The organism is Paraglaciecola sp., assembly GCF_039964565.1.
Taxonomy (GTDB): Bacteria; Pseudomonadota; Gammaproteobacteria; order Enterobacterales; family Alteromonadaceae; genus Paraglaciecola.
The window spans coordinates 1-115,343 of the sequence record NZ_JBDVXF010000012.1 but is presented as its reverse complement, the minus strand read 5'-3'; the positions used below and the strand labels follow the sequence as shown (position 1 = coordinate 115,343).

The 115,343-nt window shown below is 40.0% G+C and carries 95 protein-coding genes and 2 pseudogenes (1 of these 97 running past the window's edge); 51 read left to right on the top strand and 46 right to left on the bottom strand.

Annotated features, from left to right (window positions below; genetic code table 11):
- The 6 genes from serS to lrp form a co-directional block, all read right to left on the bottom strand.
- On the bottom strand, nt 1–338 hold the start of the coding sequence (gene serS / locus ABJK37_RS06895) for a serine--tRNA ligase (RefSeq protein ID WP_348351449.1). 952 nt of this gene lie to the left of the window's left edge; 338 of the gene's 1,290 nt are visible here — the first part of the coding sequence; it begins with the start codon at nt 336–338; its stop codon lies off the left edge, out of view.
- A 10-nt stretch (nt 339–348) separates the two neighbouring features.
- Complete coding sequence (crcB, locus tag ABJK37_RS06890) at nt 349–729, bottom strand: fluoride efflux transporter CrcB (protein ID WP_215931607.1); 381 nt, start codon at nt 727–729, stop codon at nt 349–351.
- A 1-nt stretch (nt 730) separates the two neighbouring features.
- Entirely contained in the window at nt 731–2,086 is a 1,356-nt protein-coding gene (locus ABJK37_RS06885) for a replication-associated recombination protein A (RefSeq protein WP_348351447.1), read from the bottom strand.
- 2 nt (nt 2,087–2,088) lie between these two features.
- Entirely contained in the window at nt 2,089–2,718 is a 630-nt protein-coding gene (gene lolA / locus ABJK37_RS06880; protein WP_348351445.1) for an outer membrane lipoprotein chaperone LolA, read from the bottom strand.
- 21 nt (nt 2,719–2,739) lie between these two features.
- Nucleotides 2,740–5,169 (bottom strand): DNA translocase FtsK 4TM domain-containing protein, encoded by a 2,430-nt coding sequence (locus ABJK37_RS06875; RefSeq protein WP_348351443.1) that lies wholly within the window; start codon nt 5,167–5,169, stop codon nt 2,740–2,742.
- A 123-nt stretch (nt 5,170–5,292) separates the two neighbouring features.
- Nucleotides 5,293–5,778 carry a leucine-responsive transcriptional regulator Lrp gene (gene lrp, locus ABJK37_RS06870; protein WP_348351441.1) on the bottom strand — a complete coding sequence of 162 codons (486 nt, stop codon included), beginning with the start codon at nt 5,776–5,778 and terminating at the stop codon, nt 5,293–5,295.
- Between the two features lie 129 nt (nt 5,779–5,907).
- Between lrp and ald the strand changes: the two genes are divergently transcribed.
- The gene (gene ald, locus ABJK37_RS06865) at nt 5,908–7,038 is read left to right on the top strand and encodes an alanine dehydrogenase (protein WP_348351439.1); all 1,131 of its coding nucleotides are present in this window, start codon (nt 5,908–5,910) and stop codon (nt 7,036–7,038) included.
- On the opposite strand, the gene pyrF is transcribed toward ald, so the two are convergent.
- From pyrF to gyrA, 9 genes are all read right to left on the bottom strand, one after another.
- Nucleotides 7,033–7,752 (bottom strand): orotidine-5'-phosphate decarboxylase, encoded by a 720-nt coding sequence (gene pyrF / locus ABJK37_RS06860; protein WP_348351437.1) that lies wholly within the window; start codon nt 7,750–7,752, stop codon nt 7,033–7,035. The genes ald and pyrF overlap by 6 nt on opposite strands.
- Nucleotides 7,742–8,926, bottom strand: a complete 1,185-nt coding sequence (gene lapB / locus ABJK37_RS06855) for a lipopolysaccharide assembly protein LapB (protein WP_348351435.1) — start codon at nt 8,924–8,926, stop codon at nt 7,742–7,744. The genes pyrF and lapB overlap by 11 nt, the downstream gene beginning before the upstream one ends.
- Nucleotides 8,926–9,198 carry a LapA family protein gene (locus tag ABJK37_RS06850; RefSeq protein ID WP_348351433.1) on the bottom strand — a complete coding sequence of 91 codons (273 nt, stop codon included), beginning with the start codon at nt 9,196–9,198 and terminating at the stop codon, nt 8,926–8,928. The genes lapB and ABJK37_RS06850 overlap by 1 nt, the downstream gene beginning before the upstream one ends.
- A 172-nt stretch (nt 9,199–9,370) precedes the next feature.
- On the bottom strand, nt 9,371–9,661 hold the full coding sequence (ihfB, locus tag ABJK37_RS06845; RefSeq protein WP_215931625.1) for an integration host factor subunit beta: 291 nt from the start codon (nt 9,659–9,661) through the stop codon (nt 9,371–9,373).
- A 117-nt stretch (nt 9,662–9,778) separates the two neighbouring features.
- Nucleotides 9,779–11,449 carry a 30S ribosomal protein S1 gene (rpsA, locus tag ABJK37_RS06840; protein ID WP_348351431.1) on the bottom strand — a complete coding sequence of 557 codons (1,671 nt, stop codon included), beginning with the start codon at nt 11,447–11,449 and terminating at the stop codon, nt 9,779–9,781.
- Between the two features lie 103 nt (nt 11,450–11,552).
- On the bottom strand, nt 11,553–12,251 hold the full coding sequence (cmk, locus tag ABJK37_RS06835) for a (d)CMP kinase (RefSeq protein ID WP_348351429.1): 699 nt from the start codon (nt 12,249–12,251) through the stop codon (nt 11,553–11,555).
- 148 nt (nt 12,252–12,399) lie between these two features.
- Nucleotides 12,400–13,680 carry a 3-phosphoshikimate 1-carboxyvinyltransferase gene (gene aroA / locus ABJK37_RS06830; protein WP_348351427.1) on the bottom strand — a complete coding sequence of 427 codons (1,281 nt, stop codon included), beginning with the start codon at nt 13,678–13,680 and terminating at the stop codon, nt 12,400–12,402.
- A complete protein-coding gene (gene serC, locus ABJK37_RS06825) occupies nt 13,680–14,765 on the bottom strand; it encodes a 3-phosphoserine/phosphohydroxythreonine transaminase (protein WP_348351425.1) in 1,086 nt (361 codons plus the stop codon). Before serC ends, aroA begins: the two co-directional genes overlap by 1 nt.
- Before the next feature lie 119 nt (nt 14,766–14,884).
- A complete protein-coding gene (gyrA, locus tag ABJK37_RS06820) occupies nt 14,885–17,572 on the bottom strand; it encodes a DNA topoisomerase (ATP-hydrolyzing) subunit A (protein WP_348351423.1) in 2,688 nt (895 codons plus the stop codon).
- A gap of 287 nt (nt 17,573–17,859) precedes the next feature.
- Between gyrA and ubiG the strand changes: the two genes are divergently transcribed.
- The 5 genes from ubiG (at nt 17,860) to yfaE (ending at nt 23,491) form a co-directional block, all read left to right on the top strand.
- Nucleotides 17,860–18,576: a bifunctional 2-polyprenyl-6-hydroxyphenol methylase/3-demethylubiquinol 3-O-methyltransferase UbiG gene (gene ubiG / locus ABJK37_RS06815; RefSeq protein ID WP_348351421.1), complete on the top strand. Its 717-nt coding sequence runs from the start codon at nt 17,860–17,862 to the stop codon at nt 18,574–18,576.
- Entirely contained in the window at nt 18,577–19,233 is a 657-nt protein-coding gene (locus tag ABJK37_RS06810) for an HAD-IA family hydrolase (protein ID WP_348351419.1), read from the top strand.
- 442 nt (nt 19,234–19,675) lie between these two features.
- Nucleotides 19,676–21,991, top strand: a complete 2,316-nt coding sequence (gene nrdA / locus ABJK37_RS06805; RefSeq protein ID WP_348351416.1) for a class 1a ribonucleoside-diphosphate reductase subunit alpha — start codon at nt 19,676–19,678, stop codon at nt 21,989–21,991.
- 64 nt (nt 21,992–22,055) lie between these two features.
- Nucleotides 22,056–23,186: a class Ia ribonucleoside-diphosphate reductase subunit beta gene (gene nrdB, locus ABJK37_RS06800; RefSeq protein WP_348351414.1), complete on the top strand. Its 1,131-nt coding sequence runs from the start codon at nt 22,056–22,058 to the stop codon at nt 23,184–23,186.
- A 56-nt stretch (nt 23,187–23,242) separates the two neighbouring features.
- Complete coding sequence (gene yfaE, locus ABJK37_RS06795) at nt 23,243–23,491, top strand: class I ribonucleotide reductase maintenance protein YfaE (protein ID WP_348351600.1); 249 nt, start codon at nt 23,243–23,245, stop codon at nt 23,489–23,491.
- A 124-nt stretch (nt 23,492–23,615) separates the two neighbouring features.
- On the opposite strand, the gene ABJK37_RS06790 is transcribed toward yfaE, so the two are convergent.
- The 5 genes from ABJK37_RS06790 to ABJK37_RS06770 form a co-directional block, all read right to left on the bottom strand.
- The gene (locus tag ABJK37_RS06790) at nt 23,616–24,719 is read right to left on the bottom strand and encodes a Gfo/Idh/MocA family oxidoreductase (protein WP_348351412.1); all 1,104 of its coding nucleotides are present in this window, start codon (nt 24,717–24,719) and stop codon (nt 23,616–23,618) included.
- Between the two features lie 3 nt (nt 24,720–24,722).
- A complete protein-coding gene (locus ABJK37_RS06785) occupies nt 24,723–26,123 on the bottom strand; it encodes a hypothetical protein (RefSeq protein ID WP_348351410.1) in 1,401 nt (466 codons plus the stop codon).
- The gene (locus ABJK37_RS06780; RefSeq protein WP_348351408.1) at nt 26,120–27,265 is read right to left on the bottom strand and encodes a Gfo/Idh/MocA family oxidoreductase; all 1,146 of its coding nucleotides are present in this window, start codon (nt 27,263–27,265) and stop codon (nt 26,120–26,122) included. The genes ABJK37_RS06785 and ABJK37_RS06780 overlap by 4 nt, the downstream gene beginning before the upstream one ends.
- A 277-nt stretch (nt 27,266–27,542) precedes the next feature.
- A complete protein-coding gene (locus ABJK37_RS06775; RefSeq protein ID WP_348351406.1) occupies nt 27,543–29,915 on the bottom strand; it encodes a PVC-type heme-binding CxxCH protein in 2,373 nt (790 codons plus the stop codon).
- Nucleotides 29,916–29,917: 2 nt separating this feature from the next.
- Nucleotides 29,918–30,616: a DUF1080 domain-containing protein gene (locus ABJK37_RS06770; RefSeq protein ID WP_348351404.1), complete on the bottom strand. Its 699-nt coding sequence runs from the start codon at nt 30,614–30,616 to the stop codon at nt 29,918–29,920.
- Nucleotides 30,617–31,182: 566 nt separating this feature from the next.
- Here ABJK37_RS06770 and ABJK37_RS06765 point away from each other — a divergent pair.
- Nucleotides 31,183–32,214 carry a LacI family DNA-binding transcriptional regulator gene (locus tag ABJK37_RS06765; RefSeq protein ID WP_348351402.1) on the top strand — a complete coding sequence of 344 codons (1,032 nt, stop codon included), beginning with the start codon at nt 31,183–31,185 and terminating at the stop codon, nt 32,212–32,214.
- 44 nt (nt 32,215–32,258) lie between these two features.
- Here ABJK37_RS06765 and ABJK37_RS06760 read toward each other — a convergent pair whose 3' ends face one another.
- The 3 genes from ABJK37_RS06760 to dapA form a co-directional block, all read right to left on the bottom strand.
- On the bottom strand, nt 32,259–33,362 hold the full coding sequence (locus ABJK37_RS06760; RefSeq protein ID WP_348351400.1) for a phosphoribosylaminoimidazolesuccinocarboxamide synthase: 1,104 nt from the start codon (nt 33,360–33,362) through the stop codon (nt 32,259–32,261).
- Between the two features lie 98 nt (nt 33,363–33,460).
- A complete protein-coding gene (gene bamC, locus ABJK37_RS06755) occupies nt 33,461–34,567 on the bottom strand; it encodes an outer membrane protein assembly factor BamC (RefSeq protein ID WP_348351398.1) in 1,107 nt (368 codons plus the stop codon).
- 9 nt (nt 34,568–34,576) lie between these two features.
- Entirely contained in the window at nt 34,577–35,458 is an 882-nt protein-coding gene (gene dapA / locus ABJK37_RS06750) for a 4-hydroxy-tetrahydrodipicolinate synthase (protein WP_348351396.1), read from the bottom strand.
- A gap of 114 nt (nt 35,459–35,572) precedes the next feature.
- Between dapA and ABJK37_RS06745 the strand changes: the two genes are divergently transcribed.
- Nucleotides 35,573–36,151 (top strand): ACT domain-containing protein, encoded by a 579-nt coding sequence (locus ABJK37_RS06745; protein WP_348351394.1) that lies wholly within the window; start codon nt 35,573–35,575, stop codon nt 36,149–36,151.
- 45 nt (nt 36,152–36,196) lie between these two features.
- Nucleotides 36,197–36,664, top strand: coding sequence for a thioredoxin-dependent thiol peroxidase (gene bcp / locus ABJK37_RS06740; protein ID WP_348351392.1), 468 nt, complete (start codon nt 36,197–36,199; stop codon nt 36,662–36,664).
- A 41-nt stretch (nt 36,665–36,705) separates the two neighbouring features.
- On the opposite strand, the gene ABJK37_RS06735 is transcribed toward bcp, so the two are convergent.
- On the bottom strand, nt 36,706–37,773 hold the full coding sequence (locus ABJK37_RS06735) for an AI-2E family transporter (RefSeq protein ID WP_348351390.1): 1,068 nt from the start codon (nt 37,771–37,773) through the stop codon (nt 36,706–36,708).
- 157 nt (nt 37,774–37,930) lie between these two features.
- Here ABJK37_RS06735 and ABJK37_RS06730 point away from each other — a divergent pair, with 157 nt between their 5' ends.
- On the top strand, nt 37,931–38,506 hold the full coding sequence (locus ABJK37_RS06730; RefSeq protein WP_348351388.1) for a hypothetical protein: 576 nt from the start codon (nt 37,931–37,933) through the stop codon (nt 38,504–38,506).
- Between the two features lie 109 nt (nt 38,507–38,615).
- Nucleotides 38,616–40,070 carry a M48 family metalloprotease gene (locus tag ABJK37_RS06725; RefSeq protein WP_348351386.1) on the top strand — a complete coding sequence of 485 codons (1,455 nt, stop codon included), beginning with the start codon at nt 38,616–38,618 and terminating at the stop codon, nt 40,068–40,070.
- Here the strand turns inward: ABJK37_RS06725 and ABJK37_RS06720 are convergent.
- Entirely contained in the window at nt 40,056–40,523 is a 468-nt protein-coding gene (locus tag ABJK37_RS06720) for a TlpA disulfide reductase family protein (protein ID WP_348351384.1), read from the bottom strand. The two genes, ABJK37_RS06725 and ABJK37_RS06720, sit on opposite strands and share 15 nt — an antisense overlap.
- A 97-nt stretch (nt 40,524–40,620) precedes the next feature.
- Between ABJK37_RS06720 and arsC the strand changes: the two genes are divergently transcribed.
- Genes arsC through ABJK37_RS06705 form a run of 3 tightly spaced genes read left to right on the top strand, consistent with a single transcriptional unit; the run spans nt 40,621 to nt 42,000 of the window.
- Nucleotides 40,621–40,974, top strand: coding sequence for an arsenate reductase (glutaredoxin) (gene arsC / locus ABJK37_RS06715; protein WP_348351382.1), 354 nt, complete (start codon nt 40,621–40,623; stop codon nt 40,972–40,974).
- Entirely contained in the window at nt 40,971–41,564 is a 594-nt protein-coding gene (gene wrbA, locus ABJK37_RS06710; RefSeq protein WP_348351380.1) for an NAD(P)H:quinone oxidoreductase, read from the top strand. The genes arsC and wrbA overlap by 4 nt, the downstream gene beginning before the upstream one ends.
- 1 nt (nt 41,565) lies before the next feature.
- On the top strand, nt 41,566–42,000 hold the full coding sequence (locus tag ABJK37_RS06705) for a DUF2069 domain-containing protein (protein ID WP_348351378.1): 435 nt from the start codon (nt 41,566–41,568) through the stop codon (nt 41,998–42,000).
- On the opposite strand, the gene hda is transcribed toward ABJK37_RS06705, so the two are convergent.
- Nucleotides 41,984–42,703, bottom strand: a complete 720-nt coding sequence (gene hda, locus ABJK37_RS06700; protein WP_348351376.1) for a DnaA regulatory inactivator Hda — start codon at nt 42,701–42,703, stop codon at nt 41,984–41,986. The two genes, ABJK37_RS06705 and hda, sit on opposite strands and share 17 nt — an antisense overlap.
- Entirely contained in the window at nt 42,691–43,794 is a 1,104-nt protein-coding gene (locus tag ABJK37_RS06695) for a DUF2066 domain-containing protein (protein ID WP_348351374.1), read from the bottom strand. Before ABJK37_RS06695 ends, hda begins: the two co-directional genes overlap by 13 nt.
- Before the next feature lie 231 nt (nt 43,795–44,025).
- Here ABJK37_RS06695 and purM point away from each other — a divergent pair, with 231 nt between their 5' ends.
- From purM to ABJK37_RS06665, 6 genes are all read left to right on the top strand, one after another.
- Nucleotides 44,026–45,063: a phosphoribosylformylglycinamidine cyclo-ligase gene (gene purM / locus ABJK37_RS06690; protein WP_348351372.1), complete on the top strand. Its 1,038-nt coding sequence runs from the start codon at nt 44,026–44,028 to the stop codon at nt 45,061–45,063.
- Nucleotides 45,064–45,090: 27 nt separating this feature from the next.
- Nucleotides 45,091–45,720 carry a phosphoribosylglycinamide formyltransferase gene (gene purN, locus ABJK37_RS06685; RefSeq protein ID WP_348351598.1) on the top strand — a complete coding sequence of 210 codons (630 nt, stop codon included), beginning with the start codon at nt 45,091–45,093 and terminating at the stop codon, nt 45,718–45,720.
- Nucleotides 45,713–46,447, top strand: a complete 735-nt coding sequence (locus ABJK37_RS06680) for a DUF3108 domain-containing protein (RefSeq protein WP_348351369.1) — start codon at nt 45,713–45,715, stop codon at nt 46,445–46,447. The genes purN and ABJK37_RS06680 overlap by 8 nt, the downstream gene beginning before the upstream one ends.
- Nucleotides 46,448–46,621: 174 nt before the next feature.
- A complete protein-coding gene (gene fadE, locus ABJK37_RS06675) occupies nt 46,622–49,087 on the top strand; it encodes an acyl-CoA dehydrogenase FadE (RefSeq protein ID WP_348351368.1) in 2,466 nt (821 codons plus the stop codon).
- Nucleotides 49,088–49,480: 393 nt separating this feature from the next.
- Nucleotides 49,481–52,117, top strand: coding sequence for an EAL domain-containing protein (locus ABJK37_RS06670; protein WP_348351366.1), 2,637 nt, complete (start codon nt 49,481–49,483; stop codon nt 52,115–52,117).
- Nucleotides 52,118–52,214: 97 nt separating this feature from the next.
- Nucleotides 52,215–55,241, top strand: coding sequence for a CheR family methyltransferase (locus tag ABJK37_RS06665; RefSeq protein WP_348351364.1), 3,027 nt, complete (start codon nt 52,215–52,217; stop codon nt 55,239–55,241).
- A gap of 18 nt (nt 55,242–55,259) precedes the next feature.
- On the opposite strand, the gene ABJK37_RS06660 is transcribed toward ABJK37_RS06665, so the two are convergent.
- From ABJK37_RS06660 to ABJK37_RS06640, 5 genes are all read right to left on the bottom strand, one after another.
- Entirely contained in the window at nt 55,260–56,342 is a 1,083-nt protein-coding gene (locus tag ABJK37_RS06660; RefSeq protein ID WP_348351362.1) for an ATP-binding protein, read from the bottom strand.
- Nucleotides 56,339–56,773 (bottom strand): response regulator, encoded by a 435-nt coding sequence (locus tag ABJK37_RS06655; RefSeq protein ID WP_348351360.1) that lies wholly within the window; start codon nt 56,771–56,773, stop codon nt 56,339–56,341. Before ABJK37_RS06655 ends, ABJK37_RS06660 begins: the two co-directional genes overlap by 4 nt.
- Nucleotides 56,774–56,779: 6 nt before the next feature.
- Entirely contained in the window at nt 56,780–58,939 is a 2,160-nt protein-coding gene (locus ABJK37_RS06650; RefSeq protein ID WP_348351358.1) for an ATP-binding protein, read from the bottom strand.
- A gap of 287 nt (nt 58,940–59,226) precedes the next feature.
- Nucleotides 59,227–60,228: an adenosine deaminase gene (gene add, locus ABJK37_RS06645; protein ID WP_348351356.1), complete on the bottom strand. Its 1,002-nt coding sequence runs from the start codon at nt 60,226–60,228 to the stop codon at nt 59,227–59,229.
- A gap of 6 nt (nt 60,229–60,234) precedes the next feature.
- The gene (locus tag ABJK37_RS06640; RefSeq protein WP_348351354.1) at nt 60,235–60,870 is read right to left on the bottom strand and encodes a response regulator transcription factor; all 636 of its coding nucleotides are present in this window, start codon (nt 60,868–60,870) and stop codon (nt 60,235–60,237) included.
- A gap of 261 nt (nt 60,871–61,131) precedes the next feature.
- Between ABJK37_RS06640 and cmoA the strand changes: the two genes are divergently transcribed.
- Nucleotides 61,132–61,866, top strand: coding sequence for a carboxy-S-adenosyl-L-methionine synthase CmoA (cmoA, locus tag ABJK37_RS06635; RefSeq protein ID WP_348351352.1), 735 nt, complete (start codon nt 61,132–61,134; stop codon nt 61,864–61,866).
- 145 nt (nt 61,867–62,011) lie between these two features.
- Entirely contained in the window at nt 62,012–62,983 is a 972-nt protein-coding gene (gene cmoB / locus ABJK37_RS06630) for a tRNA 5-methoxyuridine(34)/uridine 5-oxyacetic acid(34) synthase CmoB (RefSeq protein ID WP_348351350.1), read from the top strand.
- Between the two features lie 16 nt (nt 62,984–62,999).
- On the opposite strand, the gene alr is transcribed toward cmoB, so the two are convergent.
- Nucleotides 63,000–64,097, bottom strand: a complete 1,098-nt coding sequence (gene alr / locus ABJK37_RS06625) for an alanine racemase (RefSeq protein ID WP_348351348.1) — start codon at nt 64,095–64,097, stop codon at nt 63,000–63,002.
- A 38-nt stretch (nt 64,098–64,135) separates the two neighbouring features.
- Nucleotides 64,136–65,005 carry an aminotransferase class IV gene (locus ABJK37_RS06620; protein WP_348351346.1) on the bottom strand — a complete coding sequence of 290 codons (870 nt, stop codon included), beginning with the start codon at nt 65,003–65,005 and terminating at the stop codon, nt 64,136–64,138.
- A 150-nt stretch (nt 65,006–65,155) separates the two neighbouring features.
- On the opposite strand from ABJK37_RS06620, the gene ABJK37_RS06615 reads away from it, so the two are divergent.
- Both ABJK37_RS06615 and ABJK37_RS06610 read left to right on the top strand, forming a co-directional pair.
- Nucleotides 65,156–66,004 (top strand): S1-like domain-containing RNA-binding protein, encoded by an 849-nt coding sequence (locus ABJK37_RS06615; RefSeq protein WP_348351344.1) that lies wholly within the window; start codon nt 65,156–65,158, stop codon nt 66,002–66,004.
- Nucleotides 66,005–66,011: 7 nt separating this feature from the next.
- A complete protein-coding gene (locus ABJK37_RS06610; RefSeq protein ID WP_348351342.1) occupies nt 66,012–66,404 on the top strand; it encodes an OsmC family protein in 393 nt (130 codons plus the stop codon).
- Between the two features lie 138 nt (nt 66,405–66,542).
- Here ABJK37_RS06610 and ABJK37_RS06605 read toward each other — a convergent pair whose 3' ends face one another.
- Entirely contained in the window at nt 66,543–67,781 is a 1,239-nt protein-coding gene (locus tag ABJK37_RS06605; RefSeq protein ID WP_348351340.1) for a cystathionine gamma-synthase family protein, read from the bottom strand.
- Nucleotides 67,771–68,409, bottom strand: a complete 639-nt coding sequence (locus ABJK37_RS06600; protein ID WP_348351337.1) for a 1-acyl-sn-glycerol-3-phosphate acyltransferase — start codon at nt 68,407–68,409, stop codon at nt 67,771–67,773. The genes ABJK37_RS06605 and ABJK37_RS06600 overlap by 11 nt, the downstream gene beginning before the upstream one ends.
- 156 nt (nt 68,410–68,565) lie before the next feature.
- Between ABJK37_RS06600 and ABJK37_RS06595 the strand changes: the two genes are divergently transcribed.
- From ABJK37_RS06595 to ABJK37_RS06580, 4 genes are all read left to right on the top strand, one after another.
- Entirely contained in the window at nt 68,566–69,822 is a 1,257-nt protein-coding gene (locus ABJK37_RS06595; protein WP_348351335.1) for a serine protease, read from the top strand.
- Entirely contained in the window at nt 69,813–70,769 is a 957-nt protein-coding gene (locus ABJK37_RS06590; RefSeq protein WP_348351333.1) for an FHA domain-containing protein, read from the top strand. The genes ABJK37_RS06595 and ABJK37_RS06590 overlap by 10 nt, the downstream gene beginning before the upstream one ends.
- Nucleotides 70,770–70,782: 13 nt before the next feature.
- Nucleotides 70,783–71,544: an NRDE family protein gene (locus ABJK37_RS06585; RefSeq protein WP_348351331.1), complete on the top strand. Its 762-nt coding sequence runs from the start codon at nt 70,783–70,785 to the stop codon at nt 71,542–71,544.
- A gap of 84 nt (nt 71,545–71,628) precedes the next feature.
- The gene (locus ABJK37_RS06580; protein ID WP_348351329.1) at nt 71,629–72,819 is read left to right on the top strand and encodes an amino acid aminotransferase; all 1,191 of its coding nucleotides are present in this window, start codon (nt 71,629–71,631) and stop codon (nt 72,817–72,819) included.
- A 70-nt stretch (nt 72,820–72,889) separates the two neighbouring features.
- Here ABJK37_RS06580 and ihfA read toward each other — a convergent pair whose 3' ends face one another.
- The 4 genes from ihfA to ABJK37_RS06560 form a co-directional block, all read right to left on the bottom strand.
- A complete protein-coding gene (gene ihfA / locus ABJK37_RS06575) occupies nt 72,890–73,186 on the bottom strand; it encodes an integration host factor subunit alpha (protein ID WP_215931722.1) in 297 nt (98 codons plus the stop codon).
- A gap of 4 nt (nt 73,187–73,190) precedes the next feature.
- On the bottom strand, nt 73,191–75,575 hold the full coding sequence (pheT, locus tag ABJK37_RS06570) for a phenylalanine--tRNA ligase subunit beta (RefSeq protein ID WP_348351326.1): 2,385 nt from the start codon (nt 75,573–75,575) through the stop codon (nt 73,191–73,193).
- A gap of 14 nt (nt 75,576–75,589) precedes the next feature.
- Nucleotides 75,590–76,570, bottom strand: a complete 981-nt coding sequence (gene pheS, locus ABJK37_RS06565) for a phenylalanine--tRNA ligase subunit alpha (protein WP_348351324.1) — start codon at nt 76,568–76,570, stop codon at nt 75,590–75,592.
- 413 nt (nt 76,571–76,983) lie between these two features.
- Nucleotides 76,984–77,955 (bottom strand): helix-turn-helix domain-containing protein, encoded by a 972-nt coding sequence (locus tag ABJK37_RS06560; protein ID WP_348351322.1) that lies wholly within the window; start codon nt 77,953–77,955, stop codon nt 76,984–76,986.
- Between the two features lie 89 nt (nt 77,956–78,044).
- On the opposite strand from ABJK37_RS06560, the gene ABJK37_RS06555 reads away from it, so the two are divergent.
- The 6 genes from ABJK37_RS06555 to ABJK37_RS06530 all read left to right on the top strand — a co-directional run bounded on the left by ABJK37_RS06555 (nt 78,045) and on the right by ABJK37_RS06530 (nt 85,811).
- On the top strand, nt 78,045–78,836 hold the full coding sequence (locus tag ABJK37_RS06555; RefSeq protein WP_348351320.1) for an MBL fold metallo-hydrolase: 792 nt from the start codon (nt 78,045–78,047) through the stop codon (nt 78,834–78,836).
- A gap of 339 nt (nt 78,837–79,175) precedes the next feature.
- Nucleotides 79,176–79,808, top strand: coding sequence for a prepilin-type N-terminal cleavage/methylation domain-containing protein (locus ABJK37_RS06550; protein WP_348351318.1), 633 nt, complete (start codon nt 79,176–79,178; stop codon nt 79,806–79,808).
- Entirely contained in the window at nt 79,805–80,662 is an 858-nt protein-coding gene (locus tag ABJK37_RS06545; RefSeq protein WP_348351316.1) for a PilW family protein, read from the top strand. Before ABJK37_RS06550 ends, ABJK37_RS06545 begins: the two co-directional genes overlap by 4 nt.
- Nucleotides 80,659–81,240 carry a PilX N-terminal domain-containing pilus assembly protein gene (locus tag ABJK37_RS06540; RefSeq protein ID WP_348351314.1) on the top strand — a complete coding sequence of 194 codons (582 nt, stop codon included), beginning with the start codon at nt 80,659–80,661 and terminating at the stop codon, nt 81,238–81,240. Before ABJK37_RS06545 ends, ABJK37_RS06540 begins: the two co-directional genes overlap by 4 nt.
- Nucleotides 81,241–81,252: 12 nt before the next feature.
- The gene (locus ABJK37_RS06535) at nt 81,253–85,335 is read left to right on the top strand and encodes a PilC/PilY family type IV pilus protein (RefSeq protein WP_348351312.1); all 4,083 of its coding nucleotides are present in this window, start codon (nt 81,253–81,255) and stop codon (nt 85,333–85,335) included.
- Nucleotides 85,332–85,811: a type IV pilin protein gene (locus tag ABJK37_RS06530; RefSeq protein WP_348351310.1), complete on the top strand. Its 480-nt coding sequence runs from the start codon at nt 85,332–85,334 to the stop codon at nt 85,809–85,811. The genes ABJK37_RS06535 and ABJK37_RS06530 overlap by 4 nt, the downstream gene beginning before the upstream one ends.
- A 52-nt stretch (nt 85,812–85,863) precedes the next feature.
- Here ABJK37_RS06530 and ABJK37_RS06525 read toward each other — a convergent pair whose 3' ends face one another.
- Nucleotides 85,864–86,055 carry a YwbE family protein gene (locus ABJK37_RS06525; protein WP_348351308.1) on the bottom strand — a complete coding sequence of 64 codons (192 nt, stop codon included), beginning with the start codon at nt 86,053–86,055 and terminating at the stop codon, nt 85,864–85,866.
- A gap of 582 nt (nt 86,056–86,637) precedes the next feature.
- Here ABJK37_RS06525 and ABJK37_RS06520 point away from each other — a divergent pair.
- From ABJK37_RS06520 to ABJK37_RS06505, 4 genes are all read left to right on the top strand, one after another.
- The gene (locus ABJK37_RS06520) at nt 86,638–87,051 is read left to right on the top strand and encodes a hypothetical protein (protein WP_348351306.1); all 414 of its coding nucleotides are present in this window, start codon (nt 86,638–86,640) and stop codon (nt 87,049–87,051) included.
- 87 nt (nt 87,052–87,138) lie between these two features.
- Nucleotides 87,139–89,292: a TonB-dependent receptor gene (locus ABJK37_RS06515; protein ID WP_348351304.1), complete on the top strand. Its 2,154-nt coding sequence runs from the start codon at nt 87,139–87,141 to the stop codon at nt 89,290–89,292.
- Between the two features lie 302 nt (nt 89,293–89,594).
- Nucleotides 89,595–91,790 carry a S46 family peptidase gene (locus ABJK37_RS06510; RefSeq protein WP_348351302.1) on the top strand — a complete coding sequence of 732 codons (2,196 nt, stop codon included), beginning with the start codon at nt 89,595–89,597 and terminating at the stop codon, nt 91,788–91,790.
- 416 nt (nt 91,791–92,206) lie between these two features.
- Nucleotides 92,207–92,602: a MerC domain-containing protein gene (locus tag ABJK37_RS06505; RefSeq protein WP_348351300.1), complete on the top strand. Its 396-nt coding sequence runs from the start codon at nt 92,207–92,209 to the stop codon at nt 92,600–92,602.
- Between the two features lie 167 nt (nt 92,603–92,769).
- On the opposite strand, the pseudogene ABJK37_RS06500 reads toward ABJK37_RS06505, so the two are convergent.
- Nucleotides 92,770–92,865, bottom strand: a pseudogene (locus ABJK37_RS06500) (SEC-C metal-binding domain-containing protein); the annotation flags it as partial.
- A gap of 548 nt (nt 92,866–93,413) precedes the next feature.
- Here ABJK37_RS06500 and ABJK37_RS06495 point away from each other — a divergent pair.
- Together ABJK37_RS06495 and ABJK37_RS06490 are read left to right on the top strand one after the other, a co-directional pair.
- Nucleotides 93,414–94,391 carry a DUF1852 domain-containing protein gene (locus tag ABJK37_RS06495; RefSeq protein ID WP_348351298.1) on the top strand — a complete coding sequence of 326 codons (978 nt, stop codon included), beginning with the start codon at nt 93,414–93,416 and terminating at the stop codon, nt 94,389–94,391.
- Nucleotides 94,392–94,459: 68 nt separating this feature from the next.
- Nucleotides 94,460–95,524 (top strand): methionine synthase, encoded by a 1,065-nt coding sequence (locus ABJK37_RS06490; RefSeq protein ID WP_348351296.1) that lies wholly within the window; start codon nt 94,460–94,462, stop codon nt 95,522–95,524.
- A 71-nt stretch (nt 95,525–95,595) separates the two neighbouring features.
- Here the strand turns inward: ABJK37_RS06490 and ABJK37_RS06485 are convergent, their stop codons facing one another.
- Nucleotides 95,596–96,417 (bottom strand): sulfite exporter TauE/SafE family protein, encoded by an 822-nt coding sequence (locus ABJK37_RS06485; protein WP_348351596.1) that lies wholly within the window; start codon nt 96,415–96,417, stop codon nt 95,596–95,598.
- Nucleotides 96,418–96,686: 269 nt separating this feature from the next.
- Between ABJK37_RS06485 and ABJK37_RS06480 the strand changes: the two genes are divergently transcribed.
- The 3 genes from ABJK37_RS06480 to ABJK37_RS06470 all read left to right on the top strand — a co-directional run bounded on the left by ABJK37_RS06480 (nt 96,687) and on the right by ABJK37_RS06470 (nt 100,239).
- Complete coding sequence (locus ABJK37_RS06480; protein WP_348351294.1) at nt 96,687–97,571, top strand: LysR family transcriptional regulator; 885 nt, start codon at nt 96,687–96,689, stop codon at nt 97,569–97,571.
- Between the two features lie 210 nt (nt 97,572–97,781).
- The gene (locus ABJK37_RS06475; protein ID WP_348351292.1) at nt 97,782–98,099 is read left to right on the top strand and encodes a hypothetical protein; all 318 of its coding nucleotides are present in this window, start codon (nt 97,782–97,784) and stop codon (nt 98,097–98,099) included.
- Between the two features lie 46 nt (nt 98,100–98,145).
- Complete coding sequence (locus tag ABJK37_RS06470; protein WP_348351290.1) at nt 98,146–100,239, top strand: multicopper oxidase domain-containing protein; 2,094 nt, start codon at nt 98,146–98,148, stop codon at nt 100,237–100,239.
- 271 nt (nt 100,240–100,510) lie between these two features.
- Here ABJK37_RS06470 and ABJK37_RS06465 read toward each other — a convergent pair whose 3' ends face one another.
- Entirely contained in the window at nt 100,511–101,368 is an 858-nt protein-coding gene (locus ABJK37_RS06465; RefSeq protein ID WP_348351288.1) for an alpha/beta hydrolase, read from the bottom strand.
- Nucleotides 101,369–101,609: 241 nt separating this feature from the next.
- Between ABJK37_RS06465 and ABJK37_RS06460 the strand changes: the two genes are divergently transcribed.
- The 4 genes from ABJK37_RS06460 to ABJK37_RS06445 all read left to right on the top strand — a co-directional run bounded on the left by ABJK37_RS06460 (nt 101,610) and on the right by ABJK37_RS06445 (nt 105,957).
- Nucleotides 101,610–102,533, top strand: a complete 924-nt coding sequence (locus ABJK37_RS06460; RefSeq protein WP_348351286.1) for a winged helix-turn-helix domain-containing protein — start codon at nt 101,610–101,612, stop codon at nt 102,531–102,533.
- 72 nt (nt 102,534–102,605) lie between these two features.
- Complete coding sequence (locus ABJK37_RS06455) at nt 102,606–104,045, top strand: serine hydrolase domain-containing protein (protein WP_348351284.1); 1,440 nt, start codon at nt 102,606–102,608, stop codon at nt 104,043–104,045.
- 46 nt (nt 104,046–104,091) lie between these two features.
- Entirely contained in the window at nt 104,092–105,102 is a 1,011-nt protein-coding gene (locus tag ABJK37_RS06450) for an alpha/beta hydrolase (RefSeq protein WP_348351282.1), read from the top strand.
- A gap of 351 nt (nt 105,103–105,453) precedes the next feature.
- Nucleotides 105,454–105,957, top strand: coding sequence for a nuclear transport factor 2 family protein (locus ABJK37_RS06445; protein WP_348351280.1), 504 nt, complete (start codon nt 105,454–105,456; stop codon nt 105,955–105,957).
- A gap of 68 nt (nt 105,958–106,025) precedes the next feature.
- Here the strand turns inward: ABJK37_RS06445 and ABJK37_RS06440 are convergent, their stop codons facing one another.
- Entirely contained in the window at nt 106,026–107,252 is a 1,227-nt protein-coding gene (locus ABJK37_RS06440; protein ID WP_348351278.1) for an FG-GAP repeat protein, read from the bottom strand.
- Nucleotides 107,253–107,842: 590 nt separating this feature from the next.
- On the opposite strand from ABJK37_RS06440, the gene ABJK37_RS06435 reads away from it, so the two are divergent.
- Nucleotides 107,843–108,349 carry an RNA polymerase sigma factor gene (locus tag ABJK37_RS06435; RefSeq protein WP_348351276.1) on the top strand — a complete coding sequence of 169 codons (507 nt, stop codon included), beginning with the start codon at nt 107,843–107,845 and terminating at the stop codon, nt 108,347–108,349.
- A 1-nt stretch (nt 108,350) separates the two neighbouring features.
- Nucleotides 108,351–109,010 (top strand): hypothetical protein, encoded by a 660-nt coding sequence (locus ABJK37_RS06430; protein WP_348351274.1) that lies wholly within the window; start codon nt 108,351–108,353, stop codon nt 109,008–109,010.
- 313 nt (nt 109,011–109,323) lie between these two features.
- Here ABJK37_RS06430 and ABJK37_RS06425 read toward each other — a convergent pair whose 3' ends face one another.
- Nucleotides 109,324–110,163 carry a transposase gene (locus ABJK37_RS06425; RefSeq protein WP_348351272.1) on the bottom strand — a complete coding sequence of 280 codons (840 nt, stop codon included), beginning with the start codon at nt 110,161–110,163 and terminating at the stop codon, nt 109,324–109,326.
- A 356-nt stretch (nt 110,164–110,519) separates the two neighbouring features.
- On the opposite strand from ABJK37_RS06425, the gene ABJK37_RS06420 reads away from it, so the two are divergent.
- Together ABJK37_RS06420 and ABJK37_RS06415 are read left to right on the top strand one after the other, a co-directional pair.
- Nucleotides 110,520–114,959, top strand: a complete 4,440-nt coding sequence (locus ABJK37_RS06420) for a leucine-rich repeat domain-containing protein (RefSeq protein ID WP_348351271.1) — start codon at nt 110,520–110,522, stop codon at nt 114,957–114,959.
- Between the two features lie 147 nt (nt 114,960–115,106).
- A pseudogene (locus ABJK37_RS06415) lies at nt 115,107–115,343 on the top strand (transposase); the annotation flags it as partial.

Genomic DNA, 115,343 nt, shown 5'->3' with positions numbered 1-115,343 from the left:
TGTGGCACAGAGTCGTCGGGTAAATTTGGAATGGATTGCGATTGAGCATTTATTTCTTCTAACAGAGCAGTTAACTCGGCTTTTGCCGAATCTAATTCGTCACCAAGCTTACCCACTTCAGCCAATAGAGGTTGAATATCTTCACCTGACGCTTTGGCTTTACCAATTGATTTGGAACGTACATTACGTTCATTTTGCAATTCTTGGGTTTTGATTTGTAATGACTTGCGCTTTTCTTCTAGTTCAATAAAGGAATTTACGTCTAATTCAAACCCTCTTCTTTTGAGTTTTTCTGCAGTTTGTTGAATATCACCACGTAAATATTTTGGATCTAACATTTTGTTTTATCTAACCTTTAACTAATTGTGTGCCTAACCATGCTGCAAATAAACAGCACAATACATTTAATGTTACGTTAAGTGCAGCTTTGAACCACAAGCCTTGTTGAAACAGCATTAACGTGTCTACTGAGAATGTGGAAAATGTGGTGAGTGCACCAAGAAAACCAATTCCAATTGTTGTTCGCCATAAAGCCGCTTCTAATTGTCCATGTTCCAGTAATGAATACAAAAAACCCAGAAAAAATGAACCAACAATATTGACCAGAAGTGTACCAAAAGGAAAGCCTTTGCCAAACCATTGAAGCATCAGTTGCGAAAGAAAAAAGCGTAAACAGGCGCCTGTTGCTCCTCCAAGTGCGATAAAAATATACATAGTGGTAATTTGCATATTAATTATACCTTCGCTGGGTACTTCGAGAGTCAAGCTGGTTTAAAAATTTCAATTTTTCTTGTAGCTTTTTCTCAAGCCCTCTTGCGCTAGGTTGATAATATTGTGTATCGCGCAATGATTCAGGAAAATAATTTTCGCCCGCCGCATAGGCATGATCTTCATCATGGGCATATCGATACTCTTGTCCGTAGCCCATGTCTTTCATCAGACTAGTTGGCGCATTTCTTAGGTGCTCAGGTACGGCGCAATCTGGGGTGTCTTTGGCATGTTTTAACGCCGTTTTAAAGGCTGTGTATACCGCGTTACTTTTTGCAGTGCTGGCGCAATAAAGTGTAGCTTGGGCGATGGCCCTTTCTCCTTCTGCAGGACCCACTCGTTGAAAAATATCCCAAGCATTTAAACAAATCTGCATCGCTTTAGGATCGGCATTACCTATGTCTTCTGTGGCAATTGCTAATAATCGCCGAGCCACGTAGAGAGGATCGCATCCTGCGACTAACATCCTAGCGTACCAATACAACGCAGCATCAGGAGCTGACCCTCGGACTGATTTATGAAACGCTGAAATTAAATCGTAAAACTGATCACCATTTTTATCGTATTGCGCTACTTTTTCGCCAACTGCGAGCTTTACCATTGCGACGTTTATGGTTTTGTCTGTGGTATCTGAAGGTAAAAAGTCAGCGCTAAGTTCTAAATAGTTTAACAAACGCCTTGCATCACCCGCTGCCATATCAATTAGCATGGATTGGGCATCAGCTTCCAACACAATTTCAGACTGCCCGAGGCCTCGCTCTTTATCTGCTAAGGCTTGTGTTATTACTTCACTTAGATCAGTTTCACTTAAACTTTTTAATACGTAAACCCGCGCCCTTGATAATAAAGCGTTATTTAGTTCAAACGAGGGATTTTCAGTTGTCGCACCTACAAAGGTGACTGTGCCGTCTTCAATGTAAGGCAAAAATGCATCTTGCTGGCTTTTGTTAAAACGATGGACTTCATCAACAAACAAAATGGTACGTTTTTGGTGTTGGCTGGCATGATGTTTAGCGTTATCAATGGCGGCGCGAATGTCCTTTACACCACTACTGACGGCTGATAAACGTTCAATATGCGCCTGACAATGATTGGCTACCAATTCGGCTAAAGTCGTTTTACCTGTTCCTGGTGGCCCCCACAAAATCATAGAGTGGCAGTGCCCTCGCAACAGTGCCTCTCGCAAAGGTTTTCCAGGGCCGATAATATGTTGCTGTCCAAAATACTGTTCAATAACTTGTGGGCGCATTCGCGCTGCTAACGGAGCAAATTGCGCAACCGGTTCGGTATTATCTGTAAAATCAAATTCAGCGGTCATAATTATCGCTGATCATCCAGCTCATATCCTTGTGGCATTACAAACACAAAAGTCTCTGCGGCGAGGGGTTTATTTTGTTTTATCCCGCTAAAAGTTAGTAAACTCTTTTGTTGTTGCCCATCTTTACTTTCAAGCTTTACTAATAAATCACCATCAAATACCAAACGCAATGACTCAATACCACCATTTGGCGTTTTGGGAGTAATAATAAATTGTCCTTCGAGTTGGGCCACCTCAAAGTCTTGCCACTTACTGCTGTCAGGATTAGTCAATAAAATCAGCGGATTATCTTCTAGTGCTGTATTGGCTCCGTAAACCACTACCTGCTCTAAAAACGGGTCCACATTCCAGATATTGTCTCCGTCGGCCACCAAAACACTCTCGTTAGGCTCAAATAGCTCCCAATATAAACGGTCGGGTTGCTGCAATACTATTCGGCCACTCGCTTGCTGTAATAAGGTATTTTCAATATCAACGACAGTTTGCTCAAAATTAGCTTGATAGGTTGTCAGGGAGCTCAACTTAAGTTTAAGTTGCTGTTTTGCAGTTGTATCATTTGCCATTGCGGTCGTGCTGCTACACGCCACAACCAAAAAAAGAAATCGTGCAGTGAACTGAGTTAGCTTGTTCATTTAATAATACTTCTTGTAAGGTTAGTCTCTAGGGGGAGCAGCGGCTAACACTTCGCGGTTGCCATTGTGCCCAGGTGAAGTTACGACGCCGCTTTGTTCCATTTGTTCCACTAGTCTTGCCGCGCGATTGTAACCAATTCTGAATTTTCGCTGCACACCCGATACCGATGCGCGTCTGCTTTCGGTAACAAAGGCCACTGCCTCATCATAAAACACATCAAATTCTTGGTCTGAATCTTCTGGTTGTTCGCCTGGCAATAGGATTTCAGCACTCGAATCACCACTCAAAATCTCATCTATATATTGCGGTGCCCCGCGTTTTTTCCAATCTGCCACTACGGCATGCACTTCATGATCATCCACAAATGCGCCATGAATACGAGTAGGCACTCCTGTACCTGGCGGTAAATACAACATATCACCTGCGCCAAGTAATGCCTCAGCACCTTGTTGGTCAAGAATAGTGCGAGAATCGATTTTTGAGGAAACCTGAAATGCTATTCGAGTAGGAATGTTGGCTTTGATTAAACCTGTAATAACATCTACCGATGGCCTCTGCGTAGCAAGTATTAAATGAATGCCAGCTGCCCTCGCCTTTTGTGCAATACGGGCAATTAACTCTTCAACTTTTTTACCTACTATCATCATCATGTCGGCAAATTCGTCAACAACGACCACAATTGCCGGTAACTTCTCTAATAGCGGGGCTTCGGTTTCCATACTTTCTTCGGATTTCCAAAGTGGATCGCGTATTGGCTCACCATCTTCAATTGCTTTTAATATTTTGGCATTACAGCCTTTGAGGTTTCTGACCCCTAAAGCAGACATCAACTTATATCTGCGTTCCATCTCACCGACACACCAACGTAGCGCATTAGCCGCTTCTTTCATATCGGTCACGACTTCAGCTAATAGGTGTGGAATACCCTCGTACACCGATAACTCAAGCATTTTAGGGTCAATCATTATTAAGCGGACATCTTCAGGTGTGGACTTATAAAGTAAGCTTAGAATCATTACGTTCACGCCCACAGATTTACCAGAACCTGTGGTACCTGCCACTAACAAATGCGGCATTTTTGCTAGGTCTACAAATACAGGCTTACCTGATATATCTGCGCCTAACACCATAGTCAAGGCTGACTCAGAAGATTGGAACACATCGTCGGTTATAACTTCGCTTAAGCGCACCATATCGCGCTTTTTATTGGGTAGCTCTAAACCAATTACCGACTTACCGGGAATGACTTCTACGACACGAACCGAAATAGCTGACATCGAACGAGCTAAATCTTTAGATAAAGTCGTAATCTTGCTTACTTTGACGCCAGGCGCTAAGTCCATTTCAAAACGGGTGATAACTGGACCTGGATACACTCCGACCACTCTGGCTTCGATATTAAAATCAGCAAGTTTGGCTTCGAGTAAACGAGACACAATTTCCAACTCTTCAGGAGTGATAGGGTTTTTAATTTTGTCTGGTCTTTCAAGCAAGTCAAATGACGGCATAGGACCTTGTATTTGACCATCTTCGTTTTCGATTGGCTTCTCTATAGCACGTGCAGTTACTATGCCGCCAGAGCCTGCAGCGGGTTCAAATGTGGGTTCAGTTTTTTCCTTACTGCGAGATTTAGTGATTTTCTTCTTTAGTTCACTAACAGAAATAGGGCTTTTCTTAGTGGCTTCAGGCTCATCTAAAATACTTTGTGGAACAGTCGGCTCCGCTGAGTAATCTTCGTCATCCTGTTGCTCAAAACTATTCCTATCTAAGTCATTACCCCAATAATTATTATCTGGAGTTGCAATAGCTGATGGCTCTTGATCAGTTTTCTTGAAAGATAACAGTGGTAAAGAAGCGCCTTTGATTTTAGCTGGGCTGTGATAAATAAAGCGACTGAGGGCTATAGCCATCTCGCCAATTTTATCAACAATGGCGACCCAAGAAATTCCGCTTAGCAAGGTAAAGCCCGTGCAGAAAAAACACAGTAATAAAAGCGTTGTGCCCACCATACTAAAATAGGGTATCAGTGAAGAACTCAAGACGTCGCCAACCATTCCGCCCGACGTGTAGTTATAAATATCTTCTACATTTAAACTTAATAAACCAGTGGCACCTAACACCAATAAGATCACACCTATCAGCCTTAAACCAATGGTGAGGTAGTCAATTTCTAGTAGGGTTTTGGTTTGTTGAAATAAAAACCATCCCAAAAACGCGCAGCAAAATGGCAAGCTATATGCGAATAAACCTAATGTAAAAAACAAGATATCTGCAAACCAAGCGCCGATCGGCCCCACCCAGTTATGCACGTCACTTTGTAATCCAGCCTGACTCCAGCCGGGATCGGCTGGGTGAAAAGATGCCATGGCTAACAATAAAAAAAACGCAAAGACACAACTAATAATCATGCCTACTTCCATAATTCTTTGAATGCCTGTGAGTCGCGCCATATAAATCGTTGTCTTTTCTTAACTGTTTATTCAAGTAAGGGCATAAGATACCAGTGCAATCCTAAAAATCCTAGTTTGCTGGCTCCTACCGCTCGCAATTTAATCAATACCGAGCAATGAGTGTTATTTGAGGCTAATTTTAACTTGAGTCGACTCTTTTATTTCTTCCATCACCACATAAGTCCGCGACTCGCTGACTCCAGGCAATCGCAATAAAGTGTCACCCAATAACTTTCGATAACTAGACATGTCAGCAACACGAGCTTTGAGTAAAAAGTCAAAGTTGCCAGATACAAGATGACACTCCTGAATATCTTCATGCTTACGTACGGCAGCAGAAAATTCTTCGAATATATCAACCGAGGTTTTTGTCAAAGTAATTTCTACAAAAACTAACATAGCTGCCCCCAACAACGAAGGGTTGACGCGAGCATGATAACCGGCAATATAACCTTGGTTCTCCAATCTCTTAACTCTTTCTAGGCAAGGGCTAGCGCTCAAACCTATTTTATTCGCAAGGTCAGAATTAGTAATTTTCCCGTTTTTTTGCAACTCAATAAGAATATTTCTGTCAATTCGATCAAGATGTTTAGGGGTTTTAATTAACATAGAATCTACCGCAAATATGAGTTTTATCGAAATATTATACGTTTGAAAGCCTGAATACCCAACAACTTACTTCAATTATTCACATATACTTTTTTTCTTTTTGAATTGTCCCAACTAGTGGAGAGAGTGATGTTAATCGGTGTACCAAAAGAAATTAAAAATCATGAATATAGAGTAGGACTGACGCCTGCCGCAGTTAAAGAGTTTGTGCACCATTCACATCAAGTCTGGGTTGAAACTCAGGCTGGTCATTCGATTGGATTTACCGACGAACAGTATATTGCCGCTGGTGCAGAAATCATTTCTAGCCCAGAAGAAATCTTCGCTAAGGCAGAAATGATAGTAAAAGTAAAAGAGCCACAACCACAAGAATGTAGAATGTTGCGCCCAGGGCAAACGCTTTATACTTACCTTCACCTTGCTCCTGATCCAGTGCAAACCCAATTATTAGTAGAATCTGGCGCAACTTGTATTGCCTACGAAACTGTCACTGACAACCGTAACACCCTACCTTTATTGGCACCAATGAGTGAAGTTGCTGGAAGAATGGCGGTGCAAGCAGGTGCTCATTATTTGGAAAAAGCCCATGGCGGCAGTGGTACCTTATTAGGTGGTGTACCAGGTGTAGCGCCGGGTAAAGTGTTAGTTATTGGTGGTGGCGTTGTGGGTTTAAACGCAGCAAAAATGGCGATGGGTTTAGGTGCAGATGTCACTATTCTTGACCGTTCATTGAATCGTTTACGTGAATTGGATGATATTTTTGAAGGACGTTTAGCAACAGTATTCTCGACCGCCGAAGCCATAGAAGACTATTCTTCTAAAGCGGATTTAGTGGTCGGTGCGGTTTTAGTTCCAGGTGCAGCGGCGCCAAAACTTTTGAATAAACAACATATTAAAAATATGAAGCCAGGTTCAGTAATAGTCGATGTAGCCATTGACCAAGGTGGTTGTTTTGAAACATCTAAAGCTACCACCCACCAAGATCCTGTGTACATTATTGATGATGTGGTGCATTACTGTGTCGCTAACATGCCAGGTGGCGTAGCACGTACCTCAACGATGGCTTTGAACAATGCCACCCTACCCTTTGGTTTAGCATTGGCAAATAAAGGTCCTAAACAAGCAATGTTAGATGACGCTCACCTATTAAATGGTTTGAATGTGCATCAAGGTAAAGTGACCTATAAAGCAGTAGTTGATGCGTTAACCGACCTCGACCTCGAATATATGGATGCAGCGACTGCCCTTAAAACCTTATAAAAGCGAGCTGTTGATTTCAACAAGCGTTTGTAGAGGGTCGGCCGATTGTGTAATTGGTCGGCCAATTACTAAGTAATCTGAGCCCGCTTGTATTGCTTGTTTTGGCGTCATCACGCGCATTTGGTCACCTAATGCCGCACCTTGTGGACGTATACCAGGTGTCACTAGGGTAAAGTCTTTGGCAATATTTGATTTTAACATTGCCGCTTCTTGCGCCGAGCATACTACCCCATCTAATCCACATTCATGGGTTAATTTTGCTAGTTTTAATACATGCTCTTGAGGCGTTGAATTGATGCCTATTGCACTAAGTTGGGCTTGATCCATACTGGTCAGCACTGTTACTGCAATTAATAGAGGTTGTTTCTCGCCAAACCTTTGCAATCCTTCTTTAGCTAACGCCATCATTTTAGGGCCGCCTGAAGCATGTACGTTTACCATCCACACACCCAGATCAGCCGCTGCTTGGCAAGCCTTTGAAACAGTATTCGGAATATCATGAAATTTAAGGTCGAGGAAAACGTCAAAGTCTTTAGCAGTTAAATATTCTACAAAGCTTGGGCCGAAATGGGTAAACATCTCTTTGCCAACTTTTAAACGGCACTGCTGGGGCTCAATTTTATCAATAAAATTTTTGGCTTTTTTTAATTCATCAAAATCTAGCGCCACTACAATTTTTGGATCTGTTTTAATACCGGTCACACTACTCCCCATCTAAGCCTTTTATTGGTTTAACCACACCCCATTTTTTACAGGAAGGACATAACCAATGGATTTTGCTACCAGCAAAACCACAGCTATGACATTTATACTTAGGGCGCTGTTTTATTTGTTCTTCTACTAGCTCTTTGAGTAAAACTAAACTATTGGTCGATTGCTCGTGATCTTGTAAGTCATGCTCTTGCAGATCAATATATAAGCCCATCAACGTCTTAAAACCTTTCATGGTAGGGTGTTTTTTAAGTTGCTCTAGCAATACCTGGGCAGCGTTGGCCGTTTCACCGTCTTTCGCCATGAGTTTAACTTTGGCCAAGTATGCGGTTGCACATTGCTGCCAATATTCATCTAGCACTTTATTCAGCTTCACATGGTTATTTAAATGTTCAGCGCACTCTTCTATTAGTGGTACAGCCTCACTTAACCAACTCACGTCACGACTAGGAATTTCACTCAAATAATCAATAGCGTCATCATATTGCTGCTGCTCCATGGCAATCTCACCTAACATTAGCCATGGGCGAACCGACTTTTCATCAGCAAGGGCCGCTTTTTTAAGATTTTCTTGAGCTTCGTTTAAGTGGTTGTCTTTTATCTCAATACTGGCCTGTTCACAGTAAAAATGTGCGATACGGGTACACAATTCATCGCTGTCCCCACCCGCGCCCATCATTTGTTCAGCTAACTCAATCGCCCTTTTCCATTCCTTAGTGGTTTGATAGATATTGAATAATTGTTTTTGTGCGTTCAAAAAATGCTTTTGACTATTTAATAGTTGCAAAAAGGCGTTTTCAGCACGTTCTAAAAATCCGGCCAAAATATAGTCTCGGCCCAATTCATATAAAGCTGACTCTCGTTGTAGTGCAGAGATTTGTTCTTTGCTGACCAAGTTTTGATGGACTCTAATCGCGCGATCAAGCTCGCCCCGATGCCTGAAAAACTTACCCATAGCAATATGAGTTTCAACTGTATCACTGTCTAAATCAATCATTTTGATTAGCGTATCCACGGCCTTATCGGGTTCGTCAGACAGCAAAAAGTTTAGGCCTCTGTAATAATGTTTGGCCAGAATACTAGAATGTCGTTGTTGTGCTTGACGGGCACTATTACGCCCCATCACCCAGCCATAACCGGCGGCAACGGGTAATAATAAGAAGAGAAGCTCTAACATTATGTAACGTTAGCAGGCATTGAGAGTTTTTTATTTTTGCGTTCTAAACTGCCGATACGCCATTTTAGTCGCAAGATATAGCCCAAAATCAATAAAACGGTGAAAATAACACCTAACAAAAACGTCACGGCTAATAGCAAAGACATACGCATTTCAGTCTCGGCTAATATGTAGTTAATCGATACTAAGTGACTATTCTGAGAACCTATAAATCCAGCAACTACAAGCGTTAACAAAATAAAAAGTAATAACAATAAACCTTTAATTTTCATTTAAGCCCCTTGGGTTTGACTAATCTAAGATAACTATGATTGCTCGCTTGGTTTCTATTACTGCTTTGATTGCTCAATGTGGTCTACAAAATGAAGTGAAATAACCTTAAGTTAACTCTAACAAAAACGGCACCCTAATTGGAGTGCCGTTTTTAAAAATATTTCTAAAAGATCAACTAACTAGCGTTTCATTGACTCTTTCTCGTAATTCCTTACCAGGTTTAAAATGTGGAACGTACTTGCCATCAAGTTTCACAGTTTCACCGGTTTTAGGGTTACGACCGACACGTGGTGCGCGATAATGTAAAGAAAAACTACCAAAACCTCGAATCTCGATACGCTCACCTTTCTGTAAGGTTTGCGCCATCTGTTCTAGCATTTCTTTTATCGAAGACTCCACATCCTTTGAGGGAACCTGACGCATTTTATCGGCCAGTCTTTCTATAAGTTCTGACTTGGTCATTGGGTAAACTCTCCGTCAATCAAAAAAGCTGTTAATACCGATAATAAGCGCGATAAATAATTTGTCAAAACTATTCATGTTTCAATAATTAAATAGCGCGCTAATGTGAGGCGTCAATTAGTCGTTTTTAGCTGCTTTAAATGCGTCAGCAAAAGCGTTAGTGAAACCAACTTCTTCCTGCTGATTCACTTTATCAAGTGCGTCTTTCTCATCTGCGTGATCTTTTGCTTTTACAGACAAGTTAACGATACGATTCTTACGATCAACACCCATAAACTTAGCTTCAATCTCAGAATCAACACTGACTACTTCAGATGCGTCTTCAACACGGTCACGAGACAAATCGCCAACACGTACATATCCTTCAACTTCTTCAGCTAGCTTAACCGTCACACCTTTAGCATCAACAGCAGTAACAGTACCAGTTACGATAGTGCCTTTCTTAGTATCAGCGATGTATTGGTTGAATGGGTCTTCTTCAATTTGTTTAACGCCAAGAGAGATACGCTCACGCTCAGGGTCAACTTGAAGAACAACAGCAGAGATTTCGTCACCTTTCTTATAGTCACGAACCGCTTCTTCACCTGTTTTATTCCAAGAAATATCAGATAAGTGAACAAGACCATCTATGCCGCCATCAAGACCGATGAAGATACCGAAGTCTGTGATAGATTTAATCTTACCAGAAACTTTGTCACCTTTACTTTGTGCTTTAGCGAATTCTTCCCAAGGGTTAGGGATACATTGCTTAAGACCAAGAGAAATACGACGACGTTCTTCGTCAATTTCAAGCACCATCACTTCACAAACGTCACCTAAGTTAACAACTTTAGATGGGTGGATGTTTTTGTTAGTCCAATCCATTTCTGAAACGTGAACTAGACCTTCAACACCGTCTTCGATTTCAACGAAACAACCGTAGTCAGTTAGGTTAGTTACCGCACCGCTTAATTTAGCGCCTTCTGGGTAACGGTTTGCAATTTCTTGCCAAGGATCGTTGCCCATTTGCTTCATACCTAAAGAAACTCGAGATTTTTCTTTGTCGAATTTCAATACTTTAACGTTGATTTCGTCACCAACATTTACGATTTCACTTGGGTGCTTAACACGTTTCCAAGCCATATCTGTGATGTGTAGAAGACCATCTACGCCACCTAAGTCAACAAATGCACCGTAATCCGTAAGGTTCTTAACGATACCTTTAACTTCATGACCTTCTTCAAGGTTAGCAAGAAGTGTATCGCGCTCTGCACTGCTTTCTGCTTCGATAACAGCACGACGTGAAACAACAACGTTATTACGCTTAGCATCAAGTTTGATAACTTTAAATTCTAATTCTTTACCTTCAAGATGAGTTGTATCGCGAACAGGGCGTACATCTACTAATGAACCAGGTAAGAATGCGCGAACTGTGTTCACTTCAACCGTAAAGCCACCTTTGACCTTACCGTTAATCACACCAATGATCGTTTCTTTTTCAGTATAAGCTTTTTCTAATTCGACCCAAGCTTCATGACGTTTCGCTTTTTCGCGAGATAAGATGGTTTCACCGAACCCATCTTCAATGGCATCCAAAGCAACATCAATTACATCACCAACAGCAACATCTAGACCGCCTTCGGCGTTTCTAAATTGTTCTACTGGGATGGCGCTTTCAGACTTAAGGCCAGCATCTACAAGTACGATATCTTTATCAATTGATACGATAGTACCTTTAACGATAGAGCCAGGACGGGTTTCAATTACTTTTAAACTTTCTTCGAATAGATCAGCAAAATTTTCAATCATAGTATTTTAATAAGTTTCTTTTTTGACATCCACGTTACAATCCAGTGAGCGCGGGGTTGTTATTCATGACTAAATCATCCGTAATTTAGTAGGTTTTTACTCGTTAACTATTTACCGAAGCTTTTACTTCTGTTAGTTTCTCTTCAATAAATAATTCAATTTTTTCAATCACTTGGTCTACATTCAACTTAGTTGAATCTAGAACTAAAGCATCTTTTGCGGGCACTAAAGGGGCAACGGTTCGATTTGCATCTCGCTCATCACGGGCTTTTATGTCATCCAAAAGGCGCAGTATGCTAACATCATGACCGCTCTCTTTCAACTGCTTAAAACGTCTATCGGCGCGTTCTTCAGCACTCGCAGTTAAAAATATTTTAACTTGGGCTTCAGGAAATACCACAGTGCCCATATCTCGACCATCGGCTACCAATCCTGGAGCTTGTTTAAAGCCTCGTTGACGTCTCAGTAGGGCTTCTCGGATTGACGGCAGTGACGCAATTTTTGACGCAGTAGCGCCTACTTCTTCTGTGCGAATAGTGTCACTCACATCTTCGCCTTCTAAAATAACTCTTACACCATTGTCAGTCGTTTCAAAGTTTACATCGAGTCCTGACGCTAAAGGTAACAAACCTATCTCGTCATCTGCTGGAATTTGATGATGCAGTGAGGCAACAGCCAACACTCGGTAAATAGCTCCACTGTCTAAGAAGTGCCAACCAAGTTTTTTCGCCAGCAAAGTACTAGTCGTTCCTTTACCTGCTCCGCTTGGCCCATCTATAGTGATGACAGGTTCTGTGTACATGCGCTCTCCTGAGCTGAATAAAATCGGGCGCAATTATACGGATAGATGTTAGATAAGCAATGACACTATGGTTACAATTTTTTAAGCTGAAATGTGTGGGGATCAAAATCGATAAACAAAGAGGGGCATTTTCCCCTCTATAGAGACTCTACTGACAAATAGTTGCAAATCGCTCAAAATAGTCAGGGAAGGTTTTGGCTGTACAACCAGGATCATTAATAGTAATGGCCGTATCACTTAACGCCACCAATGAGAAACACATAGCGACACGATGATCATTATAAGTATCAATCTGTGCATGTACTAACTGCTTTGGAGGTGTAATTGTGATGTAGTCCTCACCTTCCTCCACAATTGCGCCTACCTTGCGAAGTTCACAGCTCATAGCAGCCAAGCGGTCGGTTTCTTTTACACGCCAGTTGTATATATTTCTAATTGCTGTAGTTCCTGATGCAAACAATGCGGTGGTTGCGATAGTCATAGCGGCATCTGGAATATGATTCATATCCATGTCTACGGCAGATAAAGGCGCACCAGTAACTTCGATATACTCGTCGTGCCAATCGATTTTCGCCCCCATTTTTTCCAAGACTTCGGCGAAACGAATGTCACCTTGAATGCTGCTTTTACCAATTCCAGTCACTTTGACTGTACCGCCTTTAATTGCCCCTGCAGCAAGAAAATATGAAGCCGAAGACGCATCCCCCTCCACCATAAAATGTCCAGGTGATTGATATTGTTGCTGACCTTGGATCACAAAACGTTGATAATTTTGATTATCCACCGCAATTCCAAACTGCGCCATAGTGTGTAAGGTAATGTCAATATACGGTGTCGACACTAACTCACCACTAATTTCAATAGTAGTATCTTGTTCGAATAAAGGAGCGCTCATCAACAAAGCGGTAAGGAATTGACTGGATACACTGCCGTCTACTGTGATATTACCTCCATACAGCGAATGACCTTTGATTAACAAAGGTGGAAACGCGTCATTCTTTAAATATTCGATGTCTGCCCCTGCTTGACGCAAAGAGTCAACTAGGGCACCGATTGGTCGCTCTTCCATGCGAGGTTCACCTGTGAGTTCGAACTCACCATTACTACAAGCTAGTGCGGCACATAGCGGACGCATTGCGGTGCCTGCATTACCTAAAAATAAAGTAACCGGCTCTGAGACATTAAACACTCCCCCGTTACCAGTTACCCAGCACTGTGTTTTACAATCAGATAAACGGTAACTTACCTTTAACTGAGTTAATGCGTTTAACATATGGTGAATATCTTCACTGTCTAACAAATTCGTTAAATGGGTTTCACCATTTGCTAGAGCCGCTAACAAAAGCGCTCGATTCGATAAGCTCTTCGACCCAGGTACATTCACTGTTCCAGATACTTCAGAAATGGGTGAAAGGTGTAACTGCTCCATTATTTGTTTCTCCTAGTAAATTCTTGCATATATTCAACCAACGTTTTTACTCCAGCAATAGGCATAGCGTTATAAATACTGGCTCGCATACCACCCACACTTCTATGACCTCTTAATGCAGTTAAACCTGCTTGCTCCGCTCCTTGCAAAAAGACAGCATCTAAATCTGGCGATGGTAAGTGAAAAGTAACATTCATTTTCGAACGAAAGTTTGGATGAACTTTATTAATATAAAAATCACTGTTATCGATACAACGATACAATAGTTCGGCTTTTTTAGCGTTTTCTAGCGCGATCGCAGATACCCCGCCTTGCTCCTTCAGCCACTTAAAAACTAATCCCGCCAAATACCAAGAGTAGGTAGGAGGCGTGTTGTACATAGAGTCATACTCAGCCATGGTTTTGTAGTGCATAAAGCTCGGCGTATGTGGCATAGCGAAGTCTAATAAGTCTTCCCTTACAATCACCACAGCTAAGCCAGAAGGACCTATATTTTTTTGCGCGCCCGCATAAATTATCCCAAATTTAGAGACGTCTATTGGTTGCGACAAAATATTCGATGACATATCCGCGACTAAGGGCACATCGCCGCTATCAGGGATGGTATTAATCTCAATACCATCGACTGTCTCATTCGAGCAATAGTGAAAATAAGCACTATTTGCGCTCATCATATTGGGAGAAATATTAGGAACTACGTGCAAACCATCACGGATTTCAAGATCCGCAACCACTTTAGTAGGCAAAAACTTTTCAGCTTCTTGAATGGCGCCTTTAGACCAAGATCCAGATAATAAAAAGTCTGCTCTCTGGCCCTTTTGTCGCAAATTCATGGGTACAGCAGCAAACTGACCGCGGCCACCGCCTTGGGAAAAAATGACTTTGTAATTGTCAGGTATGGCCATTAAGTCCCGCAAATCTTGTTCCGCGGTTTTAGCAAGGGCAATATATTCCTTGCTTCTGTGACTTATTTCCATAACCGAACGGCCCATCCCCTGCCAGTCAATAAGTTCAGCTTGGGCTTGACGCATTACAGGTTCTGGCAACATGGCCGGCCCTGCACAAAAGTTGTACGTTTTTGTCATTATTTTTACCAAAAAAAACGAGTGGCATCAGCCACTCGTTTATCGTTTCTAATTAAAGAGTATTAACACCTAAAACTTAGATATTTTCCATATTTTTCAATATAAAAAATAGCACTCTCTTATTCGTCTTCGTTTGATTCAGTGTCAGTATCTACAACTTCTGTCGGAGCAGCGTCGTTACTAGTGGCTTCTTCACCTTCTAACAATTCAGCTTCTAGCTCTTCAATTTCATCAATACGTTGTAGTCCAACAACATGCTCGCCTGTGATGGTGCGAATTAAACGCACACCTTGGGTATTACGACCCACGGTAGAGACTTCCTCAACACGGGTTCTTACTAAGGTGCCTTGGTCACTGATAAGCATAATTTCATCGCTTTCATTAACCTGAACCGCGCCTACTACTTTGCCGTTTCGCTCAGAGACTTTGATAGAAACCACACCCTGAGTAGCACGACTCTTTGCAGGATAATCCGCAACAGGGGTACGCTTGCCAAAGCCATTTTCGGTCGCAGTTAAGATGGCTCCATCACCTTTAGGTACAATCAGTGAAATCACTTTTTGCCCTTCTTGCATACGAATACCACGAACACCGGTTGCGGTGCGGCCCATAGGACGTAATGCTAATAACTCTTCACCCGTTTCTGGATCAAGTTTCACATTGCCGGTTTCTGAATCTCGTTGTTTTTCGTTAAACCGCACGACTTTACCAGCGTCAGAGAACAACATAATGTCATCATCACCATGGGTAATGTCGACACCAATTAATTCATCACCTTCATTTAGGTTTACAGCAATAATACCGTTGGCTCTTGGACGAGAATACGAAGTTAGTGCTGTTTTCTTAACCGTACCGTTAGCCGTAGCCATCAACACAAACTTACCTTCTTCAAACTCTTGTATAGGTAATATAGCGGTTATACGCTCACCTTCTTCAAGAGGTAAAATATTCACAATAGGTCGACCACGAGCATTTCTGCTGGCGAGTGGTAATTGATACACTTTTAACCAATATAAACGTCCTCGTGTTGAGAAGCACAATATATGGTCATGGGTATTAGCCACGAGTAATTTCTCAATGAAATCTTCATCTTTCATTTTAGTGGCTGATTTACCACGGCCACCACGACGCTGCGATTCATAATCATTGAGTTTCTGGTACTTCACATAACCTTCGCGAGATAAGGTCACTACCACCTCTTCTCGCTCAATCAGGTCTTCAATATCAATATCATGGGAAGCAGCTGTAATTTCGGTACGTCTTTCATCACCAAATTCATCTCGCACTTTTTCAAGCTCTTCACGAATCACTTCCATTAAGCGCTCTGGGCTGCCTAATATGTGCAACAATTCAGCAATAATGTCTAGCAGCTCACGATACTCAGCTAATATCTTTTCGTGTTCAAGACCGGTTAACTTGTTCAAGCGCAAATCTAGAATCGCCTGCGCTTGTTGTTCGGTTAAATAATACAAGCCATCACGAATACCATACTGCGGCTCTAACCAATCCGGTCTTGCGGCATCATCACCAGCGCGTTCTAGCATTTCGGCTACGTCACCTAAAGACCAACCTTGAGCCGTCAACGATACTTTTGCATCAGCTGGGCTTTTTGAAGCTTTAATTAGGGCAATGATAGGATCGATATTAACCAATGCTATCGCTAAACCTTCTAATATATGCGCGCGTTCCCGTGCCTTTTTCAGCTCAAACACTGTGCGTCGGGTTACTACCTCTCTACGGTGTAAAACGAAGGCCTTTAAGATATCCATCAAATTAAATATCTTCGGCTGAGTTTTATCCAAGGCCACCATATTGATACCAAATACAGTTTGCATTTGGGTCTGAGAATATAATTGGTTTAACAGTACTTCGGCCGATTCGTTACGTTTAACTTCTACGACTATACGCATTCCGTCTTTATCAGATTCATCACGTAAAGCTGAAATACCTTCAATTTTCTTCTCTTTTACCAACTCAGCAATTTTTTCAATCAGACGCGCTTTGTTGACTTGGTAAGGAATTTCGTTAACCACAATGGTTTCTTTGCCGCTGTCTTCAGTTTCGATTTCAGCGCGAGCACGCATGTATATTTTTCCGCGGCCAGTGCGATAGGCTTCTTCGATTCCTTTTCTACCACTTATAAATGCAGCAGTAGGAAAATCAGGTCCTGGAATGTATTCAATTAATTCTTCAATTGTTAATTCAGGATTGTCTATAAGGGCAATACATCCATTCACCACTTCCGTTAAGTTATGTGGCGGGATATTGGTTGCCATACCTACGGCTATGCCTGATGAGCCATTTACCAGTAAATTAGGAACTCTAGTAGGCAAAACGCTAGGGATAAATTCCGATTCATCGTAATTAGGTACAAAATCAACCGTTTCTTTTTCTAAATCTGCCAATAGTTCATGAGCAATTTTTGCCATACGAATTTCCGTATAACGCATTGCAGCGGCGGAGTCACCGTCTACTGAACCAAAGTTCCCTTGACCATCAACTAACATATACCTTAAAGAGAAAGGCTGAGCCATACGTACAATGGTATCGTAAACAGCGGAATCACCATGGGGGTGATATTTACCAATCACGTCACCCACTACACGGGCTGATTTTTTATAAGGTTTATTAAAATCGTTCTTTAATTCGTTCATGGCAAATAAAACGCGGCGATGAACCGGCTTTAAGCCATCTCGTACATCAGGCAGCGCCCTGCCAACAATTACACTCATCGCATAGTCGAGATAAGAGTTTTTAAGTTCTTCTTCTATATTAATTGGAAGAATTTCATGGGCGTGATCAGTCATATACAGCCTTAGTCCCTAGTCGTTATTATTAGAATGTTAATTAAGCAAAATTCGTTTGTGCAATTTTAAGCTAGGACTTAAAATTAGGTTTACGTTTTCACCCGAATTTATCTTTCTTTTGAACCGCTCGATTCTACCACCTACAAATTAAAATGAATAGCCGCAAGTCGCTCATAATAGTGCGCAATCAGTTAGGATATACCCATATCTGCGATTTAATTTGATCAGATAGTAGATTAAGATAGCCTTGATATAGGTAAGAACGTTAATCGGACTCAATAATAAATATGCAAAACGCCCAAAATGTCGACCATAACGAAATCCAAAAGTTTTCAGAATTAGCTTCTAGGTGGTGGGATCTAGCAGGTGAATTCAAACCTTTACATCAGATCAATCCGCTAAGAACCGATTACATTCAGCAGCACTGTGGTGGCTTAAAAGATAAACAAGTTTTAGATGTGGGTTGTGGTGGAGGCATTTTAGCTGAAAGCATGGCTCGTCATGGGGCAAACGTAACGGGTATTGATATGGGAGAAGCCCCTCTCGAAATAGCGCGACTTCACGGATTAGAGTCGGGTTTGAGTGTTGACTACCAACAGACAACCGCCGAAGAGTTTTCGAGTAAACATCCCGCTCAATATGATGTAGTAACTTGTATGGAAATGCTGGAACACGTGCCTGACCCTAGCTCGGTAGTTAACGCTTGCTGCCGGTTAGTTAAGCCTGGTGGCCATGTGTTTTTTTCTACCTTAAATAGAAATATCAAATCTTACCTGATGGCCATAGTTGGAGCTGAGTACATGTTGGGATTGGTTCCCAAAGGCACCCACCAACATGATAAATTTATTAAACCCTCTGAGTTAATTTCTTGGATAGATGATACGCCATTATTAGTGAAAAGAATGACAGGGCTACATATGAATCCCATAAGCCAAGAATATTATCTTTCAAATAAGAATGTTGACGTTAACTACATTATCCATTGTCGAAATAGTGACTCTTAGATGTTAAAAAAGCCAAATGCCATGCTGTTTGACCTAGACGGCACGTTGCTCGATACAGCCAAAGACTTAGGAAACGCACTTAACCAAATCCTAACCTCATTGGGGCGTGCAACAGTGGACCATCAAACCTATCGAAACATTGCCTCCGATGGTGCCAAAGGAATGCTTGAATTGGGTTTTGGGGATGATTTAAAACACTTTGAATTTGATATATTACGACAGCAATTTTTAGATTATTACGAAAATAACATCTGTATCGATACCGATTATTTTGAAGGCGTTGAACAGCTACTATTAGCCCTCAATAAAAAACACATTCCCTGGGGAATAGTCACAAATAAACCCGCATTTTTAACCACGCAACTAATTACCTCATTTCCATTATTGCAGAACTGTGCTGTGGTTATTAGTGGCGATACGCTAAGCGAAAGAAAGCCCCATCCTTTACCTTTACTCTATGCTGAACAAAAACTTGCCCTCGACTCTCCCAACACTTGGTATATCGGTGATGCGCAACGAGACATTCAATCAGCCAATGCAGCGAATATGATCAGTGTCATTGCCGAGTATGGATACATCTCTGATTTAAACGTTACTGACGAATGGGATGCAGACCTTAGTATTCATACTGCAACAGATTTGTTGACTTATTTTTAAACAGGCACATAAAAACGAATTTAACATAAAACACGACATCTAGTGCTTATTGTTCACTTTCACCCCTATATATCGATAAATAATAAGCATCAGTTTTTTACATTAAAAAAATTTATAAAAAAAAATATCCCAAATATTGTCTTGCAATTCCAATAAACGAAACTCAAAAGGCGCTTTTAGGTGAGTCACTACTAACCTTTTTTTTACTGCACCAAAATCGAACATAAAACCACCATATGTTGGGTTGCATTGAATTAAAAACCTCATTATCTTGTGTTCTGTTGAATACGAAAACACTACTATAACAACCACTTTAAAAAAGCAAACAAGGTGTTCGTATTTGCAAATAAAACCAAAGGGCTTAGGGGTAAGCAACTCCACGTATTTTCACGCTAAATACAAGTCATCTATACGACTCGATATAATAAATAACGGCTAAAACATGAATAACAATTTATACGTCACCAAACGCACCGGCGAACGTGAGATTATTGATCTGGACAAAATCCACAAAGTAATTGAATGGGCAGCTAAAGGATTAGACAACGTTTCTGTTTCACAGGTAGAAATAAAAGCTCACATACAATTTTACGATGGTATTAAAACTGCGGATATTCACGAAACGTTAATTCGCTCGGCAGCGGATCTTATTTCAACCGATTGTCCAGATTATCAATATTTAGCCGCGCGATTAGCCATATTCCACTTACGCAAAAAAGCCTATGGTCGATTCGAACCGCCAGCCCTGAAGGACCATGTTAAAAACATGGTCGACAAAGGCAAATACGACCAACATTTATTACAAGATTATAGTGCTGCCGAGTTTGATGAAATGAACGAATACCTCGATCATTGGCGCGATATGAATTTCAGTTATGCGGCAGTTAAACAGCTCGAAGGTAAATACCTTGTTCAAAACCGCGTATCTGGAGAAATTTACGAAAGTGCACAGTTTTTATACATATTAGTCGCCGCATGTTTGTTTGCTAATTATGAAAAAGACATCCGCATGGATTACATCAAACGTTTTTACGATGCGACCTCAAAATTCAAAATTTCATTGCCTACACCTATTATGGCGGGCGTTAGAACCCCTACCCGTCAATTTAGCTCGTGTGTTTTAATTGAAGCCGGTGATAGCTTAGATTCAATCAATGCCACATCCAGTGCGATTGTTAAATATGTTAGCCAACGTGCCGGAATTGGTGTCAATGCAGGGCGCATCCGAGCAGTAGGTAGCCCTATTCGTGGTGGTGAAGCCTTCCATACAGGTTGTATCCCCTTTTATAAACACTTCCAAACAGCCGTTAAAAGCTGTTCACAAGGTGGTGTGCGAGGTGGAGCGGCAACATTATTTTATCCGCTATGGCACTTAGAGGTTGAATCATTATTGGTATTGAAAAATAACCGTGGTGTTGAGGAAAACCGAGTTCGCCATTTAGATTACGGTGTGCAGTTTAATAAATTGATGTATACCCGATTAATTAAAGACCAGCACATTACTTTATTCAGTCCTTCAGACACGCCAGGTCTCTACGATGCCTTTTTTGCCGACCAAGATGAATTTGAACGATTGTATGTACAGTACGAACAAGACGAAAGTATTCGTAAAAAACAAATCAAAGCCATTGAACTATTTAGTTTGTTTATGCAAGAGCGCGCCAGCACTGGACGTATCTACTTGCAAAATGTCGATCATTGCAACACTCACAGCCCATTTAATCCTAAATTGGCACCGGTTCGCCAAAGTAACTTATGCTTAGAAATTGCCTTGCCGACTAAACCTTTGGAGCATGTAAATGACGAGAATGGTGAGATAGCCTTATGTACGTTATCTGCATTTAACTTAGGGGCGATTGAAAGTGTTGACGAATTTGCTGAACTATCTGATTTAGCAGTACGGGCACTAGATAACTTATTAGACTACCAAGATTACCCAGTACCAGCAGCGTTAAATGCCACTATGGGCCGTCGTACATTAGGGATAGGCGTCATTAATTTCGCTTATTACTTAGCCAAAAATGGTGTGAAATATTCTGATGGAAGTGCCAACGGTTTAGTACATAAAACCTTTGAAGCTATGCAATACCATTTAATGAAGGCTTCTTGTAACTTAGCCAAAGAAAAAGGCGCTTGCCCCAAGTTCGACGAAACTACCTATTTCCAAGGTTTAATGCCTACTGATACCTATAAAAAGGATCTTGACAAAATTTGTGATGAGCCATTGCACTGTGATTGGGATTCACTTAGAGCTGATATCAAGCAGTATGGATTACGAAACAGCACATTGTCGGCCTTAATGCCCTCAGAGACTTCTTCACAAATATCCAATGCCACTAATGGAATTGAACCTCCACGTGGACACATTAGTGTTAAGTCCAGTAAAGATGGGGTGTTAAAACAAGTAGTACCTGAATACGAGCGACTAAAAGATAAATATGAGTTGTTATGGGACTTACCTTCGAACGATGGTTATTTGCAGCTTACAGGTATCATGCAAAAGTTTGTTGACCAAACCATCTCTGCCAATACAAGTTACGACCCGAATAAATATGAAGGTGGCAAAGTGCCAATGAAGTTACTGCTTCAAGACTTGCTCACCAGTTACAAACTTGGGGTGAAAACCTTGTATTACCATAACACTCGTGACGGTGCCGATGATGCGACTCAACAAGAACTGACGAGCCAGAAGTTTGTGCCCAAGGAAGTGGTAATTGAAGAAGATGATGATTGCGCAGGCGGCGCATGTAAAATATAACGTTAGAAGGCTGCTAAGGCAGCTTTTTTAAAGCGGTTTGAACTTTTAATGGCAACAATAATTAATGAAATATACGACTTTTAATCAAGTAAATAATAATCCTCTGACCGAACCGATGTTTTTTGGTAATCCTGTCAATGTGGCACGTTATGACCAACAAAAGCACCAAATATTTGAAAAGTTGATTGAAAAACAAATTAGCTTTTTTTGGCGTCCAGAAGAAGTTGATGTCAGCAAAGACAGAGTTGACTTTCAAAAACTAAGTGACTCAGAAAAACACGTTTTTATTTCTAATTTGAAATATCAAACCCTGCTCGATTCAATTCAGGGTAGAAGTCCGAATATTGCGTTTTTGCCGATTATCTCTATTCCAGAATTAGAAACATGGGTAGAAACCTGGTCATTTTTTGAAACCATTCACTCTCGCTCCTACACTCACATATTGCGAAACCTATTTGGTGATCCCAGTAGTATTTTTAATGACATAGTCGAAAATGAAGAAATCAAAAAGCGCGCGGCTGATATTTCTCAATATTATGATGACCTCATTTTCGCTACTCAGCTATGGCAAACATTAGGTGAAGGCACACACCTTGTAAACGGCGTGAACCATACTATTACCATGCGTGAGCTTAAGAAAAAGCTCTATCTATGCATGAACTCAGTTAATGCCTTAGAAGCCATTAGGTTTTACGTTTCTTTTGCTTGTACCTTTGCCTTTGCAGAGCGCGAGTTAATGGAGGGTAATTCAAAGATAATTCGCTTAATTGCTCGAGACGAAAACTTACATCTAACTTCAACTCAACATATATTGAATTTATGGGCAAAAGGTAAAGACGATCCAGAAATGGCTGAGATTGCTGAAGAGTGTAAAGAGCAAGCTACTCAGATATTTCTCAATGCAGTAGAACAAGAAAAACAATGGGCTGAATTTTTATTTCAACACGGTTCAATGATTGGTCTAAATAAAGAAATTTTATGTCAATACGTAGAGTTTATTGCTAATCATCGCATGTCAGCCATAGGTCTGGGGCAGCCTTTTGATGTAAAAAGTAACCCTCTTCCATGGATGAATAATTACCTCAGTTCTGACAACGTTCAAGTTGCACCTCAAGAGTCTGAAATTAGCTCTTATTTAGTGGGTCAAATTGATTCTGAAGTGAATGCCGATGATTTTGGTGACTTTGATTTATAACCCTAGAAAACACAGATTCTAGGTTAAAACAGATGAGTAAAAACAACGACAGTTTTATGGTGACTATAAAAGATCATAAAACTGTCGAACATTCTGCCCCCAAAACGCTACTTGAAACCATCGAACTTCATCAAATTGAAATTCAGTATCATTGCCGCGAAGGGTTTTGTGGCGCCTGTAGAAGTAAGCTAATTAAAGGAGAAGTAGAATATACCACTGATCCGTTAGCGTATATTGATGACGAAGAAATACTTCCTTGTTGCTGTATTCCCACCACTAATATCGAAATTGAATTAGCCAAATAGTCCAGCTTAGACCCACTATTCACTATTCACTATTCACTATTTTACAACACTAAAAACTCGCACCAAGGATAAAGAACCACGCTGAACCACTCTTAATTAGTATGTCCTGCATAATAGCAGTGTTCTAATTTTCAACATTCGCTTTATCAGCAATTTTTTGTGCCAACATACTTAATTCAGCAGCTTTAAATACGTGTTCTTGGGTCATAGCGGTTTCTGTGCGGTTGATTACATCGAGTATAAGTTGCCCAAAAAAGGGAAAACCACTTTTGCCTAAGCAGTCTATTTCTTGTTCGCCTTCACTGTTGGTCAAAAACACTTTTGAAGCTGGTGCTTGGCGAGCGACATCATTATATTTTCGACACTCGATATTTCCTTGCGTCCCTAAAATAAAGGTACGCCCGTCTCCCCAGGTAGCCTGACCATCAGGTGTAAACCAATCAACCCGTGCATAAAATGACGCACCATTTTCAGCGGTCATCGACATTTCACCAAAATCTTCTAATCCGCTTTTGTCTGGGTTATTAAGATTACTCACACGAGCAAAATTAATGGCTGCATCAAACACACCGGCATAGGTCAAAAATTGCTCTACTTGATGTGAACCAATGTCAGTTAAAATTCCACCATAGGCCGTCTTATCGAAAAACCAATCTGGCCGAGTATTTTTAGATAATCGATGCGGCGCTAGGGTAATAACTTGTAAAACTCGACCAATCGCGCCAGCTTTAATCAATTCCCCGGCATGCCAAGCCGCTTCATTGTGCAAACGTTCGGCGTAATAAACCGCGTATTTTTGGCCAGTTTCTGCTACCACAGATTTAACTTCAGCTAACTGCTGCAAAGTGGTGAATGGTGACTTATCAGTAAAAAAGCCTTTGCCTGAGCGCATTACTTTAATGCCCCACTCAGCCCTTTTGTTGGGAATAGCCGCGCAGGCTACCAATTGGGTTTGTTTGTCTTCAAGGATTTGCTCAAATGAGTCTGCCACTTTTACTTGCGGGAACTTGGCACAAAACTCAGCTAATCGTTTAGCGTCAGAATCGAATACGTATTTTAGTGTGGCACCAGCTTGCACTAAACCATTAGTTTGCGCGTAGATGTGTCCGTGATCTAAAAATGCCACTGAGAAATAAAACTGATTGTCTGCAATAACCTTGGCGACTTTTCCTTCAGGACTATAGTTGGCACCGTCTTTAATATTGGTTTTGGGTTCTTGAATCGCCATGATTTATCCTAGTTTTACATAAGTCGAATAAACAACACTACACAACACAGTGACAATACAAAGCAACATCGCAATATTACTCAAATACCGTGTGACACCTTCAGGTCTAGCTGCACCTAAATAGTCTTTATTGTTATTTAATAATGCCCAACCTATATACGCTATAGGTAATAAAAAGCCACAAATAGCTGATGTAGGTAACACAACGTATGCCCCCATGGTTGACCATACAAACACTCCCAAAATTGCAGGCGTGGGGGCTAATAGTGCCAACTTATATTTCAAGCTACCTTCTTGCCATCCAAACATAGCCGCCGCTGCTGAACCACAACACAACATATGCATTACCAATGACCCCACAGCCATACCCAATATACCAAAGGCAAAAATTAATCGGCTAGTGACTTCGTCAAGCCCAGCAGACATAAACATTTTTCCTGCTTGCGTGGGACTTAGCTTACCCTGTATATCCAGATCAGCCCCAAAAAATGCGCCCGCAGCAGCAATACTAATCAAACTAGTGATCAATATATAAGGAACAACTAACCCCATACCTATATCGTAACGTGATAACTCGACATGCTGCGGAGTCCACTTTTTATGAAGTAAAGTAAAACCGTAAATAAAGGTCATATTAATGCCAACCGCACTTCCTAATGCGGCCATCATCATAGTTACACCCTCAGCGGTGTGTGGCAGTGAGCTGGGAATATAACCTGCCAATACCGCCCCCCAATCTACTTTTCCATTTAATGAGGCACTGATCACAACCCATGCGAACGCGATAACAATCAGGGCACTGAGCACCTTAATACCCGTCTCAAATATTTTTACGGCATTGTGCTTATTGCTGACTCCAGAATCATTTTCATCTACTTGTTCACCATATTTCCAAGCGGTAAATGCACATCCAGCCCAAACAACAATCGCCAGTAGTAACAAGTACAGATCTCTTCCTAATTCGTTACTTTCTTCAATATCAAAGCCACTAGAGACTAAAATAATTTCTTCTAACATGCCCGCACTCAGCGGATAATGCGCGAATCCCCAAATAATACTTGAAGCAAACGCCGCAATGGCCCACGCCCACGCGAGTCCGGGATTAATGTGCTTTTTCATGGACTCAAAGGGTGACGTTTGACTATGCAAGGTTTGGTAGGATAAAGCGAAAAGCATAATACAACCAATGAGCATCGCTATTGGTTGTACCCACAGAAACTCATACCCAAAAACAGCACCTATCGTTAAAGAAGTAACAGCACTGCCACCTCCCAAGGTCATTGCGCCTTGCAACCATCCTGGGCCGCTAAGAGCGAGGTATTTAGGTACTCTGGCAAACCAAGGCTTTTGAGCTATTGCTCGCAGAGATAAGACTTCCTCTTTCATTGCTTCATTTTGACTCATCGGTAAGAAGCCTCCATATCAATATTCGCCTTAATGTCAGATTTTTTTCTCAAAACTGAACTATGCAGTTTTTTATCTAGCTCGGTTTGATACCCCTTCGCGTTAAGAGGAAACGTTATACGTTTCTCACTCCATGCAGACCACAAAATCGCGTTAGCAATCGACAATGAATCGATCCCCTGCTTAGCGGGTGCAATTAGATTTTGAGAATTTAAAATCGCTTGAGCAAAGTTATTGATCACAACAGCATGCTGATTAACTGTCTCTTCAGGTGTTATGTCTATTACCTCGCGACTAGGTTGACCAAACATATCCATTGTTTGCTTATTATAACGAGATGTTGAAGGCGAATTTTCGGTCAAAAGAAGGCGCTTACCATCAAAGCTCAACATGCCTTTATCGCCCACTATGTCTAGCTGATTAACACCAGGAGCCTCACCTGTCGAGCCAACAAACACTCCTGTTGCGCCGTTGGCATACTCAAAAAAGGCCGTTGCTTCATCTTCCACTTCAATATTGTGATATTTACCAAAACCACAAAAGCCCTGTACCGATATAGGCATGCCTGTTAACCATTGAAAAATATCGATGTTGTGAATACATTGATTGAGTAACAATCCACCGCCTTCACCATGCCAAGTAGCTCGCCAATCAGACACTTGAAAATAGACTTCAGGTCGAAACCAGTTTGTCATAGTCCAATGAGTTCGTTGCAACTCACCTAACGTACCCGAGTCTATAATGCTTTTCATTTTAACAAACACAGGGGCAACTCTTTGATTCAGCATTAATGCAAAAACACAGTTATTACCCGCCGCTGCTAACAATTCTTGCCCTTGTGCAACAGACAAACCTAAAGGTTTCTCCATCAAAACGTGTAAACCTTTACCGAGTGCGTAAAGACCCATTTCTAAGTGACTCATAGTGGGTGTGGCGATTAACACAGCGTCGCATAGCCCAGAATCTATCAATTCACGATAATCAGTAAAATGCGGTACATTCATCGCTTGAGCCAATTGACTCTCACTTCTTGATGCCAATGCGGTAACAACACAGTGCTCAACCGCCCCACTTTGAATATGTTGGATATGTTGTTGCCCAATATTCCCCAATCCAATCACACCTAATCGTAAATCACTCATAAATTATCGCTTCTATTGGTAATTTTATTAATTTCACTCGCCACTCAATTCATCCGCAAACATCTGACAGTAATCAAGATGATATAGGAGTTGTTATAGTAATGTAAAATTCAAATTGACACCGGTATCAAACATAATCAAAACATGTGATATTTTGAACCCAAACTTATCATTTGAATAAATATAACGCCTCTTACTATGCAGGAGGCAAGACTATGTAGGGGCAAGCTTGACGTAACCCCATAATCACACAAAGTTCCCACTGCAAATATCCTAATCAGTGCGTAAAGTCTTTTTCTGTAAAGGGCATTTGCCTGCTATTTGTTTGTTTGCGTAACTTTTCAAACACATTTCGAGACACAGAAGAAGCAGTATTCCCCCAGTTATTGCGAATATACGTACTCAGGTCGGCAAGTTCTTGATCGGTAAGGTTTGCAGAAAACCCTGGCATAACCATACTTAAGTTATATTGCGAATCGTTAACCTTTATGGGTCCCATTAGTCCCTTCAACAGTACTTTTGCCAGACGTTGTTCAGGCCCAGTTACCCATTCGCTGCTTTGTAATGGGGGCCCCATATTGTCGATGCCTTTACCATCTTTACCATGACAGCCGAAACACGCGGCCTTACCATCGTAATAATCCTTACCACGGTTGTAACTATCCTGAATATAATTTTCTAGATTTAGCACGTTACTGTTGGCAATATCTTCTTTACCCACACGATTAAACATCTCGATAAAATCATTATTGTCAAAATCAGTCAGGTGCGCTTTAAACTCTTGCTCCCTGCCAGCCAAGCCGCTAATCGCCGCCTCTTTTATCCAAGGCTTATCGCCGTAGAGCATTAACACTTGTTTTAATGCTAGTAACGATTTTTCACCTTGAATCTCTCCTGCGACAAGTGCAACTTGCACCGCTAATTCATATGCAATAGGACCCAGCTTCAACAAATACTCGCCAATCACACTATGGTCTGAATCAGGTAAACGAGCACTCAACTCTATGCCTGAAACTTGAACTTTAGGATGTATATCAGACAAAGCCGTAATTATTACGTCCAAATCTAGCGCCCCTAGCCCCTCCAAAGTCCATAACGCGTTAATCCTAGCTTTATGATCTTCACTATTAGTCAATATTTGACGCACAGCTGGTACCACGGAAAGATCCCCCTGCTGTACTATCAATTGACGAGCCATATCTCGCCACCAACCATTAGTATGGTTTAGATGCTCTACCCATTGCGCTGGGGTTTGCTTGGACATTTTAGGCTGTTTACCCAAGGCGTTTTGTTGCCAGCGTAAGCGATAAATCCGCCCCATCGAACGATTATTCTTATCTAAACCTCGCGCTTCAGATTGTTTTCGCAGATAGGTTGTTAAAAACTCCTTATGTTGAATAACCCCATGGTACATATCCACTATATACAATGATCCATCTGGTGCAGTATTCAAATTAACTGGTCTAAATCGCTCGTCTGTAGAGGCCAATAATTCCGATTCGGGATACAACTCACTACCCGTGAGTACTCCTTGAGTTTCCACCACTCGGCGAGCTGAAATTAAATTAGCCGCGGGCTCAGGTGTAAAAGACACACCGTAAAAATCTTGCGGAAACTGATCACCTCGATACAACTGATTTCCACTGGCCGCTGTAAAATTAGCCAACTTACCTTTGTTTGGACCATCTTTTATCAAAGTACTTGGTAAATACCCTCGATTTACGCCCGGATTGATTCGAATCGGATAAACCCGCGTAGACCCAATATTGTTAGCTTTGACTGGTTTTTGTAACCCTGGGTTTTTCATCAGAGACCCTGGACGCAGATATTCCCCTTGAGCCGGTGAACTATTGCCATTATGGTATAAACGTCCATAGTCATCGGAGCTAATTCCCCACTGTCCTCGATAGTCTGTTTCTGCCACCACCATTTTCCAATATTTATTACGATATATTTCTTTGGCGTTGTTAGGTACGTCTGCTAGCAAGCTCATTACACGGTATTTTTGATTACTTTTAGTGTTGTAATACCAGTTATCAAGCGCATATAACATACCGTTTGGCTTGTGTTCAACATTACCGCCTTCAGCGTAAGTAGGGTCCACAACCTCTCTTATTCCTAAGTTATTGCCTTCCAACACTTCAGCAAAATAGAGTTGTTGATGATCTGCATATAAAATACCGCCTTTAACTATAGCGACTGTTCTTGGCAGTACTACGTCATCTAGAAATACTGTCCGTTTATCTATTTCCCCATCCCCATTACTATCCTCTAAAATAGCAATACTACCTTCAGGTAATTCTTCATTATTACCATCAAGATCCGGCATAAAAGTTAACATTTCAGCAACCCATATACGTCCGTCAGGATCAAATGCAATATCAATAGGACTTGCTACCAATGGCTCTGCCGCCACATTTTCTAGAACGAACCCTGATTGGATTTGCATTGATGAAATGGCTTGTTCAACACTCAATATCGGCGCCGGTGGGATATCTTCAGCCGCTATGGGGGCTGTCATATCATGCCCTTCTCGATCGCCTTTGTTTTTTGACTTTACTGGCTGCTGCGATGCGAATGCTATCGAGCTAGAAAAAATCAAACAAAGTGAACTTAGCGAACAAAGAGTCCAGCGGGAAATATTCTTCATAATCAGTCCAATTCTTTTATAGTTAAATTTCTAAAGCGCACTACATTGTCTGTTTTCCCAGTAGATTTTAGCGCTTTGCTTCCATGATGTTGCAAGCCAATCAATCCTTTAGCATCTTTGGTATCGATTAGGTGAGTAGTCAGAGTATCGTTTAAATATATTTTAATATTGCTACCTCTACATTCGATTCGATATTTGTTCCATTCACCAGGTCGATAGGCACTCCCTTGTTGTTCGGTCCACTCTCCTAGTACACTACGAATGTAATGGTGATCGGGATGAGAACGTGTGGGGTGCACCGGATATAACCAACCACGCCTTGCCTGATCGTATAGCCCGCCACTCCATTTACGATCAGAGGGATCCACTTCAGCTTGATAACCAACTGCTTCTTGATACCCATCTTTTGTGGGTTTAAGTTGCGCTCGAAAAATAATACCTGAATTATTGTATTCTTTTACATTTGGCATTTTGACTTCAGCCTTGAGTATAAAATTCCTATAGTGCTTTTTAGTCAGTAAAAAGAAGTTACCTGTAGAGTAAATTTCAATTTCATCATTCACTACCTTGGCTTCACCATAAGCGTAAACATTTTGAAACTGACTAAGCTGAGGATCAATTAACGATAACTCCTCACCCAATACAGGATTAGCTGTGCTGACTACTAACAAACCACAAACCCAACTCTTTACAAAATTCACAATAATTGACCTTATTCAATATCCTAAATAGAGCTTTCGCTCGACCACAATAAAAGCGTATAACAGACCAATACCCGCTTCTTGTGCGCAATTAACTGCATATAAGAGCAATCAATATCTTTATAAGCGACCCGAAGTCACCGCAAGAAACAAAAGCCTAATTAACACTTACGCAACATTATCTTCAAATAATACATTTTATGACACCGGTATCAAGCATTAATATTATCCAATTGTTGAACCAAATGCTCAAGACTTGCATAGATGCGTCACCTAGACATGTTCTTTGTGCTTAATTTCATCCATTTCATGTTGGACTGAGTGAGATTTTAATCCCGAAAAATCATATAGTTAATTGTAGTGAGCGGCGAGATAACGTTAACACAAGTCAGAGTTTTTGGAACACTGGACTTATTCGCTATAGATACAAATAATTTAATATTCGTTTTCATCATCAAACTAAGTGTGACAACGTATGACGATTGTTGACACCGTTATCAACAACTATTATAAACTACGCCTCATATAGGTTCAGTCACCGTTTTGCCCAACCGGACTATTTTCAAATGAAGTCAATCACAATTAACGATGTAGCTAAACATGCAGGAGTCTCAAAAAAAACAGTTTCGAGAGTCATTAACCAAGAAGCGAACGTTCGATCAGAAACCAGGAATAAAGTACAAGAGTCGATAAAACTATTGGGCTTTAAACGTAATCCGTTAGGCATGGCGTTAGCCAGAAATCGGTCATTTTTTATTGCTTTATTGTCGGATAACCCTAGCCCTGGTTATTTAATGAATCTGCAGAAAGGAATTTTGCAAAGCTGCACCGAACAACAAATGGGACTCTTTGTGTATGACTGCAGTTATCGATCTCAAAGTTTAGCAAAAGAAATTGAAGAGTTAGTTGAAAACACCCTTGTCGACGGGCTTATTCTAACGCCGCCAATATGCGACAAAATTGAGTTGCTTCAAATGTTAGACGCTAACAACATTAACTACATAAAAATAGGTCCTAAAAATGTAAAAAGTGGTGAATGTATTGGGTTTAATGGAACGCAGTCTAGTTATGACATGACGAATTACCTAATGAAACTCGGACACAAGGACATCGCTTTTATTCTAGGGCACCCCGATCAAGACTCATCAAGACGCAGTGAAATGGGATTCAGAAAAGCACTTAGCGAAGCGAATAGGGAAATAAATGAATCCCATATCGTGCAAGGGTTTTACACTTATCAATCTGGAATAGATGCGGCCACCGTATTACTTAATCAAACCCCGAGGCCCACCGCTATATTTGCGGCTAACGATGAAATGGCCGTGGGTGTTTTATACAAAGTTCAGAGTTTAGGTTTACGTGTGCCAGATGATATTTCAATCTGTGGAATTGATGATATTTCTATCAGCACTAAAGTTTGGCCACATATCACCACCATGCGCCAACCCTTAGTAACAATAGGTTATCAAGCGGCAAGTATGTTAATTGAAAGGCTTAAAACCAAGGATTCAGGTTTACCTGCAAAAGGTCAAGATGACGCACGTATCACTGACGGCGAGTTAGTGATACGAGACTCTACAAAAAAACAACCTAGTTAAAACGATATAAACTATTTTTATAATGTAGCGCGTATATGAAAAGACTAATCAATTAATTGATAGTCTCTTTTCAATATTTGAATAATTTCTTGTTTTGGATTGTCACTTACAACTAAGGACTTACCGGTAATTTTTTCTGCAATTTCTGTATAGGTATTCGACACTTGCATTAACACGTCTACTGGAAGCGCATTGTCAGCAGCCAACTGTTGACGCTCTTGCATACGATTTTTGTTTAGTAAAATATCAGGATCTGGGAAATGATTCAGTAACAACTGACGAAACCCTTCTTTAGAGTTTTCTACCACATTTCCTTGCGTATATTGTTCAGCATCCCAAATACGTGAGGAGTCTGGCGTGCCTACTTCATCCATATAAATAAGTTTATTGTTACCAACTAAATCTTTGACGTAACCAAACTCAAATTTTGTATCCACAAAGATTTGCTCAATGCCCTCTAAGGCTTGGCTAATAACTTGGAATCCTTCAGTGAGTAATTTTTCGTACAACTCAACATCTTGTCGCTTTTCAAAGTTAAAGGCTGAATAATTATCGAGGATATCTTGTTGGGTAATATTTACATCATCGGCTTCTGGTACATTAGGTATCCCTTTTAAAATCCCTTTTGTAGAGGGGGTGATCAGCAAATTAGCGAGTTTACTGTCTTGCTTGAGTCCCTCTTCGAGTTGAATACCACAAAAATGTCTTTCACCTTTTTCATAAGCTCGCCACATTGAGCCTGTAATATATTGGCGGCAGATAGCTTCAATCATCACGGGTCGTGCTTTTTGTACTATCCACACAAAAGGGTGCGGTATATCCAGTATATGACTGTCAGCTAAACCTTGTTGTTTAAACAATTCAAACCAATGATTAGAAATAGCATTTAAAGCCGCGCCTTTGCCAGGCACGCCTAACATGCCACCTTCACCATGCCAGATACAATCAAAAGCTGAAATCCGGTCACTGATAACCATAATAGCTAGTGGCGTATCATTTGGCACAGCATAGCCTTTATCGGCAATTAAACGTCGACTGTCTTTATCAGTTAACCAATAAACGGAGCGCACTTTGCCACTATGTACCGGCAAATCAGTACGAATAGGCAGGTCATTGTTAACCGATAAAATTGAATCCGCAATCGACATACAATGCCAACTCCTTAATCTGATCAATACACAAAATTTGAGTAAGATTTAACTTGATAACATCGACCCTGGCCACGTTAGTAACCAAAGTCAAACAACTAAATATCTAAATTGTCAGCCGACATGGTTTTTGAAAACTTAGGGTACAAATCTGTTAGTTTATTCACCAAAAATGGTTTGCTCTCATCGTCTAGTAAGGTGATCGAGGTTTTTTCTCCCGCAGCAACAACTTTGATACGGTACTCTTCGGTGTCTAGGTCAAATTGATTTTTATCACTTGACCAAATATCACTCCACCACCCCTCTTCTGAGCCATTGTATTTAACAAACATCAAGCCGTTTGACTTATCAAAATCTTTTACATCAAACCCTAGTTTTCTCAATACAAGTAAGAGTCTTGGCCAAGTGATTTCATAATCCGCATCAACAACAAATGCAGGTTCACCGTCACTGTCAAACCCTAGCTCCATTGGCAAACCTTCACGAATTTGACGATAACGTTTAACGTTAGCTAACTGAGTTTCAAACTCATAATGTTTTACGACACTATTGAGAACATCGATCTCACTACGTCTTTCGTCTTTTGCTTGGGTTATTTCAGGGCTTTGTGGATCTATTTGTTCTTTATATTCAACTAAATCCGCACTTAATGAAGCCGATCTACCATGAATTTTTTTATTTAAAGAAAACTCAAAACGCTGTTTAACGGTACGTTCTGATTTCGACCAACTGTACCATTTGTTTTCTTTGCTTTCGTCCCAAACCATCCAATCGGTAACCAAACGTTGCTTGTCTTTGTCAAACGTCTGGACACCAATTCCTTCAGTTTCTAAAAAACGGATTAGCGAATTCCAGATAGTAGTATCAAGAGGCACGCTATCATCGACTTGGTCAAACCAAACAGTAGCGTTTTTTGACCCTTCTTCGATATGGGAGCCTGCCACAATAGGCAATACCAATGAAGGTGAGAGCACACTCAAATCTTTACCCATAGCAGTAACTGGGGCATTTTCACCTATATCAGGTAGTTTGTAGGATTCGCTAAATTTGGGTTGCTGTAAATCCTCGGGTATTGCTATTTTTTGGCCCGGTTGCTCTTTGATATATTCAAATGAACCACTGGCTATTTCTCTTTCTTCTAATGAACTACAGGCGCTTAACACAGTGGCTGTTATCACACCAATTAGTTGAAATTTATAGGTCATGCTATCTCCTTAAGATAATACGCCAGAACTGCGCATGACTTGTTCGATATGTTTTTGGCTAGCTAGTTCCGATTCAACTAAAGGTAATCGTAAAAAAGCTGAATTAGTCAGCCCCATTTTGTATAACGCCCACTTTGGTAACACCGGATTGGGCTCAATAAATAACGCACTATGTAGCTCACAAATTTGTTTGTCTATATTTTGCGCTAATTGAAAATCTTTAGCTAAAGCAGCATTACACATGTCAGCCATTTGTTTTGGCGCAATGTTTGCGGTCACTGATATAACACCATGTCCACCATTTGCCAAAAATTCACATCCAGTCAAATCATCGCCACTTAGCAACACAAAATCATCTGAGACCAGATTTTGGGTAGCCTTTAGGCGCGAAATATCACCTGTCGCATCCTTTAAACCAACAATTTTAGGATGGCTTGCCAACTCAGCTACAGTTTCGGGTAACATATCAGCTACGGTTCGGCTAGGAACATTGTATAACAACACGGGTAAGTCAGTTGAATCGGCTACCGCGTTAAAATGCGCCACTAAACCTTTTTGCTGCGGTTTATTGTAGTAAGGCACAACACTTAAAAAGCCTTGAATACCTGTATTAGCCATTTGCTCGCTCAAAAATATTGCTTCTGAGGTCGAGTTTGCACCGCTTCCCGCGATAATTGGTATTTTTCCCTGCGCATATTCAACGGTGCGTTTGACTACTTCAATATGTTCAGAAAAAGGTAAAGTCGCAGACTCCCCAGTAGTACCAACAGACACTATGCCATGAGACCCATTTTGAATATGAAAATCAACGAGCGCCTTCAATGACGGATAATCTATTTGCCCGTTATCATACATTGGCGTTATTAACGCCACAAAACTGCCAGTAAACATGTGTTCCCCCCAAAAAATTAGCGCCTAATGGTAAAGATCTGGCCTCTTAAAAACAAGCATTGAATAGCCTGATCCAGAGATTAAAATAGAAACTGGATCAACCCACCCACAATCATGTATGTTATAGCGAATTTTATAGCAACAATTTGGTTAAAAATGCAGCAGCAACTTATCATTACCATACTAGGTTCAGACCAATTTGGTGTGTTGAGCACTTTGGCAGACACTGTAACCGGAGTAGGATGCAATATTTTAGACAGTCGCCAAGCCATTTATGGCCAAGATTTTTCACTCACTATGATCGTCGAAGGTACGCAAAGTGCAATAATCCAAGCAGAATGTTTATTGCCGCAAACTTGTCAGAAACATAATTTATTATCGATGATGAAACGCACCAAAAAACATTGTAAACAAAACCTTGAGCACCTAGCGGATGTCATCATTAGTGGTGAAAGCACGCCAGGTTTAATCGATCAAATCACGGATTTTTTCACGCAACGCAATATTTCGGTCAGCGCATTTAGATTAAAGTTTCTAGATAAAGACGAAAATGACTCTGCCAATGAAAAGCCCATGAAATGCAAAATGGTCATTTCAATCCCTCATGAACTCGAAGTTGAAAAAATTGAGCAGGCGCTTCAAGAGCTGTTGCATCCTCTAAATTTATTAGGCGCGATTAAACCAAATCATTAATAACTTAGTAAGACTGTTTAGACTTAAAAAAAAAGGTAAATAATTATGCAAACCCTTAAGGCTGGAGACACAGCCCCACAATTTTCTTTACCCAATGAAAACAACCAAACTGTGAACCTAAATGACTTTAAAGGTAAGAAAGTCTTAGTTTATTTTTACCCTAAAGCCATGACACCTGGCTGTACCATTCAGGCTCAAGGATTGCGAGATAGTCAAAATTCTTTAGCAGAGCAAAACGTAGAAGTATTGGGAATAAGCCCTGATGCGGTTAAGAGGTTGCCTAAGTTTATTGAAAAAGAAAGTCTCAACTTCACCCTTTTATCAGACGAAGATCATTCAGTAGCCGATGCATTCGGAGTTTGGGGCTTGAAAAAATTTATGGGTAAAGAATACGATGGAATTCATCGTATTACGTTTTTGATTGATGAAAGCGGTAAAGTTGAACATGTATTTGATAAATTCAAAACTAAAACGCATCATGAAGTGGTTTTAGATTATTTGCAAAATAGCTGAATAAAAATAGTGGGAGCCGAATTGGTTCGGCTCCCTTTATGTTAGATTGCAGAGTCTAACTCTTTTGGACTTGACCAAGCATTAGTTACAGCTTTAACTAACGTCGCCAAAGGAATAGCGAAGAACACCCCCCAAAATCCCCATAGTCCACCAAAAAATAACACTGCAATAATGATGTATACGGGATGCAAACTCACGGCTTCTGAGAACAAAATCGGCACTAACGCATTGCCATCCAAGGCTTGAATAATGCCGTAAGCAACTATCAAATACCAAAAGTCCGGTGTAATTCCCCATTGAAACAGCGCCACAATAGCGATAGGAATCGTTACGACTGCTGCACCTATATACGGGATGAGAACGGAAAAACCGACTAACACGCCTAATAACAATGCATAACGTAAGTCCATAAATGCAAATGTTACTGCCGAAACAGTGCCAACAATCACTATTTCAATCACCTTGCCACGAATGTAATTAGCGATTTGTAGGTTCATCTCTGAACCAACTTGTTTAATAAGGCGACGCTCACTTGGTAGCAATGACGACAGGTTTGCGACTAACATTGCTTTGTCCTTAACCATAAAAAACACCATCAATGGTACTAAAATCATATAAATAAGCATGGCTCCTAAGCCACCTAAAGAACTAAATGAGGCAGATAATAGTTGCTCTGCAAACCCTACGACTCTCTCATTGATACTATCCAATACATCCTGAATCTGTGTCAATTGTACTAAATCAGGGTAAGATTCGGGTAAGGCTAAAAGCCACTGTTGCCCCTGTTGCCATATCTGCGGCATTTCTTTAATTAGGTTAATGCTTTGCTGCACTACCACTGGCACTAAACCAACAAAGGTCAAAATTGACAGACTAATGAAACCAAATAACACCAATACGGTGCTATAGCCGCGAGATACACCCAACTTGCACAACTGAACAACAGGCCAATCCAATAAATAAGCAATTACAGCAGCGACAATAACTGGCATCAAAATACCGCCCCAGACTGCTAATAACAATGAACTAATAAGCAGCAACAATAACAACATCATAGAATCAGGATCTGAAAATTTACGCTTATACCAACGTTCAAAAACGGTTAACATCTATTGTCCTTGTGTATTATTAGGTATCACCAAACTATAGATTGGTGAAAGTTTAACTTCAGCTATATGATGGGGACATTATTACACAACCACAATATGATAAAACAGCGCTTAACTGAGATAACTCAAAGATAATAAAAACTAAGAGAGGTTATATTTGCAATTAGATTGGACAAGTCGTTTTGGCAATGTAAAAGCGATTTTGCAACTTAAGAAATCCCTTAATTTGGGAGATATCCCTGATCATTTTCAAATAGTGGCCTCTAAACTGTTGGAACTTGAAGGTACCTTTACCGATGGTTTTGACAACAATATTAAATACCTCCTAGATAAAAAAAACTGGAATTTAAGCAATTGTAAACAAGGTAAACCTGCTGTAGTGCTTAAAAAACACTGTAACCAATATGCATTTGACTTACATTGTTTTCCGGTTATTAAAAACGAACCACAGGCCATGATTAAAGCTTTTGACGCGAATTCACCTTTTAAAGAATTTAATCCCTCGATTCTTGGTCCTCTAGTGAGTATCCCTAAACTTAGCGACTTTATGTGTGTAACAATTCGTTGTGGTGACGAGGCAGACATAGAATTACTCAAATATGCCCATATGTTACTAGAACAGTTGCTTGAGTTATTGGCCACCTCATTAGAAGTTGTTGAAAATAGTGGGCAATCAATCAAAGCGTTATTTGTGTCTCTCGAACAACAATTAGAAAACATTAAATCGGCTTAATGCCTCAGCAGAATTGAACTAATGAGCTGCGAATTGATCCATAGTAAACACCAGTAGTCAGCAACAAACATTGGCTCGTAATATAACAGACCTAATTTAGATGTAATTTATGATAAAACCTATAGCTAACATTGTTGTTTCTGCCTTTTGTATTTGCGTTGTAGGCATCATGTCAGTTGGCGCGCAAAATAAAAAAAATCAATTACCTGAAATAGGAGTCGTTGCATCTAGTGCCATCAGCCTTGATAAAGAAGTATTAATTGGGGACGCACTTATGCGACAACTGCGAGGTCAAGCGCCCATTATTAATGATCCTTTGTTAGATGAATATATTCAAGACCTTGGAAATCGTTTGGTCGCACAGGCAGACAATGTAAAGTTTCCATATAAGTTTTTTATTCTCAATAGTCCAGAAATCAATGCATTCGCTTTTTTTGGAGGGCATATTGGGATCCATACCGGACTTATTTTTAATGCCAGAAACGAATCTGAACTGGCATCGGTATTAGCACACGAAGTCAGTCATGTGACGCAACGACATATCGCTCGAAGCATGGAAGCACGACAGAAATCATCTCCATTGCAGATAGCCAGTTTGCTAGGAAGTATCATGTTAGCAGCGGTAAATCCAGAAGCCGGAATGGCGGCTATTTCTGTAACCAATGCAGCCTCCGCGCAATCTTCAATTAATTACACCAGACAAAACGAACAAGAAGCGGACAGAGTAGGAATAAGAATATTAGCGGATGCAGGTTTTGACCCTTACGGCGCAAGCAGTTTTTTTAGTATTTTAACCGAGAAAAATCGCCTTAAATCGACTCCTTTGGCATTCTTACTGACTCACCCTTTGCCAGAATCTCGAGTTGCAGATGCGCGCACGCGAGCCGCATCATTTCGAAAACGGAACATTCCAGAAAGTATTAATTTTCATTTAGCCAAATCGAGAGTTTTGGCGCGTTATTATGCTAATCCAAAGCGAAATATCGAATACTTCTCGGGGATATTGGATAAGCAATCTTATGTATTTAAAGCGGCCGCTGAATACGGTTTAGCTCTATCACTTTTAGCCAACGAACAATTTGAACCCGCGTTAGAGTTAATCGAAGGGTTACTGGAGAAAGAACCCGATAATTTATTTTATTTAGATACATTTACTGATTTAGCAATTGAAATGGACCAAACCCAAAGCGCCATAGACCGATTATCTGCGCAAATTTTACATACTCCGTTCAACAGAGTATTGACCTTAAATTTGGCGAATGCATTGATAAAAACTCAAAATTTCGAGAGAGCAACATCACTGCTCAGAGACTACTTGCTTGTTAATCCTGACAATATGTTAGCTTACGATTTGTTGTCAGACGCCTACCAAAACAGTGGCCAAAAACTGGAGATGCATCAAATCAAGGCCGAAATATACGCCTTGGTCGCAGCGTACCCCAGAGCCATTGATGAACTACATACCGCCTACAATTATGCGAGTGAACGCAAAATAGAACAACAACGCATCCGAGCAAGAATAGACCAATTTCGAACAGCTCAGGAGCGTCTACAAACTCTTTAATTGATTAATAGTTTGTATTAATTTTTGAGCACTTTGTTCGCCTTTCAATTGCTGTCGCACATTGCCTTTGGCATCAAGGATGTAAGTTGTCGGTAAACTCTTTGGTGGTTGATTCCAAGGTAAAGAGTTAAGGCTAGCGACAACCGCAAATTGAATATCATACTTGTGTTTAAGAGCAGTTAATTGTTCATTATCGAGAGGGTCAAAACTCACTGCAAAAATATCTATCTCATCCTTGTGGAGTTGATAAAAACGGTTTAATTCCGGCATTTCTCTTAGACACGGCGCGCACCATTCAGCAAAATAATTGACTACTTTCCATTTTCCTTCGCCACTACTCCAACGATATTCATTACCATCTGTGGATGTAAAATCGACTTTCAAAGAGTTTTGAGCCCACAACCCTAACAACAAAGCTAACAATGCAGCCAAACCAATAACAATTTTTTTCAAAATAACAGCACCCTAAATGCGGGTTACTCTCGTAACCAATTAAATAAAATGTAGAATACTACGTCTTAATCCTAAAACTCATTTTAAGTGAAAATTTATGTCTGATTTAAGCATATTGCATAACCCTAGATGTTCTAAAAGTCGCCAAACACTTCAATTACTTCATGACAAAGGGTATGAACCACACATTATCGAGTATCTGAAAACCCCTATTCGAGAAGACGAACTCACCCAAATAATTTACCAATTAGGCTTTTCTTCTGCCAGACAATTAATGCGCAAGGGAGAAGACGCTTATAAAGAACAAAATTTAGCGGATCCAAGTTTAAGTGAGGATTTACTGATTACAGCCATGTTAAATCATCCGAAACTCATCGAACGCCCAATAGTTAGGTACAAAGGTAAAGCCGCTATTGGTCGCCCCCCCGAATCTGTTTTGGATATTTTATGAGTCAAGTAGTATTGATTTTATATTACAGTCGCCATGGTGCGACTCAGGCCATGGCTAATAGCATCGCGTTAGGTGTCGAAAAAACCGGATTAGAAGCTCGATTACGTTGTGTACCTGAAGTGAGCAACCATTTTACCGACACCCAAAACTCAATTCCTCATACCGGCGACCCTTACGTAGTAAAACAAGACTTGGATGAATGCTGTGCGCTGGCTCTAGGCAGCCCTACCCGTTTCGGTAATATGGCAGCGCCTTTAAAGTACTTTTTAGATGATACTAGCGGACAATGGTTAGCCGGCACATTAGAAAACAAACCTGCTTGTGTATTCACTTCCTCGTCTAGTATGCATGGCGGGCAAGAAAGCACCTTGCTCACCATGATGATACCTTTGCTACATCATGGCATGATATTGTGTGGGCTACCCTACTCTAACCCTGAACTGCATACCACTCAATCAGGAGGAAGCCCATATGGTGTAAGCCATTTAGCTCAAGGCGACTTTCAGAAGCAGCTCACGATGGAAGAACAAAAACTGTGTATCGCACAAGGCACAAGACTCGCCGCACTCGCTGCGAAACTGGATAACTAATATGACATTTAACAGTACTTTTTTTCGAAGATTAACTTTAAGCAGTTATCTACTATTAATTATTTGGTTAGTAGTTTGGCATTTTGTTTTGACCATAGATAAACCCACCTCCACAGTATTTACACTACTGTTTTGGATTGTCCCCATTTTATTACCTGCAAAAGGACTTATACAAGGAAAACCCTATACTCACGCTTGGACCAATTTTATCGTCATGTATTACTTGTTACATGGTTTAACTGCTGTTTATGCTGTGGATGGCGAAAGATGGTACGCTTTAGTTGAAATAATACTGTGTTGTTTATTATTTACTGGCTGTAGCTTCTATGCACGGATTAGAGGACGTGAACTTGGGCTAGGGATCCGCAAGTTAAAAGATGAATTGTTAGAAGAGAAGCAAGCCTTTGAAAGTCTAAAAACTAAAAATCAAAAATAGTTTTAACAAAAGGTATAGTCAATTTACGTTGTTGTTGCATGGATTGCTGATCGAGAATATCTAATGACTCTATCAACGCTGGCATGTCTCGTTGCCAATGATTGACTAAGTATTTAGCTACGTCTTTCGACATATTCAAACCACGATGCTGGGCTTTCACCATTAAGGCTTGTTGACGCTGCGTGTCGGTCAACGAATAAAGTTGAAAATTTGTTCCCCATGACAATCTAGAAATAAGATCAGGCAGTTCTAAGGATAATTTATTTGGGGGTTGGTTACCGGTAATCACCAAACAGCTTTGATTTTGCTCTTTAATCTTATTGATTAAATCAAATACCGCTATTTGCCAGGCACTTTCACCTTGTAATTTTTCAATATCATCTAGGCAAACTAAGCGATACTGCTCTAAACCTTGAAGTACATCAGGCTGCATATGTTGTTTTTCGTTGAAACTCAAATATACGCTACTTTTTCCTGCTAACTCTGCCTGTTGGCAGCTAGCATACAACAAATGACTTTTCCCTAAACCTGAATCAGAAAACAAATAGGTTAGCCAATTGTTGTTTTTATCTGTTTCAAACTGCCGTAATAACTCACGTAGGTGACTACAAACTTGGGCATTTTGTCCGGGGATAAAACTGGCAAATGATTCGGTGTCTTTTAAACCAATAGGCAACGTCAGTTGATTACTTACTTGACCCAAAAGAACTCCAAACCACGAATAGGCTGACCAAAATCATCCACTACAGGTCTAATTTTACTGTCTAAACTTAGCGCATTGGTTAAATCTCCAACGTCACCTAACAAATCTAGCTCAAACGTAGCTCTCGAACCTTGCTGCTTTATCAAGGTTACCTCGTTGACAACACTCATATTTTCTAATGAATTCAACGCCAGTTTATAATAACTAAGAGAATCAATATTATTAACCACTATCTGAACTTTAGCCTCAGAGCGATCAATTTGCGCAAGGTCTACCGCATACTTTGATGATAGTTGATCGGCCAACGCATCTATTAAAGCCGTAGCAATATCAATTTGACTTTGTTGCTGTACTTTCCCAGACAATAACCCACCACCCTCAATCATGGTCCAATCAGCGGTCCATTGTACGCTAGGTTTTGTTGTGTTTACCCTGTCTTCAGGTGATTCGCTAATAGCGCCATGAATTCTCGCAGAAAGCACAGATGGAACCACATAACGCTCACTTGCTTTGGCAATTTGGCTACTGAATCCTCCCCAAATATCATAAACACTCAGAGTTTGAATATCATCAAGATCCCACAAGGGGTAAACCAAGGTTATGCCCCTTTGCGCAGCTCGAGTACTCAGTTGCTGATAAAACTCTGGGTAGTGCGTTGAATTTGCAATATGTCTATCTGAACCATCTGGTGATTGTATTGCTAACCAAACTAAAGTGTCAGGCCTTCTTTTATCCCAAACTGGAAACCCAGAACTTCGAATCACGTTTGCCACCCGTTGCGGGTCAAAACTAATCACCAAAAACAGCTGTGAACCTGATTTTTCATAGCTGTAGGACCTAACAAAACGTGTAGCCTTAGAAAGTGAATTCCTAATTTTAGCGTTAGATAACAAGTCACTGTTACCTCGGACTTTCAGCAACACTTGTTCCAGAGCTAAACGAAAAGCTTTACTTTGGGTTAATTGTGATTGGTTATCAACGGCAATTTTTGCATCGTATAAATCATCGATAACCGCTGCTTTAGCGCTCTGCCAGCCAAGTATCCACACAAACACAAAAACTAACAACACAGGGTTTATTTTTATTGGCATCTGGGCCAACTCTCCTCAAAACAGATATCTAAAACACTTCTATCGGCTATTGTCATTTATTTGCGAACAAAATTCATCAACTGTTTAAGGAACTATATACCCAAACTACCTAAAAATTATATTTACAGGTTATTTTACGCATATATGTCAATTTCTGTCGTTGGTATTATTTCATCAAGCTGCTAAAATCTGCGCTCTTTTTTGCGACTATATTGAGATTGGGGAATTAACGTGGGCGATAATAAGTCATCACTAAGTTACAAAGACGCTGGGGTTGATATTGATGCAGGTAACCAACTAGTCGAAAGAATTAAATCTGTCACAAAAAAAACTCACAGACCTGAAGTCAAAGGTGGACTAGGTGGCTTTGGTGCATTATGTGCACTTCCTGAAAAATACAAAAAACCGCTTTTGGTATCTGGCACCGACGGTGTGGGTACTAAACTCAGGTTAGCCATGGACTTAAAACAACACTCAGGGATTGGCATTGATTTGGTGGCCATGTGTGTAAACGATCTAATAGTACAAGGTGCTGAACCGCTGTTTTTCCTAGATTATTACGCAACTGGAAAACTGAATATTGATACTGCAGCGGAAGTCGTAACAGGCATCGGCAAAGGTTGTGAGTTATCTGGTTGCGCGCTTATCGGTGGAGAAACCGCGGAAATGCCTGGTATGTATCATGGCGAAGACTATGACGTTGCAGGTTTTTGCGTCGGCGTGGTTGAAGCGGACGATGTCATTGATGGCTCGCAGGTTGCTCACTCAGATGTGCTGATTGCTTTAGGCTCGTCGGGACCTCATTCGAATGGCTATTCTTTGATACGTAAAATCATAGAAGTTTCAGAAAGTGATACCAGCGACTTACTTGAAGATAAACCGCTATCTGAACACCTATTAGAACCCACACGTATTTATGTCAAAAGTGTTCTCGCACTATTGGAGCAAGTAAAGGTTAACGCCATCTCTCATATTACTGGTGGTGGATTCTGGGAAAATATTCCGAGAGTTTTACCCCAAGGCACTAAAGCAGTAATCGATGGTTCAAGTTGGCAATGGCCCGCAATATTTAATTGGTTACAACAAAAAGGTAACGTAACAACGCATGAAATGTATCGCACCTTCAATTGTGGCGTAGGCTTAGTGATTGCGTTACCTAGTGACAAAGCAACTCAGGCACTTGAAATTTTAAATAATCTCGGTGAAAACGCTTGGCAGATTGGCCACATTGAAAATAGTGATGCTGAACAACAGGTAGAGATAAACTAAGTGAGTGAGCAACGCGTGCAAAAGTCTATGGTTGTTTTGGTTTCAGGTAATGGTTCAAACTTGCAAGCAATTATTGACGACATTTCTGAAAATAGAATTAACGCCAAAATCACTGCGGTAATTGCCAACCAAGAGACAGCCTACGGCCTGACCCGTGCAGAAAACGCGGGCATCCCTGCTATTTATATTGATCATAAAAACTTCACCAGCAGGGAGGAATATGACAACAAACTGGCTGAGTGTATTGACCAATACAATCCAAATCTCATTGTATTAGCTGGATTTATGCGTATTCTAACGCCTAGTTTTGTTGAACGTTATTTGGGTAGAATGTTGAACATTCATCCATCTTTGCTGCCCAAGTACAAAGGATTGCATACCCACCAAAGAGCAATAGATGCCAATGACAAAGAACACGGAGCATCTGTGCACTTTGTCACACCAGAGTTGGACGGTGGTCCGGTAGTGTTGCAATCCAAAGTGCCAGTGTTCGAACAACAAGATGTTCACGAGTTGGCGCAACGAGTTCAACAACAAGAACGTCAAATGTACCCTTTGGTTATTAAGTGGTTTTGTGAAGATAGACTAAAAATGATCGATAATAGAGCGGTATTAGACAACAAAATATTAACTGAAGAGGGTTATGCGATTGAATAGGTCTATTGTTCTTTTAACACTAACCTTATTGTTAGGGCTGAGTTTTGGAGCTAACCAACGTGTTTATGCTGAAGAAAAACTAGTTGGTTTTGAAGCAGAGTACCTAGTCTACCGATTCAACAGAACCTTGGGAAAAGCAAAGTTAGTCCTAAAAGCTGATGAAGATAATTTATATAGACTAGATTATTACTCTAAAGTTTCAGCATTCTTTCTGTCAGATATTCGTTCAGAAACGAGTTTTTTTTCATTTAGCGATTCTCAACTACACCCTCTTACGTATGCATATAGTCGCAGTGGCACAGGATCAAATAAAAGTACCAAAATACGTTTTAATGCCACAGAATCAACTGTCACTATCAATCAGGGGCAGCCCATCAATTGGTCAGGACAGCTTGACAACCAACTTTATCGCTTAGACGTACAATTAAAGTTAGCTTCTGGTAAACGAAGCTTTGAGTACAACGTGATAAATAATCGAGGTGAGTTAAGGCACTATGAATTAAAAGTCGTAGGTAAGGAATCACTCGATTTACCCTATGGTATGGTTGAAGGCATCAAAGTAAAAATCATACGCAATAATTCTTCAAGGGAAACGATAGCGTGGTTTTCACCACAACTGAACTATCAATTAGTTAAGTTAAAACAATTCAAAGACGGTGATGAGCAAGGTGAAATCCGTTTAAAAAACTTCAAACCAGGAAACATCGCTGCTCCATCTCAAAACTAAACCTACTGACCAAACTTCACTTATACTACCTTAACTCAGATATCATTTTGGTTGATGCAATTTGTTTTAAACGTTGATGCAAACCTTAATGATAATCTGATCCTTAAACTTGATTTTTACATACTAAAAATATAATGTTCACATTCTGGTCTGACCTCTAAAATTGGAGAATTTATGCAAATCCTAATTTGGTTTTTATATGTAATAGCGTCGCTGGGAGCAGTAAGCTATTTTCGAATGAAGTTATTTAACGCTACTGTGGCAGTTTTTTGTCTATTTGTACTCGGAAGCTTATTAGGTATTGTCGGCGAATTCACATGGTTGGCATTTTTAATTGTAGCCCTGCCTATTAATATCGACTCGATACGCAAGCAATATATCAGTGAACCGATTTTAAACCTTTACAAAAAAATTATGCCTGAAATGTCGAGTACAGAAAAAGATGCTATCGACGCCGGCACGGTTTGGTGGGATGGAGAAATTTTCAGTGGCAATCCGAACTGGCAAACTTTGCACAATATTCCTCAGTCTCGATTAACTGGCGAAGAGCAAGCGTTTTTAGATGGGCCAGTAGAAGAAGTATGTAAAATGTGTAACGACTGGGAAATCACTCACGTCAATGCAGACCTCTCTGACGAAGTGTGGCAATACCTTAAAGACAATAAGTTCTTTGCGATGATCATTAAGAAAGAATACGGAGGCTTAGATTTTTCAGCCTTTGCGCAAGCGCGCGTATTGCAAAAACTATCTAGTGTCAGTGCGGTACTTTCTACTACGGTCGGCGTTCCAAATTCTCTCGGTCCAGGTGAATTATTGCAACACTATGGAACCAAAGAACAGCAAGACCATTATTTACCACGTTTAGCAGTAGGCGACGAAATTCCGTGTTTTGCCCTAACGGGCCCAGAAGCGGGCTCAGATGCGGGCTCATTACCTGATAAAGGCGTAGTGTGTAAAGGTCAGTGGAATGGCGAAGAAATACTTGGCATGCGGCTTACCTTCAATAAGCGCTATATCACGCTAGCACCAGTAGCAACTGTGATAGGTTTGGCTTTCAAAATGTATGATCCAGAAGGTTTGCTTGGTGACGAAAAAGAGCTAGGAATTACCTGTGCATTGCTGCCCAGAGACACTGCAGGCATGGAAATTGGGAATCGCCACTTTCCATTAAATGTCCCCTTCCATAACGGCCCAATCAGAGGACAAGACATTTTTGTACCTTTAGACTACATCATCGGCGGTAATAAGATGATAGGACAAGGTTGGCGTATGTTGGTTGAATGTTTGTCTGTAGGCCGCGTGATAACTCTACCTTCATCTTCTGCCGGAGGGGCAAAAAGCATTGCACTTGCAACTGGCGCTTATGCCCGCATTCGTCGTCAATTTAAAATGCCTGTAGGTAAAATGGAGGGCATTGAAGAAATGTTGGGGCGTATTGGTGGCAACGCGTACTTGATGGACGCAGTCAATTCGTTTTCGACAAAGGGTGTAGATTTAGGTGAAAAACCCTCTGTCATATCCGCAATATGCAAATATCATTTAACCGAAAAAATGCGTCAGATAGTCAATGACTCCATGGACGTACATGGTGGCAAAGGCATCATGCTTGGTCAAAATAACTATTTGGGACGTGCCTATCAAGGAGCACCCATCGCAATTACAGTTGAAGGGGCAAATATTCTAACTCGTAACATGATGATTTATGGGCAAGGTGCGATGCGCTGCCACCCCTACGTTTTGACAGAATTGCTGGCGGCAAACAACCCCGATGAAGAGCAAAGGTTGCAACAATTTGATGAAGCTGTTTTTGGGCATATTGGTTTTGCTATCAGCAACTTCTTCCGTAGTTTATGGTTTTCACTTACAGGTGCAGTATTTACTAAAGCCCCTTTTAGTGATGAAACTGCGGGTTATTATCGCTCAATGCAACGATACAGTTCTAACATGGCGTTTTTATCTGACGTTGCAATGGCAGTTTTAGGTGGTGAATTAAAACGTCGAGAGCGCATCTCTGCGCGTTTAGGTGACTTACTAAGCTATCTATACATGACTTCTTGTGTCCTAAAGCGTTTCGACGATGAAGGGCGTAAAGCTGACGATTTGCCTTTAATGCATTGGGCAATGCAAGATAGTTTACATAAACTGGAAATAGCGTTAGAAGAGTTGTTCGATAACTTTCCATCCAAAATATTGGGAAAAGTGCTTAAGTTAATCATCATGCCATTTGGCAAAAAGTACCGACGTCCTGCAGACGATATCGAACATAAGATAGCCACGTTATTACAAACACCAAGTGAAGCGCGTACTCGATTAGGTGCTGGCCAATATCTTTCTAGAGTAGAAGGCAGTTTGATGGGAGATTTGGAACAAACCTTAGAAAACGTGCTTGCCGCAGAGCCTATTTACAACAAAGTATGTAAGGCCGCAAAAGAGTATTTACCCTTTACTGAATTAGATAAGGTAGCCGATAAAGGCCTTGAGTTACAAGTGATTAGCGATGAGCAAGCTGAACTGCTAAGAGAAACAGAAAAAGGCCGTTTACGTACCATAAATGTTGACGATTTCAAAAATAGTGAGATAGTCCATAATCTTGAAAAAGAAAAGCCAAAACGAAAGCCGCGAGCTAAAAAAGTAGCTTAGTCATATTTAGAAGCCCTGTTAATCAGGGCTTTTTATGATTCTGTCACCGACTCTGAGTAACAGTCTCTAGTTAATGTGTTTTTCGAGGCGTTGTCCAAACTCGACAATAAAACCAACCCCTTCTACCATCTGTGTTTCATTTTCCTCTATGAATAAAGCGATCTATTTTAGCTCTCTGGCGCGCCTTACAAAAGATGTTAAATGACTCAAACTGGTACATTATTTTCTCCGTAACATTAGACTTGCATCACCTTTTTATACTTGTTTTTCTTGTGAAATCCAATAAAGTGTTAATATAAAGTTTAGGTAGTTTTTCATTGGCTTAGTCTAACAGTGCTTTTAGACTTCTCTTTAAACCTTAAGGTTAATTTACCCATAAGCAGTAGTAACATTATGATGGATTATCAAGCAAAAACACCGCGTAGGGATCACGCACTACGTCAAGCCATAGATAGATTAAAGAAAAATGTGACACTGCATTTTGATGCAGAACATTTGTTAACTGAAACTTTACGTGAAATTGGCACTTTAACTAAATCACGTTTTGCAATAATTTTAAAACAAAGTATCGCTGACAATGAACAACCCAGATACATATGTATGGGGGCACAGCATATTTCTCAAGAAGACACTTGGCAAAGCCTCGACCAAAGTGGTCGATTGCATTTAGAGCAAAGTACCAAGCCATTTTTCGATGTTTTATTACAGTGCGCTTCTACGGTCTTAGATCGACCGACCATACGTCAATTAAATAATTTTAACTCCCACTGGCCAACGGTAGAGCGGGCCATGCTAGTACCTATGGGGCTAGATAAACGAAATCACTACGTAATTTGCATAGCTAATGCAGATAAGCATTATCATATAGAAGACGTTCAACGGTTATGGCCTTTGCTAATTCATGTGACAACACAACTGCAATTACTTGTGAGTAATTGCACGCCCTCCCCCCAAAAAAATACGCAGAATGAGTCTATGGAGCACTTTGTAGCCAAAGACGAGAATGTTTGGCGCAAGATATTTTATCAATTAGAAAAAGTAAGCCCACTGGCGATGCTTACCTTAAACGCTGAACAGTTAATTTGCCGTGTTAATGAATCTGCCGAAAATTTATTATCAGTGGCCGGTACTGATTTATTGCAAAAACCGATCGAAGAATTTTTATTGAATCACAAAGTCATTCTACAGGCTTTAAAAAACACCAGTGCAACTAATATGGTGAGCCGAATACGCAGACCAATGGGCGTAGTGATAGATGTAAAATTGAACCTTGTAAATTACCAGGAACAGGGCGTTAAATACGATTTATTATTGCTTGAGAAATTTGAATCCCCCACAGTAAATCAAAATGCAGTGGCCCTTGCATTAGAACGCTTCCAGGTATTAGCAACAATGCTTCCCACGGGTATTTTGCAGACAGATGCCAACTGGCAAACTGAATATGTTAATCAACGCTGGCTTGAAATCACTGATTGTAAAGCTGGTGATATCCATGGTTTAGATTGGATGCAACAATTTCACCCCGAAGAAGCGGAAGAGCTTTTAACCCAATTACACAATAATATTACTGGCGGTCATGAATTTATTCGTGAATGCCAAATGAGATATGGGCAAAGCTTCAAATGGGTGATGTTACATGCAACGCCAATAGTTGATGTAAAAGGAGATATGAAAGGGCTAATTGCCACTATCACTGATTTTTCTAAGCAACATGAAGCTGAAGAACGATTGCGAGAAATGGCAGAAAAAGATCCGTTAACCGGGTTGTCTAATAGAGCCTGCTTTTTTGATAGACTTGATCATGCCCTTGAACGGGTGGAACGCCATGGCTCTATGGCGTTGCTGGCTCTGGACTTAGATGGTTTCAAGCATATCAATGACACATTAGGTCATGATGTGGGTGATTTTATACTCATTGAAGTGGCCAAAAGGTTGCGTAATAGTGTGCGCACTGAAGATACCGTTTGCCGTGTCGGTGGCGATGAGTTTTTACTCATCATTGAAGGATTAGAGGATGCGACTATAGTCGCTTCATTGGCTGAAAAAATACTACAAGTACTTGAAGCGCCTTATCAAATCGGTTCAAAAGAAATATTCATTTCAACCAGTATTGGTATTAGTTTTTCTGTAATGGGCCGCAAAATCACCAGTAAAAACTTATTAAAACAAGCAGATCTTGCGCTATATAGAGCCAAAGATGCGGGGCGCAATAATTATCAATACTACTCACCTGAACTTGAACAAGCTTCAAGAAAAAAACTTGAAGTATCTAACGATTTACACCGCGCGCTTGGACGGCAAGAATTCGAAGTCTATTACCAAGCTCAATTAGACATAGACACAAATAAAATTAAAGGTTTTGAAGCTTTGTTACGTTGGAACCATCCTCTAAATGGTTTAGTTTCGCCTACAGAGTTTATTCCGGTGTTAGAAGAATCTGGACTGATATCCAGCGTAAGCCAGTGGATGTGCCAACAGAGCTTTAGTCAATTACGAGAGTGGATTGATTGCGGTTTATTAGACGAAGACGCGGTGATGGCTGTAAATATTAGTCCTAGGCAGTTTTATGATGAAAATTTAGTACAACAACTACATGAGGCTGTCCTAAATGCCAAATTAAGTTGCGCCAATGTAGTTGTGGAAGTCACAGAAACCCTGCTGCTTAAAGAGCATAACCAAACCATTAGCCATCTTAATCAATTACATGATTTAGGTATTAAAATTGCCTTGGACGATTTTGGAACTGGATTTTCTTCTTTAAGTTATTTAAAAAAATTCCCTATAGATATTATTAAAATTGATAGGAGTTTTATCAAAGATATCACCACAGATGAGAGTGATTCACTGATTACTAAAGCGGTCATTAAACTAGGTGAGGCCCTTGGTTTGACTGTATTAGCTGAAGGTGTGGATACTATGCAGATTTTAGCCTTATTAAAACGTTGGCACTGCAAAAAATATCAGGGGTATCTAATTAATCAACCATTACCAGCAAATAAAGTGAAAGCACTGTGTATCAAACACCGTTAACACAATCTCATACTAAATCGCTAAGGGAAAGAGAGAGAATTGTGTATTTCGCAGAACAAAAAGTAATTATATCTAGTTGCATAAATTGAAGGATACTATGGCAAATATTAGCAGTAATGAGACACCCAACAATCAAAAAACAGAGCCACTTTTTTGTGTTGCTGTAGGCGCTTCTGCGGGTGGCTTAGAAGCATTAAATGAATTTGTTTCCGCTTTGCCAAAAAATGCCCCCATGGCTTATATGATAGTGCAGCACCTATCTCCTGATTTCGATAGCTTAATGGATCAGCTATTACAGCGGCGTACTGATCTAAAAATTTGTACTGTGACCGATGGTATAGAAATAGAGGTAAATACTATTTATCTAATGCCTCCAAGAACCAATATGTTAATGGCGGAAGGCAAATTAATTTTAGTAGATCAAGTTCCCCATCAAGGCAGCAACTTTCCTATTGATGTATTTTTCCGTTCTGTTGCTGCGGCCGCACAACATCGAAGCGTAGCTGTCATTCTGTCTGGTACAGGCAGTGATGGGAGCCGCGGCATTAAGGATGTAAAAGAAGCAGGCGGCTTAATCATTGTGCAAGATCCTAAACAAGCACAGTTTGATGGTATGCCTTTATGTGCGATACAAACTGAAATAGTCGATGCCATCATGTCTGCAGCAGACATTCCAACCTATTTAGTTAAAGTGTTAGGTTTAGAGAACAAACCCAAAAAGACAAGTGCGACAATTATTAGTCAGTTTGATGAAGAAACGTTGACTAAAATTTATGCCCACTTGTTAGAAAATCATGATATTGATTTTGGGCTATACAAACCCAATACGGTTAAACGACGCATTGAACGACGGATGCGAATCCATGATATTGAAGACTTATCAGAATACTTAAAACTCCTGATCGCACACCCACAAGAAGCAAAAACGCTCACTAAAGAAATGTTAATTGGGGTAACACATTTTTTTAGAGATGTGGAAGCATTTGATTGCCTGCAACATCATGTGATCCCTAATATATTTGATAATACACCTAGCAATGAAATGATCCGCGTCTGGACCGCTGGTTGTTCAAGTGGTGAAGAAGCCTACTCTATCGCAATGTTGTTTGACGAAGAACGTCAACGTCGTAAGAGTGGACACGAAATTAAAATCTTCGCTTCAGATGTGGATGCCAATGCGATCAAAGAAGCAAGCTCTGGCTTATTTTCCAACAATATTGCTACAGATGTGAATGCTGAAAGATTAGAGCGCTATTTCGTACAAAGTGATGACGGATACACAGTATCATCAGAATTACGACAATTAGTGGTGTTTGCAAATCATAACTTACTCAAAGATCCGCCATTTTCTAGCTGCCAGTTGGTAGTATGCCGCAATTTAATGATTTATTTTCAAGCAAAAGCCCAACAAAATGTGTTGTCGATGATGCAATTTGCATTACGTAAAGACGGGTATTTATTTTTAGGGAGTTCTGAAACACTGGGTGATTTTCAAAAGAACTTTAAACCAGTCAATGAACGTTATCGTATTTATCAAAAAGACCAAATTATTCATAGGGTAAATGATTTATTTACTATTCCCGCAAATAGAAACAGTCGAGAGCGTAAAAGCCCTCCAAGTATTGAGCGAATATTAAGTCATTACCAACAACCAAAAGAAATTAGTCACATGCCAGCATTGGAGGCCTTGATTAATGACTTTATTCCTGCCTGTGTGATTATGAGTGAGCAATTGGAAGTCATACATTTATACGGTGATTTACAGCCGTACACAAAACCGTTGCAGCAAGGTCGCTTCAGTTCAAAAATTGGAGATTATTTGCTCGAAGGTTTAGCAATGGCAGTGACTACAGCCATTCACAAGGCAGTGAAGCTAAAAGAAGCGGTACGTTTCAAAGATATACAGTATCAATCTGTAAATGGTATCGACACATCTGTAGATCTAGTCGCTTTGTATGTGCCTGGCACCAAAAATAGTCATACTTATGTAGCTATCGGTCTAAGCCCTTCTACTCTTAGTTCTCCAGTAAAAGAATTGAGTGTGCCTTATGATGATCATGTAGAGCCTCAACATAGAATTAACGACCTTGAGGAAGCCTTACGCCACAATCAATATCATTTAAGCGCCACCATAGAAGAGCTAGAAACCACCAATGAAGAGTTGCAAAGTACCAATGAAGAGTTGATGGCGTCGAACGAAGAATTACAAAGTACCAATGAAGAATTACAATCAGTAAATGAAGAATTATACAGTGTTAATAGCGAGTATCAGGAGCAAATAGAAGAAACCACCAAAGTCAATCTTGATATTGAAAACATAATTAAGTCTGCTGACATAGGCTTTATCTTTTTAGATGATGCGATGGTTATTAGGCGTTTTTCTCCTATTGCTAAACAGCACATAAATTTAATCGAGTCTGATATTGGTCGACCTTTCCATCATATTTCCCACAGTTTGAAATATGATGGTTTATTGAAAGAAATTTCATCTGTTATTAACGATGAAATCACCATCGAAAAAGAGATTAGTACTCATAACAAAAGTCAAATGCTAATTAAACTCGCTCCTTATATGGATAAGTCAAATACTGCTCAGGGCTGTGTTATTTCTTTAACCGACACCAGTCAAATGCAAATTTTGAAAACGAATTTAGCGAATAGCTACGCAGAACTGAAAGATATTATGTCGATAAATTTCACTACCAATGAGGATTTATTCGATATATTAGTGGTGGATGATAATGAAGTAGATTTGTTAGCCATTAAAGCTGCGTTAAGCTCTCTTAATAAGAAAAAGGAATTATATAAAATTCATACGGTTACCAGCTTTAATGCTGCCAAGGATTTACTACAACAGCAACATATTGACTTATGCTTACTTGATTATAGGCTCGGTGGATATGATGGCATGGAGTTAGTGCGGGAGTTAAATCAAACAACAGTTCGCCCTGCTTTTGTTCTATTTTCAGGTGAAGTCAATGATGAGTTAACCGAAAGTGCGATTCAATTGGGTATTTACGATGTAATTGATAAAATCGATATCACCCCAGCTTTGTTGGATCGTAGCATTAGATATTCATTAAGACACAAAAAAACAGAAGCATATCTTCAAAAGCTGGTTTAGTTAAAACGCCTGACTGTTTTAGGGAAACTCCAAAGTGATGCAAGTACCTTTTCCTTGTTCACTTTGGATTGAAACCTCACCCTTGTGATTATTCATGATGCGTTTAACCGTGCTGAGTCCCAGTCCGGTACCTTGGTATTCAAAATCACTATGTAGCCTACGAAAAGGCTCGAATATATCATTGATAAATCGATTATCGATTCCTATCCCATTATCGCAAATTTTAATTTGGTGAGATAAAACTGCATTTAAGGCTGCTCTTTTATTGATATTGGCATGAGTAATAGTGATGATTGGGTCTACATCACAATACTTAATCGCATTTTCTAAGATGTTTTGCATCAGCATAAAAATTTGTGCTCGGTTACCTTTAATCGGAGGAAAACTGTGAGACTTAATGGAAATATTAATTTTATTGTCACTCGACAATATTTGTTGTAGTTCAGTGATAATTTGATTCAGATCTATCGCTTCGTTTCCCGCAGCAATATGGTCAGTTAAAATATAGTCGTACAAACCTTCAACTAAATAATTCATGGTTTGTAACCTGCTTTCAATATTTTCAAATAAAAATAGGTCATCACTGTCTAACACATCACGCTCAGCTAATTGCTCTTTAAGCAAACCTGTCAGTTGTCCTACATTACGAATGGGCGCTTTAAAATCATGAGATAAACTACGGCAAAACGTTTGTTGATTAACCGTTCGGTTTTCAAGTTCCACTTGATGATGTTTGCGCTCAATTGCATAGAGCACCATGCGTTGCAGTAGAGTTTGATGAAGGCTTTCTTTAGGCAATAGATCTTGGACGCCATCTTTGATCATTCGTTGCCCCACATCATCATATTGCAATGAAGTTAGCACTATTATAGGTACTGTCGTTTTTAGCTCTTTTAAGGCAGTAGTCGTGTTTTCAATATTAGAGTCTGGCAGACAAAGATCGATTAAAGCGATATCAAAATCACCTACATGCAGGGCTTCCAATCCTGCAGACAGCATCGTAAATATATCGATCTGGCAATCATCAGCAAAAGCACCTAAACAACACTCTTTGATTAGTTCAAGATGATCAGGATTGTCTTCAATTAATAGTACTTTCATATTTTTGGTAACTCGCTAACATCAGCCCAAAAGCGGTTTACATCACAGATTTTTTTGGCGAAGTCGGTGTAATCAAAGGGCTTAACTATATAGCTATTAGCGCCATCTTTATAACTCTGTTCAATATCCAATGTATTTTCTGAAGTACTGACCATCATAATGGGAATGTGTTTAATCGCGGGATCGGCTTTGATTATCCTTAGTGCTTCTAAGCCATCAATTAAAGGCATTTTAATATCTAACAGAATTAAGTCGGGAAAAAGGGGCTTGGCAATATTTTGTTGTTTCAATGACTGTAAGTGTGAAATTAATAAGTCCCCATTACAAAACCGAACGAGTTTGTTATGAGGATTATAATCTTGTGATGCCTCAATTATCATTTCTGCATGATCATCATTGTCTTCAGCTACTATTATATGTAATGGTTTCATCAGTCACTATTTATCCGTATTTTTAGGGAAGCAAAGAGTAAAGGTACTGCCCTCACCTATTGATGATTCGAGCTCGATCCACCCCAGATGTTTATCCATGATAGTTTTCACTATAGCTAAACCTACTCCACTTCCATTGCCAACATCGAGCCGTTCAAAAATCTTGAATATTTTATGATGATGTTTCCTATCTATACCAATACCATTATCAGACACAAAGATACAATTCAAATTATCTCTTTGATAATAGCCAATCTTAATTTTTGGAGATCTGTTTAGGTCTGCGTAATTAATACTATTAGAAAACAAGTTTTGTAAACATTGAATAAGTAACTGGGCGTTAACCTCTAAGTATTTGTCACCATTTTCAAGTTCGAACTGTGCACCTGAAGCCATAATTGATTGATTTAAAGATTGTTGTGCTATTTCTACACAAGTGCTTAATTGACAACTATCATATTCCAATTTTTGCCTAACAATACGAGCTAAATCAAGTAAATCAGCGAGCAACCGAGTCATGTGTTCTACATTTGCTTTAATACGCGATAGTCTATGGCGATTCTTATCATCGAGTGCATCACCTGCAGAATCTAAGATACGCTCAGTAAAGCCGCCAATGGTTACCAAAGGGGATTTAAGATCATGAGAAACCGTATATACAAAAGCCTGCATTTCTTGATTCCGGGATTCCAGTTCTTCATTAGTATCTAGTAGCGATTCTCTGAGTAAACTGGAATCGGTAACATCCCGAAATATGGCAGATACAGCAGAGACAGCCGAATTGCCTACATTGACTGGCGAAAAGGCCACTGACATGACTTTATTTACCTTTTGCGAAGAACTTAATTGCAATTCCAAAGAATCAACCTTTTGATTCTTATATATGGCCTTGATTTGGTTTTTAATTGCAGCTAATGCAGAAGGATTTTTGACTAACTTTTCAATAGTAATATTTCTTATGTTAACTGCATCAATGCCAAAGAAAGTTAAAGCAGCGTGATTCCAAGAGTCAATTTGTCCATCCTTATTAATACTGATTATGATGTCACTAGAGCCTTGAAAGATAGCCTCAAATTCGGCTTGAACTTTTAACCGTAAAAAACTGGCATGGCTATATAAACGGTATAATGTTAAAAACACAAACGCCAACAATATCAGTACTATGTTCAATAAAATGGACGTATTGTAACGTTCTAGAATTAGCTTATTCACCTGTTCTTGATTAATAGCTGCAATCAATGTCAATGGAGGCACATGTGAAGTAACGGTTAGTTTGACAGGATATTGACTCACATTGTAGATGCGTTTGTTTGTACTAAATTTAACGGTTTGAACGTCGGATAAAAATTGCTGTTTTGATGAAATTTGCTGAACATCTTTGTTCCAATTATCAAGAGCACCATACTCAAAAGAAAAAGCCAGTTCTTCATTAGGATGCAATAAGTATTGGCCTTTCTCATTCAACAAAAATAACTCCAAATAAGATTTTGTATGTAATGGCAACTTATCAAGCAATAATTGTGCATTAAAATTAATGATCACAAATCCAAAAAACCGACTTTGAGCATCGAATACCGGTTGTGCAATGCGGTAAGTCGGCCAAGCGGGTTGTTCAATTTTTCCATATTCTCGGTTAAGCGTAATTTCTGAAATATATAGGTGTTCAGCAGGTAAAATCTGTACTTGCTGAAAGTAATTTCTTTGAGACTTTTGCTGTAATTCAGCCCCCCTAACAGCTTCAATCTTGTCACCTATTCTGTGTACGCGCACCAACTCGCGGCCCTGATCTGTTTTACCGATAAAACGAATTTGCACAATATCCGGATTGTTTTTGATATACGCTGAGAAAATGGTTTCTAGTCGTTCTACCCAAACCTCGTAATGCGTATTTTGAAGAGGGTCAATGCCCGAATTTTGTAATGCTCGAGTGATCCCAGCAATCGGAGGCGTCGCATAAATAAAGCCTGTATGACGAATACTATTAAGCAGGGTTTGTTCTATAAGGGAGCCTTTTAGGGCCGATTGCAAGTTTAAAGAGGCACTGGTTTCATTGATTACTTGCTTAGATATAGCTAGATAGTTATACCAAAGCGTCGTGAGGCCAAGTACTAAGACTAAAATGCACCCAATGAAATAACCCACTTTACTTAAATGGAATTTATTCACAAAAAAGTGGCCAAATCAAAAATTTACAGCGTTCCATTTACAATATCCCTATTTTTTGTTGCTAATAATTATTGCCTTATCGTTATCAGATTTAGTTTATATTTGATAATCGGAACGAGTAAACATCATAACTGAAATGCTAGTAGACGATTCAATTAAATCTGTTGCAGCAAATTTCGGTAGCTTACAACCGGATTCAGATGAAACAGAAAACTAAATAGCTAAGCTCCAAAACACGCCTTCTAAACCAGCTAAAAAAACACCTTTAGTGAATACTAGATTTTTAATTACCTGCAATTGCCTAAATCTAACATCTCTTTCTTCAGACCATCAGACATAAAAGCAACTTCAACTCCATTCAACTGGATCTGCCTAAGATCAGCAGATGTTAACCCAACTACCTCTCGCGCTAACTTGTACTCATCGGCAATCTCAATACCTGATACTCCAGGATCGTCAGTATTTAATGTGACTATTATCCCCTTTTCGATAAAGGTTTTAATGGGGTGCTGAGCAATATCAGTGCAGGCTCCAGTCTGGAAATTAGACGTTAAGCAACACTCAATACTGATCCCATTATTTGCCATGAAATCCATTAAATTTGCATCCTCACACGCTGTAACACCATGACCAATTCTTGTCGCTCCGAGTATCTCTATCGCGTCGAGAATACTTGCTGGACCATCAGCCTCACCAGCATGGACTGTGATACTCCATCCGACATCGCGGGCTAAACTGAAGTGCGCTTTAAACCTATTAGCCGGATACCCCTTTTCATCACCTGCTAAATCTAAAGCGACGATATCGTCTTTTGCTCTAAGCAATCCTTGTAACTCTTGGTAGCATGATTTTTCACCAAAACTGCGACTCAGTATGCCAATTAAATTAACTGGAACACCAAAAGCTTGACTTCCTGCCTTACAACCGGCAACCACTGCATCAACCACTTGCTCAATGGAAAGATTGTGTGCTTTGGCCATAAATACAGGTGAAAACCGCAATTCTGCATACGTCAAGCCGGCTAGCTTAGCGTCTTCAACATTTTCGTAGGCAATACGGTAACAAGCTTGTTCTGACGCCAACACCGAAACACCTAATTCCATCTTTTTCAAAAACGCTAAAAGATCGGTTGTTTTTACTTTGATTTGAGTGGCATCGATTAATTCTTGAAGATTTTTCTGCTCTAACGGAATAGAAAACTCTTCAGCAAGTTGCCAAATAGTTGAGGTTCGAATATTTCCATCTAGATGTCGATGTAAATCGGTTAGGGGAAAGTCAGTATTTATCACGACTCTTTAATCTGGTACATCCAAGTGTTTTAATAGTAATACTGCTTGGGTACGAGTATTGACATTAAGCTTTCTAAACACAGCACTTATATGTGCTTTTACAGTTGCCTCAGTTATGCTCAAATCATAGGCAATTTGTTTGTTAAGTAGGCCATCTTGTAAAAGTTTTAATACCTGAAATTGTTTTGGGGTTAATTCACCTACTAATTTTGCAACGTCGAGCACTGGTGTATCTTTTTCAATACAAATCTCGACACCCTCGGGCAACCAACTTTTCCCGTCCATTATTTGTATTAGGGCATTAGCGATGCTTTGCGTAGTAGTCGCTTTGGGAATAAACCCCTTGGCGCCTAAATTAATAACTTTTGAGATGACTTCAATAGAGTCACTCGCCGATACGACAACGACTGGCACCTTGGGAAAGTCTTGGGAGACACGTAACAAACCATAAAAATTTTCGCAGCCTGGCATATTCAAATCTAACAATACTAAATCAAAATCAGTATTATGTTGTAACGCCTCTAGGGTCGAATCCAAACTATCAGCTTGAACAATATCAATCTTTTCAAAAAGTGGACTGAGCGCTGAAATTAGGGCTTCTCTATATAAAGGATGATCATCTGCTATTAAAAATTTCGCCACTAAACCTACCTGTATATTCTATTGTTCTTCTTCAATAATTAAGACTAATACTTTAGTCTTAATTATTGAAGGATTAACTTACATTTTTTATCATTTCAAATGCTGTGATTGATTTCTGCTCTATTTTAATGACATTACCTTAAATAACTTAATTTCTAATAAAGAATAACAGTGTAATCAAGAAGATAACAAAGGAAATTGCTTGGATTAGATTGCGCAGGTAGAATTGCGAGATATTTCTATTTAGGTCACAGCGCCACGATGCAAGACGGTAAAGATACCATTTATTCTCAGCCACAACAAATCACTGAATTTTGTTTTGACCATTCGGTAGCCGAAGTTTTTCCTGACATGATCCAGCGTTCAGTCCCCGGTTATAGCACTATAATTGATACCATTGGTCAAATATGCGCTAGGTATGCGCAACCACAAACCAATATATACGATTTAGGGTGTTCATTAGGTGCAGTGAGCTTAGCAGCAAGCAAATATATTCAACGTGAAAACTGCCAGATCTTGGCTATTGATAATTCACAAGCCATGGTGCAACGCTGTAAGTTACATGTTCAATCCTACAAATCAGCCACTCCTATCAATGTGATATGTGATGACATACAAAACATTGATCTTAAAAACGCCTGCTGCGTGGTAATGAACTTTACCCTGCAATTTATTCCGCCGGAACAACGTTTAGATATCATTCAAAAAATTTATTCTGGTTTGAATTCGGGCGGCGTTTTGGTGTTATCTGAAAAACTCAGTCATGACACTGAACTAGGCAATGATTTACTTATTGACCTTCATCATGAATTTAAACGCAGAAACGGATATAGCGAACTTGAAATTAGTCAAAAACGCTCCGCATTAGAAGATGTAATGCGTACCGAAACCTTTGAGCAACATAAAGAACGATTGAAACAAGTCGGTTTTAGCGATGTGGTGCGTTGGTTTACCTGTTTTAACTTTGCGTCAATGGTAGCAATAAAGGGGAAATAGCTTCGAGCTTCGCAAAATGTTTTGTATCAGGTTTGCAGTTAACTAAAAACTGCGTCATTTAAACGAAAAAAATTAATTTTTTGTTGTTAATCTTTAAGCTCGCGGCTAATAGCTCGTAGCTCAAAGCTGCTTTTTAGGAGGCCACTTGGCTGTTACTTGGTTTAATAATTTTTATAAACATATCGCAGATTCACCTTTAAGTCACTGGCTTGAAGTGTTGCCAGCGCAAATTGCAACATGGCAACAAGAGCAATTGCATGGCGATTTTAATAAATGGGTAAAACTGCTTAACAAACTCCCGGATATTTCAACAAACTCCGTCAACCTAAAAGACAAAGTTGCTTTCGGTGATGGAAGTGAAATCACTGAATATACCCAAAAACAAATAGCAGGTTTACTCAAACAGTTTATGCCTTGGCGTAAAGGGCCCTTTCAATTGCATGGTATTCACTTAGATACAGAATGGCGCTCAGATTGGAAATGGGAGCGCGTGGTGCCTCACATAAAAAATCTCAAAGATAAGTACGTTCTCGATGTAGGTTGTGGTAGTGGATATCATATGTGGAGAATGTTGGGTCAAGACCCCAAAATGGTGGTTGGAGCCGACCCCTCACAACTATTTTTAATGCAATTCCAAGCAATTAAACACTTTAACCCAGATCCTCGTATTCACCTACTTCCTGTAGGAGTTGAACAACTGCCAGAACTGAAAGCCTTTGATACAGTGTTTTCCATGGGTGTACTTTACCATAGGCGTAGCCCCATTGACTTTTTGTATCAGCTAAAAAACCAGCTTCGTAAGGGGGGTGAACTAGTGTTAGAAACCTTGGTTGTTGAAGGAGATGAACAGACTGTCTTTATGCCTGGCGAACGTTATGCACAAATGCGTAATGTATGGTACTTGCCCAGTACTGCAGCGCTAACAGTTTGGATGCAAAGAGTCGGGTTCAAAAATATTAGAGTGGTCGATAGAGCCGCAACAACAACTGAAGAACAACGGGCAACTGAGTGGATGGACAGTCAGTCCTTAGTGGATTTTCTTGACCCAAATGACCCAACCCAAACCATTGAAGGATACCCTGCGCCTCTTCGAGCTGTTTTAGTCGCTGAAATTTAATCCATATGGGTTAATATTAATCAACAAAATGCCTAGTAATACGTCTAGGCATGCGGGTTACCAATTCATAACCAGAAGTGCCCGCCCAACTAGCTACTTCGTTGGCTGATAACGCTTTGCCCCACAACTGCGCGGTATCACCCACTTTAACATTGGTAAGTTCGGTAACATCAACGCTAATCATATCCATAGATACCCTGCCCGCCAATGGCGCACGTTGATGATTAATTAACACCGGTGTTCCGGATTCTGCCGTACGCGGATAGCCATCACCATATCCCACTGCAATGGTGGCAATAACTGAAGGACGTTGCGCCTTCCATGTGCAACCATAACCGACAGACTCACCTGTTGAAACTTCTCGCAAGGCTATCACTTGTGATTCGAAAGTCATGGCTGGGATAAGTTGTTCGGCTTGCCCTTGAGGCACATCAAATGGGCTCAACCCGTACAACATAATCCCTGGTCGATTCCAATCTAATCGAGTTTGCTGCCAAGCTAATAGGCCAGCTGAGTTGGCCATGCTTAATGCCACTTTTTGTTTAGCGTTAGTTATTATTGGCTGAATACATTGTTCAAACAGTCTAATTTGTTTAGTTGTGTACTCCCCACTTAGCTCATCAGCATACGCAAAATGTGTCATAAGAAGGATATTTTTAACCTTCTCCGATGCCTTTAACTTCTCGTAGCTAGATTCAACATCTTCTAGGGAAATTCCCAATCTGTGCATGCCGGTATCGATTTTCAACCAAACATTGATTGGCCCTGCAAATGTAGCGTTAAGCAAATGAGTTAATTGCGAAAGGCTGTGTAGAACCAACTCACAATGATTATCATAAGCTACATTTAACTCCGTTTTTTCAAAACATCCTTCGAGTAATAAAATAGGCTTTATCAAACCATTTTCTCGCAAAACCATCGCTTCTTCGAGACAAGACACCGCGAACATATCAACTTGTTGCTCCAATGCTTTTGTCACCTCAACAGACCCATGCCCATAGGCATCGGCTTTAACCACTGCCACCGTTTTAGATGACGGTGCAAGGGCTTGTGCAAATCGAAAATTGGCCTGAATAGCCGCTAAGTCAATAATGATTCTGGCAGGTCGAGACATACAGGTTTTACATTCCAGTTATTATGAAAAGAGCGTGTTTAATAAAGGTACTTGTTGGCGGAATACAAGCTCTGCGCTTTTTGCCAAATATCCCCCACTTTTCCATTGCCCACTGGCTGGCCATCTAACTCAACTACAGGGGCAATTTCTTTGCTAGAACTGGTTAACCATAATTCATCCGCATCTCGGACTTCAGTCATATTTAGCGCTCTTTCTTGCACTTGAAAACTACCGTCTTTGCGCAAAATATCTAACAACATATGGCGCGTAATACCAGGAAGTATTTGGTTATCTAATGGCGGTGTTATCACTACATTGTTTTTAACCATAAACACATTGCAAGCACTGGCTTCCGTCAACTCTTTGTGTTGATTAAACAATATAGTTTCTTGGACTCCCACATCCTGACCTTGCTGGAAATGCATCACGTTACCTAGCAAAGAGGTGGATTTAATTTGGCAGCGCTTCCAACGTAAGTCCTCGGTACTGGTTACTTTATATTGTTTTACACCTTGTTTATCCGCTGTAGTGGCTGCGGGGATCTCAAAAGCATAGGCGAACACTGTAGGTTGCACATGCTCAGGATAAGCGTGGAAACGTTTAGTATCAGCGCCGCGACTCACATGAAAATACAGTCCAAGATTACCCTTACCAGATGATTCCATAAGCTTAATGGCTATGTCACGCCAATCATCTACGCCCATTTCTAATTTAATACCAATCGCATTGAGACCGTTTTGCATACGTTCAATATGTAAAGCAAACCCCACTAACTGGCCACCATAAGAAGGTACCACTTCATATATACCGTCACCAAACAGAAACCCACGATCCAAAGGTGAGATTTTAGCTTCAGACATGGGTACAAATTCACCATTTAAAAATACGATATTGTTATCAATTGCCATAAAACACCAAGTTTAGAAGCTATAATTTATGGTCTGATTATGCCATGAATAAATCCATGCATTTAACAAAAAACACATTGTTTTTATATTTCTTAATCTTCGGGTCAGTTACAATATGCATATAATTTCGTTACAGATAATCAGTCAAACATGCCGCAAGTTGGAAAGTTCAATACCCTAGAAGTCGTGAATGAAGTGCCATTCGGATTTTATTTAGACGCTGGTGAAAAAGGCCAAATTTTACTGCCTACTAAAAATGCGCCCTTAGGCTGTAAACTAGGCGATAAGGTAAACGCATTTATTTATCATGATAGTGATGACAGGCTTATCGCCACTATCAAACGTCCTAAGGTATTTGTTGATCATTGTGCCTACTTAAAAGTGGTGAGTATTACTAAGGTAGGCGCTTTCCTCGATTGGGGATTGGAAAAGGACTTGTTAGTGCCATTTAACGAACAAGATTACCCTATGTCTGAAGGTGTGTCTTATGTGGTTTACGTATTTTGTGATGAAGAAACCGGAAGACTAGCTGCGTCCACTAAGCTCAAAGATTTTTTATATGAAGAGTCATGCGAAGAAGGCGGAACATTTGAGGCTAAGCAAGAAGTTGAACTGTTAATATGTGCCAAGACTGACATGGGTTACAAGGCGATAATTAATGGGTCGCATTTGGGCTTGTTGTTTAAAGACGAAGTTTTCCAGCCGATTAAGGTGGGCCATTCAGTAAAAGGGTATATCAAACGCGTTCGCGAAGATGGCAAAATAGACTTATGTTTTCAATTTCATGATCCTTCGGCGCGCAATGCTTTGGAAGAACAAATTATAGAAGACTTAATTGCCCACGAAGGTTTATCAACCCTAACCGACAAAAGTCCCGCAGTTGAAATATCGAAACGTTTTAAAGTGAGCAAAAATGTCTATAAAAAGGCGCTGGGTTCCTTGTTTAAGCAAAAACGTATACTCCTAGACAAAACAAAAATCACGCTAGTTAAGAAGTAGAGGCAAAATGAAAGCAACCGTTAGTTGGCAAGAAAACCTAAGATTCAGCTGTAAAACAGAGACTGGACATACCCTAGACTTAGACGGCAACGGCGAAACCATGACGCCAATGGAATCTGTTTTGCTATCAGTAGGTGCCTGCTCCTCCATTGACGTGGTGGACATCCTTAAGAAATCCAGAAAACAAGTCGATGATTGTGTTTGTCAGCTTGAAGCCAAAAGAGCGGAAGAGCCACCACGCTTTTTCACTGCCATCCATGCACACTACATAGTTAAAGGCGAAGGATTAGTAGAAAAAAACGTCGCTAGAGCGGTACAACTATCGGCTGAAAAATATTGCTCGGTCATGTTGATGCTGACGGGGAATGTTGAAATTACGACAAGTTATGAATTAATCTAAGCTAGGATCTGGGGGAGTACGCTAGGCATTAGGATTACCTCGTTTATTTTTGGCTCGAATCCCATCGAGCCAAAAACTCATATTTGACTGCAAAAAAGCCCCCTGAAAAGGCCTCCAAAAGCAAAACGCTTACGCTTTTTAAAACTGCCAAAATGCCTGTTCAAAGTCTGCGACTATGTCATCGATATCTTCAATACCGATAGACATTCTGATCATATTATCGTTAACTCGCATTTCTTGTCTTTCTTTAGCTGTGCATTCGAAATAAATAGTCGAGGCTACGGGCAGCGCTAAGGTCCGAGTATCACCTAAGTGAGTAGCACATATCACTAGATTTAACGTATTTAAGAATTCAATTGGGTCTATGCCGTCCCGCAAATCTAGACTTAAAATACCACCATAACCATTAAAATACTCTCTGGCTAAAAAATGTTGAGGATGGTCGGCCAACCCTGGGTAATATACAGCTGACACTTTTTCATGGTTATGTAAATAGGACGCCAAACGCATCGCGTTGTCGCATACTTTATTAGTTCGTAATACTAAGGTTTCTAGGCCAATTGAAATGGCATGGGCCGAGTCAGGAGACAAGGTTCCCCCCATGTCTCTAAGGCCTCTTTTTCTAATTTGCGTTAGTCCCCACTGAGATTTATCTGGGCCGCGGTACATAGGTAAAATGTTGTCGAATCCACCCCAATCAAATAAACCTGTATCCACCACTGCTCCGCCTAATACATTGCCGTGACCTGCAATGTATTTAGTCAAAGAACTAATAGTTAACGAGGCCAAAACGGCATTGGCATCAAAAATATTAGCTGGTGTCATAGTAGTGTCGATCAAGAATAACGCTTTTTTCGACTCGCATAGTTGACCAATTGCACCTAAGTCGGCCACTTGCGTAACAGGGTTAGCAATAGTTTCTAAATAAACCGCCTTTGTATTTACCTTGAATGCAGCTTCGACGTTTTGAACATCAGTCACGTCAACAAAGCTCAGTTCAATACCCAATGTTTGCATGGTTTCCGCAAAACTACGGGTGTTACCAAACAAAAAATGACTCACAATTAAATGATCGCCGCTTTTGAACAAGCTCAACATTGTAGCCGTTATGGCTGCCATGCCTGTGGCAAAAGTGATTGCTCCTACTCCACCTTCTAAATGGGTCAGGATATTTTGCAATGCGAGGTTTGATCCTGAAGACGAACGAGAATATACATGGCCCGCCTTTTTACCTTGAAAAACATCCACCAAACCCTGCGCATCTTTATATTCAAATAACACCGAGTTATTCGTAGCCTGATGTACGGCACCATTTTCAGGTGTATTCAGTAACCTATCGGCATGCACCAAACGGGTGGTAAAACCTTTACTTTTCAATATCTATCTCCACGGGGGACGCTAATTTAGTGATCATTTTTTCGGGGTATTTACCATGTGCATTTTTAAAGTGCAGATAAATTTTATTGAGCTCATCTTGGGTATTGTCGCTTATATTGTGCATTGGACCAAACTCGATAAGTTTTTTCTTATAATCAAAGGTTACCAAAAACACTGGAACATTAGCTTTGTTGGCGATATGTAAAAACCCTGTTTTCCACGGTAAAACAGGGCTGCGAGTACCTTCTGGCGCGATGCACAACACCATCTTATCAGCTTCCTTTATCTTGTTAGCCATGTCATCAACGACACCATGTTTGCTAGTGCGCTCCACGGGAATTCCGCCCCAACGTCGTAAAAGGCCGCCAAAAGGTGGTATAAAAAGACTATGTTTACCGAAAAAAGAAATCTTTAGTCGCAAATTGAACGCGACAGCAATTCCAATCACGAAATCCCAATTAGATGTATGTGGTGCGATAGCGATGATCATCTTTGAACAACAAGGAAATGCTCCGTGATACCGCCACCCCATTAATTTTAATACGCTAGCACCCAACCATTGGCTAAATTTATTACCTATTCTAGGTACTTGATCACAAAGAATAGGCGTATTTACATTATCAAGCATTTCTTTCTTGGCTTATGCAATTTAAACTAGGCAAATGGTCGCTTATGTAATCTATTTTGTCGAGTGTAAACAAAGTGTTAAGCGCCCGAATTTTTTGACCTGCTTGGTTGGTCACGAGTTGGCCCCATAATTTTAATTGTCATTGGAACCCATATATTGAGAATTTTTATATTTATATTGTGTTTGTTATGCTCGACTGCACATAGTCAACAAACGGCCCAAAATTTATTTGGTCAATATCGCACCGCCTTGTATCAAATCAAAATTATAGAATTAGAATCAGGCAACAAATCCTCCATTGGATCAGGATTTCAAATAGACAAGTTGGGGAACGTGGTCACTAACTACCATGTGGTTTCTGAATATGTGTATAACCCCGATAAATACAGAATTGAATATTTGGCTCACGACGGTTCTGAGGGCCATCTGCAACTTGTTGATGTAGATGTGGTAAATGACTTAGCTTTGGTTAGAAAGGTCGAGCTTTCTAACCAAGAAAATGCTTTTCCTATAGCACAGTCATTGCCACAACAAGGCAGCGCTATTTTTTCGTTAGGTAATCCCCATGATCTTGGCATGATAGTCGTACCGGGTACGTTTAACGGATTAAAGAAAAATAGTTTTTATCAGCGTATCCATTTTACAGGTTCAATAAATCCCGGAATGAGTGGCGGTCCAGTGGTGAATCAACTCGGTGAAGTCATGGGTGTTAACGTAGCAACGGCTGGCAATCAAATTGGTTTTCTCATTCCCTTGGCAAAAATTCGAAATTTATTAAAAAGCCAAGAAGCTGAAGTGTTAGAAAAAAAACAGTTAAAACCTCGTATACAACAACAACTATTGGCCAACCAGAGTCGGCTTTTTTCGCTCTTGAACAATCATGATTGGGTTACCAGTGTGTTAGGTGAAGCCTTAATACCAGCAAAAATCACTGATTTTATTTCTTGCTGGGGTGGATCCAATACCAGTGATAAAGAAGCATTATATTTATCTGTAGAGAATCGTTGCCAGTTAGATGAGCAAATTTATCTGCACAATGGTTTACGTACTGGAGGTCTTGAAATCGAGTTTGAGTGGTTAGATGGTAAGTCATTAGGTGAACATCGCTTTTACAATTTTTATTCTCAAAGCATAACGGGGGCAGGAGCAGGTAATAAAGCCACCAAAACAGATGTGACAAATTATCGTTGTCAACAAGACAAGGTCACTAACATCAACGGCGTAACTAATAAAACAGTATTATGTTTCAGGGCCTACAAAGAATTTGAACAACTTTACGACGTGTTGTTTGTTGGTGCCACACTTGACCATAATCAACAGGGTTTAATCAGTCACTATACGTTAGCTGGGGTAAGCAAAGATTCTGCTTTGGTATTCACACAGAAATTTATGGACGCAATAGCATGGCAATAGTCTTAGAGCTGCTTTCTCGAAAAAATATTCCACTTAAACATTATAAATTTGAACAAGATTACGTGTGTGTTGGTCGTGACTTTAATAATGACTTACGACTAGACGACCCTTATATTTGCCCCAGCCATATGTTGGTCGCAATCGACCCCGAATCTGGAAAATTAATCGTTAATGATTGTCAGTCTACTAACGGTATAAAAGTTAACAATAAATTCGTCAGGCAAGCGACCCTTAACTCACACGATGTAATTAAAATTGGTCGAACACGGTTGAGAATAATAGATACAAAAGTACCCTTGGTCGAAGCTATCCCGTTAAGCGAATTGGAAGAAAATCTCAATTGGTTAAACCAGAGTTTTTTAGCCGTTTTTTTATCCTTTGTTTGTTTGAGCTTTTTACTACTTTCAAAGTATCTAGGCAGTGTACAAGAATTTAATTTAATCAAGGCCCTTCCCTCTGAATTAGGGCAACTAGCAGCTTTTTGTATTTGGCCTTTGTGTTTTGCTATCTTAGCTAAGGTTGTCAAAAAAGAGAGCCATGTAGTCAGTCAGTTCAATCTCACTTTTTTAGTGGTATTACTGGCCAATGCGTTGCTTCTAATACAGAAAATAGCCATCTTTAATATTCACCCCGGTCCATGGTTCACATGGTTAGAACTAACCATTTTTGCGTTAGTGGTAGGTGGATTCATCTGGTTGAGCCTATTTATTGCATTCCATCAAACCACTCGAAGACGCAACATAATTACCGGCTCAATGACCTTCATAATACTGGCACCGATTTATGCGTTGGGCTTTTTAAATTCAGATGAGTTTAATACTCGTCCAAGCTACAACCCGGTACTGTTGCCGCCTGCTTACAATATGACTTCTGCTGTATCCACACAAAAGTTTATTGATGACGCTAACGACTTATTTTTCCAAGTTGATAAGTTAAAAACTAGATAATCGCGAAGGGCTTATGTGCATTTTATTTGTCGCTGTTAATCAACATAAAGATTACCCTTTAATTATTGCCGCTAATCGAGATGAGTTCTTTAATAGGGCAACAGCCGAATCACATGAGTGGGGTCAAAAACAAGGGATCATTGCTGGTAAAGATTTGCAAGCAGGCGGCACATGGATGGGCATTAACAAGTTAGGTTACATTGCCTCCTTAACTAATATTCGTGATCCCCAAAAAATATCTGATGATGCGATAACGCGAGGTGAATTAGTCGCACATTACCTTCAAAATCCAGATAAACATTATCAACAGCAATTACGCTCCAGTAGAAATAACTATAACGGCTACAACCTACTATTTGGTAAGTGGGATCAACTCGCTGTTTACAATAATCATTTGGATCAAATACAACATCTAGGCGAAGGTTACTATGGTTTGTCCAATGCCAGTCTGAATAGTCCTTGGCCAAAAATTAATAAAGGCGTGAGTAAGTTAGAAGAGTATTGCCAAGATGGCCACGATATCAATCCTGAAATATTGTTTAGCTTATTATTAGATAAAAGTTTAGCTGCAGACGAAGACCTCCCACAAACCGGGATCCCCTTAGATTGGGAGCGCCGCCTTTCTTCTATTTTTATTATTGGTAAAGAGTATGGAACTCGCTCGTCGACTGTCCTCAAGGTTGATAAACATCAGAATGTGTCTTGGTATGAACGTACCTATGACAACACAGCAAATTGTACATCGAGACAGAGCTTTCATTTCAGTATAAATTAGTGCGAATTTGACTCGAATTTTGTTGTACCAATGGCATAATAAGAGCTTACTACCTACTCTGCATATTTATCATTAAGGAACATCATGTTTGAAGTACTGCCCCAGCTTCCTGCCGACCCAATTTTAGGATTGTCTACTGCATTTAAAGCCGATCCTAATCCACATAAAATTGATTTAGGTGTCGGTGTTTATAAAGACGAACAAGGTCACACACCTATTCTCAATTCCGTAGCTAAGGCACAAACCATTCTTTTAGGTAAGGAAGACTCCAAAACCTACATTACACCACAGGGTGTTCAAGGTTATATTGACGGTATGTTGCAGCTAATGTTGGGCAAAGACAGTCCCGTTTTACTAGCAGATCGTGTCGCAGCGGTTCAGGCTCCTGGTGGATGTGGCGCACTACGAATTTTGTCTGAATTGATTAAACGTTGTGACGAAAACCTTACAGTTTGGGTCAGTGACCCTACTTGGGCTAACCATATCCCGTTAATTGGTAATGCGGGTTTAGCTATTCAAACCTACCCATATTTTGACAAAAGCAACGCCAGTATTAATTTTGAAGCAATGGTCGAGTGCCTTGGTCAAGTCAAAAAAGGGGATGTAGTGTTACTACATGGATGCTGCCATAATCCTACCGGAGCTGACCTTACTAAAGAGCAATGGCAAGTGGTATTAGAGCTTGCGCAAAAAACTGGCTTTATTCCTTTTGTGGATACCGCCTATCAAGGTTTTGGTGATGGTTTAGAAGAAGACGCTTATGGTATGCGTTTATTAGTCAACAACCTGCCTGAAGTCATTATTGCGGCATCTTGTTCGAAAAACTTTGGTTTGTACCGAGAACGAGTAGGTATCGCTGTGATGGTCACTCAAGACAGCACGACTCGCCAAGCGATTCAAACACAAATACAATCCATTGCTCGCGGCATATACTCTATGCCTCCTTCTTACGGTGGTGCCCTTGTCGACATTATTTTAAATGATAAAACGTTACGACATGAGTGGATGGCCGAAGTTGAAGCTATGCGCACCCGTATGCAAGATCTTCGTTCGTTACTAGTGTCAAAAATGAACGAATATGGATCGACTAAAGATTTCGAATTTGTCAAAAAACAAAAAGGCATGTTTTCGTTTTTATGTATTACACCAGAGCAAGTTCAAGCTGTTCGCGATCAACATAGCGTGTATTTTGTTGGCTCTAGCCGCGTGAACATTGCAGGTATTAGCAAAGCTAACGTTGATACGTTAGCCAAAGCCCTAGTGTCTGTACTTTAATACAACTTTCAGTTGTCCATAAAAAAACCCGGGTTCTACCGGGTTTTTTTATGTTTAAACATGTTACTAATTAATCTGTAGGTTTTGAATTTTCGACTCTACTTTTAAGCTTTTGACCGGGTCTAAATGTCACCACTCGTCTTGCCTTAATAGGTATGTCCTCACCGGTTTTTGGATTTCTACCGGGACGTTCATTTTTCTGTCTTAAATCAAAATTACCAAATCCAGATAATTTAACTTGTTCACCTGATTCTAACGCTTCACGCACTTCTTCGAAAAAAGTTTCGACCAAGTCCTTAGCATCACGCTTATTGATCCCAAGTTTCTCAAATAAATGTTCCGCCATTTCGGCTTTGGTTAACGCCATACCGTCAATCCCTCAAAGATGCTTCGAACTCTTGTGACAACTTGGCTAAAATACCGTCTACAGTTGCCTGAATATCGTTTTCTTGTAATGTTTTAGTTTTATCTTGCAAAATTAGTGAAATCGCGAGGCTTTTCTTTCCCTGTGCAATTCCCTTCCCTCTGTACACGTCGAACAAGTTTAGGCCAACTAATTGATTTGCGCCAAATTTTTCTATGCAGCTCAAGATATCGCCAACTACTTTATCATCGTCTACTACGATTGCAATGTCACGTCGATTCGCCGGAAATTTTGAAATTTCTTGCGAAACAGGTAACTTTTTTAACCCTAACGCATTAATTTCCAACTCAAAGACAAAACTTCTTCCATTTAAGCCCAGTGATTTCTCAAATTGCGGATGCACGGCCCCCACGTAACCTAGTGACCTATCACCAATTAAAACTTCAGCACATTGTCCAGGATGCAAAGCACTATGACTTGAAGCGACAAAACGATATCCTTCCACACCGGCGCAATTTAGAAGGTTTTCAACATCAGTTTTAACATCGAAAAAATCTAACGTGCGGGCTGAGTTATCCCAATTTTCATCTGCAACTAAACCACAAGCCACGCCACTAATAACAAGTTCTTGTTTTACGCCCGTTTTTTCAGTGCTATCCGGAATAAAACGTAATCCAGATTCGAATAATCTTACCCGACCTTGTTGACGTTTTTGATTGTACGACACAGCCTGCAATAGGCCCGTCCACAAACTCACACGCATAGTCGACATTTCCGATGAGATGGGGTGTGGCAACTGCAAACCTTGAATATCAGGATACAATAACGATTGAATTTTAGGGTCAACAAAGGAATAAGTAATCGCTTCTTGGTAGTCACTTTCAAGCAAAGTATTTTTTAATTGATTTAAATGTACTTTTTGCTCTTGATGCTGCGACATTTTCAAACTTGCGACAGGTGCAATATTTGGGATTTCATTATATCCGTATACTCTTGCCACTTCCTCTATGAGGTCTTCTTCAATACTTATGTCAAATCGATAAGGAGGCACACTGATTTGCCAAACCTGATTTTCAAACGACACGCCAAAACCAAGTCGCTCAAAAATATCTGTTACTGTATCAGCAGAAATATCAACACCTAATACTTTAGCCAATCGACTTTGTCTCAAACTAACTTTGCAGTCCTTTGGAACAAAACTCGTATCCACCGCTTCAATTACAGGCCCAGCCTCACCGCCAACAATCTCCAATAATAATTGCGTGGCTCGCTGCATCGCAACTTGTTGCAGTTGAGGATCTACTCCGCGCTCATAACGATGTGAAGCGTCTGTGTGTAACCCATACTGACGAGCTTTACCCATAATAGCGTCGGGTGCGAAAAACGCGCTTTCAAGGAATATATCTTTACTGTCTTTAGTTACACCTGATTCTAATCCGCCAAATATCCCAGCCATAGCAAGTGGCTTAACGGTATCGGCTATAACTAAGGTGTCGCTTTGCAATGTCACTTCATTGCCGTCTAAGAGTGTAAGTTTCTCATCTTGTTTCGCCAAACGTACTACTACATCACCTTCAAGTTTATTATTGTCAAACGCGTGCATTGGATGTCCAAGCTCTAACAAAACGAAATTAGTGATATCAACAACAGGATCAATGCTTCTAATCCCTGATCGTCGTAGTTTTTCAACCATCCATAGAGGCGTCGCAACGTCTAAATTAATATTCTTGATGACCCGGCCTAAATAGCGCGGACAGGCTTCAGGTGCTTGTATTTGAATGTTACGAGAATCGCTGATTTGTTCTGATACTTCTGGTATCTGCAATGCCTTGACTGAACATTGATTGAGCACACCGACTTCTCTGGCTAGACCTTTGATGCCTAAGCAGTCCGCACGATTTGGCGTTAAGTCGACTTCAATACTGACATCGTCAAGTCCTAAATACTCGCGGATATCCTGACCAATTTCAGCATCTAAAGGAAGCTCCAAAATGCCATCATGATCATCTGATATACCTAGTTCAGAAAAACTACACAACATACCGAACGAAGGTTGACCACGCAATTTAGCTTTTTTGATTTTAAAATTACCAGGCAATACTGCACCGACTTTGGCAACGGCTACTTTTAAACCTTGGCGGCAATTAGGTGCACCACAAACGATATCTAGAAGTGCTTCGTCACCTACATTAACTTTGGTCACTTGCAATTTATCAGCATCGGGATGTTGGCTACATTCCACAACTTCGCCCACTACCACACCGGAAAATTCACCAGCTACCGCTTCTACACCGTCAACTTCTAAACCGGCCATGCTTAATTGTTCACTAAGCGCATCTGTTGATACAGACGGATTGACCCATTCTCTTAACCACTTTTCACTAAATTTCATATATCTGACTCGACTTAATTAAATTGCTTAAGGAAACGAAGGTCGTTCTCAAAGAATGCACGTAAATCATTCACTTCGTAACGCAACATAGTTAAGCGCTCTACGCCCATGCCAAATGCAAAACCTGTGTATACTTCCGGATCGATATTGACTGCCTTGAGCACATTAGGATGCACCATGCCACAACCTAAAACTTCTAACCATTTACCATTTTTGCCCATCACATCGACTTCCGCAGACGGTTCAGTAAAAGGGAAATAAGATGGTCTAAATCGAACCTGTAAGTCTTGTTCAAAAAAGTTATTTAAGAAATCATGCAAAATACCTTTTAATTCGGCAAAGCTCACATTTTTATCAACCATCAAACCTTCTACTTGATGAAACATTGGGGTGTGAGTTTGATCGTAATCATTTCGGTAAACCCGACCAGGAGAAATAATCCTAAGAGGAGGCTGTTCAGCTTCCATAGTGCGAATTTGTACACCTGATGTTTGAGTACGTAACATCACATCAGGATTAAAATAAAACGTATCATGATCAGCGCGAGCAGGATGATTAGCCGGAATATTTAACGCATCAAAATTATGAAACCCATCTTCAACTTCTGGACCCGTTTTAACACTAAATCCTAGTTCGTTGAAAAAGCTCTCGATACGATTAATAGTGCGTGTGACAGGATGCAAACCACCTCGACTCTGGCCGCGGCCCGGTAACGTGACATCGATTGTTTCGCCAGCCAGCTTTTTATTGAGCTCTTGTGTCTGTAAAAACTGCCCTCTCGCATGGATCAACTTTTGAATTTGTTGCTTGGCTAGATTGATTTTTTGACCCGCAGCTGGACGTTCTTCGTTAGACAACTTACCTAAGCCTTTAAGTAACTCTGTCATCCGCCCTTTTTTGCCCATAAAATCAACTCGCACAGCATCAAGTATATTGACATCTTCTGCGGCATTAATTTGCGCTTCTGCTTCACTAATTATGGCGTTTAGATCCATAGTGTCCCCGAATTTGGATTAAAAATATGGCCTTTATTCAATAACTTGATTTAAGTTTAAGGCTATTTAAAAATAGCCGGCAATTCTACACGAAAGCGGCACTTTGAGGCTAGACACAATTGCTACAAAGTTGCTTTATTTAGCAACAATCTTTACTAAATAATAAAATATCCACTTTTTTCATAGGATTCGTCAACAGTAAATAATTTAAATCATTAAAGAGGGAGGGTAATCATTAAGATTATGTATGGCTAAAACTTGAAACGGTCAATTTTGATTAAACCAAAATGACCAAAGGTCTCATTAATTCTGGTCTAAAAAGTAACCAGCCTTTGCGTTGAGGAAGTGACAGAAAAACGTCTCTCTACTTTAAGCGTGTTCCCAAAATAAATTACGACAGGTGAACAGCTCAACTAATCCACAAAGTATCGCGTAAATTGAGTAGGCGTATAGCCAGTCGTTTCCTTAAAGATTCGCCTAAAGGAGCTTTCATCTAAGTAGCCCAACTTAAAACACACTTGTTTGACAGGAGAGCGATTTAATCGCAGTAGATTACAAGCTTGTTGTATTTTCACTTTTCGCATAAACGTCGCACATGACAATCCACTAAGGGTCTTGATTTTTCTGGCTAATGTACGTTTCGACATATTTGTAGCAATCGCCAAATTCTCTACTTTTAGCTCACTTGCTTGGGAGTTTTCGACCCATCGAAAAACTTTCGCCATCAATGGACCATTGGATTTAATTATTTGTAACTCTTGCATAGGTAAAGGTTTTTTAGTTGGACGCGCTAACACCATTAAATCTGTTAGCTCATCTAATATTTCAGCACCACAATGTTGCTGAATGAGGTAATTGGCAATAGGTAAATACCCTTGTACGCCAGACGCCGTTATTGTTTGACTACTTTTGACGAACGTATCCCCAAAACGCCAATCAACCTCTTTGTAGGTATCACAAAGATACTCACTTAGCCACCATGTAGCCGTCGCCATTTTTCCACCCAACCTTCCAGACGCTGCTAATAATGTAACTGCAGTACAATAAGCATAAACTTCCAATTGTTGTTCTAATCGGCTTAAAGTGAGAATCAACGGTTTGTTGTTTTGGTGGAACTGATACACATCATTAATTGATTGAGTCCAAAAGCCTGGGATCAGCAATGCGTCTAAATTCGCTGTAGCAATATCATTGAGGGTGTACATAGTTAAATTACTTAGATGACCCAGAGTAAGCTCAACATCTAGACCTTCATGAGACACAAATACACACTCAAAATACCGCTTATTTATTCTTTTATTCGCAGCTTCAAGTAATTCTGAAAACCCTAAAGTCCCTGAAGCAAGACAATTATCGTAGACAAATACTCCGACTCTAAATGGCAATTTTTACACTCTTTATGTCATTTTTTGCCATTATATTCAAACAACGCCCTATTTACTATATCGAGGACATTTAATTACGGGAGACTAATATGAAAGTTCATCAAATACGCAATGCAACAATAATCATCGAATACCAAAATCTATGTTTATTGGTAGACCCCATGCTTGCAGAAAAAGGAAAGATCCCATCGCTGCGTTATCTAACACCAAATAAACGCCGCAATCCCCTAGTAGATTTACCATCCAATACAACATCTTTATTGAATGGAGTAACACACTGTTTAATCACACATTGTCAAAAAGGGCATTTTGATCATTTGGACCGCGCTGGAGGAAAGTGGTTAAAATCGAATAACATTCCTGTTTTATGCTCTGAACAAGATTCCGCATTTTTACGTAAAAGGTCATTTGAAACTCATGAATTAAAAATCCACGACCTAAACACATTTGAAAATGGCAATATAGAGCTTGTAAGCTGCCTTCATGGGACTGGCGTTGTTGGTAAACTAATGACACATGGTGTCGGATATTTTATTAATATGCCAAATGAACCAAGTATTTATATTACAGGCGATACGGTCCTCACTCCTCATATAGTAAATTTCGTAAAAGAGAAACAACCAGATATTATTGTTGCACCTGCTGGCGGGGCGAAGTTTGATCTAGGTGGTGAGGTAATAATGAATGGAGAAGAAGCAATAGAATTAGCTTTAGCGTCAGATGGTAAATTTGTAGCCAATCATCTTGAGGCGTTAGATCACTGTCCTGTGACAAGAAAAAACTTACGCGCTCTGGCAACATTAAATAAACTGAACCATAGATTCTATATCCCTAAAGATGGTGAAACCTTAGAGTTTATGAATTATACCAATCCATCCTAACAATTGATCGCTCATCGAGATTTAAAATCACCTAATCAAGGCGCTCGAATGAAGCAATAGTTATTCTATTGTAAGTTCGAGCAACGCAGAGTAGGTGCTTTTAAACCTCGCCCAAAGGGAGAACACCAGCGACTAATTGATAAGATGAATTGGTATAAGCTATAGTTTCTTGATTCAAAAATAATTGTTGTAACATTCCCTGCTAATAAGATAAAAAAATATACCTTTATCCCTGCACTGATAACCTAATGCTTTATATTTTTAGCTAACATACTAGTCATAGATATATCTGGATGGTTAATCGAATATTGATGGTTTGCAACTAGAGTGAGAAAAAGCGTGAAAAGCCTGCCAAAAAAATCAAATGTAAGTAATCAACAAGGTGTTGGCATGATTGAAGTGTTGGTTACTTTATTCATTTTATCCGTTGGCTTGCTCGGTGTTGCATATTTACAGTTTGTCGGATCATTTACAAACTCTGAAGCCTTAAGTCGTTCACAATCAGTGTTAGTGGCTCAACAGTTGACAGAGCGCTTAAGAGCTAGCGCAGTATTTTCTCCATTAGGAAAAGGTTTAGTTGTTCACAATGATTATTTTAACGAGGAATTATATAACTTTTCTGGCATGACCTGTACCACTGGTCTCCCCCATGCTTGTTATTGTTTAGAGCGTCCAGAGTCCATCCCTAATTGCAATGACAACGACTGCACTGCAGCTCAATTGGCTGCGTTTGATGGTTATGAGGTTTCGTGTTCAGCTGTAGCTGCCAACCCTGAAATAGAAATTAGTCTAACTTGTGAATTGGATAATAACGCTGCCGATGCGGACGCATGCAGTGTTGGTTCAAAACACATAGTTACCCTAAGTTGGCCCGTGGAAAACTGGCAAAATATTCAAAGAACAGTGAACGCAGATTGTAATGTTGACGAAACCATACCCCATGATTGTGTGTCAGTGGATGTGACTTTATGAGAACCAGAAGAAAACAAAGCGGTTTTAGTCTTATTGAGTTGATGATATCCCTCACTCTGGGGCTTATTGTGTCTGCAGCTGTTGTGCAAGTGATGATCAGCAACAATTCTACCGAACGGCTAAATAGGTCAATAGCGTCTGCGCAAGAAAACGGACGTTTTATCATTGCTAGATTACGTAATGACCTCATCATGACTGGACGTTACGATATGTTGCGCCCCGAACTCAATAAAGACGTCGATATCGTTGTGGAGGCCGCTTTTGTCCAGAACAATCCTATCCCTATTGTGGGCGACTTTAGTAATGGACTGACCAAAGGGGCCAAAGAAGGCGCAGACGCAACGAGTGATACTTTGATGGTCATGTTGCAAGGTACTCAAGATTGCCGCGGGGCTTCTCATGGTTATAACAATGAAGAGTTTTTAGTGGTTAACGAGTACTTTTTAGATGGTACCTCTCTTAAATGCAGAGGCTTTGATGGCAGAGTATTACGTGGACTAAAGGCAGAGGTTGATGACGATACAGCCTACACTTTGTTAGATGATGTTTTTAGCTTTCAGGTTCAATATGGGATCACAGACAATATTGCGTCACAAGATAATTCAGCTAGGCCGGTAAGATTTATTGATGCCGATTCGCTAGGAGCAGAAAAAGCAGCTGGCGCCTTAGTTGTGGCGATTCGAGTAGCTGTTTTGTTAAAAGCTGATTCTGATGTAATTATTAGTCCCGTTCCCCAGTTTAAATTGCTTAACGAAGATTCGATTCAGCCCTCTGAAGAGAGGCTATATAAACAGTTTGAAACCACAATCACTTTGCGTAATAGCAAAAATTTCGCTCGAAGTAGAAATATATGAATTATCCATCAAAACATAAAAACTCAGGAATGGTTATGGTCTTTTCATTGCTGATCCTAATGAGTCTCACTATTTTAGGCGTTTCTTCCGTCTCCAGTAGTTTAATGCAAAGCAAAATGGCGTCGTCTATGGAAAAGCGCTCTCTGTCATTTGATGCGGCCGAGTCCGCAATTGCGGCTGTGATGTTTGAATCAGAAGATGAACTTCTGCTTAGCAACCCAGCTTTGGATGATCCTTTATCAGCGGCAAGAGGCGGCACTTTATTAGATTTAGATGTGCAGCAGCTGAGTTGTTTTGAAGATGTCACTTGGACCAATAGAACGCTTACTAAAAATGGATTGATAAAAAGTACGCAACATATTGCCGCGGGAAATTACACCGATAAGCCTGTCGTCAAAAGTTGGTCTCGAGCGGCATTCGTGCGTGAGCAACCTTGTGTTGGTTCAAGTAATGTTATAGGTGGCAGTAATATCAGTTGTCACGTATTTATTGTTAGAGGTTGTGGGCAACTTGATGATAGTAATTACGCCGTAGCCAATTCAGTTAACGCGTCAGTATTTGCGCCAGCAACCCAATAAGTGGTGGTTTTTATGAAATATATCAACAAAATTGTGGCAGTGACATTGGCTGCTAGTGTGGCGCTTTTTAGTAGTGTGAATTATGCAGATGATCTAGAGATATATCTAGGAACAGCTGGCAGTGAAGTCACCTACAATCCTAACGTGCTTTTTATTATGGATACGTCTGGCAGTATGACTGGCAAGGACGGTGGCACTGAATCACGAATGTTAAGGGTGCAAAATGCACTTAAAGAAACCCTTAACTCTGTCACAAATATTAATGCTGGTTTAATGCGTTTTTCAGATTTTGGTGGCCCGGTTTTATATCCAGTTAGACCTATTGATGACGCCGTTTCTCCGGAAATTATCACCTCAATCGCTCAAGCTACCGATGACGCCTACGAAATTTCATCGACGGTCAACACTACCAGTTCTAGTTTAAAATTATCTCAAGGTACAAGTGAAGTGACTTTGGGTCTTAGATATCAAGACCTTAATATTCCTCGTGGTGCGATTATCACTAACGCCTATATTCGCTTTAGTTCAACTGCTTTTAATAGTGGCGCAACTGACATCACCTTTAGTGGTGAAAAGGTTGGAAACTCGACTACCTTCAGTAATACAAATAATGATATTTCGGATCGCACTAAAACCACCAATTCAGTGTTATGGGACTCAGATAATGATTGGCCCGTTTCTGGCGAAACTGTGGTATCTCCAGATTTAAGCAGTGTTGTGCAAGAAATTGTAGATCAAGCTACATGGTGTGGTGGAAACGCTTTGAACATTATTATTGATGGTCAAGGTATCAGCAGTAGTAGCGAACGCCGTTCTCCTGCATTTGAGGATGGTGAAGGACTGACACCTCAACTTGTTGTGGTTTACGATGATTCTACCGCTACCGGTTGTGTTAAAGGTAAATTGAGTTATCAAGTTGATTCCCAAAGTAATAATGCTGAAGAGAAAAGTAACGGTTATCAATCAACCGGAACCGAACTGACACTTAGAGATAGCTCTAACAAATATATTGGTGTCAGGTTTAAAAACATTGCTTTACCTCAAAATGCCAGTATTACCAATGCCTACTTGGAGTTTACTGCCTATCAAAATAGCTCTAGCTCTTATGCCAGTTTTAATATTTCTGGCGTCAATGAAAACGACCCTAGCAGTTTTAGTTCGTACCCAAGATATCTGTTGAGAAATAAGTCAAAAACAGGGAGCGTTCCATGGACAGATATTCCGAGGTGGTACAAAAATTATACGTATCAAAGTCCTTCGGTAGCCACCATTGTTGAACAAATTGTAGGTCGTGGCGGTTGGGAGCCTGGCAACGATATGATGTTTGTTTTCTCAGATTTTGTAGGTATTCGTGGAGCGTATAGCTATAACGGCAAACCATCAAGTACAGTTAGTTTAGTCATAGAATATGAAGGTAATGCCACGCCGGGTAGTACCTCTACGGTAAGAGAGCATCTCGTCAGTCAAGTGGATGCTATGAGTGCAAGTGGACTAACACCTATAGTTGATACTTTGTATGAGGCTGCTAGTTATTACGGCGGACTTCCGGTTTATTATGGGAAAACTCGTGGTCAGTCGTCAGTTTCGAGTACGGTGCGCCGCAATACGCGGGTCAGTCATAGATTATCCTATGTCGGATCTGATTCAGAGTTACCCTCTGGATGTACAGAGGACAACCTTAGTAGTTCAGATTGTAGAAACGAATACATTCCAGGTGACCCTGTCTATATAAGTCCTGTTACAGACAAAGTCTGTCAGACCAATAACCACATTGTGCTTTTGTCTGATGGTGTGGCAAATAACAATCATAGTGTTACTGAGATTCAAAGTTTACTTGGCAAATCTTGTACTGGCTCTGGTGGTGAAAAATGTGGTGTGAATTTGGTCAAAAACATTGGTGATGGCGACGAGTCGAAAATTGACACCCGAGTGTTTACTCACACTATAGGTTTTGCCGCTGGATCAACCGCTAACGCCTTTTTGAACGACTTAGCGGTCAATGGCAACGGCGATTTCTATACCGCAGAAAATACTGAAGATTTGGTAGGCGTTTTTCAATCTATTTTAAAAACCGTTAAAGATGTGAATGCTACTTTTGTTTCTCCTGGTGTGGCTGTAAACCAGCTCAATCGTCTAACTCATAACGACGAACTATACTTTGCGCTTTTCAAGCCTGCTGAAGGGACCATTTGGCCTGGAAATGTTAAGAGGTACAGACTCGATGGCTCAGAAATTTTAGATAAGAATGGTTTTAATGCGGTGGATAGCGTAACTGGGTTCTTTAATGATAGTGCCCATAGTTATTGGTCAGTATTGGCTGACGGTAATGATGTACGAGAAGGAGGAACCGCAGGGAAAATGGGGCTGCCTCGTGATGTTTATACATTTGAAGGTCCCGGTACAATCATTAACACCGGTAACTTATTGCATGAAGATAACAGTAGTTTAACCGTCGCTGATTTAGCGGTTGGCGCTCTATCAGATCCAGAAACGATTCGCGAAACTGTTCTAAAGTGGGCTCGTGGCGTCGATGTAAAAGATGACGATGGCGATGACAGCACCACAGATGCTCGTCATGCGATGGGAGATCCGATTCATTCCCAACCAGTAATAGTGAATTATTCCCTGACTGATAGTGCCGTCTTTGTGGCAACTAATCATGGTTTCTTACACTCATTTGATCCTACTACCGGCGAAGAAAACTTTGCGATTATTCCGAAAGATCTATTGAATAATTTGTATGACTTGTATCAAGACTCTTCAACTTTCTCACACATTTATGGATTAGATGGTGACATGGTACTGAGGACTGTCGGCAATAATATTTATCTTTATGTCGGCATGCGCCGCGGAGGCAATAATTATTATGCCTTTGATATCACCAGCAAAACTAATCCTAGGTTGATGTTTAAAATAGATGGAGGAGTAGGGGATTTTGCTAATTTAGGGCAAACTTGGTCTAAGCCCACAGTAACAAAAATCAAAGTTGGGTCGGCAACTAAAAACGTTTTGATATTTGGCGGTGGTTATGATGAAGATCAAGACAATAGATTACTTAGAGGTGCTGATTCTGTAGGGAATTCGGTATTTATAGTGGACGCTGATACTGGTGATTTGATTTGGTCAGCAGGTAAAACTAATAGTGATTTAAACCTGACACAAATGGAATACAGCATCCCAGCGAGGATTTCCGTTATCGATCGCGAGAATGACGGGTTTGCAGACCATATGTATGTTGCAGATACCGGAGGGCAGTTGTTTAGGCTTGATATTCATAATGGAGAGTCGGTAGTTGATCTAGTGACTGGAGGTTTGTTGGCTGATTTTGGCGGTAGTGTGGAAGCCGACAATAGACGTTTTTATTACGGTCCAGATGTATCAGAGATCAGTTTAGGTACAGACCATTACTATGCGGTTGTATTGGGATCTGGTTACCGGGCTCATCCACTAAACGCTGTCATTAACGATCAGTTTTATATGATTAAGGACGAAGGTGTATTTACGTTTGATGAAGATGGTAATTTTGAATTACCCTCTATAGCGCTAGGTACGAGTGATTTATATGATGCTACAAACCATTTGTTAACATCGTCTGATTCGGTAGCAAAAGAGTTAGCGGTCGAGCAGTTTGCAGAATCACAAGGTTGGTTCATTAGTCTGAATACTGGAGGTGAAAAGGTGCTTGCTTCACCACTGATTTTGGACTACCAAGTAATATTTACTACCTATTTACCAGCGACCGCCAGTTCAAGTGAATGTGCCCCTCCAACGGGTAATAGTCGTGCATACTTGGTAGAGTTAATTAATGGTAACTCAGTAGTGGATTTGAATCAGGACGGTGATCAACTACATGAAGATCGTTATGCTCAGCTAAAACAAACGGGCATTGCTCCAGATACCAAAATTTTGATTGAAGATATTATTAAGCCTATTATCTGCCTAGGTACCGAGTGTGCCTCCACCGTTTTTGAAGTTGACGAAGATGGAAACAAAGTAGGTTGTGGTTCAGACTTTGAGTGTTTAGCCGAAAATATTCACAGTTATTTTGAACGGGTGCAAAAAAGCAGCTGGAAAACGGAAACCGAAAGACCATGAAAACAGTATTAAAAATAAAAAACAAATCGCAGCTGGGGTTTTCATTAATCGAACTAATGATATCGGTGGCTATTATTGGCATCATTGCAGCCATTGCTTATCCCAGTTATCAAGGGTTTATTGCAAGCACAAACCGAGGTGCAGCTCAGGCTGATTTGATGAGTCTCGCAGCTGCATTAGAGCGACATAAAGCGGCTAGTTTCACATACAAAGGCGCTGCCGAGTCGGCAGCAGATACTGGAAAACCGGCTATTTTCCACAAGCATTCGCCCTCTGCAGAGCTGTATGCAAATCGTAAATACGATCTGTATATTAGTGAATCCAGCGGCAGCGCTTTTTTAATTGAAGCGAAACCAGTATCAGGCACTTCCCAAGCGGCGGATGGAAATGTAGCTTATTACAGTGATGGTCGTCGGGCATGGGATGCTAACAATAACGGTACTTACGGTTCCAGTGAATTTTGCTGGAGTTGTTAGATTATGTGCTTAGCACGTTATGAAACGTGCGTTTTGGTTGCCGCTAATTTTATTAGTTAATTTGTTTCACTCGTCCTACTTCGCCACTTTCTAATCTGACTTTAATTCCGTGAGGGTGATTAGGTGAATTGGTGAGAATTTTTTCGACTACACCTTCAGTTAAATTCCCAGTTCTTTGATCTTGCTTAAGCACAATAGATACCTGGGCACCAATTTTAATATTTGCTCGTTTAGTACCTTCCATCATTATTCCCTATTTGTCTGTTTTAGTTTTAAAGGTTCACCAGTCAATCATTGAAAACATGCATCACATTCTGGCTGGTGGACTATGTAAGTATACCTAGCATGGCTGCCATAATTAAAGGCGGGCGAGGAAATGGTCGGTCTTAATCGACTATTCATTCACTCTTTTTAGCTTGTGACGGCAATGTTGAGGTCATAATGAAGCAAGTCAATCAAATAATAGAGCTATTAGAAGCTCCTTCATTGCCGCATATTGTTGTAAAAGTAGCGGTTGCATTATTATGTTGTCACTGAATATCCCTGCTAAAAACCTGCTGAGATGGCAACCTAGAAGCGGTAAAGCATGTCATCCGTGAAGGATAATAAAGCTTAGCAGCCGTTAGGCAAAAAGTTGATGAACCTAAAATATCATTTGAAGACCTGTTGAACAGTTTGAAGCACCTGTAGGGGGAGGTTCTTTTTAAATTCAGTTGTTAGCCCTTGCGATGGTTTTTATTCCGCTAAGGCTTCTTCACATATTCCTTAAAACTCCTTACAATAGCCGCGGTTTTTGTTGGAGGTGGGTAACCTCAGTTAGGATAATATGTTTACACCATTGTCAAAATTGCTGATTATGATAACTCTATTGGTTGCTTTTGTTGGGCAATCTATGGCGTATCATTTTGTGCCGCCTGATGAAGGTAGCACTAGTTCGCAAACTGTTGACGGTGAAGCATCTCAACAAACCAAAGGCAACAAACTCAATGACAGTCTGCAAAATAGTCTCGACGGCGCTAACACCTTAGCATCCGAAGATGTTGATGACTGCTGTGATATAGACTGCTGTGAAGGCGAATGCTTTTGCCCAGCAAACGCTTGTGCTTCTATGGTTTATGTAGATAACACTCTTACTTTCTCAAAGCTCATACTCAACAGTGAGTTGGCTTTGCCATTTGTACAAGCATTTCCCCAATATATTGCTAGCTCATTGTATCGGCCGCCTATTTTTACCTCTTAGTTCTATTGTTCCACCGCTAGAAAACACTAAAACTCGTTTTATTAATTGCGAAATTTTCGCAGTTTTTAGCATTATTTGAGGTAAAAAATGCTTACTAAATATTCTAAAGTCGCCATGGCTATGCTGTTAGTGCCTGTTATATCTTACGCAAATGAAGAGGGTCATGAAGCACACCAAGAAGATCAACATACAGAGCACCACGAATCGCAGCAAAAAGATCAGCAAGAAAATCACAATGATGCTCACTCTGCAGACCACCATGATGGTCATAAAGAAACCCATGATGGTCATAAAGAAACCCATGATGATCATAAAGAAGACCATCATGACCATGGCGAATCTAAGATTGAAAAAATCCAAGTCACGGCGTCGCGCCTAGGCCGTATTGTCACAGAGTCGGCTACCCGTACCGAAATTATAAACGGCGAAGAGATCCAAGAAAAAGCCATGATGCGGCCTGGCAATATTTCTATGCTAGTTGCCGAAACCGGCGGTGTAAGAGTGCAAAATACTTCACCCGCCATGGGCAGCGCCAATATTCGTTTGCAAAGTATGTATGGTCGTTACACCCAATTACTCAGTGATGGTTTGCCTTTATACGGCGGACAAACGGCATCAATCGGTTTATTACAAATTCCCCCTACTGATTTGGCCAATGTAGAAATAATTAAAGGTTCGGCTTCGTCGCTTTATGGCGGCTCTGCCCTTGGTGGGGTGATCAATTTGATTTCTCGTACCCCGTCAGATGAGTTTGAAGGAGAGGTGTTGTTAAACGCCACATCTAAAAATGGTCAAGACCTGACGTCGTATTTTGCGTCACCTATCAACAATAGTACCAGCGCTTCGGTAACGGCTGGTATCCACAATCAACAGCAACAAGATTTGGATGACGATGGTTGGCTGGATATGGCCGAATTTCAGCGCGCCACCATTCGTCCTCGTTTGTATTGGCAAGGGGAAAATGGCGCGAATTTATATGTAACAGTTGGCGCCATGAAAGAGCAACGCAACGGTGGTACCGCAGACGGCGGCACTGTGCCCGATGGCAATCCCTTTGCGCAAAATCAAGATTCACTGCGCCTCGACAGTGGTTTTATTTTTGATAAACCACTGGTTGATGAGCTCAATCTAAACTTGCGTGGTTCCGCCATGCGCCAAGAGCATGATCATGTGTTTGGTATGGCTGAAGAAAGTGACCTTCATCAAAGTTATTTACTTGAATCCAGTGTGTCCGGTTACAGTGATAAAACGGCATGGGTAGTGGGTGCAGCATACCAAGTCGAGCGCTTTGAATCAGAAGACTTTGTCGAGTTTAATTATCACTACCAAGTACCAGGATTGTTCTCACAAGTGGATTATGAGGCCAGTGATGATGTGTCAATGTCGCTCAGTGCTCGCGCCGATTGGCATAGTGAATATGGCACCCAGTTTAGTCCAAGAGTGTCAGTGTTATATAATCCAGACAACTGGACTATTCGCGGCTCTTACGGTCAAGGCTTTTTTGCCCCTACACCCTTTATTGAAGACATTGAAGATGCGGGCTTGTCGCGCCTCGCACCATTTGAAAATGTTATTGAAGAGCAAGCTACCACTGCCTCTATCGATATTACTTATCTGTTTGATAGTGTTGAAACTAGCCTGACATTATTTTCATCTGACGTGGATAACGTCACTGAGTTGGAAGTCATAGGTTCCTTTGACGATTTGATTAATCAAGCGGATTCAAACAAACAAGTGCGCATTGTCAATGCTTTAGGAGCCAGTGAAATACGTGGCGCCGAATTATTGCTACGTTATCGCTGGCGTGACATAAAACTCACAGGCAGCTATTTGTATACAGATGCGACTAAACAAAGTGACTCTGGTATAGGCCGCGAACCCTTAACCCTCACTCCTAAACATTCCGCAGGTGCGGTAATTATGTGGGAAGAACACGGCAGTCATTTGATTGGGTTCGAGGCATACTACACTGGGACTCAGCACTTAGAAGATAATTATCTGTCTAGTACCGGGCGCAGTAAAAGCGAGGCTTATTGGCACTTAGGTTTACTCGGTCAAATTACCATTGGTAAGGTCAGTTATTTCTTAAATGCCGAAAACCTACTCAATGTGCGCCAAACCAAAGACCAGTCTTTGTTATTACCACAACAAGCTCCAAGCGGCCGCTGGACCACTGACATTTGGTCTCGTAACGATGGCTTTACCGTTAATGCTGGTATACGTTTTAAGTTTGGGCACTAGTTAAGGGAACGAACGCTCAGAGTTTTACAGGGCGTATTCACTTGATTTTAGGTCTGAATACGCCTCCAATTTTTTGTATAAAATTGTGCAGCTAAACGCGCCTGGTCCATCGAGTTTTAGTGGTAGAAACCAATTATCATAATCGCCCTTAGATAGAGTTCAAATTGGTAATATGTTTATCTTTATTTACACAGCATAATAGTGTTGAAATCTCTTTTTATGCTGCCGTTACGTTATAGTATTCAACATAGCAAGGGTATGTGGCATAGTGCTTTTGAAAAATTAATCATAGGAATAAAACCATGACAAAATGGAAAACAGCCAAAGTTTCACGCTTTCTGCTTTACCCTTTAGCAGCCTTAGGTCTTGCCGCATCAAGCCAAGGTTTTGCAAAAGAAGGCATGTTTACGCCAGAACAATTACCTCTAATTAAAAATGATTTGGTTGCCACAGGTTTGCAACTACCTCCAGAATCTTTGACATCCCTAACGGAATTTCCAATGGGGGCGATTGTATCTTTAGGTGGCTGCTCTGCGTCTTTTGTGTCACCGCAAGGTTTGGTTGTGACCAACCATCACTGTGCGCGAGGTTCTGTTCAATACAACAGTACTGCTGAAAATAATTACTTAGTGAATGGCTTCGTTGCCAAGTCGCTTGACGAAGAATTGCCTGCCGCGCCTGGTTCTCGAATTTATGTCACAGTCGACTTTAAAGACGTGACAAACGATGTGGTAGGAGGGCTTGATTCTAATCTAACCGGTCGTGAGCGATACGATGCCATCACTAATAACAAGAAACGCATCGTTGCCGAATGCGAAAAAGATCAGGGGCATCGTTGTTCTGTGCCATCTTTTCACCAAGGCTTAGAGTATAAATTGATCAAACAGCTTGAGATAAAAGACGTACGTATTACTTATTCGCCAGCTGATGCAATTGGCCAATACGGTGGCGATATAGACAACTGGATGTGGCCACGTCACACAGGTGACTTCGCTTTTTACCGGGCTTATGTGGGAAAAGATGGCAAACCTGCCGACTTTTCAAAAGACAACGTGCCTTATCAGCCCGCTCACACTTTGAAGGTTTCAGCCGCTGGTTTAGATGAGGGTGACTTTGCCATGGCTGTGGGTTATCCAGGCTCTACGCAGCGTTACCAGCGTTTAGTCACTGTTAAACATGTTTTTGGTTGGTCTTATCCACAGTGGATCACTGCGCTCGAAGATTGGATCGCCATGATCGAAAAAACGGCGCCTGAAGGCAGTGATGCACGAGTCAAATACGAGGCTTCACTAGCTGGTTTGAATAACTTTATGAAAAATACGGTTGGTCAAATTAACGGGGCAAAACGAGTTGGTTTAGTGGAACGTCGAGCACAACGCGAACAAGACTTATTAGCTTGGATTGGCAACGTGCCAGAGCGTCAACAGTACCGTGATGCCATCGAGAAACTCGACAAATTGGAAACTGAGATCAGTGCCTTTAATAAAGCCTCTTTCTTATATGGCAACGCTTCCCGTTCGCAAATGTTAAGTACTGCTAAACGACTCTATCGCTTAGCAATTGAAAAACAAAAGCCGGACGCTGACCGCGAATTAGGTTATCAAGAACGTGATATGGCCCGAATTAAACAAGGTCTGCAAAGAATTGAGCGTCGCTTCGATGCCGAAGTAGAACAAGCGCTTTGGTTAATGTTTATTGAAAAATATGCAGCCCAACAACAATCGCAACGTGTCGCAGCATTTGATAAATTTATTGGCCTAGAAGGGGCAAGCTTCAATAAAGACAAGGTTGCTAAGCAGCTAAGCTCATTCTACGATCGCACCGTGCTAACAGACTTAGATAAACGTATTGAGTTAATGGATGCGACCAAAGCAGAGCTTGAAGCCAGTGATGATCCATTCATGCAGCTTGCCATTGCGACTTTTGATTATGGACAAGAAATAGAAGACAAAGAAAAGCTACATGCCGGAAAACGCGCCAGTTTGCGCCCACAATACATGAAAGCTATCATTGATTGGCAAAGGTCAATGGGTAAATTAGCTTATCCTGACGCAAACTCAACACTACGTGTTACCTACGGCAAAGTGTTGGGTGGTTCGCCAAAAGATGGCTTGATTTACCAGCCTTTCACCAAATTAGAAGGTATTGTTGAAAAAGATACCGGTGAAGAGCCGTTTAATTCTCCAAAAAAGCAGTTAAAGCTGATCAAAGCTAAACATTATGGAGACTATGAACTTAAAAGCCTTGGTTCAGTACCTGTGAATTTTTTAACGGATTTAGATTCTACTGGCGGTAACTCAGGCTCAGCCACTTTGAATTCGAAAGGTGAGTTAATTGGATTGTTGTTTGACGGTACCTTTGAAAGTGTGAATTCCGATTGGGATTTCGACCCAAGAACGACCCGTACCATTCACGTTGATTCCCGTTACATGTTATGGGTAATGGAATATGTTGACGATGCCAAGCATTTAGTTAAGGAAATGACCATAGTGAAGTAATTTGTTTACTTGTGTAGTCATAATGCAGTAATAAAAGGCCGAGTTGTAGTCAAATCAACTCGGCTTTTTTGTGTCTGATATAACGTCCGCAAACGTTCAGTTTTAAAGAGTGACCATTGTTTGGCTGGTGGACGTGAATACTCGTTGCTAAGAATAATATAAGTTTGTTATGATATACTGTAACGTTAAATGTGTGTCAGAAATAAAAATTAAGGATGTTTCGCTGATTTTTTATCATTATTTCTTGTCATCACGGCTTACGACACGTAGCTGAAAAATGGTTCAACACTGCTCGCTATTAATCATAATTTTTAAATTTACACAGCACAATGATGATAGATCTAATGCAATGGGATACCTGCTGCGTCCTAGTGAAATCGGTATTGTGCAGAAGCACTATAAAGGCGTTTTTTTTAATGAAACTAGTAACTCAAACTTGGTTAGACCGATTATCAATAAGCGCGTCGACAGTATGTGCCATACATTGCGCTGCTATGCCTACTATCTTGGCATTATTCCCAACGTTGTCGTTTTTGCCAAGTGATGACCACGCTTTCCACGAAGCGTTAGTGTGGTTGATAGTGCCAATGAGTTTACTGGCAGTGTTTATGGGATGTAAAAAGCACAAAGACAAAGCTGTGTTAATTGGCATTCTTAGCGGACTCACGCTTCTGGTATCAACCGCATTTTTTGCACATGATCTAGTAGGTGAGGTTGGAGAAAAAGTCGCTACAGTTGTGGCTACATTTATCTTAGCAATTGCCCATTGGCGAAACTATTCGTTATGCAGAAAGCGTAGTTGTCATCACTAACGATTTGCTCAACTATGTTCAAACTGGTCTCTAAATCAAGGTGATTTTTTAACAGGCCTAAGCCGCTATGCACCAAGTTTGTATAGCGGCTTTTTAATAGCAACCGGTAACATCGGTTTATTTGGATATCTATAGAATGTTTTAGAGGTTATGGCTAATATCGCGAACTAAATGTTTTTCCCGCAGCACTTCTTATATTTACGACCATTACCACAAACACAAGGATCATTGCGTCCCACTTTAGGGCCTGTTCGAACTACTGTATTGTTAGGCGGGCAACAACTGGTGTTAGTACACTTTGAATCCTGATTTTCAAAGGTTTCGCTAGATAAATTTTTGCTGTTGTCATTCATTATTAATCAATAATCCTTTCTTAAATTTTCACGTTATATTTATTGCTAAACACAATACTTTATTGGCTATAACTCGTTTGAGTATTTTAACCTGTATGGTTAGGCAACACCATTCTTTGTTATCAATAAGAGACCTAAAAGCGTCATTATATGATGCAGTCTTAAATTCAATAAATCTTTATAAAATAAAGATTTAGCGGTGCTTCGTTACAGAGTTTTGGTAGGGAAGGTACACAAACTGAATAACCTAGCAGTCGTAACCCGTACTCAAATATAATACATGACATTAATTCATGTATTAATGAAATTAAACCATTTTTATTCATATGATTAACCACGTATAAATCCCACTGTGCTCTTCACTTTACACAATATTTCAACCGATTGTTAAAGAGGGAAAACCCGTAAGAGTATCGAAAAATTCAGGTTTATAACGGAAAATTGGATATCAGAGCGCCATGAATAAAGGTTTTACATTTAATATCAAAAATATTTGTCTCGATGAAAACTACCAGCCGTCAGATAATACACGTATTACGACTAACTTTGCCAATTTGGCCAGAGGTGAGAGCCGCCAACAGAATTTGCGCAACGCGTTGCAGATGATTGACAATAGTTTTAACGCATTAGCTTTTTGGGATAACCCTCAGGGTGATCGTTATAGTGTGGAGCTTGAAATTATTTCAGTAGATATGTCCATAGAAAGCAGTGCTGAGGCATTTCCATCGATTGAAGTTTTGAAAACCAATATTGTTGATCATCAAACTAAGGAGCGTATCGAGGGGATTGTTGGCAATAACTTTTCTTCTTATGTGCGAGATTACGACTTTAGCGTATTGCTAGGGGACCACAATAAAGGGCAATCACAATTTAGCATTCCAGATAATTTCGGTGAGCTGCACGGAAAACTCTTTCAATATTTCGTCAATTCAAATGCTTACAAACAGCATTTTAAGAAGCGACCTGTTATTTGCTTAAGTGTTTCAGACAACAAAACCTACCAGCGTACTGAAAATCAACACCCCGTATTAGGCTTTGAATATCGGCCTAACGAGTCTAGTTTGACAGAACAATACTTTAAAAAGATGGGCTTACAAGTGCGTTATTTTATGCCCCCTAAGAGTGTCGCTCCTCTGGCGTTTTACTTCTTTGGCGACTTGCTTAACGATTACAGTAACCTAGAGTTGATAAGCACTATCAGCACCATGGAAACCTTTCAGAAGATCTACCGACCTGAAATCTACAATGCCAACGCGGTCGCAGGAAATTGTTATCAGCCAAACTTAAAAAACAGTGACCATTCTATCACTCAGATCGTTTATGACAGAGAAGAACGTAATAAATTGGCTATCAAACAGGGGAGATTTGCAGAAGAGCACTTTATCAAGCCCTATCAAACAGTGCTTGAGCAGTGGTCAGCTAATTACGCTGTTTAGTCAACAATCTCTATCCATGTAGTTAAGCCACGCATTTTAATGAATTAACAGGTACAGCAGTTTTACTTATGACAACACCTATTTTAAGTACAGATTTTGAACAACAACTATTGCCTACATCAACCGCAGGTAGTTTGCCTAAGCCTTCCTGGTTAGCAAAGCCTGAAGCGTTATGGTCGCCATGGAAATTACAAGACGAAGAATTAACAGAGGGTAAACGCGATGCGTTACTCCTGTCACTACAATTACAGCAACAAGCAGGTATCGACATTGTGAGTGACGGCGAACAAACGCGGCAACATTTTGTGACTACCTTTATTGAGCAACTTACAGGTGTTGATTTTAACAGTCGCAAAATCGTTAAAATTCGTGACCGTTATGATGCCAGCGTACCTAGTGTAGTAGGGGCTGTTTCCCGCCCGAAATCGGTGTTTGTTGAAGATGCCAAACTTTTACGCCAGCAAACAAAGCAACCGATAAAATGGGCCTTACCAGGCCCCATGACAATGATTGATACGTTATATGATGACCATTATAAAAGCCGTGAAAAACTCGCATGGGAGTTCGCCAAAATTCTCAATCAAGAAGCCAAAGAATTGGAAGCTGTGGGGGTGGATATTATCCAATTTGATGAGCCTGCATTTAACGTGTTTTTTGAGGAGGTGAATGATTGGGGAATCGCTTGTTTAGAGAGAGCTATTGAAGGACTTAAGTGCGAAACGGCTGTACATATTTGTTACGGCTATGGCATCAAAGCTAACACTGATTGGAAGAAAACATTAGGGTCGCAGTGGCGACAATATGAAGAAGTGTTTCCTAAACTGCAAAAGTCGAATATCGATATCATTTCACTAGAATGTCATAACTCCGGTGTTCCAATAGAGCTAATCGAATTGATTCGAGGTAAAAAGGTAATGGTAGGTGCCATTGATGTAGCTAACGACACAATTGAAACACCACAAGAGGTCGCCAATACCTTAAGAAATGTCCTTAAATACGTCGATGCCGACAAGTTATATCCTTGTACCAATTGTGGCATGGCTCCCTTATCCCGTGAAGTGGCAGTGGGTAAACTAAAGGCTTTAAGTGCCGGAGCAGAAATAATCCGTAAAGAACTTAGCGCAGATGGCTAACAACGTGAGGTGCGAACTACCTAGGACTTTGGGAAAGAAGCGCAATGAAGAGGACAGCTATTATTGACCCTTTAACTGAAAAGTTGCGCCAACATGCGTAACCCGGTAAGCAGCAATACGAGAGCAAATATTTTCTTAAGTATTGTTGCGTCTAATTTTGCCGCAAGTAACGCTCCCAAGGGGGCTGTTAACACGGTAAAAGGTACAATACATATAAAACCGATTAAATTGACTAAACCATAAGTGCCAGACGGCGCGTCAGCTGGCGTGATACCCAATAGCAACATAGTAAGTGCACCAGGCAAGGAAATGATTAATCCTATTGCCGCGGCGGTGCCAACAGCCTTGTGAGCGGGGTAATTAAAAAGCGTGAGTAATGGAACAGAGAGGGTGCCGCCACCAATTCCCACCATTGAACTAAAAAAGCCAATGGATGTAGCTATTCCTCTTTGGGCTGTTTTGCTTGGTAATTGTTGGTACAGCGCCGATTTTCCTGTTCTAAACAGCATGTTTAATGCAGACAATATGGCTATGACAGCAAACATTGTAGAAAACAAACTGCCTTCAAGACGTGTCACTAGCCAGCTTCCTGCCAGTACACCCATTAGAATAAAGACAGCCCAATGTTTAAGAAGAGTGAGGTCCACATTACCTCTTTGGTAGTGAGAACGAATTGAACTAACAGAAGTAGGTACTATGGTGGATAATGAGGTGGCAGTTGCAATTAACATCGCTGATTCTGGTGAGGTTCCAAAGCTCTGGAACAAAAAAAATAGCACTGGCACAATCACAATACCGCCACCTACGCCCAATAAACCCGCTAAAATTCCAGTGAATACTCCTGTAGCGATCAATGCTAAAAAGGTGGCTATGTTACTTGTTATAAATTCAATACTATTCACTTACTACTTCTTGTAATGCTACTAACCAAACTGAACCTAACTTTATGTTAAGTCACAAGTTTAGTCTCAATTGAAAAGGTTTTCATTTAAAAGGCCGCCCGTTTCTGGCATCTGCCAGAAACCGCGCTTTTTAAATTCCTAAATCTTATTTATTCCAATAAGGTCGATTGTAAGTAATCTAGTTAGATGAATAAAAGTGATATGATTTCATTAATCAATGAGTATTATTCATCATTACATCTTACATCAGGAGTGTACAAGTGTTAGAGAGGATCCATTTAGAAATACTCACCGCAATAAAAGAACACGGTACGCTTACTAAGGCGGCTGATTCATTACATTTGTCGCAATCCGCTTTGAGTCACAGTATTAAAAAATTAGAAGGACAAATCGCTACTCCAATTTGGGAAAAAGAGGGACGAAATTTACGTCTAACAGCTGCCGGAGAAAGAATTCAAACCCTTGCTAATCGGGTGCTGCCGCAGTTTTTACATGCTGAACTGTTACTCAGTCAGATAGCGAAAGGCGAAGCGGGGGCATTAAGGATAGGGATGGAATGCCACCCCTGTTACCAATGGCTCCTTAGAGTCATTAGCCCCTATTTACAGAGGTGGCCCGACATAGACATGGATGTAAAGCAGGAGTTTCAGTTTGGTGCCTTAGGCGCATTGCTTAGCTATGAGATAGATGTACTGATTACCCCCGACCCGCTGTTTAAACCTAAGATAGACTACATTCCGGTTTTTGATTATGAACACAGGCTAGTGGTGTCTGCAACGCACAAATTGGCAGAACAGGACTTTGTCTTTCCAGAACAACTGAGTCAAGAGGTACTATTTAGTTACCCCGTTGAGCCACTGCGACTTGATATTTTCAGTCAATTCTTAAATCCAGCTAAGTGTTCGGTGAAGAAACACAAAATAATTGAAACAACTGAGATCATGTTACAGATGGTCGCTGCAGGCCGAGGTATCTGTGCCTTACCTGGATGGCTAGTAGACGAATACTCTAAATCAATGCCTATTAAGAGTCTTCGCTTTAGTGAAAAAGGCATTGGCAAACAAATTTTTGTGGGGATCCGCAAAGACGAACAACATATAGACTACTTAAACGATTTTATTACCCAAGCTAAAAAGACAAAGTAATCGATTGTTTTAATTGCAGAAAGAGTTTGCAGAAATAATTGGATGTTACATGTCATCAATGAAGACCAATTTATCGCGCTCTTGCTAGAACAATGGATGTTGTTTATCCACTATTCATTCCGAGGGGGGGCGCAGATAGTTGTCTTTTCAAATAATGCTACCAAGCAGAATGGGTATTCGTTTTTGTCATAATGCTGTAAACTATCGACAATGAAATATATCAAAGCCTTGTTTTTAATTTTTGCTCTAAGTGTCAATGCCTATGCTGGTAGTGGCCTGTGCATGATGGAACATGATGTTATTTCAGAACAATCTCAAGCCATGCCTTGCCATGGTGTTGAGCAAGAGCAAAATCATCAGACCAAGTCCCATTTATGTGACTGTGACATGTGTGTTCAGCTAATCAGCTCGACAAGCATCATTAAATCTAATGCGCTGTTTAATGAAACCCCACGCTTTATTGACATTTCATATCAATCTTTAACCAGCAGTCCTAAATACCGTCCTCCCATTTATTTTTTCAGTTAAAAAATTCCCGCTGACTATCAGCATTTTTTAATTTTTGGAGAAATAAATGAAAGCAATTCTAACGCTTCTGTGTGCGCTACTTATAACCACTGTGCAGGCTAAAGAAGTTCGATACGAACTGAATGTCGGCTATAAAACCGTCAATTTTTCAGGCAAAACAGTGCAGGCCATGGCTATCAATAACAGTATTCCTGGACCTTTGCTTGAGTTCAATCAAGGCGATACAGCTATTATCAAAGTTACAAACCATACTAATGATGATGCCTCGATTCATTGGCATGGCTTATTACTACCTCAAGCGCAAGATGGCGTACCCTATCTAACTTACTTCCCAATCAAAGCAGGAACCACTTTCGAGTATCAGTTTGAACTAAGCCACGCAGGTACCTATTGGTATCACAGTCATACTCGCATTGATGAGCAGCGCGGCCAATATGGGGCAATTGTGGTTCACCCCAAAGGTGGGTACAAAGATAAGTTTGACCATGATGTGCTGGTACAGCTGTCTGACTGGACGGATGAAGACCCATTAGACGTATTAAAAAATCTAAAAAAAGACGGTGACTGGTATGCCTACAAAAAGAATTCGGTGATCAGTATCAAGGGCTATCTGCAAAATAGTGGTCTCGATGCATGGATAAGCAATCGTTGGCAACGCATGGAAGGCATGGATGTATCGGATGTGGGTTACGATGCTTTTCTTGCCAACGGACAAACCTCATTGAACCTAGTTCCTACAGCACAAGCCGGAGACAGAGTAAGAGTTCGAATAATCAACTCAGGAGCTTCGAGTTACTTTGACATTCAGCAAAACTCTGGCCCGTTTGAAATTGTCGCCGCCGATGGGGTCGATGTTCAGCCGGTTACCGTGAATGAATTTAGAATGGGTATGGCCGAAACTTATGACGTGATAGTGACGATACCTGACTCTGGCGCTTACCAGTTTGCAGCTAATAGTATGGATGGCACGGGAGGGGTAAAGGTGACTTTAGGTAGCGGTAATGCTGAGTCTGCACCTGACCCCGTCCGGCCTAATGTGTTTGCTAAGATGTCCCATGGTGATGATCATTCTATGCACAACATGGGGCAAGAGCCTCAAGATACCTCGCAACATCAGTCACATGAAAACCATCATAACGGCCATAATCATCATCAAATGATGGAGATGGATGAAGAGCCAGATGCGGAAAAACTAGATTACAGCTTACTGAAAGTAAGGCAGCCTGTGACTTATGAAGGGGAGCTACAAGAGTTTACCTTAAAGCTAACAGGTGACATGGAAAGTTATAATTGGAGTTTTAATAACACGCCGCTATCGGCTGCTGATGTGATTAAAATCAATCGAGGACAAGTTGTGCGTTTTCATTTTCAGAATGAAAGCATGATGCATCATCCGCTGCATTTACACGGCCATTTTTTCAAAGTGATTTCAGGTAATGGCGAATACGACGTGTTGAAACACACAGTAGATGTGCCTCCTATGGGGAACGTTACCATTGAGTTTGCAGCCAATGAATACAAAGATTGGTTCTTCCATTGCCACAATCTGTATCACGCCAAGACAGGCATGGCACGTGTTGTCAGGTACAGTGATTACTCAGGCAACCCTGACTTTGTAAAAGCTAAAATGCAGAGTGATGAAATCATGGACTTTGATTGGTATGGCAGAGCGGATTTAGCTTTGTTTTCTTCTCATGCAGAAATCATGTATCGCTATAGCAATGCCAAACACATAATTGAGCTTGAAGCGGTTAAGCATTTTTCGCAAGAGTCGGGGTCGCAATATGAGTTAGAGTCGGAAGTAGAACTAGCAGCACACTATAACTACAAACACTCTCGCTGGCTAAGGTCTTTTATTGGCGCTAGGCGCATGGATGGTGAAAACGAGATACTGTTGGGAGTAAAATATGTTTTACCGTTTAGCATCGATACTTCCCTTTGGATCACCGATGAAGGAGAGGTAAATGCTGAAATAGAAACAGAATTTCAACTAACCGAACGCATAGGCATAGAGCTAAACGCTTCAACCGAATCAGAGTGGGACGCCACCCTAGAATATCGTTCGTCACCGAACTGGTCTATGGCCATCAATGCCAATCAAACCTCAGGCTTAGGTGTAGGGTTAACTGCTACGTTTTAGATTTGAGCTCATTAGGTTTGCTCTCAGCGATTGTGAGTTTGAGGCGTTTAGGCGCTTCTTACTCACAACAATTAATTGCCCTAAACAGGCATGTGCGCAAATTAGTTGTTCGATCAAAATAGATACTTTCTCAATATAGATAACGCTATTTTGTTTGTGCGGAATTTTACTTACCATTGCTACACGGCAGCTCTGAACTTGATATTAATTCACTTGTATAAGGTAAGTTTGCTTAATTTGTAATTCAATTTTTGACCAAGGGCTCTGCCGACTATTGTAAAAATTTTAAAATATCTGAAGAAACACGTTTTACGTCTTCAACCATAGGCATATGGCCAAGATCTTCATAAATATGTGTATTTGAATTAAGCATCATTTTCCAGTGAGTGAAATCGTCTACGGGTAACAACTTATCGTTGAGACCCCATATCAACATTGACTGAGGATAATCGAATCGATAATCACGAGGGTAAAAATCACGCAAGTTGAAAAATTGTTTAAACATGTGAGTATATTGCTTTCGCTTATTGATGTATTCCCATGCCAGTGCTCGTAAAATGAAACTTGGCACAAATGGAGGTTTAGCCATAATTAAATCATAGAAATCAAAAAAATCCTGTTCAACGTTATGCTCAAAAGGGTTTATTTGGTTGTCTATCATGTTTTGCGCATATTGTGACTTAGCTCCCGCTGGATCGATCAATACAGATTTTTCAATCCGTTCAGGTATTTCATCGAATAGTTTGGCTGCCATCATTCCGCCCATAGAATTTCCCACTATGCTGAAACGCTTAATTTTCAATTGGTCCATTAATGCCAAAAACATCTGGCATTGACTGGGCACAGAATAGTCATCATTGGGGTTGTATGCAGTTTGGCCATGACCTTTAAGATCTGGAATAATTAAGTGATATTGAGAAGAAAACCTTTTGGCAAAACGGTTCCAAACATATTTGTCAGCACTGAAACCGTGTAAAAGTACCAGCACAGGTTTATCACTGGAGAAGTGTTTTGTGTTGCTAAGATAGAACACCTCAAGCCCGTTAACTAAGCGGCTGGCACAATTCAATCCGACTAATTTTGCTTCTACACAATTAACCATATTAAAAGTTAATCGACTAAATAACATACGACGCCGCCTAGTTGATAAAACAATTATCAATCCCACGGCGACAGTCATAATTAATACAAAAGTGATAAACAATTCCTAGTGATTTATTTGTTTGCTTACTTACAACAAGGTGTAGGCCTTTACCTAAATGTAAGAGAATGGTTGGAAGTTAAGTCGTTGATTAACAGCGCTATTCCTACTCTCACTTTTAATGACCTTATATATTAAAAATGCATTATGTTAGTATAACTTATCTCTTATGGCCGAGAACAACATTATTAAATTTGACGAAATAAAATACCTTGTTACTAAAGACAATCAATCAGTAACGTTAAATCCGCTAAGTTTTAAATTACTGTACACATTGGCGCAATCACCCCAACAAGTTGTATCAAACAAATTGCTAATGAAAAGTGTTTGGCCAAACAACACTGTTAGTCCAGATACCTTAAAACAGCGAGTATTTGTTTTACGAAAGTCGTTGGAGCAATCGTCAATAAAAGGCTTAACAATTCAAGCAATAAGGGGAGAAGGTTACCGCTTATTGGTTGCGCAAGAGCCAACCTCCTGTGAGCAACCTTCAGTCACTAAACCGTCAAATAACATAACTCAGGACAACCCCCCTCGGCTGAATAAATATGCTCTCGGTATATCGGTTGTTGCGCTGTTAATGATGACGGCACTGTTGACGTACATTGCTCTGCCATCATCAAGTAATGACAAAGCGATCAGTAACAATCGTCTTGCGCTATGGAGTAACATTCCCCTAAATGAAATGCCTGAGTATGCGTTAGGGATTTACCAAACTTGGAATGGTTTGCTTAACCAAGCAAATGACTCACAACGCCTTCAACTCATATTCTCAAACCAAAGACAAGAATTAACCTTGCCTGTTCAAGCAAGAAAAGATCGAGTCGCGCTAATTAGCTATTTTGAAGTCATGGAAGTTAACAACCAAACGACAATAAAGTTAAGCATTATAGAGCCACGCACAGCCACAATATTACGTACTAATTCGTTTTCAACCTCAACAGTAACGGCCTTGCCTCAATCATTACAATCACAATTGAATGGCATCGAATCGTTACTGTCATCTGGAAAGTTGCATTTAAACAAACACCAGCGTGAATATGCAAACGACCCTATTTGGAACACCTTAAAGGTGCTTGCTAACCAGTCATAACCATTCGTAACCTTTATTAACTGGCGTTTTTTCGGTGCACCATGCCCAATGCACAAAAAAAAGGAGCATGGTATGAAAATACGAATATATATCTTATTGGCATGTATCATTTATATGCCTAAATCTGCAGCAAACAATCACCATGAAACGCAACACCAAAGTGGGCAAAATTATGAGCGCCAACTAACTAAGTTACTTAGTAGTATGAATGATGTCACTGGTGTTCCTAGTTTTTCAGTTGCCGTAGTGCATAAAGGAAAATTGATTGCCTCGGTTGCGACGGGTTTTGCCGATAAAAAAAATAAGATATTGGCTGAACCTGATACCACTTTCAGGTTAGCCAGTGTGTCAAAAATTATAGGCGCCACCATGTTAGCTGAATTGGTCGTAAATGATCGGTTAAACCCTGATGTCGGCATAGGGCGGTATTACCCTGAACTCAGTGAAAAATATCATGCTATTACGGTAAGACAATTACTGTCACACACTTCAGGCATGCCCCATTATCAAATAAAAGATTATGATATTTATGATGAACATTTCGATACCGGGCTTGATGCTGTAAAAACCCTCAAAGAACGAAATTTACTATCTCGCCCCAGTACTGAATACCATTATTCTACCCATGGCTATACGTTAGCAGGTGCAATATACGAGAAAATAACCAAACAACCTTTATCGATAAGTGTTGAGAACTTTGTGACTCGATGGACAGGCCAAGCAACACCTGCGATAGAAAATATCAACGAACTCCAAAATAGCAGCTCAAGGCTGTATGAACTCAGCAAAAGTGGCGCCAACGAAATTCCTCGTGGCGAAAAGTCGTACAGTGTTTTCGGAGCGGGACTTTACGCATCAGCGGGGGATTTAGCTTTTTTTGGGGCGCAAGTATTAAATAAAGCCAGGGCACAAAAGCCTTTTCAGCAATTACTATTTACTCCAACAGCAACACAAGACGGACATCCAGTAACAAGCAGGAATTTTAAAGTTGGCTTCGGATGGCGTATAGCTACAGATCCTCATGGGCGTAAAGTTTATCACCATGCTGGGGCTACACCAGGTGCTCGCTCGATTCTTGCCATATACCCTGAACAAGATCTAAGTATTGCCTTTTTATCTAATAGCAGCTGGATATCGTCAATTGACAAGTTAGTGTTTGCCCTAGCAGGCCTTTACATTGATGAAGCTAACATTGAGGTAATAGGCCGCACTAAATATCAAATTAGCAATAATGGTAAACAGCTAGATGGCACTACAAATTGTAAAGAAAACCAGTGTTTATTAACCGATAGTATTACTGATTACTCGCATTGGCTAAACGCCTTTAACGTCGGCAAAGCGCCCATTAAACAATGGCCAGTGTTTGCCTACGCCACTCAAAAAGGTCAGCGGTTACTGATGGTGAATAAGATAGGTATTACGGAGTTTGAAGGTAAGAACAATACATTTGAAGCTAATACTGGTAAAGATCAGATTTATTCAATTCAATTAATTAGCCAGAACTCAGACTAAGTTATTCACTAGTTATTTTATATATTCATTTAAAAGGAAGCCCCTTATGCTAAAAGCATTTAATGCCTTACTGCTATTACTCCTGTGTCTTAATGTTCTAACGGCAAAGGCGTCAGACTCATCATTGCCTAAACCTTACGGGCAAGGGACTTACGTTAAAAGTAAATTTGGCCACATTTATTATGAAGCCGACGGAGAAGGCACTCCCGTTGTTATGATCAATGGTGGTCCCGGCGCTTCTCGCACCGTGTTTTGGGGGGCATTAGATTTTCTTAAATCACATGGCTATCAAATTATCTATTTTGATGAAACGGGGGTAGGCAGAGCGACAAGAGAAATTCCAGAGGCGTTCTCCCCAGCGATAACGGTTGAAGATATAGAAACTTTACGCCAACATCTTAACGTGCCAAAACTAATACTAGCTGGGCATTCTTATGGTGGTATCCCGGCGGTGCAATATGCGTTAACTTACCCCGACAATGTAGAAAAGTTGATCATGTTAAGTGCATCTGCCGATGGACTAAGCCAACAAATGAATGTAGATGCCGCATTGTATTTGAGAAAAACGTTCTTTCCTCAAACATGGCAAAAGTTAGAGGCGATAAGAGAAAAAGGTACATTAACCAGTAGTTCTGAGTATATGAAAGCTTTTTATAACCGAGCTATCGGTAATATGTCTGATTGGTACGATCCCAGTAAACGCTCAGACTTAAGAAAATACCGCTCAAGGGATAAAAGAGATGGCTCTAATATCAAAGTATATTTTGATATGGCTGGTTTAGATCCTGAAGTAAAAATTACCGGCACTCTACAGGATGTTGTTGTTAATAAAGAAATGCTTAAAGACTTTACCATTCCAACCTTGATCCTTAACGGCCGTAAAGACTGGAAAACTACGCCGGCGATGGCCTATCGCTTTTATAAAATGCTACCGGAAGGAACCGCAACACTTAAATTTTTAGAGCAAACGGGACATTGGACTTGGGCAGAGCAGCCTAAAGAATTTGCCAATACAGTGTCACAGTTTTTAATAAACGAATCATCACTCATTCATTAAACCCAGCATGGCATTATATTTAGGCCTATATAATTTAATGTCATGTCTCTCAAAAAAGCACCTGAAAGCAAGAGGTAGCAGATTTTGAGTATTTAGTTTTCGCACAAAGCTGCCAATTATTAATCGGTTGTATCTTTGTATTCACATAAGTCTTCATTAAAGCAGCAAGCACATGATTTCCGATGTTTGCTTTCGTCACTTTCAGGAAACTGTTCAAACTCTCATTGGCCAATGAATGACACAATACTTAACACTTTAACTAGCGTTTTATTACGATAGTATTGGCGCTTAAAATTGAGAGAGTTAAAATATCCCTCTTTGTTAGGGATACTTATTACGGATATTGTCAGCATGAAAAAAGTGGTTATGACGCTTTTAATCTTTATGGTTAATTATTCATTAGTTGTTAATGCATCAGAGCTGAGCAAGGCTGAAAAACAGAAGATAATTGAAACCACATCTTCTATCGTGGATCAAATATTTGAAGCCGCCAACAATAAACAGTTTTTACGAGGATTGGACTATTATTCTGATGATGAAAATGCCTTTTTCGTCAGTGATGGTCAAATTAATTCGTTAGATGATTTGAAAAAGTCATATGCGGCAGTTGGCTCTTCAGTAGAAGATTTGCACAATGATATTATCGAATGGAACGCAAAAGTTCTTAGCGCAGAGCTGGTCTCATTTACTTTACCTGTAAAGTTACGTTTAAAAATTACAGGTATTCCAGAGTATACAGGGCAAATTATTTGGTCAGCGTTATTGCAAAATGTAGATGGTCAATGGCTTGTTGTTCAAAGTCATGAATCTTGGTTAGATTGCGCTAAAGTGGCAAAAGCTTTAACTCCTCAGTAACGAGCAGTTCAAACATAAAAAGTGACTGGCTAACGTAGTTTGAGCCAGTCAACCTCACAAGATAATGTTTAATTAGATAAATTCAGAATATATGCAGCGCCCGATGCATTGCCATTATCGTCGCGATGAGGGGAAGCAATTATCGCGGTATTGTCTGCAAGGGCAACATTCCAACCAAATCTATCTTCTGGCGCACTATCATTTGCCACTACTTTAGATGTAAAGCGCCATTTTTTCAGTTGTCGTTTGAACACATACAAAGCTCCAGCATTGACGCCATTCGAATCATGGTGCATAGCACTGATTAGCGCCGTGTCTTGGTTTAACGCTACACCACGACCGAATCTATCATCGGCTTTACCATCAGGCGCTATTAACTTTTGTGTTTGTGTCCATTTACCTTTTGTTCGCTCAAAAATATATGCCGAACCCGCATCCGTGCCAACACTCTCTATATCGTCTCTTCTGGCAGAAATCAGTGCTGTATCGCCGAACAAAGCCACTCTTACGCCAAAGATGTCAGTGTTTGCCCCATCTTCAGCCATCAGTTTTGCTTGATGATCCCACTGCTTACCGTCAAATTCATAGACATAAACGGCACCGGCTTTTTCCGCTTTTTCATCATTTAAGTCAGCACCCACTAAAATTGTCTTGTCATAAATTGCCACACTGATCCCGAATAAGTCACCTGAGGCACCATCTAACGCAGTCAGTTTGCCTTGAAACCGCCAATTTTTATTGTCTCTTATGTAAACATAAGCTGCACCAGAGTCTTTGAGCGGCGAATCACTTCGAGGTGCACCGATGACAAGAAACCGCTCTGTGAGTGCGATACTTTGACCAAATGCATCACCAGAGTTGGCATCGATAGCCGTTAAAATTTGCTTTTGCGACCATGAATTTTCATCCCGTTCAAAGACAAAGGCTGCACCAGCATTATTTCCTTTGTCGTCTCTTTTTATTCCACCCAGAATTGCCATATGGTTTTTCAAGGCAACATTACCGCCGACTGTGTCATCAGCATGAGCTGGTTTGGCGACTAGTTTTGCTTTTTGCTCCCACCCTGCGTCGCCGAGCGAGTATACGTATGCTGTCCCCGCATCTTGCAGGTTTTGGACGCCGGCTTTATGGGCACCAATTAATGCAGTTGCGCCGTCTATCGCTACACTATAGCCAAATTGGTCTTCTGCCTTGCCATCATCAGGCAATAACTTTTGCTGCTTCGCATAACTTTGACAGGTGATGAGCAAAGTGGAGCAGGCTAAAAATTTTAAAATAGAACTAAGGCTTATCATTACTTCGTCGTCTTTGAATATGCAAGTTAGCAAGCTATTTGATTAGTCATACTTTAACAAGGGACAAACGATAAAGTGGCGGAATTCAGAGATAGAAATGCAGCCCTCAATATTGGTTTCAAGTTCTAAAAAGGCCTACTACATTATTTGGTTCTATCTAACCAGAGCTCGGGTTAAGACGTGCCGCGTCCTATGAAGTAAATTCAATATAAACAATAGGTTATAATCTTACTATTTATCTAGCCGCCAATTTAATGCATCCAGAGCTGATATTATTGTGTTTATCAAGGCGAGCTTGCTCTCAATAGCCAGCTATTGAGAGCAAGTTCAACGAAGTAAGGCGCAATAATAGCGGTGCTGCACGGTATGGCTTATCCCGAGTTGGGGTTATCTAGTTTATTTCCACCAATAAATATATTTTTTAAAATATTTGTGATTATTTCAGCGGTGCTGCGAATAACTAGATAACAAGATTATGTAAGTATTATCAAGAAGTAAAAAAGGAGCGAGAATGTCTACATTAAGGATGATTAAATTGATATGAGTCTTATACATGATGGAATTAACTCAAATGATGGATTTGTGTGTGAATGAATACAACTAAGAAGAAGTTATTTGCTCAGACAATGGAGCAACATAAGGGCATTGTTTATAAAATTGTGAATTCATATTGCCAAAATCAAGATGACAGGCAAGACCTTGCGCAAGAAATATTAACCACCATGTGGCTGGCTTTTGATAACTACGATACAGAATACAAATTTTCTACTTGGATGTATCGAATAGCATTAAATGTCGCCATTTCTTATTACCGTAAAGACAGTAAGCGAGTAGATAGAGCCAACGCAGATGAAGAATGTATCGTGCATATTGCTGACTTTCCGCAAGAAGGAGAACGCAGTGAAGATGTGGTGCTGTTATATCGATTTATTGGGCAACTGGATAAGTTAAATAAAGCGATCATGCTGCTCTATCTGGAAAGTGAACCCTACGACAGCATAGCAAATAGCCTTGGTATGAGTAAAACCAATGTCGCGACGCGAATTGGCCGAATTAAAGAAACGTTAAAAAATCAATTTGAAACACAGGAGTCTTAATATGAATTTAGATAACTTTAAAAAAACTTGGGAGCAGCAAAACAGTGACACAGAAGCGGCTATTAAAATAAACCAAACAATGTTGACTGAAATGAAAGTGAATACACAAATGAAAAAACTCAATAACATGAAGTGGGCGCGTATTATTGAGAGCGTAGTGTTCTTCTATATTATTTTCTTATTGGGGCAGTATATTGCTACAGATTTCAGTCTTTCAGCATCAACGATATCTGCATTTATCCTTAATATTTTTGCCATTGTTGGGCTTGCTGGAAATATTGGTCAAATTGTTCTTATTTCAAAAATTGATTATGCCAAGCCAGTTAGCCAATTGCAGAAAGATATCTACAGCGTTTGCTCACATAAATTACAATTAACTAAGTTATTACTCATGTCAGCGCCTTTTTACATGGCCTACGTTTTTGTAGGATTTGACATACTGTTGGGAATTGATTTGTTTCAGCACCTAGAGCAGCAAATGATTTTGTTTTATTCCGTAACATCATTATTGCTTTTAACTGGCATACCATTTTTGTTAGCTAAATTACATTACAAAAATATCGGAATTTCTTGGGTCAAAAGCACTATTCAATTAATTGTTGGTGAGCGTTTAGTCAATATGGCTCAATTTATTAACAGTATAGAGGCGACTGACAGCTAAAGGATTAGCTGTGCTATTCCCAGTGCTTAAAGCTTTGAGGATGCTCTAGGTTATTCAGTTTTATCTTTACTCACACAAATCTTCAATATTACAACAGCCGCGGCGTGGCTTGCGGGCACTCAAAGTAAATGTCGTAGTCTATTGCTGCATTTGTGGCGGCGTGCTACATTAAGCTCTGGCAATAGGAGAATTATTATGGCAACTGCAAGCATTCGATTGGATCAAAAGTTGGTCGAGAAAGCAACAATTATGGCAAAAGCTCTAAATAGAAAAAATACGGGGTCAGGTCTTGCATTTTAGAAAAAATACGGGGTCAGGTCTTGCATTTTGCAACCTGCCGACTGACCGTTGAATAATGAACACCAAATACCTTAGCTATTTCTGCCATGGTGTATTGGCCTGTTTTATACGCCTCTACCATGGCGGTTTTTTTATTATATTTTTCTATATAATGGGACAGTTTTTTCGCCTTCGGCCGCTTTTGTTTCAAAGGCACCTCAGACAATTTCATTGTGCTCTCGTCTAACATCTTCTTATGTTGCTCAACAAAGTCATCTGACCCTAGAAATATCTGACTGTTTAAGTTGACCCATACATCCTGCCCAATTCCTCTCATCACAAACTCTTTATATTGAGAAATTGCTATATCTCTTTTCGACGAGAACTGAGCCAATAAAAAATCCGTTGCCAGCCAATTTGGTGAAGGGGCGTGATGAGTGGTCGCATGATAACTACTCCAACTCCATTCGCTGGGGTGGCCTACCATTCCTTTGGCTCTGACAGGGTTTAATACGATGTAGCGACTTAACTCCAGTAAGTAACTGTCTTTATCTACCAGAATAGCCTTATATCGACCTTGGAATAAGTGACCGACTCGTTTGTGTTTGCGATTAAATTTTTGCGTATAGACTCCGTTAAGTTGCCTCATTCCTGTCGACAAATTTGAGTCGGGTGTTTCGACTAACAAGTGATAATGATTGGTCATCAAACAATAGGCGTGGATAACCCAGTTATGACGTTCACATACCTCACCCAATATCTCTAAACATAAATCAAAGTCTTGTTCTACTTTGTATATAGGTTTGCGCTCGTTACCGCGTGAAGTGACATGATAAAGTGCACCTGCATATTCCAAACGGAGTGGCCTGCTCATTATTCTTCCTTGAATTCGTTACTTACTAATAAATTTAGCCAATCTCACCGATTATGCAAAATACAAGACTTGACCCCGTGCCTTCCTGTGACCCCGTGCCTTCCGTGACCCCGTGCCTTCCGCTTTTGGTTTAAACACCCAAAAGAACACATATTGACACCACTTGATGCTTGTTGATTTTGAAACAATTGGGTATTTTATTGTTTTGGGTGTCTTGTTTGGCTGTCTATTTGATATTTTCTAAATTTATTAGATAGTTAACATTTTATTTAGGAAATCAGATAGCTTTGTTTTCGAAGTAAGCTAATGATGTATAATAAAAAATATATAATAAGTGTAAGATAAATGGAATTGAAATGACTGGTAGCTTTAAAGATTCAGATGAATGGGAAGCACTTCTTAAAATATTAAATCAAGGTTTAAAAGATCAAGCCTTTCAACCTATACTTTGGGTTGGGGCTGGTTTGTCAGTTCCCGTTAATTACCCAACTACTCCGCAGCTAATAGAACAATTAACTGATAAAAGTGTTAAGAAGCTCCCAGACTTCGTGCCCGATGATGTTACATATCCTTTAAATTCTGTAAATAGGTCATTTACTTTGTGGGTTCAGAACTTTGCGAAGGTTAATGGTTACGGACGACTTAATAGAGCGCTATCAAATATTTTTTCCAGTTTATCAAATGAGCCTACTGACACCCATTTGGAGCTATCCAAAAACCCTTGGAAGAACATTTTTACAACTAATTATGATCAATTATTGGAATCAGCTTTAGATAGGAATGGAATTAACTTTAACCTAATTACTCATGAAAATAACCTCGGGCTTGAGCAGAGTGACGTTATATCTTTATATAAAATTCATGGTGGAGTTTCTAATATAGAAGCATGGACTTTAGATGAAAAAAGTTATGTAAACTTTTCAGATAAATACCCTTTTCTTGACGCAAAATTGAAGACTGTCTTGTCACAGCATCCGATTGTATATGTCGGCTGTTCAATGTTGGATCCAAGAGTAATTGAGTGGTATCAATATTGTGCAGAAAAACGATTATCGAATAAGTTGGAGTATTCAATCGTCATTATAAGAAAGAATGCTTGGGATTGCTTGCCTGATGAGATAAGAACACTTTATTTAAACTCTAATATACACCCATTGTTTTTTGAATGTTTTGAAGAGCTTCCTAATATATTTAGGGAAATCAATAATGAACTAAGTAGTAAGTGTGATGAGGAAATCATTAAAATAGATACTTCTGCTTTAGATGTCGAGCAAAGAAAGGAAAGAGAAAACCGATTAATAGATGACCTATTATATGAAAACCTTTCCCCATGTATTATCGATATAATTGCGTCTATTTGGTTAGAAGTCCCTAAAGGGGTTTCGTATCCGGAACACTTAAAGAGTGTTTTTGGAGCAAAAGCTAAAAATCAAGGAGATATCGCTTTTAAGAGTTTATTAGACGATTTTGTTGAGCTAAGTAAAAAGCTAATCGATACTAATCTAGAATTTGAATCAAAAGAAAGAGTTTTTTCATTATTATGCTTAGTTTTTAAGAAATATTTTCCGACACATATATCACTTGATCAAATCGATTATAACCCTCATACGCTTTTTGGCTCTTTACATATGCACATTATCGAGGAAGATAACTTTGATATTGATGAAACTATTATTAGTGCTTTTAGCAAAATACTAAAAGATTTCTGTGAGCTTATTATTGATTGCAGCCAAGCTCTTCCCACATGGTCTAAAGAAAACTTAAATATTCAATTAGCTAATCAAGAAGTTCTTTTTGAAAAAGTTAGAGAGGAATTAGGGCGTTGGAAAGAAAAAAGTTCTAATGAGCATGATGATGTAGTTTTGGTTGAAGACGAATTCAGACGAGCAATAGCAAGGCGATTTGATGAATTGAAAATATTCGGACTTAACTTTGGTAAAAGGACAAGGAAATATCAATTAAGTGTTGCTTATATATCTTTAACGACAGAAACCGATTTTACTAATGATGATGATAATAAGGTAATGTCAACAAGTGAAGCTCTTACTTGCTATGAACGTCTAGTTATTCTTGGAGAAGCCGGTCAAGGGAAAACAACTTTGTTACAGTGGTTAACTGTACAATGTGGTCGCCGAGCATTTGGAAATGATCAAACTAATTTTAATAAAAAAGTACCTGTTTTAATTCAATTAAGATCTATTTTGAATGAAACAAGCTTACCTGATGAATTAGATTTTTATGCTTTTATGACTGAGGGAATAGAAGTTGAAGATTTACAAAGAGAGTGGGTTGCTAGTGTTTTAGAAAATAAGCTAGCTATTATAATGATAGATGGCTTTGATGAAGTACCTAGAGAGAGAAGGCAAGAAGTACTCGATTGGATTGAGCGACTTTGCAATCGATATAATGGGAACCAGTTCATATTAACTTCACGCCCGTCTGCATACGAAAATACATCGTTAGAGCACCTCGAATTCAATGTAATTCAATTACAAACTATGGATAGAAATGCTCAATCTGATTTTGTTGAACACTGGCACCATGCAATTGCATTAGAATACGATAAAACCAAACCAAATGCTTTAAACCAACAAGCAAGTAGTCTTTTAGATAAGTTACGGCAGCAAAAAGTTTTAAGAAATTTAGCTCAAAATCCACTTTTATGTGGTGTGTTATGCATGTTGCATCATGATCGTAATGGCTATTTACCAAAAGATAGGACAGATTTGTATGAGTCTACTTGTAGATTGTTTCTCGATAGCAGAGATCGTGAAAAGAAGGTTATTGAAACAGATAAATTTACTTTACTTGATCTAAGAAACAAAGAATCGTTTCTTTCAGATGTCGCTTTTTGGATGACCAATAATGGCCAAACTTCAATATCACCGGATGCTTTAAAGCAAAAGTTAAAACTAAAGAGTAGAGATATGCCCGAATTAAAGGGTAAAATATCTGCTGATGATTTACTCTTATTTTTTCTTGAACGTAGTGGATTACTAGTACAAGTGGGATTGAACGAAATTCAGTTTACACACCGTACATTTCAAGAGTTTTATACTGCAAAATATATAATATCAGAGAACGATACTGACTGTTTGTCTAATAATGCAGGAAATGATTACTGGAATGGGACAATTCAATTAGCCATCGGATTACGCACGTCAAAATCAGAGAATGAAAGATATCTAACAGAACTACTTTCTAAAGCGAAAGAGTTCGAGTCAAATCAAGATTTGAATGCTGCAACATCCCTCTATTTATTGGTGCTAACTTGTAAAGAAAATATGAGGGAAATCACTCCTCGATTTTCTTATCAATTAAAAGAAGTGATCAAAAAGGTTGTTCCTCCTCCTACAGCGAAAGTCAGAGATGCCCTAGCTTCAGCAGGAAATATTGCTATTCCTTACCTTGCGCGTCCTAAAGAAGGAAGATCGATAGTTAAAGACCATTACTGTGCTCTAGCATTAATCAAAATGGCGACTCCTGATGCTTATATTATGTTGAAGGAATACTTTAAAGATAATAGGTATTCATATATTCAAAAGTTGAGTGCTGACATCAAAAAAATGGATAGCGAAGTAGCTATAGAGTCAAACTTAGCTGAAGCTATTATCGCTGATGGTATCAATGAATACGATCAATCGATTAGAGTAATGCTCTCCTTCTTAGTTCAAAAGGAAGCGTTAATCGAAAAAGGGATTCATCAAGATGATTTATTTGATGATGAACGTGTATGGAAGTTGTCTCAAGGGCTTGCACCACTAAATCAACTTGATGAAAATGAGGTGACGGAATTAGACTTAAGTGGTTGTAACTATATTAACTTTTCTATATTAGATAGGTTCAATAAACTAGAAAGTCTTGATTTAAGTCATGCGAAGAATTGTCATATCAGCAGCATAAATGAATTAGAGAATTTAAAAGAATTAGATATTTCATTTACTGATATAAAAGAACTTTCCTTGCTTTCAGCTTTACCAAAGTTAGAAAGCCTGAATATAGAATATACTGATATAAATGATTTAGAGCCGTTATCTAAACTAATAAATTTGAAAACGCTATATGTCACAACATTATTTTTTGAAAGCCTTGATGTATTTTCTAGCCTGACTCAGCTAACTTATTTAAACCTTAGTTTTGGTGATTTAGGTGAGTTGGATATCTCTCCAATAGCAAAATTAGTTAATTTAACTGAACTTGATTTATCAAACTCAGCAATTTCTGACATTCAATTTTTAGAAAATATGCGTTCATTAAAACGATTAAATTTATCCGATAATGAAATAGTCGATATTTCAGTGTTAAAAAATAATACTGCAATAACGGATCTTGATATATCTAATAATGAGGTAGTCGATATTTCAGTGTTAAAGAATAATACTGCAATAAAGGATCTAGATTTATCTAGTAATGGGATTGTTGATATCTCCTCATTAAAGAACCTTACAGAAATAACATCTCTAAAATTATCAAATAATAGAATTGTTGATATATCCGCAGTAACTAAACTTAAAAAGTTAACTAGATTAGACTTATCTAATAATAAAGTAATCAGCATTACCCCAATATCTTCACTAAAAGAACTACAACAACTAAGGTTAAATAGTACTAGCGTTGAATCATTAGAGGCATTGGAAAAGTTAAACAACTTAATCTACTTGGATGTTTACAATTTAGAAGTTGTAGACTTTGAACCTATTATGCATCTTCCAAATATTAGGCATATCAGCGTAGGATACCATCTCAAAAAGAATTTAAATAAGAATGACTTTAAATCAAAACCTTACATTCTTTAACTTGAGAGGTTGTTAGTTCTACATCATCAACCACACTATTAGATATCTAAATATAACGGGCAAAGAAGACATCCATTCTTAAAAAGTAGCAAAAACATGGCTTTGTTCTAAGCTTTAAGGCACTCAATCAACCACGGATGGTCTGTTATGCCTCAACCACGTAAAAACCAAGTCAGTTTAATCGATACCCCCTATTACCATTGCGTTTCCCGCTGTGTTCGTCGTTCTTTTTTGTGCGGTGAGGATAAATTCACTGGACAGAGTTATGAGCATCGCCGAGGATGGGTAGAGGAGCGATTGTTGTTTTTGTCTTCGGTGTTTTCAATTGATATATGTGCTTATGCAGTGATGAGTAATCATACCCATGTGGTGCTGTGTGTGGAT

Excerpts from the sequence above, each read along its gene's own strand:
- crcB (WP_215931607.1), bottom strand. The coding sequence starts at position 729 with ATGCAAATTACCACTATGTATATTTTTATCGCACTTGGAGGAGCAACA.
- ABJK37_RS06885 (WP_348351447.1), bottom strand. The coding sequence starts at position 2,086 with ATGACCGCTGAATTTGATTTTACAGATAATACCGAACCGGTTGCGCAA.
- lolA (WP_348351445.1), bottom strand. The coding sequence starts at position 2,718 with ATGAACAAGCTAACTCAGTTCACTGCACGATTTCTTTTTTTGGTTGTG.
- ABJK37_RS06875 (WP_348351443.1), bottom strand. The coding sequence starts at position 5,169 with ATGGCGCGACTCACAGGCATTCAAAGAATTATGGAAGTAGGCATGATT.
- lrp (WP_348351441.1), bottom strand. The coding sequence starts at position 5,778 with ATGTTAATTAAAACCCCTAAACATCTTGATCGAATTGACAGAAATATT.
- ald (WP_348351439.1), top strand. The coding sequence starts at position 5,908 with ATGTTAATCGGTGTACCAAAAGAAATTAAAAATCATGAATATAGAGTA.
- pyrF (WP_348351437.1), bottom strand. The coding sequence starts at position 7,752 with ATGGGGAGTAGTGTGACCGGTATTAAAACAGATCCAAAAATTGTAGTG.
- lapB (WP_348351435.1), bottom strand. The coding sequence starts at position 8,926 with ATGTTAGAGCTTCTCTTCTTATTATTACCCGTTGCCGCCGGTTATGGC.
- ABJK37_RS06850 (WP_348351433.1), bottom strand. The coding sequence starts at position 9,198 with ATGAAAATTAAAGGTTTATTGTTATTACTTTTTATTTTGTTAACGCTT.
- ihfB (WP_215931625.1), bottom strand. The coding sequence starts at position 9,661 with ATGACCAAGTCAGAACTTATAGAAAGACTGGCCGATAAAATGCGTCAG.
- rpsA (WP_348351431.1), bottom strand. The coding sequence starts at position 11,449 with ATGATTGAAAATTTTGCTGATCTATTCGAAGAAAGTTTAAAAGTAATT.
- cmk (WP_348351429.1), bottom strand. The coding sequence starts at position 12,251 with ATGTACACAGAACCTGTCATCACTATAGATGGGCCAAGCGGAGCAGGT.
- aroA (WP_348351427.1), bottom strand. The coding sequence starts at position 13,680 with ATGGAGCAGTTACACCTTTCACCCATTTCTGAAGTATCTGGAACAGTG.
- serC (WP_348351425.1), bottom strand. The coding sequence starts at position 14,765 with ATGACAAAAACGTACAACTTTTGTGCAGGGCCGGCCATGTTGCCAGAA.
- gyrA (WP_348351423.1), bottom strand. The coding sequence starts at position 17,572 with ATGACTGATCACGCCCATGAAATTCTTCCAATTAATATAGAAGAAGAA.
- ubiG (WP_348351421.1), top strand. The coding sequence starts at position 17,860 with ATGCAAAACGCCCAAAATGTCGACCATAACGAAATCCAAAAGTTTTCA.
- ABJK37_RS06810 (WP_348351419.1), top strand. The coding sequence starts at position 18,577 with ATGTTAAAAAAGCCAAATGCCATGCTGTTTGACCTAGACGGCACGTTG.
- nrdA (WP_348351416.1), top strand. The coding sequence starts at position 19,676 with ATGAATAACAATTTATACGTCACCAAACGCACCGGCGAACGTGAGATT.
- nrdB (WP_348351414.1), top strand. The coding sequence starts at position 22,056 with ATGAAATATACGACTTTTAATCAAGTAAATAATAATCCTCTGACCGAA.
- yfaE (WP_348351600.1), top strand. The coding sequence starts at position 23,243 with ATGGTGACTATAAAAGATCATAAAACTGTCGAACATTCTGCCCCCAAA.
- ABJK37_RS06790 (WP_348351412.1), bottom strand. The coding sequence starts at position 24,719 with ATGGCGATTCAAGAACCCAAAACCAATATTAAAGACGGTGCCAACTAT.
- ABJK37_RS06785 (WP_348351410.1), bottom strand. The coding sequence starts at position 26,123 with ATGAGTCAAAATGAAGCAATGAAAGAGGAAGTCTTATCTCTGCGAGCA.
- ABJK37_RS06780 (WP_348351408.1), bottom strand. The coding sequence starts at position 27,265 with ATGAGTGATTTACGATTAGGTGTGATTGGATTGGGGAATATTGGGCAA.
- ABJK37_RS06775 (WP_348351406.1), bottom strand. The coding sequence starts at position 29,915 with ATGAAGAATATTTCCCGCTGGACTCTTTGTTCGCTAAGTTCACTTTGT.
- ABJK37_RS06765 (WP_348351402.1), top strand. The coding sequence starts at position 31,183 with ATGAAGTCAATCACAATTAACGATGTAGCTAAACATGCAGGAGTCTCA.
- ABJK37_RS06760 (WP_348351400.1), bottom strand. The coding sequence starts at position 33,362 with ATGTCGATTGCGGATTCAATTTTATCGGTTAACAATGACCTGCCTATT.
- bamC (WP_348351398.1), bottom strand. The coding sequence starts at position 34,567 with ATGACCTATAAATTTCAACTAATTGGTGTGATAACAGCCACTGTGTTA.
- dapA (WP_348351396.1), bottom strand. The coding sequence starts at position 35,458 with ATGTTTACTGGCAGTTTTGTGGCGTTAATAACGCCAATGTATGATAAC.
- ABJK37_RS06745 (WP_348351394.1), top strand. The coding sequence starts at position 35,573 with ATGTATGTTATAGCGAATTTTATAGCAACAATTTGGTTAAAAATGCAG.
- bcp (WP_348351392.1), top strand. The coding sequence starts at position 36,197 with ATGCAAACCCTTAAGGCTGGAGACACAGCCCCACAATTTTCTTTACCC.
- ABJK37_RS06735 (WP_348351390.1), bottom strand. The coding sequence starts at position 37,773 with ATGTTAACCGTTTTTGAACGTTGGTATAAGCGTAAATTTTCAGATCCT.
- ABJK37_RS06725 (WP_348351386.1), top strand. The coding sequence starts at position 38,616 with ATGATAAAACCTATAGCTAACATTGTTGTTTCTGCCTTTTGTATTTGC.
- arsC (WP_348351382.1), top strand. The coding sequence starts at position 40,621 with ATGTCTGATTTAAGCATATTGCATAACCCTAGATGTTCTAAAAGTCGC.
- wrbA (WP_348351380.1), top strand. The coding sequence starts at position 40,971 with ATGAGTCAAGTAGTATTGATTTTATATTACAGTCGCCATGGTGCGACT.
- ABJK37_RS06705 (WP_348351378.1), top strand. The coding sequence starts at position 41,566 with ATGACATTTAACAGTACTTTTTTTCGAAGATTAACTTTAAGCAGTTAT.
- ABJK37_RS06695 (WP_348351374.1), bottom strand. The coding sequence starts at position 43,794 with ATGCCAATAAAAATAAACCCTGTGTTGTTAGTTTTTGTGTTTGTGTGG.
- purN (WP_348351598.1), top strand. The coding sequence starts at position 45,091 with ATGGTTGTTTTGGTTTCAGGTAATGGTTCAAACTTGCAAGCAATTATT.
- fadE (WP_348351368.1), top strand. The coding sequence starts at position 46,622 with ATGCAAATCCTAATTTGGTTTTTATATGTAATAGCGTCGCTGGGAGCA.
- ABJK37_RS06670 (WP_348351366.1), top strand. The coding sequence starts at position 49,481 with ATGATGGATTATCAAGCAAAAACACCGCGTAGGGATCACGCACTACGT.
- ABJK37_RS06665 (WP_348351364.1), top strand. The coding sequence starts at position 52,215 with ATGGCAAATATTAGCAGTAATGAGACACCCAACAATCAAAAAACAGAG.
- ABJK37_RS06660 (WP_348351362.1), bottom strand. The coding sequence starts at position 56,342 with ATGAAAGTACTATTAATTGAAGACAATCCTGATCATCTTGAACTAATC.
- ABJK37_RS06655 (WP_348351360.1), bottom strand. The coding sequence starts at position 56,773 with ATGAAACCATTACATATAATAGTAGCTGAAGACAATGATGATCATGCA.
- cmoA (WP_348351352.1), top strand. The coding sequence starts at position 61,132 with ATGCAAGACGGTAAAGATACCATTTATTCTCAGCCACAACAAATCACT.
- alr (WP_348351348.1), bottom strand. The coding sequence starts at position 64,097 with ATGTCTCGACCTGCCAGAATCATTATTGACTTAGCGGCTATTCAGGCC.
- ABJK37_RS06620 (WP_348351346.1), bottom strand. The coding sequence starts at position 65,005 with ATGGCAATTGATAACAATATCGTATTTTTAAATGGTGAATTTGTACCC.
- ABJK37_RS06615 (WP_348351344.1), top strand. The coding sequence starts at position 65,156 with ATGCCGCAAGTTGGAAAGTTCAATACCCTAGAAGTCGTGAATGAAGTG.
- ABJK37_RS06610 (WP_348351342.1), top strand. The coding sequence starts at position 66,012 with ATGAAAGCAACCGTTAGTTGGCAAGAAAACCTAAGATTCAGCTGTAAA.
- ABJK37_RS06600 (WP_348351337.1), bottom strand. The coding sequence starts at position 68,409 with ATGCTTGATAATGTAAATACGCCTATTCTTTGTGATCAAGTACCTAGA.
- ABJK37_RS06590 (WP_348351333.1), top strand. The coding sequence starts at position 69,813 with ATGGCAATAGTCTTAGAGCTGCTTTCTCGAAAAAATATTCCACTTAAA.
- ABJK37_RS06585 (WP_348351331.1), top strand. The coding sequence starts at position 70,783 with ATGTGCATTTTATTTGTCGCTGTTAATCAACATAAAGATTACCCTTTA.
- ABJK37_RS06580 (WP_348351329.1), top strand. The coding sequence starts at position 71,629 with ATGTTTGAAGTACTGCCCCAGCTTCCTGCCGACCCAATTTTAGGATTG.
- ihfA (WP_215931722.1), bottom strand. The coding sequence starts at position 73,186 with ATGGCGTTAACCAAAGCCGAAATGGCGGAACATTTATTTGAGAAACTT.
- pheT (WP_348351326.1), bottom strand. The coding sequence starts at position 75,575 with ATGAAATTTAGTGAAAAGTGGTTAAGAGAATGGGTCAATCCGTCTGTA.
- pheS (WP_348351324.1), bottom strand. The coding sequence starts at position 76,570 with ATGGATCTAAACGCCATAATTAGTGAAGCAGAAGCGCAAATTAATGCC.
- ABJK37_RS06555 (WP_348351320.1), top strand. The coding sequence starts at position 78,045 with ATGAAAGTTCATCAAATACGCAATGCAACAATAATCATCGAATACCAA.
- ABJK37_RS06545 (WP_348351316.1), top strand. The coding sequence starts at position 79,805 with ATGAGAACCAGAAGAAAACAAAGCGGTTTTAGTCTTATTGAGTTGATG.
- ABJK37_RS06540 (WP_348351314.1), top strand. The coding sequence starts at position 80,659 with ATGAATTATCCATCAAAACATAAAAACTCAGGAATGGTTATGGTCTTT.
- ABJK37_RS06535 (WP_348351312.1), top strand. The coding sequence starts at position 81,253 with ATGAAATATATCAACAAAATTGTGGCAGTGACATTGGCTGCTAGTGTG.
- ABJK37_RS06530 (WP_348351310.1), top strand. The coding sequence starts at position 85,332 with ATGAAAACAGTATTAAAAATAAAAAACAAATCGCAGCTGGGGTTTTCA.
- ABJK37_RS06525 (WP_348351308.1), bottom strand. The coding sequence starts at position 86,055 with ATGGAAGGTACTAAACGAGCAAATATTAAAATTGGTGCCCAGGTATCT.
- ABJK37_RS06520 (WP_348351306.1), top strand. The coding sequence starts at position 86,638 with ATGTTTACACCATTGTCAAAATTGCTGATTATGATAACTCTATTGGTT.
- ABJK37_RS06515 (WP_348351304.1), top strand. The coding sequence starts at position 87,139 with ATGCTTACTAAATATTCTAAAGTCGCCATGGCTATGCTGTTAGTGCCT.
- ABJK37_RS06510 (WP_348351302.1), top strand. The coding sequence starts at position 89,595 with ATGACAAAATGGAAAACAGCCAAAGTTTCACGCTTTCTGCTTTACCCT.
- ABJK37_RS06505 (WP_348351300.1), top strand. The coding sequence starts at position 92,207 with ATGAAACTAGTAACTCAAACTTGGTTAGACCGATTATCAATAAGCGCG.
- ABJK37_RS06495 (WP_348351298.1), top strand. The coding sequence starts at position 93,414 with ATGAATAAAGGTTTTACATTTAATATCAAAAATATTTGTCTCGATGAA.
- ABJK37_RS06490 (WP_348351296.1), top strand. The coding sequence starts at position 94,460 with ATGACAACACCTATTTTAAGTACAGATTTTGAACAACAACTATTGCCT.
- ABJK37_RS06475 (WP_348351292.1), top strand. The coding sequence starts at position 97,782 with ATGAAATATATCAAAGCCTTGTTTTTAATTTTTGCTCTAAGTGTCAAT.
- ABJK37_RS06470 (WP_348351290.1), top strand. The coding sequence starts at position 98,146 with ATGAAAGCAATTCTAACGCTTCTGTGTGCGCTACTTATAACCACTGTG.
- ABJK37_RS06465 (WP_348351288.1), bottom strand. The coding sequence starts at position 101,368 with ATGTTATTTAGTCGATTAACTTTTAATATGGTTAATTGTGTAGAAGCA.
- ABJK37_RS06460 (WP_348351286.1), top strand. The coding sequence starts at position 101,610 with ATGGCCGAGAACAACATTATTAAATTTGACGAAATAAAATACCTTGTT.
- ABJK37_RS06455 (WP_348351284.1), top strand. The coding sequence starts at position 102,606 with ATGAAAATACGAATATATATCTTATTGGCATGTATCATTTATATGCCT.
- ABJK37_RS06450 (WP_348351282.1), top strand. The coding sequence starts at position 104,092 with ATGCTAAAAGCATTTAATGCCTTACTGCTATTACTCCTGTGTCTTAAT.
- ABJK37_RS06445 (WP_348351280.1), top strand. The coding sequence starts at position 105,454 with ATGAAAAAAGTGGTTATGACGCTTTTAATCTTTATGGTTAATTATTCA.
- ABJK37_RS06440 (WP_348351278.1), bottom strand. The coding sequence starts at position 107,252 with ATGATAAGCCTTAGTTCTATTTTAAAATTTTTAGCCTGCTCCACTTTG.
- ABJK37_RS06435 (WP_348351276.1), top strand. The coding sequence starts at position 107,843 with ATGAATACAACTAAGAAGAAGTTATTTGCTCAGACAATGGAGCAACAT.
- ABJK37_RS06430 (WP_348351274.1), top strand. The coding sequence starts at position 108,351 with ATGAATTTAGATAACTTTAAAAAAACTTGGGAGCAGCAAAACAGTGAC.
- ABJK37_RS06425 (WP_348351272.1), bottom strand. The coding sequence starts at position 110,163 with ATGAGCAGGCCACTCCGTTTGGAATATGCAGGTGCACTTTATCATGTC.
- ABJK37_RS06420 (WP_348351271.1), top strand. The coding sequence starts at position 110,520 with ATGACTGGTAGCTTTAAAGATTCAGATGAATGGGAAGCACTTCTTAAA.